Below are 115343 nucleotides of genomic sequence, written 5' to 3'. Positions count from 1 at the left end.
TTGGGTATCCGAACGCGCAAATTTACAATTTTGACGCCAAACCCGTTGAAGAAATTCGCTACGAGGACACGGCACACTACCAGCTAACCCGACGCTTTCTTGAAAATAGAAAAAATGTATTGAACGAGCTGTTCAGCAACGATTAGCAACTCTTTCAATATTCCTTACATAAACTTAACACTTTATGCACTGGTTTTCTCACGCGAATCTATTTCTATTATTTAGAAAAAATAGTATAATTACCTTATGCTTCCAACCAAGGAAGCCGCTCTAATTGAACCAACTACTAGAAGCGGAGGTTTGATGATGAAGGGTAATTTTTTGAAGCGATTGACGGCAGGAGCACTTATCTTAGCAATGTCTTTGTCAGCGGGTACGGCAGTTTCTTTAGCGGAAGGGCCATCTGATCCAGCTCCCGTCCTACAGCCCTCAGGAAGTGCCAACGGCAAAAAAATTCTGTTCGACAATGCCCATGCCCAAACAGCAGGGGCGGCAGATTGGGTCATCGACGGCGGCTTTTCCGATTTTGGACAAGCTCTTGCAGGCCGAGGCTATTACGTCAAGGAGCTTCGCAAAAGCGGCCCAATTACGCTAACAGACTTAAGCGGTTATGACGTCTTCGTTATTCCCGAAGCGAACGTGCCGTTCAAGACGAGCGAGCAGCAGGCTATGCTTTCGTATGTGCAGGGAGGAGGCAGCATTTTCTTCATCGCAGACCACTATAACGCGGATCGCAATAAAAACAGATGGGATTCCTCTGAAGTATTCAACGGCTACAGACGGGGAGCTTGGTCAAATCCTGCGCTGGGCATGAGCACAGCGGAAGCCAGCTCAGCCGCTATGCAGAGTGTAGCCAGCTCCGACTGGCTGTCGAACAACTTCGGCATGCGCATCCGTTACAATGCGCTAGGCAATGTAAACTCAGGAACGATCGTACCGTCGTCGCAATCTTTTGGCATTACTAGCGGCGTTACTTCGGTGACGATGCATGCCGGATCGACCATCGCCATTACAGATCCGACTAAAGCAAAGGGAATCGTCTACATGCAGCAGACTTCGGCTGCTTGGGGCAATGCGGTCGATCAAGGTGTCTATAATGGCGGGGGAATCGCCGAAGGCCCTTACGTCGCCATTGGCAAAAACAGTCTCGGCAAAGTAGCCGTTATCGGCGACTCTTCTCCTGTCGAAGACAGCACGCCTAAATATTTGCGCGAGGAAACAGGCGGCACCAAAACGACTTACGACGGCTTCACAGAAGCAAGCAATGGCGCTCTGCTCGTGCAGCTTGTGGACTGGCTCGCTGTTAAAGAAAGCTACACAGCACTGAATCAAGTAAGCGGCCTCACGCTTGACAATGCAACAGCGCTGCTTGCTATAGAAACGCCGCAAACGTCAACCCAGCCGCAGGCTGAACCATGGGCAACACCGGCAGCAGGCTATAAATGGTGGGACAGCTCCACCTTCAAGCAAGGCTCCTACGGCTCAACGTCGCAGCCGCCAACATCCGGAGCTGTAAACGAAACCTTCGAGACAGGCACGAAAGCAGCCTATACGGTAGGTTCGGTTACGCTCGGCTCAGGCTCATGGACCTTTGATAATGCGCTGCTTGGCGATCTAGCTACAGATAAGAAAAACGGAACCAAAGCCGCGAGAGTCAGGGCAGTAGGCTCCATTTACATGAATTTCAATGTGACAGGCGGCGCGAACAGCGTCAAAGTGAAGCATGCGAGCTTTGGCAGTGATACGGGAGCGACATGGAAGCTTCAGAAGTCGCTTAATGGCGGCTCCACTTGGACAGATGTCGGCAGCACTTACTCCAGCAGCCAGTCGTTAACCGAACAGACGATTACTGTAAATGAAAGTGCAGCGGTACGCTTCAAAATCGTAGTCGCCGGCACATCCGGCAGCCGCTTGAACTTTGATAATTTTACCATCGTCCAATAATTCAAACCTTCGAAGTTAGGCCTTCCAACAACATACAAGCGTAAACGGCTTTGCCGTCCTCTGGCGGCAATGCTTTCGTTTCGCGATGAAATATAGAGAAAGTATGACGAGATCATTTACTTTCCTATATTTACAAAAAAGCCCTTCGGGCGCATGTGCAGCTGCATCAAAGCTTAAGCAGCAACAGCCATGCGCCCATAGGGCTTTTCTCAAATTCCACCGCTTCATTCCTCTACGTTGCGCACATCCACCGTCACCTTAAGCATCTGCTGCCCGCTTCCGCGATAAACGCCTTTTACCGGAACGATATCTTTATAATCGCGTCCATGGCCCAGCTTTACGTAACGCTCGCCAACAGGAGCTTCATTCGTCGGATCGAAGCTGCACCAGCCGAGCGACGGTACATATGCTTCCACCCATGCATGGGACGCCTGCTCGAAATCTGCCGTTCCGCCTTGCAAATCGCCAACGAAATGATAGCCGCTCACATAGCGGGCGGGAACCTGCTGAGAACGGCAGCAGGCAATCATCAGATGGGCGAAATCCTGGCAGACGCCCCGTCTGCGTTCAAACATGTCGCTCGCCTTCGTCTCCACAGTAGTAGCATCTGGATCATAGACGAACTCGGCGCGAATTTTTTGGGAGAGCGCCAGCAGCCAGCCATATACGCTCAGCCCATTATTTTTCCGATCCTCTACGCCCACTGCATACATCTCCACTTCCGGACTCAGCGCCGTATAAGCGGTAGGCAGCAGAAACTCCACGAAACGATTGCCCGCATCCTCTGACTGCAGCCACTCCCAAGCGACTTCGGCTGCTCCGCCGCTGTTCAGAGCAGCGACCTGCTGCTCCGGTGTAAGTGCCTCCTTCGTCACAACGGTCATTTGCGAGCGAATCGTCAGCTTGCGGTGCGAGCCGTTAACCGAAAACGAATGCACCCGATTGCCGAAAAAATCCTCATAGCTGAACAGCGGCGCATTCGGCTCAATCGCAATGGACTGCTGGTAGCAGGACTGGCGTTCATCCGTGCTCGGCGTCAGACGAATTTCATTGACACTGTCCGTAACCGGCGTTCCATAATCGTATTGCGTCACATGCGAAATATTCAGCTTCATGCACTGGCCTCCCCCATGCGAAAAAAGGTTTTGGCGAAGGTGCCGCCCAGCGTCTGGCAAGCATCGAGCAAATGGCCGACGATTGCTCCGTCACGGTCCAGCGCAACATCTTCCCGATCCAGGCAGGCCAGATCCGCCTTCACCTTGCTTACCTGGCGAATAACCTTGTCATGCGCCGAGCGCAGCTGCATATCCTGAAAACGTATATCCCGCATATGCTCATCCAGCGTATGCAGCGCAAAATGCACCGACCTCGGAAACACTTCATTCAAGATGACAAAATCGACTATCGATTCCACCGACATGCCATCGGCATAATAACGCCGGAACACCTGATAGCCGCTCAGCGATCGCAGCATGGCCTGCAAGTATGAATACGCGCCTGTCGCATTGCTCCAGCTCTCTCCGCTCGCCATGACCGTATTATAAGCTGCTTTAATAATGCGCAGCGTGTTTTCAGCCCGCTCCAGATAGCGGCCGCATTCGATAAAATGCCACTCATTCTCACGTGGCATGACAGACTGGCTGATGCCTTGGAACAGCGCCGTCCATTCCTTGATTTTGCCGAAAAATAAATGCGGCGATTCCGAAATTAAATCCTCTGGCTGCTTCTCCCGCAGCCACAAATAAAAGCCATTGACCGCATCCCACATCTCGCTCGGCACCTTCTCGCGCAGCGTACGCAGATTGCCCCGGGCATGGCTGACGCAGGACACAAGTGAATTCGAATTGTCGCGGTCAAGTGTCATATAACGCAGCACATCCTGCTCGCTGTAGCTGCCGTATTGCTGGACATAGGACTCCCTGCTGCCCAGCGCATCCACGATGCGCGACCATTTGCAGGTCGGAGCAGCAGCTCCCTGCCCTTGAACCACCGCCTCCGAATCTGCACCATCCTCTGCCTGCAAATGATAGTGGACATCGATTAAACGCGCATGGTTTTCCGCCCGTTCCATGTAGCGACCAATCCAAAATAATGCCTCAGCATTCCGATTAAGCATAGCCATCCCTCCGATTATTGGGCTTCCCGCCTCATTGATCCCTGCCGGCTCACCGGCTTAGCAGCATTACCGCTTCGAGGTTTCGAAGTATTCAGGCTTAGCGGCTGAGCACCCATGTATCCTTAACCCCGCCGCCTTGCGATGAATTGACGACGAGCGAGCCTTCCGTCATTGCGACACGCGTCAGCCCGCCAGGTATGACATGCGTCTCCTCGCCCATTAGCGCAAAAGCTCTTAAATCAATATGGCGCGGTGCCATGACGCCATCCATCATTACCGGCGCTCGCGAAAGCTTCATCGTCGTCTGGGCGATATACCGCTCTGGATCGAGCTTAATCGCTTCAGCGAATGCTTTGATTTCCGCCGCTGTCGCGCTTGGGCCAATTAGCATGCCATAGCCGCCGGAAAGCGAAGTTTCCTTGACGACCAGCTCCGAGAGATGATCCAGCACATATTCCCGCTCTTCCTTGCGCGACAAAATATAGGTTGGCACATTATGCAAAATCGGCTCTTCGCCCAGATAATAGCGAATCATATCCGGCACATACGCATACACAGCCTTATCGTCAGCAACCCCGGTGCCTGGAGCGTTGGCAATCGCCACATTGCCTGCGCGATAAGCATTCATCAGCCCCGGAACGCCTAGCAGCGAATCCGGTTGAAAAGCAAGCGGATCTATAAACTCATCATCGATCCGCCGATAAATAACATCCACCTTGCGAAGCCCGCGCAAATCCCGCAAATAAATGTTGTGATCCTTATAAACGAGATCACGACCCTCCACAAGATGAATGCCAAGCTGCTGAGCGAGGAATGTATGCTCATAATAGGCCGAGTTGTAGGAGCCCGGCGTAAGCAGCACAATAAGCGGATCGCGCTTGCCGCTCGGGGCAAGCGCGCGAAGCGAGCTGAGGAAGCAGTTGAGGCTGCGCTCGATGCTCTGGACAGACGAGGACAAATACAGGTCATGAAACAGCTCGCTCATCAGCGTTCTGCCCTTGAACAAGTAAGAGAAGCCGGAAGGAGAACGCAAATTGTCCTCCAGCACGAAGTAACGTCCCTTCTCATCTCGGATCAAATCGATGCCCGAGGCTGTAATATACACGCCTGACGGCACATCCAGCCCAACCATTTCCGGGCGGAAATAAGTATTGGACACGATCATTTTGCGGGGGATAACGCCATCTTTTACAATGTGCTGCTGATGGTAGATGTCATGGGTGAAGGCGTTAAGCGCGCGAATGCGCTGACGCACGCCGCGGTCAATATTGTCCCACTCGTGCCGGGGAATGACACGGGGAATATAGTCGAACGGAATCGTCCGCTCCAGAGGCTCATTTTGATTGCTGCTGTACAGCGTGAAGGTAATGCCTTCCTCCATCATTCGCTGATTAAGGGCATGCTGACGAATGTTCAGCTCCGATGGCTTAATTTTCCCGAACAAGCGATGAACACTTTCATAGTGGGGACGAACCGAAAAATCCTTTTCAAACATTTCGTCATAAAATGATTGTGAATCATAATAATGCGACTGCGACTGTCTGGCCGTCGACATGCCAACCGCCTCCTCCAAGATGGCTCAACCTCACATCTAAATCCTGTAACAATAATGATCGTTTTTGATCCAACGGCATATTAATGTTAGTTTTTATGACGTTAAATTTCATAAAACCGTCCATTTCTGTAGCTCAATCATACTAAAACCGAATATTCATGTCAACTTATATGTCATATAAAAAAAGCCGAAAACCTCGTGCTTGAGGATTTCGGCTTTTTTATAAGGCTATCTTCTACAAAATGCGGTCTATTCGGATGCTGCATTAAGCTTGCTCAAATCTTTGGCGACGTCATCGACCATTTTCACAAAAGCAGCAAGCTCCTGCGATTTTGCCGCTTGATTACGCGCTTCTGCCGACGTCTGATCGGACTCCTTGCGGACCGAATTTACCTTTTTCTCAATTTCACTAAGCTTGTTTTGAATCGTTTCCTGGGCTCCACGTGACGACGCGGCCAGCTTGCGCACCTCATTGGCAACAACCTCGAAGCCTCGGCCATGATCCCCGGCTCTTGCCGCTTCAATGGCGGCATTTAGCCCCAGCAAATGCGTCTGATCGGCTATTTCCCGAATCATCGTCCCCATCTCCGTAATGCCGTCCAGCTCGCCCTGCAGCTCGCCAAGCAAAGAATGCGCTTTCTCTTGTGAATCCGAAGTAGACAGCGCTGTTGCAGCAATCGACTGAGCGCCCTCCTCCAGCTCGACCATGAGGCCTGCGAGCTGCTGCACCGCTTCCGTTACCGTTGTCAGCATAATTGCACGCTCATCCGCAAGCTCCTGCACCTTCGTGTGCTCTGCGCGGTTATAGGCTTCAAGCACGAATTGCGAGTCCAGATTAAACATCTTGGACAGCGAGTGAATAACTGGCTTCCATCCATCTGGCAGCACACGTTCAAATACATCCGTTGAAATGTTCAAGTAAGTCATATATGTACCTAGATACCAGTCGGTTGTCAGGCCGATCCGAGAATGCACGAGCCCGATTTTAATTCGGTTTTCTATAAACGCTTCATCAATTACACCGTCTGCAAGGGACAGCCAGTATTCACGCTGCGTTTCTTTCAAACGATCCACATTGCTGAATTTCTTCATTAAAGCTACCAATTCGGGATAGAGTCCCACATTATCGTAAAAGCGATCAACAACCTCATTGACTACCTGCTTAAAAATAGGCTTGCACTCGGAAAGCAGCTGTAAATCCTGCTCCTTGATTCCTGTATAATCCAGCTGTCGCTTACGTTCTACTGTGACATTAATCATTGAAAAACCCCCTGTCTCTAAATAAATAACAACTGCTATATTAAGTATATCGGCATTCAGCTTCATATAGGTAGACATTTCTTTAATAATTCAAGAGAATTTGTCTAGATCTCTACAAAAATCGAATAAAAAGCTGAATCTATAGTCCCATTTTTCCAGTCCTAGCAACCTATTATAGCTCATTCACAACGATTCCTCATCTAGGCAACGCCAAGAAGTTCGGTGGGCAGCTGCTCCACCGAACTTCCTGATACACTCCTATTGGGTTCGTTAACGATTAAGCAGACTGCCCACATAACGCAGCAGCTCATTGGCGCATACCGGGCAATAGCCGTGCTCATCAATTAACCGCTTCGTCACTTCATTAATCCGCTTGAGCTGGATTTCATCCGGCGTCTTCGTGGAGGTCGTAATTTTCACGATGTCCTTCAGATCGGTGAACAGCTTCTTCTCCACCGCTTCACGCAGCCGCTCGTGGCTGGTGAAATCGAATTTTTTCCCTTTGCGGGAATACGAAGAGATGCGAATCAAAATTTCTTCGCGAAACGCTTTTTTCGCATTTTCAGAAACGCCGATCTGCTCCTCAATAGAACGCATCAGGCGCTCATCCGGATCAAGCTCCTCGCCGGTGAGCGGGTCTTTGATTTTAGCCCAGTTGCAATAAGCCTCGATGTTGTCGAGGTAGTTTTCAAACAACGTGCGCGCCGACTCCTCATAGGAATAGACGAAGGCCTTCTGAATTTCTTTTTTGGCTAGGCCATCGTATTCCTTACGGGCAACCGAAATAAAGTTCAAATAACGCTCCCGCTCCTCCTTCGTGATGGATGGATGCTGGTCAAGGCCATCCTTCAAGCCGCGAAGCACATCTAGCGCATTAATGCACTGCATATCCTGCTTGATCAGCGCGCTCGAAATCCGGTTGATGACATAGCGGGGATCGATGCCAGACATGCCTTCCTCGTTATATTCGGTCTGCATTTCCTTAAGATCGGCATCCTTGAAGCCTTCAATTTCTTCGCCGTCGTACATTCGCATCTTCTTCACCAAATCCATGCCCTGCTTTTTCGTCTCCTTCAGCCGGGTAAGGATGGAGAAAATAGCAGCGGCCCGCAAAGCATGCGGCGCAATGTGAATATGCTTCATGTCGCTCTGGCCGATGAGCTTCGTATAAATTTTTTCTTCCTCGGACACTTTCAGGTTATACGGAATCGGCATGACGATCATCCGCGACTGGAGCGCTTCATTTTTCTTATTGCTAATGAAGGATTTGTACTCCGTCTCGTTCGTGTGGGCAATAATTAATTCATCAGCGGAAATGAGCGCAAACCGGCCCGCTTTAAAATTGCCCTCCTGCGTCAAGGACAGCAGGTTCCACAAAAACTTTTCATCGCATTTCAGCATCTCCTGAAACTCCATAAGCCCCCGGTTCGCCTTGTTCAGCTCGCCATCAAAGCGATAAGCCCGCGGATCGGATTCCGAGCCAAATTCCGTAATCGTGGAAAAATCAATGCTGCCGGTGAGATCCGCAATGTCCTGCGATTTTGGATCAGACGGACTAAAGGTTCCGATACCAACACGGTTATCCTCAGAGATGAATACGCGCTCCACCTGAACATTTTGAATATCGCCGCCATATTCGGTTTGCAGCCTCATCTGGCAGGAAGGGCATAGATTGCCTTCGATCCTAACTCCAATCTCCTGCTCAATCTCGCCTCTCAGCTCATGCGGAATGAGATGCAGCGGCTCTTCATGCATCGGGCAGCCTTTAATCGCATAGACGGCGCCGCGTTTCGTTCTGGAATATTTCTCAAGCCCCTTTTTGAGCATCGTAACCAGCGTCGATTTCCCTCCGCTGACAGGTCCCATGAGAAGCAAAATCCGTTTGCGCACATCAAGCCTTCGCGCCGAGGAGTGGAAATATTCCTCCACAAGCTTTTCAACAGAGCGGTCCAGCCCATAAATTTCCTGCTCGAAAAATTTATACCGCTTTTTCCCATCCCTCTCCTCGACTCCATAGGATTCAATCATTTCATAGACACGCGAGTGCGCCGTCATGGCCGGGGATGGATCCTGTTTCAGCAGTTCAATATAATCCTTGAAAGATCCATTCCAGGCCAGCTTCTCACTCTCTGCTTGATACTCCGATATTCGCTTGAAAATGTCCATGCCGTGCCTCCTCCCATCGCTTCCGCAATACGCAATTTTTCACTTCGCTCGGCATTTGCTTGTAAGAATCTTTGCAAGTGGAACAAACTTTATTGAAGTATTACATGTCTATGCGTATTCCGCGTGGAAATTGACCACTATTTTAGGCGGTAATCATGCATATTGCGACAAGTACGCTTGCAGCGCGGGTTTGCTTGAAATATAAGCATTTATAAGTTTTACCCTTATAAATGGGCTTATATTTCTCGGACCGAAACGCGCCGCGCCGCCAGAGGACGGCTTTCGGCCGTTTCACCTTGGACAAATCCATTCGATCTGCCCGCGCTCCCTATCCTTTTGTTATAATAGTTTAGAAGAAAGTGGGGGAATGCACGTGGCAGTGGGTAAGGAAGAGGAGCTTTACAAGCCGATAAAAGCTTATTATGAGGCGCGCGGCTTCGTCGTCAAAAGCGAGGTGCTGCACTGCGATCTCGTTGCCAGGCACGCCGATACCGAAGAAACCATTATCGTTGAAATGAAAAAGACGTTCAATCTCGCCCTGCTGCTGCAGGGGATTGAACGCCTTCGTATAAATGATCAAGTTGTGCTCGCAGTCGAGCGCAATCGTAAAAAAAGCGGCGCGCACAACCAGCGCTTCGGTGAAATTACCGAGCTGTGCCGCATGCTCGGCATTGGCCTGATGACCGTCACCTTCTTCAAGACGAAGGCACCTGTCATTGATGTGCTGTGCGAGCCTGGCGAGGCGCCGCAGCGCAGAACTCGCCGCAAGAAGCAGGCTAGGCTGCTTCTTGAATTTCGCGAGCGCAGCGGCGATTATAATGTAGGCGGCAGTACCGGCCGCAAGCTGGTGACCGCCTATCGCGAGAAGGCGCTGCGCTGCGCCTACGCGCTCCAGCAGCTGGGGGAGGCGCAATCGCCTAGCCAGGTTGCTGCACTGACGAGCTTCCCGCGCAGCGGCGCTGTGCTGCGCGACAATCACTACGGCTGGTTCGAGCGCGAGCAGCGCGGAAAATACCGGCTGCTACCCGCTGGAGCAGCCGCCTTGATCGAATATGCTGAAGTCATCGCCGATTGGGTGGCCGCTTTGCCAAGCAATCAGTTTAGGAGCGGGCCGTAAACTCGCGGACCGCTTCCGCGAAGCGCTCTACGCCGAGCGCCGTTTTGGCTCCAATGTTATAAGTAAAGTTGAGCCGCGCCGTATTGCGCTGCGGGTCATAAGCGTAGAAGGAGCTTCCAGGTACAAAAGCAACGCCCTTCTGCACGGAGGCCTTAAGCAGCGCCTCTGCATCAAGACCTTCTGGCAGCTCCAGCCATAAGAACATGCCGCCCTTCGGCTCAATCCAGCGCAAGCCTTCAATATGCTGCTGTGCCAGCAGCCCTTGCATTTCGCGCATCCGCTCACCGTAGGAAGCAGAGATAACTTTAATATGCTCATCCAGCGGGAAGCTATCCAGCAGCTCGCTGACAATTTGCTGATCTATCGCACTGGAATGCAAATCGGCCGCCTGCTTCGCTTTAGCCATCATCGCAATAACATCCGCTGGCCCCATTGCCCAACCTGTGCGCAGCCCTGGCGCAACCGTCTTAGAGAACGTGCTCGTATAAATAACCGAGCCCGAACCGCCTGCCTGCTGATCAAGCGCAAACAATGTTGGATAAACCGCATTTACATCATATTTTATTTCTCCGTATGGATCATCTTCCAATATCGGCACACCATAAGAGCTGCAAAGCGCGAGCAGCTGTTGTCTGCGCTCTGTACTCCAGACGCGTCCCGTTGGATTGCCGAAGGTAGGCACGGCGTACACAAGCTTTGGACGATGCTCGCGAATAAGCCGCTCTGCATCCTCAGCCACAATGCCATGCTCATCGCTTTCCGCTGCAATGACATTTAAGCCATTCATCTCAAATACCTGCAAGCAAGCGAGATAAGTCGGCCTTTCTACCAATATCGTATCACCAGGCTCGGTCAGCACTTCAATAATGAGGCTGATCGCCTGCTGGGAGCCTGTCGTTAGCAGCATTTCGTCAGGGCGAACATTCATGCCCTTGTGACCCATACGCTCGCACAGCTGCTCACGCAGCGGCAAGAAGCCCTCGGTCAAACCGTATTGCATAGCACTTGCGCCCTTCGTAAACACCCGATCGGCCGCTTTGCGAATGGCCTGCACGGGGAACAGCTCCTCGGCCGGCAGCCCGCCAGCGAATGAAATCATATCCTTGCCCTGCGTCAGCTTAAGTATATCTCTTACGACCGATGATTTGAGAGCGGTCACTCGTGATGAAAAACGGTAATCCATGGTTCGACTCCTCCTAAGATGCAAGCTTTAACGTTTATAGCTCTATGTTATCAAGGTACAGCCCATATTTAAAGTTTTCTTTTTCGAGCAGGTTGGGTATAATGAAAACAGTTGCATGAGGATTTTGGAGGTGCCATTAATGTCCATCACATTCATTATTGTAATGACTGTATTCGTCTTGTTTCTGACGGCTATGTTCACGTCTTCTTACAACGATGACAAAACCAAAGGCCTGTAAGCCGAACCATCAGCTTACACCAAAAGAAGCTTCTCCGAAGGAACGCAGCTATAGCTGCTCCATGGGGAAGCTTCTTTTGGTTCTTACCTATTTATACTACCTATTAAGCATGTATGAGGTTAGCGGGCGAGCTGGCTCATTTCAGCCACACAAACGCCGCATAAAAAACGTTCTTTAAACTCGCGTACTTCTTCCATTGAACCACAGAACACACATTTCGGACGGTAACGCTCCAAAATAATATGGTCGCCCTGCACTAAAATTTCAACCGGATCTCCCTCATTCATCTGGTAACGTTTACGCAACGATTTTGGAAGAACGATACGTCCGAGTTGATCTACTTTTCTTACTACACCTGCTGGTTTCATCGTTGTTCACCTCTCCTGTGTCTAGTTTGCAAGCCATTTTCGTGAAACCCCGACAGTTCATTGCCTTAACGCTCTGCCTCTGTTTCCCCATTGTTGATTCTCTCTTTAAGTAATCCGTCAAAAAAATCCTTAAGTAAATTCTTCACCTTGCCAACAAAATTTGAATCTGCAAGAACTAAAATTATTCGCAAGCCGCCTCTATTTTAAGACAGTCCGGGAAAATCGTTCTGTCTAAGCGCTTCGTACACGACGATCGCCGCCGAATTGGATAAATTAAGCGATCTGACCTTATCCGTCATTGGCATCCGAATACATGTACTTAAATTCGCCTCAATCAGCTCTTGGGGCAGACCCTTCGTTTCCTTGCCGAATACGAAAAAATCCCCATCCTGGTACTGAAACTCATTATAGGCTTTGACCGCTCGCGTACTGGCATAGAAATACCGCCCATCAGCATACTGCTCCTGCAGCTCCTGAAAGGAATCATGGTACTCGACATGAACCGCATGCCAATAATCCAGGCCCGCCCGCTTCAGCGTCTTGTCATCCGTTTGAAAGCCCAGCGGACGCACCAGATGCAGATGCGCACCTGTTGCCGCACATGTCCGCGCAATATTGCCCGTGTTAGCGGGTATTTCCGGTTCTACTAACACAATATGAAATGCCATCTTCTTGTTGTCACCCCTTGTCCCTTGCCTATTATACATGAATTACTATTTTATTTGAAATAGGAATGAAATTTTACATCCCGTTAACGTACTCTTAATCCCCGCTTGAACGTCTATCTTCATAATGTAGTTATGAGCAAAGACATGTTTAGGATAAGGGAGGCTTAATAAGACAACATGTTGAAAAAGAAAATTCTCGTCGTCGATGACGAGCCCTCCATCTCCATGCTGATTGAATTCAACCTGAAGCTAGCCGGATACGACGTCAGATGCGTAGATGACGGAGAAGCCGTGTTTGATATGCTGCGCCCCTTTCGACCAGATCTCATCGTTCTCGATTTAATGCTGCCGAAAATGGATGGCATTCAAGTATGCCGCGAGCTGCGCAAGCAAAACAACGCCGTTCCCATCGTCATGCTGACCGCCCTGCAGGATGTTACCGATAAAATTGCCGGCCTCGATAATGGCGCTGACGATTATATGACCAAGCCCTTCAGCCCACAGGAGCTGATTTCGCGCATTCAAGCGATTTTCCGCAGACTGCAATCGCTGCCGGGAGCCGTACCATCAAGTGCCATTGACATTGGCCGCATGTCGGTTCGCCCAGATGAGCGGGAAGTGCTGATTGACGGCAAACTGATCGAGCTGACGCCGAAGGAATTCGAGCTGCTCGTCTTCCTCTGCAAGCATAAAGGCAAGGTGCTGAGCCGCCAGCAGCTGCTTCATGGCGTATGGGACTATCACTTCCTCGGCGATACCCGTATCGTAGACGTCCATATTAGCCATCTCCGCGATAAAATCGAAAAAAATGCCCGAACCCCCGAATATATCATGACCGTTCGCAACGTAGGCTACAAGCTGCATGGCCCAAGCGCTTTGGAGCAAACCCTTGCCTAATTACACGAAAGAACCGCCCGTTCCTTTCATTTGTGAAAGGGGCGGGCGGTTTTTCTATCATTTTAGCACTGGGAGCTGCGATTAACCGTTGTTTTTTTGGAACTCTGCCATAAATTCAGCAAGCGCCTTGCAGCTTTCTAGTGGAACCGCATTGTAAGTCGAAGCGCGAAGCCCGCCAACATCACGGTGTCCTTTCAGGCCAACAAAACCTTCCGCTTCCGATTGCTTAATAAATTTCTTCTCAAGCTCAGCATCCTGCAGACGGAATGTAATGTTCATGAGCGAACGGCTTTCCGGAGCTGCAAAGCCATAATAGAAGCCGCCACTTTGATCAATCGTATTGTAAATGAGGTTTGTTTTGTCACGATTATATTGATTGATTTGGGCAACTCCGCCTCTTGCTTTAATCCATTTCAGCACCAGATTGACCATATAGACCGAGAAGGAAGGCGGCGTGTTGTACAGCGAGCCTGCTTTCACATGGGTATCATAGCGGAAAATAGCTGGAATCGTCTTAGGGCTTTCTTTGACGAGATCATCACGAACGATGACAACCGTCACGCCCGAAGGACCAAGGTTTTTCTGAGCTCCTGCATAAATCAGTCCGAACTGGCTGACATCGACCGGACGGCTCAAAATATCACTCGACATGTCCGCAATTAGCGGTACATTGCCGGTTTGCGGGAATTCAGCAAATTGCGTACCGCCAATCGTCTCATTTGTCGTAATGTGCAAATAAGCGGCTTGATCAGGCAGCTGAATGTCGGAAAGTGCCGGAATGCGGTTGAACTTGTGAGCCTCTGAAGTAGCAGCTATCGCTGTCTCGCCAACAAGCTTCGCTTCCTTGATTGCTTTCTCTGCCCATGCGCCAGTCATCACATAAGCGCCAACTTTGCCTGGGGTGAGAAAATTCATTGGAATGGTTGCAAATTGCGTGCTTGCGCCGCCTTGCAGCAGCAGAACATGATAATTGTCAGGAATGCCGTAAATTTCGCGAAAAAGAGCCTGCGTCTCATTGTTAACTTGCTCATACAGCTCGCTGCGGTGCGACATTTCCATAATGGACATGCCCGCGCCTTGATACTCTACGAATTGCTGCTGAGCCTGCTCAAGTACTTCAAGCGGTAAAGCGGCTGGTCCTGCATTAAAATTGAATGCTCTCTTCATCTTCGGATAACCACCTTTAGTTATTAACATGATACCGCTATAATAGCAATTTTAGAGGCCCGCATCAAGTAGTATCCCGTCTTTTCGTGACAAAAGTCGAACACTTTATTATTGATTTCTTGTTAATATTCGGTTTTTCAACAAATACGTATACAAAAGATCATCGATTTCCGCTATCAGTTTGCCAATGCTTCCTTTAAAGGATGCTTTTCACTCCAGCGACTAGGTAGAAAAAAAAGAGCCCCCATAGGAGGCTCCTTCAACGTTCATTCTAGCAATCGAAGTACAGGCTGTACTCGTGCGGATGAACACGGATCGAAACAGTTTTCGCTTCGTTGCGTTTGAATGCAACGTAGTTAGCGATAAAGTCTTCAGAGAATACGCCGCCTTCAGTCAAGAATTCGGAATCTGCTTCCAAAGCGCTCAGCGCTTCGTCAAGCGTACCAGGTACGCTGCGGATGTCTTTCTTCTCTTCTTCTGGCAATTCGTAAATGTTTTTGTCGAAAGGACCATAGCCCAAAGCAATTGGATCAAGCTTGCGCTTAATACCGTCAAGACCTGCAAGCAGCATTGCTGCAAACGCAAGGTAAGGGTTAGCTGTGGAGTCAGGCGTACGGAACTCGATACGACAGCCTTTAGGTGTAACGGAAGCGATTGGAATACGGATCGCAGCCGAACGGTTACCTTTGGAGAACACCAGGTTAACTGGAGCTTCGTATCCAGGAACCAGACGTTTGAACGAGTTAGTGCTCGGGTTAGTGAGCGCGATCAAAGCTGGAGCATGGTGCAAAATTCCGCCGATGTAGTGCATAGCCAGCGGGCTCAGGTTGCCATAAGCACCTTTTTCAAAGAACAAAGGCGTGTCGCCATCAAAGATGGAGGAGTGAACGTGCATACCGCTACCATTATCGCCAAACAGCGGTTTAGGCATGAAAGTTGCAACTTTTCCATATTGGCGAGCTGTGTTGTGAACAATATATTTGTATTTCAATAGGTTGTCAGCTGTTTTAGTCAACGTATCAAAACGGAAGTTGATTTCTGCTTGACCAGCAGTTGCTACTTCGTGGTGATGACGCTCAACGCGAAGACCAGCTTCTTGCATCAGGCGAACCATTTCGCTGCGGATGTCTTGTTGGGAGTCAACCGGAGCTACTGGAACGTAACCGCCTTTAACTGGAACTTTAAAGCCAAGGTTTCCGCCTTCTTCTTTGCGAGCTGTGTTCCAGCCAGCTTCTTCGGAATCAACCGAATAGAAGGAAGTGTTCATTGAGCTTTCGTAGCGAACATCGTCGAAAATGAAAAATTCGGATTCAGGAGCGAAAAATGCTGTCGTGCCTACACCGGATTTTTGCAGAAACTCTTCCGCTTTTTGAGCGATGCTGCGCGGATCGCGCTCGTAGCGTTCGCCATCAGGCGTATGAATGTTAGACATTACATTTAGAGTTGGGTGATCAGTGAAAGGATCGATAAATACCGATTCAGGATCTGGCATCATAACCATATCCGACTCTTCGATTCCACGGAAACCCGGGATCGAGGAACCGTCAAAAGCTACACCATTTACGAAAGTATCGGCGTCAACTTCTGTCGAAGGAAGGGTAATGTGGTGCGCATGACCAAAAAGATCCACGAACCGGAAATCTACAAACTGAATGTTGTTTTCTTTAATTGTGTCCAAAACATTTTGAACTGACATCAGATATTTCCTCCATTTCCGAACATTTGCTTAGTATTGAACGGGTAACGTTCTCCTATCGTTCCAAACCATGACGTTATTATAAAACTACGATATTATCATCGTCAATAGTTATGTGAGGTATTTTTTATTCGCATGTTAGCTATACTTACAGGTTTACACATTTGTTCACAATTCCTGCTACACGGCAAAAGGAAAAGCCGTAATCCCTTTATTTACATAGGAATTAACGGCTTTATAGGTCGATTATATTTTCCACTCTTTGAAAGCTTCTGCTGGCGCCTTCTCCGTATTAAATTCTTTTCCAACAATTGGTGCGAGCTTTTCTAAATCCTTTAATAAATTAGCGAACTGGTCAGGAAACAGCGATTGTACCCCATCCCCAGTCATCGAATTATCTGGATCTGTATGCATTTCGACGATCAGCCCATTCGCTCCAGCAGCTACGGATGCCTTCGACATTGGCTCTACAAGCTCGCGGCGGCCTGTGCCATGACTCGGGTCAGAGATCACTGGCAAATGGCTGAGGCTTTGCAATACTGGAATAGCTGACAAGTCAAGTGTATTTCTTGTGTAGGTCTCGAATGTTCGGATTCCGCGCTCACACAGCATAACGTTCGGATTGCCTCCGGCAAGAATATATTCCGCTGCATTGAGGAATTCGTCGTACGTTGAGCTGAAGCCCCTTTTCAGCAATACAGGGGTTTGAATCGTTCCCAGCTTGCGGAGCAGGTCGAAATTTTGCATATTGCGCGTGCCGACTTGGAGAATATCCGCATATTCGGCGCATACATCTACGTATTCCGGCGTCATCACTTCGGTAATCGTTAGCAAGCCATGCTTGCGTCCCGCTTCTGCCATCATGACCAAGCCTTCAACACCCACGCCTTGGAAGCTGTATGGGCCTGTGCGAGGCTTAAAGGCTCCACCGCGAAGCACCTGCCCGCCTGCCGCTTTAACCAGTCGAGCAATTTCATCAATTTGCTCTGGTGTTTCAACTGCACATGGTCCGCCCATAATAACTAAATTATTTCCACCAATTTTAACGCCTTTAATGTCAATAATGGTATCATCTGGGTGAAAATCACGACTTGCAAGCTTGTAGGATTTGGAAATTTTAATCACATTTTCAACGCCCTTGAGCTGGCGAAGATGCTCGGCTAGTGTAGGGGTCGCGCTCCCTATAATACCAATTACGGTCCGATCTGTTCCTCTTGATACATGGGCTTGAACACCTGCTGCTTCAATATGGGTAACAATTTCAGCAATTCTTGCTTCTTCAATATGCGGGTTAGTAATAACGATCATTTTAATCTCTCCTTTTTCGCTTAAACGCTTGTTCGCTTCGACGCTTCTATGCTTTGTGGCTTTTATGCTTTTACTTGTTAAAGTGATTATATAAGAAGCGGCGCTTCCCGTCAAGGGTAAAAGACAGAAAAAAGACGCCTTACGGCGTCTCTGGCACTTCCGGGCGCGCAACAACTGACTTTTTGCGGGCATTGGGAAGCAGCTTCTCCATATTGACAGTACGAACGATTTCCCATGTTGAAGGGTCGTCGTCATTGTATTGCTCCAAATACGTAATAACTTCCTTCGTAAGCGGCGTAGGGGTCGAAGCGCCCGAAGTAACGGCTACACGCTCAATGCCAATGAGCCATTCCCGTTTAATTTCCGATACATCTGCCACACGGTAAGCGGTAACGCCTGCAATTTCCTCCGACACCTGTGCCAGGCGGTTGGAGTTGTTGCTGCGCGGATCACCCACGACGAGACAAAGCTGGGCTTCCCCTGCCTGTCCTGCTACGGCCTCCTGGCGAACCTGCGTTGCCAGGCAAATTTCATTGTGGACTTCCGCCGTTGGAAACTTTTCAATCAGCTTGCTGATAATATGGCGAATATCCCATTGCGACATCGTTGTCTGATTCGTAATGACGATATTGCCTTCCGGCACTTCCAGCAAATCGATATCCTCAACACGTTCGATAAGATGTACCCGGTCTGGGGCTACGCCAATGGCACCCTCTGGCTCCGGGTGATTTTTTTTGCCAATATAAATAATGTGGTAGTCCTCGGCCATCTTCTCGCGAATCAGATCATGCGTGCGCGTTACGTCAGGGCAGGTTGCATCCACAACCGTCAATCCCTTGTCCTTGGCCCGCCTGCGAACTTCTGGGGAAACGCCGTGTGCGGTGAATATGACCGTTCCCTTTTCAACCTGCTCCAAAATTTCCAGACGGTTCTCCCCATCCAGCGTAATAACGCCTTCCTGCTCGAACGCCTCCGTCACATGCGCATTGTGCACAATCATTCCCAAAATATATATTGGCCGCGGCAGCTCAAGGTTTCTAGCCGTTTGCAGTGCGAGTACCATAGCGTCAACGACGCCGTAGCAATAGCCCCGCGGTGAAATTTTAACAATTTGCATGTTGGTGCACCTGCTTTCTGAACTGTGGGCATTAGCCCAAAGTTCGATCCGTTCCTTCTATTATAGACGAATCTGTCGTCTCAGAAAAGACTATGGGCAGCCAGATCGTAAACTCCGACCCTTCACCTGTGCGCGTCAGCACTTCAATAGAGCCGCGATGCTCATCAATAATCCATTTTGCAATGGATAAACCAAGCCCCGTTCCAACCGTTTTGCCACGCGATTCGTCCACGCGATAGAAACGATCGAATATATGCGGCACTTCCTCAGGGTCCATCCCCATGCCCGTATCGCTGACCGTAATCCCGACTTGATTGTCCTTGCTGCGGACGCTAAGCTCAATATGGCCTTCTACCGTATATTTGAAAGCATTCTCAATAAAAATAAACAGCAGCTGCTGCAAATAATCCTGATTGCCTCTAACCTGAATGCCGCTAAGCGGAGACAGGTCGCCTACGCGCCACTCAGCAGTACGCGGGAGCAGCTGAGCACGGCGTGCAACCTCCTCGACAAGCGGCTGCATCGATACAACCGTCTTCTCCATTTCATAGCCGGCATCCGCACGGGCGAGCGCCAGCAAATCATTAACAAGCGTCGACATACGGCGGGATTCTGCTGCAATATCCTGCATCGCCTCAACCGTAAGGCCGAAGCGCTGGTTATCAAGCGCCAGCACGATGCCATCCAATGCATCCGGGTCCTTCGTTTTTTCCCACATTCGCTGAAGCAGCTCAATATTGCCTCGAATCGTCGTCAGCGGCGTCCGCAGCTCATGGGACGCATCCGAGACGAATCTGCGCTGCGCTTTGTAGGATTCATCAAGCTCATTGTAGGCTGTCTCCAAACGGGCCAGCATGACGTTGAGGTTATAGACAAGCCGTCCGACTTCGTCATTAGGGCCACTCATTGGAATACGCACACTAAGATCAGAACCGCTTTGAATTTTCTCAGTTGATTTAATGACGCGTTCAATTGGCCACAGCACCTGTCGAGCCAGCAGCAAGCCAACTGTAAAGGCTATCAAGACGGCGATAACCGATGCGGTAAACAAAATCGTCTTTAAAGCCTTCAAATAACTTTCCTCGCTAGTAACGATGGCACCAACCTGTATAAGACCAACCAGGTCCGTCTGGGAATCATCACTGTAAATGGGACGCTGATAAATTAAAAACGTTACATTCGCTTCATTTACCTTAATGTTAGCCTTTATAAAGCCTGCCTGCACATTATCCTTAACATCAGGAATCGGATATTTTATGCCTGAGCTGAGCAGCTCCTTGCTTGCATTAATAATGCCCTCTTTATATCTGACAATTTGCAAATAAAAGGAACGCTCATAAAACCGCCCTTGTGAAGGAGCAATCAATAGATTGAGCTCGTTGGATTCCGTTTCCCGCACAAATACATTGTAGCTGTCCGCTTCGCCCTTCAGCTGATCTTTCATTTGCCCATAAGTATTAAAATTAACAAATATATAGATAGCAAAACCAAATATCAGCAGCGTCATCGCAAGCAAAGCTGAATACCACAAAGTTAAACGCAGCCGTATGGTCATCGCTAATCAGCCCTCTCCCCGCAGCACATAGCCTGTCCCACGAACGGTTTGAATCATGCGCTTGCCGCCGCCCTCCTCCATTTTCTGGCGCAGCATCGCAATATAAACTTCAAGCACATTCGACTCTCCACTGAAGTCGTAGCCCCATATTTTCTCCATAATGACATCACGGGTCAATACGCGGCGCGGATTCTGAATAAAGAGCAGCAGCAGATCATATTCCTTGGCTGTCAGCTCAATACGCCGTCCATTTCGAATCGCTTCACGGGCATCTTGATCAAGAGCCAGATCCTCGTAGACGATTTTGCTGCCCGTATCCTCAATCTTGTCCGACTTGCGTCGCAGCAGCGCCCGAACTCTGGCAAGCAGCTCTTCGAGTGCAAACGGCTTCACCAGATAATCATCAGCTCCTGTATCCAGTCCTTTCACCCGATCGGTAATATCATCCTTCGCTGTCAGCATCAAAATCGGAACCGTGCTTCCACCTTCCCGTACTCTGCGGCACACTTCCCAGCCGTCTACATGCGGCATCATAACGTCGAGTATAAGCAGCTGCGGCTCCGCTGTCATTAGCAGCTTCAGCCCCTCTAAGCCATTGCTTGCAGTCGTCACTTCATATCCTTCAAAAATCAGGCTCCGTCTTAATAAAGAGGTGATTTTCTCATCATCGTCCACAACTATAATTTGTGTTCTCATCTGTACGCCCCCATATTGTTTAAGCTTCATAAAAACAGACGCAGAGAGATTGTTCGCCTCTGCGCCTGATTAACCATTCAGCACCGGCTGCACCGATATGCTGCTTGCTTTATTTTTCTGCGTTGAACTTGTTGCGGTCGCCAATGGTGACCGTCAAATCCATTTTCGCACCTTTGCGGATAATATTCAACTGTACTCCATCGCCAACCGCTCTCTTCTTAATCGCCGCGATTAAGTCCTGCGTATTGTTGTACACTTTGCCGTCAATGCCGATAATAACGTCAAATTGTTTCAGATCGCCCAAGTAGGCAGGAGAGTTATAATACACATTGCTGACAATGGAGCCTTCCGCTTTATCCATGCCTAGCTGCTTCGCCATAGCATCCGTTACATCAGCCAGCTCTGCTCCGATGAACGGTACTGGATCTTTCGGAACTTCAACGTTATTTTTCAAATTCTCCAATACGCCTTGAATCGTGCTTGTTGGAATCGCAAATCCGATTCCTTGCGCCTGGGAGCTTACAGCCGTGTTAATGCCGATCACTTCGCCATTTACGTTAAGCAGCGGTCCGCCAGAGTTGCCTGGGTTAATCGAAGCATCCGTTTGCAGCAAATGCTCGTAGTTGCGTGTTCCTTGCTCATCCGGAATGGAAATCGGACGTTCCTTCGCACTCAGCACGCCAACGGTAATCGTATGGTCGAAGCCATATGGATTGCCGATCGCCGCGACCCAATCGCCGATTTTAATGCTGTCGGAGCTGCCTAGCTTCAAAGTAGGAAAAGCTTTCGTATCCGTTACTTTAAGCACAGCCAAATCCAAATTATAATCAGAGCCCAGCAGTTGCGCCGTTAGCGGCTTGTCATAACCTTGCACCGTGACTTCGATTTTCTCTGCACCGCCAACAACGTGCTGGTTCGTCAGAATGTAACCGGAGGCGTCGAAAAAGAATCCGGTACCGCTGCCCGTTGCCTGCAATCCATTGCTGTTGTTGTTTTGCTCCTTGCTGCCTGCTCCCGGATAATCTTGGCCGAAAAACTGCTCAAAGAAAGAATCGGCCGATGAACCGCCATTGCTTCTTGCGGGGGAAGCAAAGGTCTCAATTTTCACAACAGCCGGGCTTGATGTCTCAAACAGCTTAGCAATGTCGTCCGGTCTGTCGGATGCTGCTGTAAGCCCGCTGTTTTGACCCGTCGCTGTAGCGGTTCCCTGCTGGGATACGGTCGCTTCCGCTGGCTTGCTAAACCAATTGTTCACATCCGCCGCATACATTAAAGAGCCTACTACTAAAACCCCAGCTATAAACGAAGAAAACATCGCTTTGAATGACGTTCTGCGCTGCGGCTCCTTCACCTGCCAGCCCCCTCTTGCGGATGACTGCGATGAACTGAACGGCCTTACTGGGGCAGGAGGCATAGAATCAGCAAAGCTTGCCTGATCCCCCTGCTGCTGGCTGTACGGCTGGGATGCCGCAGCTGGTTCCTGACTGGATGCCTGTGCTGGGGTTGAAATAGGCTGATTGCCTGCTCCTGACCCATCAGTTAGCACATTATTATCGGGTGCGCCCGACTTAAACGGTCCGTAAGAATAGTAGTAGGAAGGCTTGCTTGCCTGCTCAGAAGAATCAGCAGATGCTTCATCAGCTTGGACTGGCTGAACGTTGTCCTCCTGCTTCTGCTGCCCGTCCTCACGATTTTGGAAAAAATCATCAAAGCCGTTCTTTTTATTCTGATCGTCCATTCCCGTTTCCTCCTCATCGGTATACAATGAAGCAATTCAGTCTCTAGAGGCTGCTTGCTGGTTAATTGTTGTACTCCTATCATGCACATTCTACCTTAAAACAATCTTAAAAGACATTTAAACATACATAAAAAAACTCCCTATCACCAATGAAAGGGAGTTTTTCATGCTAATTTTATGATTCAAATGTCAGCTCAAGCTCAGGACAATGCCCGCTCGACCTGCTGCAAAATGTCCTTGGCCCGCTCGACCCATTCGCTTTCAATGTCAGCATCTGGATCAATCGGCGATTGAAATTGATCGAATAAGGCGCCTACCAGCCGCACCGAGGCTTCCTCATCATTGCCTTCATTATATAAATGCTTAAGCACATAAGGCGTTCCCAGCTTAATACTGGCATCCGTATCCGAAGAGCTATTATCGATGGTGCCATCCGTCACTTCAAAAGGAATCCGCAGCCATACTTTATGGGCTTCATCCAATGGGCGATCGAACGAACCAGCTGCATAATCCCAATTGCCGCCTAAAGCGAACGTATGCTGCGTCAGCATATCGCGGGTTTCAATAAAGGATTGATGGCTGGCTTCCAGCTCCGATGACAGCAAAATCATAGCAAGACGCTCCTTTTATGTACGCTTTAGTGCGGCTCAGCTCGCCGCTGTACATCATTAGTATAGCCCGCCTTTTGCTGCATTATGTGATAGATAACAACGATATGGTTTATTTTTGATTATTGGCTTTTGGCCCAGCCCTTGCGATGAGCGAGCACCGCGAGCTGTGTCCGATCGTCCAGCTCGCATTTCATTAATAAATTGCTGACATGCGTTTTGACCGTCTTAATGCTAATGTGCAGCTCTTCGCCAATTTCCTTGTTAGAACGTCCCTCGGCAATTAGCAGCAGCACTTCCTTCTCCCGCTCCGTCAGTCCTTCATCACCTGATTGCGCAGTACGCTGCCGGAGGCCGCGCGTCAAAGCCTGAGATACATCAGCGGTCATCACTGGCATGCCTTTCGAAGCGCCATTTAGCGCATAAATAAGCTCTTCGGCCGATACCGTCTTCAGCACATAGCTGACCGCCCCTGCCTCAATAGCAGCATACACTTTATCATCCTCCAAAAAGCTCGTCAGCATGACGATTTTCACATCCGGATATTTCGCCATGACCCGTCTCGTCGTTTCAATGCCATCCATTTCAGGCATCATTAAGTCCATCAGCATGACATCAGGCATCCCTTTCGGAATGCCGGCTTCAAGCTTATCAAGCGCAGCCTGCCCGCTTCCAGCCTCTGCAACGACTTCAAATTTTGGTTCCAGCATTAAATACGTGCGCAGCCCTGTTCGAACCATATCATGGTCATCAATAATCATGATTTTCAACTTTTCCTGGCTGTTCATTTTTTATCGCTCCCCCGCCATATTTTTGGAATAGACACCTTGACCCTCGTCCCGCTGCCTGGCTTGCTTATAATTTCTGCCGTCCCGCCAAGCTTCTGGGCACGCTCGTGCATCGTTGACAGCCCATAAGACCCTCGTTTGACCTCATCTACTCGAAAGCCCGCTCCATCATCCTGCAAGCTCAGCACAATTTGCCGTTCATTTTCAGATAGCGTTAGCGAGCAGCTTACGGCTTTCGCGTGCTTTACGATATTGGCTAGCCCCTCCTGCACGATGAGAAAAAGCTGATGCTCCTTCGCTTCCGAGAGCGGCTCAGTCAGCCGCCAATCCAGCTCGCCTTGCAGATGGTTTTGCCGGCAATAATCAGGAAACCACTTGTCCAGCGCTTGGCGCAGTGTACGGCCTTCAAGCTCCATCGGACGAAGCTGGGCGATAAAGGTGCGCATTTGCTTCTGGGCGAGCGTTGACATCTCGATTAACTGGCCCAGCACCTCAGCCGCGCGTTCGCTATCCACCTGCTGAAGCTTTGGCAGCGAAGAGGCGCACATATGCATCGCAAACAACTGCTGGCTTACCGTATCATGCAAGTCACGGGCAAGCCTTTTACGCTCCTCCAGCACCGCCGCTTCATTAGAGGCGGCCTCGGCCATAACCTGCTCTTCGCCTGTGCGCTGGATGTAAGTCATCCGCTCCTCCATTTGCCTCGCAAGCACATTAAATTCCTCATAAAGCTCGGTGAAGGACAAGCCGCCCCGCTCGGCAATCCGAATTTCAAAATTGCCGTTGACGGCCTGCTTCATCGCAAGCTGAAGCGTATCCACTCTGCGCTGTATGCGCCTCCCAGCCCAATAACCGCAAGACGCAGCAACAAGCAGGAAGACGGCTGAGGCTGTCAGCCCCAGCTCCCATCTTCCTGCATTTGGCATGAGTCCATAAGCGATCATCGCCGCCGCTCCATAAGCTAGAGCAGCAGCGAGCACAAACATGGATATCAATTCCCATTTTCCACTGCGAAGCAACCGAACCATCATAAACGCTTATCCCACCCTCGTGACACGCACATCGCCAATAAACGAGCTAACGACCAGCCTTATTTTTTTATCCGCCTCCGCATAGGAAGGCGATGCCATATCCATTGACTTGAACATACCTTGCTCCTTTTTGCCCAGAAACTTCACATCGCCAATGAAGACGCTGCTCTGCACGTGAATACCCACTTCATAATCGTTAGGGACGTATACTTTCACATCGCCAATAAAAGAGGATACCGTGATCTTCGTTTCCCCGTAAGCAATTTGTGCTTTCGTTAAATCAATAACGGTGTCGCCGATAAAATGCGAAATGTTGATTGGCTGCAGCTCCCAATGATCATGGCCGATATGAATATCGCCAATGAAATTGGAGCGGGTCTGTGTATTCGGATCATTGTTCCACCACTCGCTTTTGCCGCTGTAGTGATTTTTTTCATTTTTCCACTCTTTGCGCTGTTCCCGATACTGCTGCTTCCATTCTTTACGCTGATCGCGGTAATGCTGCTTGGCCTGCTCTTTCCACACGCTGCCAACCGGCTGTTCCTTCTCTAAATTTATTTTAAATTTACCACCTTCAAAGCCATTTTGCTGAAATGGTGCTCCATTAACGGAACCAGCTTGTTTATGCTCCTGCTCAGGAGAAAAAGGATCGGTTGGGCCCGGATGCAGCGGCGGTGCCGGAGGTACATCTCCGTCCCCATAACCATCATAAGATTTCCAGTCATCAGAAGGAGGCACATCCTGCTTCCGTCTTTTCCTGCTCGGCCTGCGAAGCATATTAATGCCGACCAAAATAATAATAATCGGCCAAATATACGGAATAATATCGCCTATGGACCAATCCGACCAGCCCATGTTACGGGCAAGAAACACGACGCCAATAATAATCATCACCCAGAAGCCGCCGCCATGCTTATAGGAATCTTTCGAAAACACCCCTTTTAGCCCAATGACGATTAATATAAGCGGCCAGAAGTTGGAGATTATTTCTCCAATACTGAGCTGGGTGGAAATGATACCCGTTTGATTAAGAAAAAAGACAACACCTATCGCAATAACGATACCAGCTGTTATAAATCGATTGAAAAAGCTGCCATTCATAAGGTAATCAACTCCTGCCTTCAATTGGTTCAATACTTGATACGTCTAAGTATAACGGACTCGCCAAACACAAGAAAGGGACGGCCGATTGAAATCCAGCTCGGTCTCTAGACCGAGACAAAGGAATATTACTCCAGTCAAACCTGACATGCGTCACGAAACATTACATAAAAGCGTTGACATTGTTAACTCTGAATCATTATAATGATCAACGAATTAGAAAAGTAACATCATTTTATATCCGATAATAAGGGGTTGACCTACGCAATGGAGTTGTCAGAACTGTCGAGAGGTCTCGATACAATCTGGGTTGTCTTGACAGCGGCTATGATTTTGCTGATGGAGGGCGGCTTCGCTCTACTGGAGGCAGGTTTCGTCCGTCAAAAGAATGCTGTCAGCATCATTATGAAGGTATTCGTTGATATTGCTTTTGGAGCGCTCGTTTTTTATTTTTTCGGCTTCGCTATTATGTACGGAAAAGACGTAAGCGGCCTGCTTGGCACCAGCGGCTTCCTGCTGAGCGGCGATCTTTCTCATATTGTACTTAATATTTCCAATGAAACGTATTGGCTGTTCCAATGTGCCTTCGTTATAGCGGTCATCTCTATCGTCTCCGGAGCCGTCGCTGAACGCATCCACTTCCGTGCCTATATTTTGCTGACGATCGCCATGACTGGACTCATTTACCCGCTTGCGGGCCACTGGGTATGGTCAACGGGCGGCTGGCTTGGCAAGCTCGGCATGATTGACTTTGCCGGTTCAGCTGTTATTCATGCCCTTGGCGGATTTGCTGCTCTTGCTGCTGCCATTTTCGTCGGGCCTCGTATTGGAAAGTTCAGCCCGGATGGCAAGGTGAATATTGTTTCGCCCTCCAATTTGCCGCTCGCATCCGTTGGCGCATTCATCCTATGGTTCGGCTGGTTCGGCTTTAATGCCGGAAGTACATTAAGCGCGACGAACACCTCCATCGGGCATATCGCCGTAACGACGATGCTGTCCGCTGCAGCGGGTGGAGCCACCTGCATATTGTTTACGATGTTTCGTTATAAAAAAGCCGATCCCCCGATGGTTATTAACGGCTCACTTGCCGGGCTTGTCGGCATTACCGCCGGCTGCGCATTCGTCTCTGACGGCGCTGCCATCTTCATCGGCGCGATTTGCGGCATTATGATGGTGCTCGCGACGGAATACATGGAAAGCAAAAAAATCGATGACCCTGTCGGCGCCTTTGCGGTACACGGCATTAGCGGCAGCATTGGTACGCTGGCACTCGGGTTATTCGCTAAGCCAGAGCTCGCAAGCGAGGTTGGACAAGGCTATTACGGCTTATTTTATGGGGGCGGCTTGAAGCTGCTTGGTGTACAAGCACTTGGCCTCGTCACCGTATCTGTATGGGGTTTCGTATTTACTTGGGGCGTATTATGGCTCATCCGCAAAATCATGCCGGTTCGCGTCTCTAAAGACGAGGAGCTAATTGGTCTGGACGTTGGTATTCACGGCGTTCCCGCTTACAGCTACGATACGGATTTTCTTGATGTAGACCACCATAAAAGCAGCAATTGACATCGGTATAAATTAACAAAAAACCTCCACAACCCCAGCGATGCCAAGCATCCGGGAATGTGGAGGTTTTGTTTTATAGTAAATCATTCGCCAGCTCAAAGGGAACCGTGACCATATCAGTTGGAGCCGAGCTGCTTTGAATGATGCGTACTTTTTCAATTTCAAGTCTTAGCGCACGAACCTTCTCCATCGGCTTGCGCACGAAATGGATATGCTCTACCGCCAAATGATGATCCGGCTTCTTTCCCGACAACATGCGTCTGAAAGCAGACATCGATTGATAAGCCCTCTCTTCCTTGAGACGGCGATTCTCGTAACGCTCGACCATTTGCTCGATCTCGATAATTTCCTGTTCCTTCTTGGCGATATAAGCGTCAATGAATGGAAGCACCTCTGCAGCTCTGCGATGCTCTGAAGCCGAATAGTTTGTGAATGTTATAGGATCAGTCATGAGAGTTCACCTGTCTTATCATGTGATTATTCGTTACACCGTAATCATACAATAAAACAGGTTCGTTTGAAAACTGTTTTTTATCTCCTAATTTCAATACCCATTCGCCAGGCTAGAGAAAAAGAGCCATAGCGGCTCCTTTTCTCACTTATTTATTGGGGCAGCGAGTTATTTCTGCTTTTTTTGCGTCGATTTAGCAGCTGTATTGCTCGTTTCATTGTTTTGCACAAATTCTTGTGCAAACTCGGTATTCAGCTTTTGGTTCGATTGAGCTGCTTTATTGTTTTTGTTCTTGGCCATGTTGGTTTTTCACCTCCCCGTCCATGTTAGTATGGCGGGTTATGGCTCTAATATGCATGCTTTTGTTACGATTCAAGGTAAGCCTCGGGCAAGCCTTTTCCAGCTTCAGCGGCTTTGTTAACCTTATTGAGCCAAGCCTGAGACAGCTTGCCGCTGCCTTTGCGAATGACCTCTACCTCCACTGTACGCTTGCCCCATTGCTTGAACACATCCGCCGTCGTCTCGAAATATAAATCGATTCGGCTGCCCTTAATAGCTGATCCCGTATCGGCGACTACGCCATACCCGTAACCCGGAATATAGAGCAGGGAGCCAATCGGGAACAGCCTTGGATCAGCCGCAATCGTGGAAACCATATCCCTGCGAACCTTCACGCCCGAATAAGTAACTCCATAGCTTGGATGGCCGGGCCGCTTCCCTGTCGATTCAACTCCGGCTGTGTAGCCCGTTGCGACGACCTTCACTTTATCGTACGCCGATTTTTGCAGCGCTAACTTCTGCTTGACGGTTTGAAGCGGGAGCGCCTCTGGGGCGACTATTGCCAGCATATGCTGCGTCAATGCCGCCTGATCAGGCTTCTTGTCTGGAAATGTCGTTATACAGATCGATAGCAGTACGAGCGCCGCAATTGCGAGCAGCATTTTTTTATATTGAAAAAAGCTTGTAACCATTTGGGCACTTCCTCCTCTGAAGAAGATTACCCAAGTGGCACAAGCTTTATGCAGACGAGCTGCTGCTAGCTGCTCTTATATGGCCTTTGTTTTGATTTCTTGCTCCAGCAATTCAGCTGTTTCGGCAATCGATTTTGCACCGATATCGCCTTCGCCGCGCTTGCGGATCGAGACCGAGCCAGCTTGCATTTCGTTCTCGCCGACAACGAGCATATACGGCACTTTCTCAATTTGCGCCTCGCGAATTTTGTAGCCAAGCTTCTCATTGCGAAGATCGCTTTCTACGCGAATGCCCGCTTCCTGCAGCTTCTCAGCCACTTCACGCGCATATTCCTCATAAACGGTGGAAACCGGAATAACCTTCGCTTGAATTGGCGACAGCCACAGCGGCAGCGCGCCAGCAAAATTCTCAAGCAGGAATGCCGTCATGCGCTCCATTGTGCTGATGATGCCGCGGTGAATAACGACTGGACGGTGCTTCTTCCCGTCTTCTCCGATGTATTCCAGCTCGAAACGCTCTGGAAGAAGGAAGTCCAGCTGTGCTGTGGACAGCGTCTCTTCTTTGCCCAGCGCGGTTTTGATCTGAACGTCCAGCTTTGGACCGTAGAAAGCTGCTTCGCCTTCTGCCTCGAAAAATGGCAGATCCAGCTCCTCGACAACTTCGCGAAGCATACGCTGCGACATTTCCCACATTTCATCATTTTGAAAATATTTCTCGGTATCCTGTGGATCACGGTACGATAGACGGAACCGATATTCCTTAATGCCGAAATCCTCGTATACCTTGCGAATTAGGTTGACAACACGGGCGAACTCTTCCTTGATTTGGTCCGGACGGCAGAAAATATGCGCGTCATTCAGCGTCATCGCACGAACGCGGTGCAAGCCAGTCAGGGCACCGGACATTTCATAACGGTGCATCGTACCCATCTCTGCAATACGCACCGGCAAATCGCGGTAGCTTCTCATATCGCTTTTGAAAACCATCATATGATGCGGGCAGTTCATTGGACGAAGAACAAGCTCTTCGTTATCCAGCACCATTTTCGGGAACATATCCTCGCTGTAGTGCTCCCAGTGGCCGGATGTTTTGTAAAGCTCTACGTTAGCCAGTACAGGCGTATATACATGCTCATAGCCAAGACGCTCTTCCATATCCACGATGTAGCGCTCCAATGTACGGCGAACTTTCGCGCCATTCGGCAGCCAGAGCGGCAAGCCTTGGCCAACCTCGCGTGAGAACGTGAACATTTTCAGCTCGCGCCCAAGCTTGCGGTGATCGCGTTTTTTCGCTTCCTCAAGGAAGTGCAAATGCTCATCGAGCTGTGCTTTCTTAGGGAACGCTGTTCCGTAAATACGCTGCAGCATTTTGTTTTTGGAATCTCCGCGCCAGTAAGCGCCTGCTACGCTGAGCAGCTTGAAGGCTTTAATCCGTCCAGTAGACGGAAGGTGAGGCCCACGGCATAGGTCAAAAAATTCGCCCTGATCATAAATCGTAATTTCCGATTCCACTGGGAGATCGCGGATGAGCTCCAGCTTAAGCGTGTCGCCAATATCGGTAAATACGGCAATCGCTTCATCACGGCTGACGACGCGGCGGCGGATATCGAGATTTTGCTGAACAATTTTATCCATTTCCTTCTCGATTTTCACCAAATCTTCCGGAGTAATCGACTGCTCCATATCGATATCATAGTAGAAGCCATCCTCAATAACGGGCCCAATACCGAGCTTAAGATCAACATCGGCATATATACGCTTGATCGCCTGTGCCATCAAATGCGCTGTGCTGTGACGGTATACTTCCAGCCCGTCGGCAGAATCCAAGGTTACGATTTCAACCTTTGCATCTTCGCTAATAGGTGTGTAAACATCAACGGTTTTTCCGTCAATTTTACCGGCAATTGCATTTTTGCGCAGTCCGCTGCTGATCGAGCCAGCCACCTCTTCAATTGTTGTTCCTGCAACATATTCCCTTATTGCGCCATCCGGCAAAGTTACTTTAATCGCCATCGTTATCATCCTTTCCATTCGCTAAGCTTCCAAGCTGCTGCGTTCTGAACGCAAAAAAAGCACGCATCCCGCGAAGGGACGAGTGCTTGTAAGCTCGTGGTTCCACCCTAATTCGATTGCTCGCCTAACGCTTATCAGCGTATTTCATCCGGGCTGCAGCTAATCCTTGATTCATCTGGTAACGGAGATTTCCGGTACAGCTTAATGGCGCTTCACTACTTGAAGCATGTTCGGCTATACAGCTACAAAGGGGTATATTTACATTAATCTGGAAGGAAATTTCAGCCCTGTTTCCTCTCTCTGAACCAGTTGAACGTGTAAATACATGTCTTTATCATTGCCTTTTCATCTTATATCAGCATAATTATAGTCCTGAATAGCAAGCAGGTCAAGCGTTAGGACGCACATTGCCTTAAGCGCCTTTATTATGCGAGGCCTACGACAATCCTTTTCCTTTATAGATGCTGCGGCGGCGTACGCGAACGATCCGATATACGCTGATTGAAAGCAGAATGAGGAAGAGCGGCATCAGCGCCACCCCGCTGCCCTGCCGCGTCGGCACCTCAGCGAAAGCAGCCCCAAGCATCAGTACAGCAAACACGCCAAACATCATAAATCTTCTTCCTTTACGTCCATTCATCGGTCTCACTCCCTCTTCCTCATTCCTAGTCGTTGAACATATCCGCTTCATTAACCTTGTGTTTTTTCCACATCATTTCATAAATGACCGGCATGACGATCAGCGTAAGCAGCGTCGAGCTGAACAAGCCGCCAATAACCGTGATTGCAAGGCCACCTGAAATGAGACTCGTCGAGGAGCCGGATAACGCAAGCGGAACAAGCGCAAGCATCGTCGCAAAAGCCGTCATTAAAATCGGCCTAAGCCTTGTTCTTGCCGCCTCTACGATCGCTTCAGTAATCGGTATGCCCGTTTTGCGATTTTTCTCCACCCGATCAAGCAGTACGACCGCATTGGTGACGACGATGCCGACCAGCATCAGCATGCCAATCATGCCGCTCATAGACAGCGACTGGCCTGTCAGAAGCAAGGCGCTCAGTGAGCCGATAGGAATAAACACCAGCGAGGCTAAAATAATAAGCGGTGTCCGCAAGCCTCCGAACGTCATGCTCATAATAATAAACACGAGGCCAATCGCTGCCGCCATGGCGATGCCGAGGCTTGAGAAGCCGTCATTGATCATTTGCAGGCCGCCGCCTACTTTGAGCTCCACATCGGAAGGCAGCGTCAGGCTGTCGATATCCGCCTGCACCAGCTTAGTAACTGCCGATACGGCACTGTCATCCTTCACCGTTCCACTGACAAGGGCGTACATTTTGCCATCGTCATGGCTAACCTTGATCCAGGCGTTCTGCTCGGTTATATCTGCGATATCCTTCAGCTTCTTCATGCCCGCTGCAGTAGGAATCTGTATATTTTCCAGCTCTTCCTTAGTGGCAATTTGCTGTTTATACGATAACGTGATTGCTTGCTCCTTATTATCGATTTTGTAAGTGCCCGCATCGACTGGTCGAAGCTGCTCGCCGGTCAGTTGCATAATTAGATAGGGGCTAATATTGGCATCCATTCCGCTTTGGTTAAGGGAAACGACCCATTTAGGCGTTACCTCATCCATATTGTTCGTAATATCCTTCAAATCGCTGCTTTCCTTCATTAGCTTTTCAATTTGAAGGGCCGTTTGCGCCAGCTTGTCCGCACTGTCCGAATAAATGCTGACATCAATATTGTTGCCCGAAGGCGGTCCCTTCTGTTCGCCCGCTTTAATATTGAGCGTCGTGCCTGCCTGCTTCGATGTAACCACTGCCAGCAGCTCGGTCTGCAGCTTCGAGGTCAACTCCGCCATATCGCTTCCTTCGTCAAATTGAGCCGTGATCGTCGCTTTATTATTGCCGCCGCTAGGCAGCAGCGGGGTAGCGCCTGCACCGCCAACGGAGACCTCATAGCTCTCTACGTTTTCCAGCTTGCTTAAATATGCCTCCACCTCGCCGCTGACATCGTCCGTCTGCTTCAGGCTGCTTTGCGCTGGCAGGGCAACATCAATAGCTAAGCTTGGAGTCGCACTTGTCGGCAGAAAAGCAACACCGATTAAAGGAATCAAGCCCAGCGAGCCTATTAGCAGCACGACAGCAGCTCCTAATACGAGCGCTTTGCGCTTCAGCGCGCTGCGAATTATTTTCTCAAAACCATTTGATAGTCTGCTTTCCTTCGTATGCGGCTTAACGCTTCTGAAAAAGCGGCTGCCCAGCACCGGTATCAGCATCATCGACACTAATAGCGAGATCGTAATAGAGAGAACGACAGCAATCGAAAACGGACGGAAAAACTGTCCAATGATCCCGCTGACAAAAGCGAGCGGTGCGAAGACGACGATCGTCGCCGCCGTGGATGAGGCTACAGCCCCGATCACCTCGCGGGTCGCTTGGTAGGCCAGCTCCTTGCCGCTCATTTTCTCGCCTTTTTCCTGCCGCCATCTATATATATTTTCAATAACGACGATGCTGTCATCGACGATCCGTCCGACGGAAACGGCGATGCCGCCCAGCGTCATAATGTTAAGCGTATAGCCCATTTGATCCATAATCGCAATCGTGGCAAAAATAGAAATTGGCAGCGACAAAATCGAAATAATCGTCGCTCTTACATTGCGTAAAAACAGGAAAATAATGAGCACGCAAAACAATGTGCCATACAAGCCTTCACGAATAAGGCCGGATACGGATTCTTTAATTTCCTGTCCTTGGTCAACAATGACATGATAATTCAGCTCGCCTTTGTCTTGATAAGTGGTGAGCAGCTCCCTCACATTGTCAGACACATCCGCCGTATTGGCATCCTGCGTCTTCTGAATCGAGATAACAAAGCTCGGCTCGCCATTAAAGCGGGTAATTTCATTTTGCTTCGATACCGTCTTAATGTCGGCAATATCACCCAGTGTGATAGCTACTGCCGCTTGATTAGCCGCATTGCCCTGCACACCGCTTGCAACCGCACCACTCGCGCTGCCTGTTGCAGAACCTGCGGCTCCGCCGCCAGCCGTTGCCGTCAGCTTCAGCTGTTCAAGCTGCTTCAAGCTGTCAAGGCTGCCGGTCAGCCGAATCGGTATGACCGTCTCCTCCTGCGACACTGAGCCCAGTGGCAGGGCGTAGTCTAGCCCCTGAAGCGCCGTGCGAATGGAGCTGAGCGTAATGCCACGCTGCGCCGCTTTATTTTTATCTACAACAATCGTAAGCTCATTCGTCGCTGCGCCCTTCAGCGTTACGTTTCCTACTCCAGCAAGCTTTTGCAGCTCAGGAACGACGCTGTTTTGCAGCTCATCAGCAAGCTTCGCCGAATCTCCTTCGGCAGCGAATACAGCCGCTTGATAAATAGGCTGGCTATTAGCCGACAAGCGCTGCACCGTAACATTGGCATTATCGGCCAGCTTCAGCTTGCTGAGCTCAGCCTCAACCTCGCTGTATTTTTTGTCCATATCGGTGCCGAATGGAAACTGGATAAAGATGCTGGCCGCATTTTCAGCAGAGGTGCTCGTCAGTGACTCATATCCCTGCACACGCTTCAAATGGTCTTCAATCGGCATCGCAACCTCCGACTCGATCTCCTCCGTGGAGGCGCCAGGCTGAATCACCTGTACGAACACGGCTGGAAAATCCAGATCCGGAAACGTCTGCTGCTTAATTTGCGTGGAGGCGTACAAGCCATACCCCAGCACCAAAGCACATAATAAAATGACAGCAACGCTATTTTTCAAACTAAATTTGGTCAATCGATTCAATATCTCTCTCTCCTCTCGCTGTATAACCTCCTTCATCATAACGAGTAATTTTGTACTAATTATGTACAGGTACGCTGTATGCCCTAATTGGTTTTATCTGGAGGAACGAGCGGCAGTACGACTGTCATCGTGGTCCCTTTGGCCATCGTACTCTCTACCCTGATTTCTCCCGCATGGAGCTCGACAATCCGCTTAACAATGGAGAGGCCGATGCCATTTCCGCCAACCGTACGCTCGCGGGCTTGATCTATTTTATAAAAGGGCTTGAAAATATGCTGAAGCTCCTCCTCCGGAATGCCCACTCCGCTGTCAGCAACCGACACGGTCACGCTATGCTGACTTGCCGCCAAGCTAATTGCAATGACGCTCCCAGCCCCTGTGAACTTAATCGCATTGCTCAGCAGATTCGTCCAAAGCTGGCTCAGCTTATCCTCATCTGCCGAAATAATGACAGGCTCCAGATCCAATTCGAGCTTAATGCTTTTGGTGGACCAAAGCGGCTCGCTGGCAATCATGACATCTTTAAGCTGCTCATCCAAACGATATTGGCTCATATTCGGCTGAATTTGGTCATGCTCAAGCGAGGATAGCTTAAGCAAATCCTGTGTCAGCCGAGATAGGCGGTCGCTCTCCTCCTCAATAATGGTGAGCAGGCGAAGACGGCTTTCCTCATCCAGCTTTTTCTGCTTAAGCGCCATAGTGAAGCCTTTAATTGAAGTAAGCGGAGACTGGATTTCATGAGAAACGTCCGAAACGAACTGCCTTCTCACCCGCTCCAGTGAATCGAGCTCCTGGGCCATCTGATTAAAGCTTGCCGTCAGCTCGCCGATTTCATCCTTGCGTTTCGTAGCGAGCCTGATGCTGAAATCGCCTTTCGCCATTTTTCGGGTAGCCGAGGTTAGATGCTTCAAAGGACGCACCATATAGCGGGAGGTCACGATGACGAGAAGTGTGCCAATTAATAGAACGAGAATAAGCTGCATGCGGAAATAGCCGAAAGCGAGGTTGGCAACGCCATTCGTTTCAGGCTTTATAAACAAGGCGTAAGCTTGTCCTTCAATTTGAAAAGGGAGCCCGACGACGAGCCGGTCATAATCTTTGTCCGCCCCGCCCCGATAAACGCCGCCACTGAGCACGCTGCGCAAATTTTCCCCATCCACATTCAGCTTATGTCCGGCAACCTTGTCGGTTGCGTGAAGCGGTCTGCCTTGTTCGTCATAGACGATAAAGGTGAAAATCGGCAGCGCGGTTATGCCCTCCATTAAAGCATCCAAATTATTGGGGTACGATTGCTTGTAGGATTCAATTATCGTTTTGCCGCTGACAATTAAATTGTCCTGAACGTAGGTTCGAAGCTTATGACTAAACAGAAAATGGGTCATGAAAAAGCTTAAAATGACGCTCGCCATAACCGATGCGACAAACATAAGAATAAAGCGGACATACAGCGATTTAATCACGATATACCTCCAGCCGGTAGCCCAGCCCCCAGATCGTCACGATTTTGAAATCCTGCTCATACGCGGCAAAACGCTCTCTCAGACGCTTAACATGCGTATCCACAGCCCGCTCGTCGCCCTCGTAATCGTAGCCCCATATTTGCTCAATTAATGAATCGCGCTTGAACAGCTTGCCCGGATAGCTCGCTAGCAAAAACAGCAGCTCAAATTCCTTAAGCGGTATGGATTCACTTGAGCCTGTATCCTTATAGCGAATTTGATAGCTCGTTTTATCAAGTGTTACTTGACCTAAACGAACAATTTGTGAGATTGAAATGCGATACCGCTTCAGCAGCGCCTTCACCCGCATCACCAGCTCCATCGGATCAAAAGGCTTTACCATATAATCGTCGGTGCCCAGCCGAAAGCCCTTAATTCGCTCGGGCGCCTCCCCTTTGGCGGTAATCATCATTATCGGCTTGTCCCCCGCTTCGCGCACTCTTCTGCACAGCTCCCAGCCGTCCATCTGCGGCATCATAATGTCGAGAATAATAAGATCAACCGGATGATTGCTATAGTAGTCCCAAGCGTCTACGCCATTGCTTTGCTCTATAATGTCCATTCCTTCATCTTCCAAAAACAAACGGAGCAGCTGCCGGATATGCGGATCGTCATCCACTACGAGTACAGTCGTCATGCGTGTTCCTTCTTCCCAATTTGAAGTTCAGTTCTATGTCATAGTGTAATACACAATTTTGTATTATTTATGTATTGAAATAAAAAACTCGCCGAATATCGGCGAGCCTGCAGCTAGTTTAACCATCATTCCATTCCCCCATTGCATGGGAGCACAACATACAATCACTGCACACCGACACCCGGTTGTCAAAAATCGTTTCAATCGTTCGAATGACCTGCATATCGACATGCTGCGTATGAACGACAATTTGCTTAGGTGACGCGGCAATCAGCGAGCTGATAACCATATCCTCGATGTTCATTTCCGTTTCCAGCATTTCGGCCACCAGGCGGTCGGAATGCGGCTTCGGCTCGAACAATTGAAATTTGTCATTATACAGCATAAAATCATGGTTGCCTCTATGAACCAAATGAACCATTGCTACCTTTGACTGCTGCAGCCCAACAAAATATTTAAGCAGCGAAATAAACTCCTGATATTGCTTATCGAGCACATATTCATCCAGAGCGTATTCCACAATGTCGCCTAGCTCGTGACGATACCCATGAAGCCTGAAGGTAGCGATGCCGCCAAGGTCAAGTCGTGTATTTTCATTCAAATACAGTTCGATTTCCTCGGCTACCTTGAGCTTGCGCCGCCTTCTATCCGCATCCAGAAACTTAGCGTTCAAGCCATCCAGATCAGTATCCTGCATCAGCTGGCAGCAATATTTTTCGATAACAGAGACGTCAGCGGAATGGCCGCCCTGATATTTTTTCTTAATGATGCTGATGAGCATTTCCGATTCCAAATTGGTTACAACATATTCAGCGAGCGCTTTGGCAGCGCGGTGGTACAGTATTTCTCCATGCTCATTCAGTTGAAAATAAGGCGTTGCCGACTGGCACATAATGGTGCCCTCGGACTCCAAATCGAACTGCACCAACTGACTCTGGGGTGCTGCTTCAATATGTAAATCCTCATTCGTATATTGTGCCATTAAGGCCGCTAAGCCAGCTGCCGTTGATTGAAGCTTGGAAGGCAGCGTAACGGTAAACAGTTCCATAAACAAGCCAACCCCTTTCATTCCCCTCATACAGTATATGGCGCACGCAGCAGCGATATACGATGAAGACATTGGGAATGAAGGGGCTGTGAATAAGCCTCTATTTAAGCAGCAGCTTGTGGTTGCTGAGCTGCCTGTTCATTGCTGCTTCGGCTCATGAGCCATAGCGTCAGCCAGATAAGCAGGAAGCCGATAAGCTGCCCTAACGTCAGCGACTGGCCAAATACGAGCCAGTTAATCAATACGCCAACAGCAGGGAAGGAAAGCTCGGCAAGCGTCGCGTATACAGCTTTAGTTGAGGAAAGCCCTTTGTAATACAGCAGCATGCTGATTAATCCTGGGAAAAACGCTTGAAACAATAAATTTACGGCAATGAGCGACAGCTGACTGCCTTGTGCGTTCAGGCTCCATGCGTCGCCGCTTGCGAGCAAAATAACGCTTAGCAGCGGCAAAGCAAGCAGAAACCTAAGGGACGTCACAATGGAAAAGGATAATTTCTTTTGCAGCAAATATTTGCCCATGACGGTCGAACCGCCCCACAATGCCGCTGCGATGATCGAAAACAGGCAACTGAGCAAAGCAAGATCATGCAGGCCGACTAGCGGCGAGCCGAATCCGAAGGTCAACAAATACGTGCCTGCCAGCGCCGCCAGCAAAAAGACGAAAAACTTCTGTGGCAGCTTTTCCTTCAGCAAAACTCTGGCGAGCAATATGGCAAATAACGGCTGGAGCTTCTGAAGCAGCAGCACAGCATTGGCGCTGCCATGAGAAAAGGCAGCGGTGAATAATACGGTAGCTACTGCCGAGCCGCCCCAAGAAACAAATAGCAGCGCGCCAATGACACCAATCGACAGCTTGCCGACTAATGTACGGCGGAATTTAAACAATACAGGCACTGCGTAAAATGCGAGCAAAATATGCTCAATAAATACAATTTGCGCCGATGTGAAGCTTTTGAGCAATAAAATACGGAACAGCGGGTCAAGCCCCCAAAGTGTCGCCCCAAGCGCCACATACCATATACCGTTTATGCCCGCAATTCGTGATGTTCGCCAGCCCGCCTTCTCGCCAGCCAGCTCTAATGTGTTCTGCAATTCAAAAACCTCCTGAGAAAGTTTTGAATTGAACCTTCTTTTACTATGAAAAAGAAACAATGCCCTTGTCAGCTATCTGACAAGGGCATCATCAACAAACCTGTTAAATGATTGTCATTTAACAAGCTGGTTCTGATCTTCTCCCGTCCGGACTATACCGTCGGCTCTGGATTCTCACCAGATCAGTCCCGGCTGCAAGCAGCCAGGAGTCGCGGGCTCTGGATGCTCCGAACGCATCCTTACCGCCGGTAGGGAATTGCACCCTGCCCTGAAGATTCATATTCGATTAAATCGTATTGTAACACAGAAGATTACAGTTTGAATAGTCTATTTGTGTGGAAAATTGGCATTTGAAATAATATTTTATTTTTCCGATCTATTTTCTTGGATTTCGTCTACTCCTCGACAAAACTGCTAACCCATTTTCAGCTATATTTCGCTGCTTTAGAGGCAATAACAAAAACGCTCATCCCTACCTATCCTTTAACGGAAAAGATAGGAGACAAGCGTTATTATCTTTAATGATCAAAAACAGTTCCGAATTAGCCAGTCGCTACAGCCTAATTTTGCATCACAAAGTCCTGCTCAGCCTTATCGCTTTCATTGTACATCCGCAAAATTTCATAGCGCGTATTGCGCTGCGCCGGAACCTTGCCCGCTTCACGAATGAGCTGCAAAATCAGCTCAATGTTGACCTTGTGCGTCGTGCCCGCAGCGGACACCACATTTTCTTCAATCATCGTACTGCCGAAGTCGTTGCAGCCATAGGCCAGCGAAAGTTTACCCATATCAGGTCCCATCGTTACCCATGATGATTGCAGGTTGTCAATATTGTCGAGGAAAATACGGCTGACTGCCACAATTTTCAAATACTCCTCTGGCTTCGCTTTCTCCATCGGCATTCTTGTATTGTCCGGCTGGAACGGCCAGGAAATAAAGGCCGTAAACCCTTCGGAGTCGTAGCCATTCGCTTTACACTCGTCTTGAACGTCACGAATGCGCAGCAGGTGCAAGGCGCGCTCCTCCATCGTTTCTCCAAACCCATATACCATCGTGGCTGTCGTATTCATGCCATGACGATGAGCCGATTTCATAACGTCGATCCAGTCCGTGTAGGAGCCCTTTTTGCGGCTGATTTTACGGCGAGTACGATCATCAAGAATTTCCGCGCCGCCGCCCGGCAGTGAATCCAGTCCCGCTTCATGCAGCTGGCGAACAACCTCATCCAGCGACAAGCCTTCCGAAACTTCCTTCATCTTCTGAATTTCCGCTGGCGAGAAGGAGTGCATCGTAATGTCTGGGAAGCGCTGCTTGATTTCCTTCAGCAAGTCCGTGTAATAAGTAAAAGGCAAATCTGGATTCGTTCCGCCCTGCATCAAAATTTCCGTGCCATTCACATCAATCGTTTCTTGAATTTTGTTCATAATCGTCTCGTTATCGAGCACATAACCCTCTTTGGAGCCCGGGGCACGGTAAAAGGCGCAGAACCTGCAATAAACGTCGCACACATTCGTGTAGTTGACGTTTCTTCCCACAACGAATGTCGTTATAGGCTCGGGATGCTTGCGCAGCATAATTTCATTTGCAACTTTACCCATTTTCTCAATCTCGTCGGATTCGAACATAATAATACATTCTTCCAAGCTTATTCGCTCACCCCGCAGGGCCTTATCCAATATCTGGTCCAACGTTGCCATTACGCAAGACCTCCTTATCTATCGCTGTAGTTTTGATGTTGCGCTTTTTTTCACAAACTAATTAAGTATAAGCTAATTTTATCATACTAAGCACTAATTCGTCATCTTTCGTTTAAAGGCAATACAGCCGCCAAGGTGAAACGGCTTTCGCCGTCCTCTGACGGCGCGGCGCGTTTCATTCCGAGAAATATAGAGAAAGGATGGGAACATCATATCCTTTCCTATATTTTAAAAAGGAAAAACACGGCTTGTCAGCAATGACAGCCGTCTTTTCCTCCACTTTACACAGCCGTTAGCCGCGCAAAGCCTGATCCAAATCTGCTAGCAAATCTTCAATATGCTCAAGGCCTACCGAATAGCGTACGAGGCCATCTGTAATACCACGTTCATGTCGGACTTCCTTCGGCATTGCTGCATGCGACATCATCGCTGGATACGATAGGATGCTCTCTACGCCGCCAAGGCTGACCGCTACAAGCGGGAGCTTCACGCGGCCAAGCATCGCTTTCGCCCGTTCTCGGCTGCCCACGTCAAAGGATACCACCGCGCCATAGGCGGAGCATTGCTGCTCATGCACCTCACGGCCCGGATGATCCGCAAGGCCAGGATAATAAACCTTCGTCACTTCTGGATGTTCATTCAGCCACTCCGCCAGCTTGCGCGCGCTGCGCTCGCTATGCTCCATACGCGCTTGCAGCGTCTTTATGCCGCGCATAAGCAGCCAGCATTCATGGGCACTCAGCACGGCGCCGAGGCCATTTTGCAGCTGATACAGCCTGCGTCCCAGCTCTTCATCCGCCGTGACAGCAAGACCAGCGAGCACGTCGCTGTGACCGCTCAGAAACTTGGTCGCGCTGTGCAGAACAATGTCTATACCAAGCTCAAGCGGACGCTGATAATAAGGCGTCATAAACGTATTGTCCAAAATCGTCAGCAGATTATGCTCCTTCGCCCACGAAGCCACCTGCGAAATATTGGTAATTTTCAGCGTCGGGTTGGAAGGCGTCTCGATAAATACCGCTTTCGTATTCTCTTTATATGCAGCTTTAACGGCTTCAAAATCCGTCATATCGACGAACGTCGTCTCCATGCCAAGACGATTAAGCACCGTCGTCAGCAGGCGGTATGTACCTCCGTACACATCCTCAGTCACAATAACATGGTCGCCCGCCGACAGCAGCAGGAACGTCGTTGAAATGGCAGCCATGCCGGATGCAAAGGCAAAGCCCCGCGTACCGCCCTCCAGCAGCGCAATTTGGTCCTCCAGCGCCTGCCTTGTCGGGTTGCCGGAGCGGCTGTAATCGTAAGGCGGATTTTGGGACAAATCGCTTTGATGGAACGTAGATGCCTGGAAAATCGGCGTGCTGGATGCACCCGTCTGCTCATCAAATGATCCTTCGAAATGAAGCAATTTCGTTGCAAAATGACGCTTGGCGTATTCCTCTTTGTTATGTCTGTCGCTCATGCTGCTATACCTCCCCAATCTCTTGCTTAGCTGCGGCAAGCGCCTGCTCCAAATCGGCAATCAGGTCATCCGCATGCTCAATGCCAACGGAGAAGCGAAGCAATTTATCATCAACGCCGACTGCACGGCGAATTTCTTCTGGAATATCAGCATGCGTCTGCACGGCCGGATAGGTCATCAGCGACTCAACGCCGCCCAAGCTTTCAGCAAAAGCAATCAATTGAATATGGCGCAGAATCGGTTCAATGTAGCGGGCATCCTTCACGCGGAAGGAGAAAATGCCAGTATTGCCCGACGATTGGCGGTTCTGCACTGCATGTCCTGGATGATGCGGCAAGGCTGGATAATAAACCTCTTCAATAGAAGGATGCTCAAGCAAGTAGCCCGCAATTTTTGTTGCATTATACTCATGACGCTCCATCCGCAGCGCCAATGTTTTCATGCCGCGCATTAACAGCCATGAATCCTGCGGCCCAAGTACCGCTCCAATAGAGTTATGCAAAAACGCCATTTCCTGCGACAGCTCCTGTCCCTTCGTCACAATAAGGCCAGCGAGCACATCATTGTGACCGCCCAAATATTTGGTCGCACTGTGGACAACGACATCTGCCCCCAGCTCAATTGGACGCTGGAAAAACGGCGTCAGCAGCGTATTGTCTACAATCGTCAGCAGCCCTTTGGACTTCGCCCATGAAGCGACTCGCTCAATGTCGGTAATCATCATTAGCGGATTGGTTGGCGTCTCGATCAGTACCGCCTTCGTATTCGGTGTACACAGCTCGCTCATCGCATCAATATCGTTCGTATCCACATAGGATGCTGTAACCCCATATCTCGACATAATCCGCTCCAGCAGGCGATAAGTGCCGCCGTACAGATCAAGCGATACGATTAAATGGTCGCCTTGATGAAACAGGCCGAATACCGTTTGCAAAGCCGCCATGCCAGAGCTGCAGGCGAAGCCAGCATCGCCAGACTCAAGCTTGGCAGCCGCCTCTTCCAATACGGCGCGGGTAGGGCTTTTTGTACGAGCGTAATCAAATCCTGTACTTTGTCCGAGCTTCGGATGGCGGAAAGCCGTTGCCTGATAAACGGGGAAGCTTACGGCACCGGTTTCCGTATCCTTTTGCGAACCAATTTGCGCTAATTCACTTTCGATTTTCAACATGGGCTATTGCTCCTTCTATTATATAGTTAGATGTTTGCTCCCAAATCAAATGGCGTCTGCTGGTACACGTAATAGTTGAGCCAATTCGAGAATAGCAGATTAGCATGCGCCCTCCACGAGGAGTACGGCACTGCTTCCGGGTTATCACCCGGGAAATAGTTTTTCGGCACTGCAATATCGAGCCCTTTCGCCTTGTCGCGGTCATACTCGTTTTTCAATGAGAAAGGATCGTATTCCGAATGCCCGCTGACGAAAATTTGACGGCCATCCTTGGAAGCGACAATGTAAACGCCCGATTCGGCCGATTCCGACAAAATTTCCAGATGATCAACATTCTCAATATCTTCGCGACGCACTTCCGTATGACGGGATTGCGGCACGAGGAACGCTTCATCAAAGCCACGAAGCAGCTTGACGTTCTGCTTCTCAATCGTATGGTGGAACACGCCGAAAATTTTATCATCCAATTCATATTTGGGAACACCATAATGATGGTAAAGTCCTGCCTGCGAGGCCCAACATATATGGAAGGTCGAAGTGACGCGCCGTGCGCTCCAATCCATAATGTCCTTCAGTTCCTCCCAATAGTTTACGTTCTCAAAATCCAGATGCTCTACAGGAGCACCTGTAATAATTAAGCCATCGTAAAATTCATGGGCAATTTCGTCAAACGTTTTGTAAAAAGCATGCAGATGCTCATACGATGTATTTTTCGACGTATGCGTCTTCGGACGAAGCAGCACAACCTCCACCTGCAGCGGCGTATTGCCGATCAAGCGAAGCAGCTGGGTCTCTGTCGTTTCTTTCTCAGGCATTAAGTTCAAAATCGCGATACGCAGCGGACGAATATCCTGATGATAAGCAACGCTTTCGTCCATGACGAAAATGTTCTCACTATTTAATATTTCTTTGGCTGGCAAATGGTCGGGAACTTTAATTGGCATGCAGAATCACTCCTTTGATGAGATTATCAACATTCCCAAATATAAAAAGACCCTTTCTGTCGAGAGAAAAGGTCGTTTGCTCAAAAAATAAGCGTTCGCCTCTCTCATCTCTCAGAAACATCGAAATGTCTCCGCAAGAATTAGCACCGTGCTTACGCCGGTTGCCGGGCTTCATCGGGCTAGTCCCTCCGCCTGCTCTTGATAAGAAAGTAGTTCTATTCAATTATGGAATTGCTGCTTATAAGCATACTTTAATGGATTCAGGCAGGCGCGTCAACCCTGAGGACTGCATATGCTATCGAAGGCTGATCTTTCAGCATCATTTACGGTTTTTTCGCTTGAATGTAAAGCTGCTGCGGGAGTATACTAGACAAGGATTGAAACGCTAAGCGAATAATCGAGTGTTATTCATCCAAAAATTCACATGATAAAGGAGTGCATACGGACATGGAAGGCGACCGACCAAGGCCTGAACACAACCGAATATGGCGGCTGCCCAGCCACTGCGTATTGCGCCCTGTTTTTCTATAAATAACAGTGCTCTGTGCAAGCGGCGAAGGCGGCCTCCTGTCCATTTCAGAGAGGAGATGCACAGATGAAAATCCGTCTGGTCAACAACGGCTTGTTTACCCCTATTGAAGATATTGCTGATACACTCATTCCATCGCCGGAGGGCTTCTATTGGATTGATGCCGATGTGGAGGATTTGGCTGTATTGCAGCCGCTTTTCCACATGCATGACCTCGCGGTAGAGGATTGCCTTACCGAGGAGGAGCAGCGCCCTAAGATTGAAATTTATGAAAGCCATTATTTTATTGTTATTAACAGCATTCGCTTTGATGATGAGGAAATTTTCCTGCGCGCACTGAATATTTTTCTCGGCCGCCATTATATTATTACCGTTACGAAGCAAAAAATTAATGAGCTGCGTTCCCTGAAGCCTGTCCTGTGGGAGCAGGAAGTCAGCCGCCCCGATTATTTTTTATACAATCTCGTCGATATTGTCGTCGATAACTACTTCCTCGTAGCCGATCGAATTGATACGCGGATCGAAACGCTTGAAGAAGATATATTAATGCATACGAAAAAATCGCATCTGAACGAAATTATCGGTTTGCGCGGTGAAATTTTATGGCTCAAGAAGGTGCTTGGCCCGCAGAAGGACGTTATCGCTACGCTGAACAAACGCGATCTCAAGCTGATTGATGATCAGCTGCAAAAATATTTCAGCGATATTTATGAAAATGCCGTCAAAATCGCCGAGACATTTGATACGTTCCGCGAGCTGATGGGCAACTTGCGAGAAGCTTACCAGTCCAGTATTTCGGCTCGCGCCAATGAAATTATGCGCGTGTTTACAGCAATGACGACGATATTCATGCCGCTGACCTTCATAACCGGTATTTATGGGATGAACTTCGACTTTATACCCGGCCTGCATATGCGAGGCGGTTCGTATATTTTGCTCGGCATTATGCTTGTGCTGGGCTTTGGGATGTTTTTTATTTTCCGCAAAAAGGAATGGTTGTGACCGTAGGACACAACCAAATAAATGCTATTAAGACCTTGTCGTAGAAGCCAGATGGAAAAGATTCGTCGCTGTGTAAAAGGTTTGGATTCCGGTCGCTGTTGCCTCTGCATTTTTCTGAATTATACCGCGCTGCGGTAAAAAGCAGATGCAAAGGCGAACGCTGCGCTCCCCCATCTCAAACCTTTTACTCCGCTCGCCTTTTCCATCTGGCTTCTACTTTTTTACGGCTTAAAAGCTTTTATTTGCTTTTGTGCCGGTGATTTATGAAGTACATTCGCTTTTTTAAGCTCAAGGTCAACCTCAATTACAAAATCATCGGACAAACACCAATCTTATGCTCTAACCTCCCCACCTATTACGAAAAAATCATCGAGTCATCAATGTGTACTTAACTGACCCAGTCCCATCCTTTACACAAGAAGAACATGTCTAAAAAGGAGGCAGCAGCTTTATAGTTCTTTTGAAATAAAACGCAAAGCCCGGCGGCCAGTCCTCATCATTGGAATGGCGCCAGGCTTCATATGTTCAAGCTTTAATTGCTCCATCATCCCCGGCCAGCGCCTCTGCTCTGCCCTTCGTCAAATTGACGAACATAAGCAGCACAATGCCGATGACGAATAACCCTATAAGCGAGAGGATAGCGATACGGGTAGAGCCTGAAACCGTCGCGACTACCGAAAACAGCAGCGGTCCTACAACGGAGGAAAACTTGCTCGATAGCGAGAGAAAGCCAAAAAATTCACCCGATTTGGACGGCGGCACCATACCCGAATAAATCGAGCGTGAAATCGCCTGGCTGCCTCCCTGCACGACGCCAACCATAATCGCGAGCAAATAAAAATGCAGCGATGACGTCATAAAATAACCTAAAATAACAATAACGACGTAGAACCATAACGACACATATAACAGCCTTTTCGAACCAAACCGCGCTGCAAGTCTGCCGAATACAATCGTGCATGGGAAACCAACAAACTGCGTAATGAGCAGCGCCGTAATCATATCATCCGTATTAATGCCGATCCCCTGGCCATATATGGTTGCCATCACAACAACCGTATTAATGCCATCGTTGAAAAATAAAAACGAAGCCATATATTTCAGCAGCTCCGGATATCGCTTAAGTGTTCGCAGCGTGCCGCGCAATCGCGTGAAGCCTTTGCCAAGGGCGGTGCCAAAGCCTACTTTAACATTTTTCACAGGCTCCTTCACCGAACGCAGCAGCGGCAGCGAGAACACAAACCACCATATGCCTACCGTTATAAACACCATTTGGGTCGCAAAGGTTTTGGTAGGGAATCCGAGCAGCTCGAAATTTTGAATCATCAAAATATTAACGAGCAGCAGCAGCCCGCCGCCTATATAGCCATAAGCGTAGCCCTGCGCGCTCACGACATCCCTGCGCTCCATCGGCACGCCATCCGCCAGCAGCGCATCATAGAAAGTGTTGCCTCCAGCAAAGCCCATCGTTCCTATAATAAGCAGGATAGAAGCCAGCAGCCAGTCCCCTTCGCCAACAAACGCCATTGCGGCACAGGATGCGGCTCCCATAAGCATAAACATCGTCAGAAATTTGATTTTAGAGCCCGTGTAATCAGCTACCGCTCCCAATATCGGCGACAGCACCGCTACGAACAGCATCGCAATGCTTTGGGTGTATCCCCAATAGGCCTCCGCCTTCGTACCCGACAGATTAGACGCTGCCACACCTGAATAAAATATGGGCATGACGGTCGCCATCATCGTCGTCGCAAATGCCGAATTGGCCCAGTCGTACATAAGCCAGCCTCTTATTGCTTTCCTGTCCAGTCGTAACGCCTCCTCAAATAAGTACCTTCGTCCAACACACTTCGACAACATCACCCTATATCCTCTTTAAATAATACGTTAAGCTGCTCCTGCTTTTTGCCGTCTTGCCGGATTTGCTTTATAATAGTAAGCAACGCTATCACGATGAAAGGCATTTGCGCCTGCAAGCCTATTTTTATAAGCGTGTAATTGCTTCACTAAACCTGGAGGGGGATTGTAGTGAATATTAGCCAACTTGAAACACTCCTCACCATTTCCAAAACGATGAGCTTCCGCAAGGCGGGTGAGCTGCTTAATTTGACCCAGCCTGCTGTATCCGCACAAGTCAAAACGCTTGAAGAGGAATTCAAGACGGTTCTGATTGACCGCAATCAGCCTGTGACCCTCACCGACCATGGACAAGTTTTTCTAGAGCATGCCGAGAAAATTTTGCTTATTGTCGAAGAGCTTAAGGCTAAGCTTTCAGACCTCAACACGACGCCTCAAGGCCATATTTTGTTAGGGACGACTTCTTCCATTGCGATTCAAATTTTGCCGCGGGTATTATCCTACTTTCAAGACCAGTTTCCGCTGATCAAAACAACGATTCATACGATGCCATCCTCGCAGGTGACCGCCAGCGTTGAAAATGGCACCATTGACATTGGTATTTCTTACTTATTTGAGAAAAATCCAAACCTGCACTCGTCCACTCTTTATTACGATACGTTTGAGCTTGTTGTATCTCCGGAGCATCCCCTGAGCGATTTGAAGCATACTACCGTAGAGGCACTCAAAGATATTCCTATGATCATGCTTGCACCTGACACACTCGGACGGCGCTTCGTAGACAAGATTTTTCGCCAGTACAATATTCAGCCGAATATTATGATGGAGCTTTCGAGCAGCGAAGAGGTGAAGCGCATGGTCGAAATTAATCTCGGCGCCGCTGTCGTCTCCAAGCTGTCCATTGCCGAGGAGCTGCGGCGGGGCTCGCTCAAGATGATTAAAGTGAATGAGCTTGAAATCAGCCATCCGGTCGGCGTCGTCTACAAGTCCGGCAGGTATTTAAACACGGCGATGCAGCAGTTTTTAAGCGATCTCAAGGGCATGCCGGAGCATCAATTCATAAGCAGCGAATAAGCTGCCAGCGCATTTTCAACTCAAGGAGGAAACAGCTATGAAATTTGATCTGCACACCCATCACGAACGTTGCGGCCACGCCGACGGAACGATTGAAGACTACATTACTGCCGCACTCGACGCAGGTTTGCAGGCCATTGGCATTTCTGATCATTCGCCTTATTTCGGCCATAAGGACGACCGCCCTTTTCCTGGCATCGCCATGGCACAATCCGAATTTGACAACTACATAAAGGAAGTACTTGAGCTTAAGGCAAAATATGAGGGACGTATTGAAGTGCTGCTCGGTATGGAATCTGACTTTTTCCCTGAACGTCTTCCCGCTTATCGCGACGCCTATGAAGGCGTACCGTTCGACTACATTATCGGCTCCGTCCATCAGGTAAGCGGAGTGAGCATTTTTAATCGCAATCGCTGGAAAGGGCTGACCGAGAAGCAGCAAATTGAGGAAAAGCGCCGTTATTATGACCTGATCAGCCAATCAGCGCGCAGCGGCATGTTCAATGTGCTGGGGCATATTGATGCAATGAAAGGCTATTACCCTGCTTTCTCCGACATTAAAGCCGATGCCGAAATCGATGATACGCTTCGCATTATTGCGGAAAACGATGTGTCGATTGAAATTAATACTTCCGGCAGCACAAAATATGTAGGCGGCTGGTATCCATCCGATGACATTTTGGAGCGTGCCCATCATTTCGGCGTCAATGTGACCTTCGGCTCCGATGCCCACATTCCAGCAAGGGTCGGCGACGATTGGGATCGCGTCAGCAAACGCCTTAAGGAAATTGGCTTTAACAAATGGGTCTTCTACCGCCAGCGCAAGCAGATCATCGTACCGCTGTAGGCCATCTGCTTAATGAATCCCGTAAAATGATGCTGCTTTGCTGTTTATCAGCAGAGCAGTCTCTTTTTTATGTAGAATGCGCCAGCGGCAAGCTGCCTACGAACATCTGGACAAAAAAAGTGGACCTGCACCGAGTGCAGGTCCGAATTTGATATATTAAAAGGGGGTCTTGTTTATTATAATAACCGAGTATTGTAATAGGGGTATAACAGAATCATTTCATTTGTGTAACAAATTCAGCCTTACCGTAAACAATCAGGGAGTTGAACAACATGTGGCTAACCGTTGCTATCTCTAGCGCCATTTTATTCGGATTAGCCGGCTGGTGGATGAAAAGAAGCCAGATGAGCAGCGGTGCAACCTCAGCGCTGCTGCTTGGGCTTTACGCCTCAGGCACAGCTGGGTTTGGCATTCATGCCGCGTTTGAGGGCTCGCTCACTTCGTTAGCCGATTACCGGATCTGGATTGCAGGTGCGATCATTGGAGCAGGCTCGGCCATCGGCAACGCGGTCTTTATGAAGGCGCTGGACTATGGTCCGGCAAGCCTAACCTCTCCACTGACGAATATGAACATCGTGCTTGTCGTTGCATTGGGCACACTTGTCTATAAGGAACCCCTCCAGCTCGCGCAAGCTAGCGGCATTTTACTGCTGCTGCTGTCCGTTGTGCTCATTTCTTATAAAAAACAGGTACAAGCCATCCCTGCCCAGACACAATGGTTTTACTACGCTTCCGCCGCGGTCGTCTTCTTTACCTTTCGCAATGGCGGGCTAAAGGTAACGGAGGAATGGGGATTTTCCAGCGCGCCGATTTTATTCGTGGGCTATTTGCTGTCCTTTCTATGGTTCGCCTTGCTAAGCAAAGATAAAAAAGGCAGCACCCGCAAATCTGCCTATCGGACCGGCTTGCTTTACGGACTGCTCGCTGGCCTTTTCTCCTACGCTGGCCTCCAGCTTTATGCAACCGCGCTGGCGACAGGGCCTGCTAATCTAGCCGCGCCGATCTTTGCGACGAACAGCCTTGTGGTCGCGGCAGGCGCCATTCTGATTTACAAGGAAAAACTAAATGCCGCCCAGTGGGCGGCATTCGCATGCATGATGATTGGCCTTGTTGTCATCCGCTTATAGCGGCTGGCAGCAGGCTATTCCCTTATTTAAGCAAAGCGTCGATTGACAGCTCTCCTGCACCGGTCAAAGCAATACCGACAAATACAGCAATCAGCACCAGATTATATTCGTAGCCGTTCTGCGTTGACCACAGGCCGTTAGCGCCATGTACCTTCACGATCGCCATAATCATTGGGATGATTAACAGCACTGCGCCAAGCCATGTCCACAAGCCTGCAGCAAACAGCAAGCCGCCTACCACTTCGCTTAGTCCTGCTGCCAGTGCCATCAGTACACCCGGTTTAACACCAATTGAATCCAGCCAGCCTCCCGTTCCCTTCAATCCGTAACCACCGAACCAGCCAAACAGCTTCTGCGCCCCATGACCAACCATCAACAAACCCAATACTACCCGAATAATCAATAATCCTGTGTCCAACATTTTAACCTCACCCTTCGTCTTTTGTTTGGTTTCGCAGCTGCATCACTTGCTCGCTGCGTTTCATGAACCTATCTTAATATATAAACTAACTTTTGTAAAGTAAATAATTAAAATAAAGTTAAATGGCGATATGGTGTTTATATGCACTTACTTTTCCAAAGTATATATGTTATAATGGGTTAAGAAGAAGCGGGGTGATCAGGTTGGATTATTCAACAATGTGCCCAAAGTATGAAGCAGCGGCCGAAATTTTAGGCAAGAAATGGACCGGTCTCATCATTCGGGTGCTACTAGCTGGACCAAAAAGGTTCAAGGAGATCAAGGAGCAAATTCCGGATATGAGCGACAAGATGCTTACCGACCGGATGAAGGAACTTGAACAACTTTCCATTATTAAACGAACAGTGTATCCAGAAATGCCTGTTCGCATTGAATACGAATTAAGTGACAAAGGCCATCATTTAGAGCCTGTCATTGAATCGATTCAAAAGTGGGGCGAAGAGTGGCTGTAACAAGCCAGCTTTAAGAGCTATTAGTAGGAAATGCATAAACAGAGCAAAAAAGAACCGTGAGAGCGGTTCTTTTTTGCTCTGTTTATGTTGTATTCACGGCTGAACATTGACAAGCGGCATAATCTCTTTTATTATTGATACTGATTATCATTATTATGCAAGGTGAAACGGCTGTCGCCGTCCTTTGGCGGTGCGGCGCGTTTCAGTCCGAGAAATATAGGAAAGGATCGCAAAATCATATCCTTTCCTATATTTTAAGAAAAAAGCCTTCCACCGCTCAGGTGGAAGACCTTATATTTAAAATCCAAGCCATTTTTTGAACAGATGCTTCGTTGTATCTTTGTTGATTGCCGCAATCGACGTCGTAAGCGGAATGCCTTTCGGACAAGAGCGCACACAGTTTTGCGAGTTTCCGCAGCCCTCGATGCCGCCATCCTCCATCAATGCTTCCAGACGCTCTTCCTTGTTCATTTCTCCCGTAGGATGAACGTTGAACAAGCGAACCTGAGAAATGGCCGCTGGGCCAACAAAGCTATTGCGATCGTTGACGTTCGGGCAAGCTTCAAGACATACGCCGCACGTCATGCACTTGGACAGCTCGTAAGCCCATTGGCGCTTCGATTCTGCCAGGCGCGGGCCAGGACCGAGATCATAAGTGCCATCGATCGGAATCCATGCCTTAACGCGTTTGAGGGCGTTAAACATACGCTCGCGATTGATAACAAGGTCACGGACGACCGGGAAAGTGCGCATCGGCTCCAGACGTACCGGCTGCTCCAACTGATCGATCAGTGCGCTGCACGCTTGGCGCGGCTTGCCGTTAATGACCATGGAGCAGGCGCCGCAAACTTCTTCCAGACAGTTGGATTCCCAGCATACTGGAGCTGTATTGCCGCCATCTGCCATCGTCGGATTACGCTGAATTTCCATAAGTCCGCTGATAACGTTCATATTCGGGCGATACGGAATTTCAAATTCCTCTTTGTAAGACGCAGACTCCGGTCCATCCTGACGGGTAATGATGAACTTAACGGTTTTTGTAGCAGTAGTCGTATCAGCCATCTTTATTCTCCTTTCTTCTTGTTCGCTGTGTAGTCGCGTTTACGCGGTGTAATAAGGGAAACATCGATGTCTTCGTACGAAATTTGCGGACCTTCCTTCGTCCAAGTCGCTATCGTTGACTTCATGAACTTCTCATCATTGCGCTCTGTGAAATCCGGCTTGTAATGCGCGCCGCGGCTTTCGTCACGGAGCAGGGCACCGAGGGTCATAGCTTCGGACAGCTCGATCATGTTCCACAGCTGACGAGTGAAGGCAACGCTTGAGTTGTTCCATTTCATCGAGTCATTGATGTTGATATTGTTATAACGCTGCTTAAGCTCTTTGATTTTGCTGATCGTTGCTTCGAGCTTGTCATTGAAACGAACAACCGTCATATTGTTGGTCATCCATTCGCCAAGTTCCTTGTGCAGAACGTAAGCATTTTCTGTACCGTTCATGGCAAGAATGCTTTCGTATTTATCCGTTTGGCGTTTTTGCTCACGGTCGAATACGGAGGAAGCCACGTCAGCGGAAGCTTTCTTCATGCCTTTAATGTACTCTACCGCTTTCGGTCCTGCGACCATACCGCCGTAAATCGCCGACAGCAGCGAGTTCGCACCGAGACGGTTAGCGCCATGGTATTGATACTCGCATTCGCCTGCTGCAAACAAACCAGGGATGTTCGTCATTTGGTTGTAATCCACCCACATGCCGCCCATCGAATAGTGAACTGCAGGGAAAATTTTCATTGGCAGCTTCCGTGGATCATCGCCCATGAATTTCTCATAAATTTCGATGATGCCGCCGAGCTTAACATCTAGCTCCTTCGGATCTTTATGGGAAAGATCAAGGTAAACCATGTTTTCGCCATTGATGCCGAGCTTCTGATCGACACAGACGCTGAAAATTTCACGGGTCGCAATATCACGCGGCACAAGATTGCCGTATGCCGGATATTTTTCCTCAAGGAAGTACCAAGGCTTGCCGTCTTTGTAAGTCCATACGCGTCCGCCTTCGCCACGAGCCGATTCGGACATCAAGCGCAGCTTGTCATCGCCTGGAATCGCGGTTGGGTGAATTTGAATAAATTCGCCGTTCGCATAATTAACGCCTTGCTGATACACCGCACTTGCTGCTGTACCTGTATTAATAACCGAGTTCGTTGTTTTGCCGAAAATAATGCCAGGGCCGCCCGATGCCAATATAACCGCATCGCCTATGAACGTTTTCACTTCCATCGAACGCAAATCCTGCGCAGATACCCCGCGGCAAATGCCTTCATCATCCAGAACGGCGCCAAGGAATTCCCAGTGCTCGTATTTCGTTACGAGGCCGGCTGCTTCCCAGCGGCGAACTTGCTCATCCAAGGCGTATAGCAATTGCTGTCCCGTTGTGGCGCCTGCAAATGCTGTACGGTGATACTGTGTGCCTCCGAAACGACGGAAATCGAGCAAGCCCTCCGGCGTACGGCTGAACATAACGCCCATCCGGTCCATTAAGTGGATAATGCCTGGTGCTGCTTCACACATTGCTTTAACAGGAGGCTGGTTAGCGAGGAAGTCTCCCCCGTATACCGTATCGTCAAAATGCTCCCAAGGCGAGTCGCCTTCACCTTTTGTATTTACCGCTCCATTAATGCCGCCCTGTGCGCAGACGGAATGGGAACGCTTCACCGGCACGATCGAGAACAGATCAACGTGCATGCCAGCTTCTGCTGCTTTTATCGTAGCCATAAGTCCGGCAAGGCCGCCGCCTACGACGATTATTTTATTGTTAGCCATCACGCTTCACTCCTTGTCTTCAAACTATCCGATATTATTCCAAACCAATGCAAGATCGGCTGCTTCCTTGAATTCGTCGCCGCGGAATGCAACAAGCGAAAGTATAAACAATGCCGCTACGACAATAAAAACACCCATGCATACAAGGGATGAAATCCGTTGTGCACGAGGTCCAACTGTAATGCCCCAACTGATCAAAAATGCCCAAAGGCCATTGGCAAAGTGGAACGTAGCTGCCAGTACCCCGACCACATAAAATACAAAATAAAGCGGGTTAGTCGCAATATTGTGCATCGTGGAGCCTAGCTCTTCATGTGTGATATGGCCCATGTACACCTGAAAACGAGTCTGGTATACGTGCCAGAACACAAAGATAAACGTGATAACACCCGTTATACGCTGCGCTGTAAACGCCCAGTTGCGGCCATACTTGAAGCGCCCCATGTTGCTGTCGGATTGATAGGCTACATATAAGCCGTACACGCCATGGAAAAGCAGCGGGAGATATATACCGAAAATTTCAGCAAGCGGCAGCAATGGCAAGCTGTTAATGAGCTTTACTCCGCTGCTGAACCCCTCTGCCCCCCTCTCGAACGATTGATAGTTCGTAAGCGCATGCACAACGATAAACATTCCGAGCGGAATGATACCAAGCAGCGAGTGAAGCTTACGGGAAAAATAGGAATTTCCTTTCATGCCTTTGTGTCTCCTTTCCAGACTGTGGTTACACTTTCCTCAAAATGCTTGTCTACAAATCAATCTACATTTTACTCTTCGGTTCTTTCTCCGTCAACAAAAGTTGACACAGTTTAGTCACACTTCCCATCGTACTCCTTTTCAGCTTATAATGGAATTGCTTATTTTTTATAATTTGTTATAACATTTTGACATAAGCAGACTGGAGCTGGCTATATTGATTGAAGAAATGCATATGTTTGCCGCCATCGTCGAGCAGTCCAGCATGAACAAGGCTGCGGCGCTGCTCAATTTGTCCCAGCCTGCCCTCTCCCGTAAAATTGCCAAGCTAGAGCAGGATATCGGCACGCAGCTGTTCCGGCGGATCGGCAAGCGGCTGGAGCTGACGCCTATCGGCCAGATGACCTATGAATACGCACTGGAGCTTCGCCAGCTGCACCGGCGTTACCTGCAGAAGGTTGCCGATTATGAGTCGGCAGGGCGAACCTCCATTACGATTGGCGCGAGCCTGACGACGCTGCAAACGACACTGCCCGATTTTATTAAAGCGCTCAATAGCAGCCATCCTGAATTCGATATTAAGGCGGTCACGGGCAAAACCCATGAGATCGTTACTTATGTAAGGGAAGGAAAAGCGGATATCGGCATTGTCGCCTCGCGTATTGAAGACGCCCAGCTGCACTGCGTCCCGCTGTTTGAGGATCATCTGCTGCTCGTTCTGCCGAAAAGCATGGTTGTGACCGATAAAGGCATGCTCGGCATTCAAGACCTCAACGGCTTGCCGATTCTGCTATTCTCCAAAGGAACCTGGTACCGCATGCTGACCGACGAGCTGTTTGCCAAATACAATCTCCAGCCGGATGTGCGCATGGAGATCGACTCCTTCGAGGCCATCGTCCGGCTTCAGCACACGTGCCGGGCAGCGACACTGCTGCCCCAATCGTATGTGCGCGAACAGCTGCTGGCTGACAACGACCTCACCGTCATTCCGATCAGAGAGCTGGCGGAGACGAAGCGCACGACCTCGCTCATTCACGCCGACCCGGCAGCGCTGCATCCAGCGGTCCGTCTATGGATTGAGGAGCTTGCCGCGCGCTCGAAGTCTTGAGCAGCAGAGTAGCAAGAAGACAGCAGCGCCGATGCGAATAGCCGCATGTGCTGCTGTCTTTATTGTCACCTTGTTGCTGCCTCTTCAAACTGCTCAATCTGCTCATTCGTCCCGATAACGACCATAACATCACGCTCGTAAAGCACATCTGTTGCCGTCGGGGCAATAATAATGCCATTAGGCTTATTAATCGCTACTATGCTGCACCCGAAGCGGGCACGCAGGTCGAGATCGCTGAGTGTCTTGCCATGCATTTTTCCCGTGACGACAAGCTCGGCAATTGTATAATCCTTGGACAGCTCGATGTAATCAAGCAGATTCGGCGACACCAGCTGATGTGCGACACGAATGCCCATATCCCGCTCTGGATAAATAACGCGATCCACGCCGATTTTTTCCAGCACCCTTCCGTGCAGCTCGTCCATCGCTTTTGCCACCACTGTCTTAACGCCTAAGTCCTTGAGCAAAATCGTCGTCAAAATGCTCGCTTGAATATCATCGCCAATCGCTACAACGCCAACGTCAAAATTTCGCACGCCAATCGAGCGCAGCGTCTCCTCGTCCGTGCAGTCGGCCGAAACCGTATAAGTGAGCACATCGCTCATCTCCTGCACGACCTCCTCATCCTTATCAACGCCTAATACCTCGTAGCCTAGCTGAATCAACTCTCTGCCAAGGCTTGAGCCGAAACGCCCAAGCCCCACTATGACGAACTGGTTCTTTTTCATATGAATCCGTGTTTCCCCTATCCAATTGTAATTTTGCCTTCTGGATACCGATAAAGCTCCTTGCTAACTTTCGGATTAAGCGCGTAAGCTAGCGTCAGTGGTCCTAGACGCCCAGCGAACATCGTAATGGAAATGATAATTTTCCCAAAATCGCTCAGCTCTGGCGTTATGCCCATCGACAGTCCTACCGTTCCGAAGGCGGAGGTTGCTTCAAACAAAATTTTAATAAACTGCTGATCCTCCGTTGCGGATAACAGCATCGTAACGACTACGACAAGCGACAGCGACAGCATCGTAATCGTAAGCGCCTTGAGCACCCGCTCCTTGCCGAGGCGAAAGCGGAACAGTACAATGTCCTCTTTCCCCCGAAACATCGCGACAACCGCCCCTATGAGCGTCATAAACGTCGTCGTCTTGATCCCGCCCCCAGTCGAGCCGGGAGATGCGCCAATAAACATTAATATAATGGTGAAAAATAAAGTCGCCTGCCGTAAGTCGGCATAGTTCAGCGTGTTAGCCCCTGCCGTCCTCGGCGAGACGGACTGAAAGAAGGAAGACAGAATTTTTCCGCCCCAGTCCAGCGAGCCAAGCGTCCTCATATTCGAAAACTCAAATATGAAAATAACGACCGCTCCGACTGCGATGAGCGATCCTGTCATAACCAGCACCACTTTGCTGTGCAGCGACAGCCCCTTGCGGCGGCGGAATTCCAGCAAATCCGAGATGACGATAAAACCGAGACCCCCGGATATAATAAGCAGCATGGCAGTCAGGTTCACAATCGGATCATCCACATACAGCGTCAAGCTGCGGTAGTCGCCAAAAATATCAAAGCCTGCATTGTTAAACAGCGATACAGCATGAAACACACCGAAATACAGTGCCTTGCCAAACGGCATGTCGTAAGCGAAGCGCAGTGTGAACAGCAGCGTGCCGACGAGCTCAAAGGATAACGAATATACAATGACCTTGCGGATGAGCCGAATGATGCCCTCCATGCTCCCCTGATTCATGGCTTCTTGCAAAATGAGCCGCTCGCGCAGCGATATGCGCTTTTTCAGTACCAGCGCGAACAGCGTGCCCATCGTCATAAAGCCGAGCCCGCCGATCTGAATCAGCAGCATAATAATAACCTGTCCAGCGACCGAGAAATAGGTACCGGAATCCACGACCACAAGCCCCGTCACGCTAGTTGCCGAGGTAGCTGTAAAAAAAGCATCCAGAAATCGCAGCCCGCTGCCGTCGGCCGAGGCAAATGGCAGGGATAGCAGCAGAGCCCCCAGCATAATAATAATCGCAAAGCCCACGACCAATATGCGTGGCGGGGACCATTTAAGTAAGGAAAAAAACGAAATGTTCATTGCATCCACCTTAATAATGCCTTTTATTCTGTTCAAGTTTCACCTTGCAGCTTTCAATTACAGATGACTTAACGATTATAAGCTTAAAGCGCACCGGGTATAAAACAGCCTTTTGCAATAAAAACAGCTGATTTCATTCAAAAACAGCCCTGCAAGGTAGACAGTCACCCATTAGCTTGCCGAATATCGTTATTTCTCTGTTTTATGAATGCGGACAGTGCTGAAAAGCTGTCTAAAGGTTGACCAAGCTGTTAGATTGGCGATGATATGGTTTAATATGGTATGTTAAGAGCACTATGCTTTATTTTTTGATTAAACTGAAATTGAGGTGAATTATGATTGAATTTATTGCTCCACGCGAGTGGAAGAAATTTGTATGGGCCGCTGTCATTGGCGCTGTCGTTTTTATATTTTTGCAAATCATGCCCATGCTTGGCGGCCCAGATTCGGGCGCATCGGAATCACAGGGCAACGTTATTGGCAATGAGGCAGCCCTGCAAAAAGCAACGGAATTTGCCGAGAAGCAGTTCGGCGTTAACGTTACGGACGCTCACGCCGTTTATCAAACCGATAGCAATGAAACTGGCTATTTGATAAAGGAAAAGCTGTACGAGGATTATGCGTCCAAATATATGCAGCAGTTTCCGCTCGACACCTATCAAACACAAGTTACGCTTGACAATGGCAGCACCGCGTTCGTCTATCTCCACATGCAAAGCGGCAGCGTTGTCGCATGGAATCTCATTGGAGCAGCTACGAGCGCACTTTCCATTAATGGGCAGAAGCAGCTTATCGATGCAGCGGCCAGCTTTGCGACTACGCAAGGCTTTCAAGCCAAGGATTTGAACGATGCTACCGTTAACTCCCTTGGACAGGTCGTCATTCATCCAACAGGCTATGCAGCAGGCAGCTCTCAGCTTGAGTTGCGATTTGGCTTCAGTCAGAATGGCGACAAAACCATTATTTCGACTTATAAGCCCGCCTTTGTTCCACCCTCAGACTATGTCGCCATTGTTGAGCAGCAAAAAAATACGGCCGACGTCTTATCGTTGATTAGCCTCACCTACATGACTTTCATCACGCTGGTGCTTGCTATTATTTATGCGATATTATACCGCCGTCATACGACATTCAAACGCGGCATTGTCATTAGCCTTATTTTCACCGTTTTTTATATTATTAACAATCTAGGCATTATGGACGGCATCATAGCTCAGCAAGGCGAACAAGTGATGAGCGATGGTCAGGTGTCCTTCATGGCATGGTTTACTGCGCTTCTGCTCATTCCAGTTGGCGCGGCCGTCTATTTCTCCTTCGTCGCCGGAGACGGCATGTGGCGCTCGTGGAAACGTCCGGTATGGCCAGGCTTCCGGGAAAAAAACTACGGCGAGCATGTATGGCGCAGCATGGGACTCGGTTATTTGATTGCCCTGATTTTGCTGGGCGTGCAATCGGTCATTTTTCTGGTGCTCGAATCGGCAATCGGCAGTTGGAGCACCAGCGATGCGACCCAGTCTCCCTACAACATCAAATGGCTGTGGCTCATGCCGATGCTGGCTTGGTGCGCAGCGATTTCCGAGGAAGCCATTTACCGATTTTTCGGCATTGCCTTGTTCCGCAGATGGTTCAAAAATATTTATGTCGCTGCCTTGATCCCGACTATATTGTGGGCGCTCGGGCATGTCGCCTATCCGATCTTCCCATTTTACACCAGGCTGATTGAGCTCATAATTATCGGGATGATCTTCAGCTACATTTTTCTGCGCTACAGCCTCATTACCGCCATATTTGTTCATGCGATATTTGATTCGCTCTTAATGGGCTTCTCGCTCGTATCTGTTGGCGGCGCTTTAAATATCGGGGCAGCGATTTTCTACGCTGTTCTGCCCGTTCCCATTGCCTATATCATACGGATATGGCATAGAAAAAAAGGAGGAAGGCCGCCGCAGCTTACGGCGACGCCTCCTCCCCCAGTGCCGCAATAATTTGTGCGGCAAGCTTATCTCCTATTGAAAGAGGCCGGAAATCTTCCACCGTGGCCTCTTTTATTTTTTTGATGGAGCCAAAATGCTTCAGCAGCAGCTTGCGCCGCTTCTCGCCTATGCCCGGAATGGCATCGAGCTGTGAGACGACCATCGACTTGCCGCGCTGCTCGCGGTGGAACGTAATCGCGAAGCGGTGAACCTCATCTTGTATGCGCTGCAGCAAATAAAACTCTTGGCTGTCGCGCGGCAGCGGAATAATTTCGGCGGGATCGCCAGTCATGAGCTGGGCCGTCCGGTGCTTGGCATCCTTGACGAGGCCGCATACCGGAATAAACAGGTTCAGCTCATTTTGCAGCACATCAATCGCTGCGGAAATTTGTCCCTTGCCGCCATCGACGACAATGAGATCCGGCGCTACCAGTTGATCCTTCAGCACCCGCTCATAGCGTCTGCGAATGACCTCGCGCATCGTCTCGTAATCATCTGGCCCAACGACCGTCTTGACCTTGTATTTGCGGTATTCCTTACGGTCCGGCTTGCCGTCAATGAATACGACCATTGCCGATACCGGGTTCGTCCCTTGAATGTTGGAGTTGTCAAACGCCTCAATTCGGGTCGCCTGCGGCAAGCCGAGCCATTCGGCAAGCCCTGCCGCCGCCTTGACGCTGCGCTCCTCATCCCGCTCAATGAGCCGGAACTTGTCGGCAAGCGCAACCTTGGCGTTCTCCGTCGCCATCGAGACGACCTCGCTCTTGCGTCCGCGCTGCGGCAGCAGCACCTTGACCTTCAGCCAGTGGTGCAGCGCAGCAGCGGCCTCCTCAGCAACGGACAGCTCCTTCTCTTTGGGCTGCTGGGCTTCCTCTTGCGTATCTTCATCAACCACAACGACTAAGCTCGCTGCATCAACCATATCCCTTGCTGCCTCATTTGCGCTTGACGCCGCCTCCTGTTCAAGATAGGCTGCGGTCGTCTCCTGCGTTCCTACTGCTGGCTTGCCCGCAGCCAAAGCAAGCTCTGTTTGCTCTGGTGCAAGTGGCAGCAAGATCTGCTTCGGCAGCGCAGGGTTTTCACTATAATATTGAGTTACGAAGGTCATAAAATCATCGTATTCTTCGCCATAATAAGGGAAGGTCGTACCATGGCGCTCAATAAGCTTGCCTTGGCGCATATATAGGATCTGGACGCACATCCAGCCCTTCTCGACGGCATAGCCGAAAATATCGCGGTCTAAGGCGTCCGACATCGTAATTTTCTGCTTCTCCATCACCGCATCAATGGCAATAATCTGATCGCGGTATTCCTTCGCCCGCTCAAACTCCAGCTGCTCGGCGGAAGCCTCCATCTTACGCTGCAAATCCGTCCGCACCACATCATGGCCGCCATTCAGGAAACGGGTAATTTCCTGAACCATCGCCTCATAGGTGCCGGGCTCGATCTCATATTCACAAGGCGCAATACATTGCCCCATGTGATAATACAGGCATACCTTGTCAGGCAGCGTCTTGCATTTGCGCATCGGATACAGCCGGTCCAGCAGCTTCTTCGTCTGCTGGGCTGCATAAGCATTCGGATAAGGGCCGAAGTATTTCCCCTTATCCTTGGCCATCCTGCGGGTTACCTCGAGTTTTGGATGCTGCTCATGCGTAATTTTTATATAAGGAAAGGATTTGTCATCCTTCAGCAAAACGTTATAGCGCGGGTGATATTGCTTAATGAGATTGCACTCGAGAATGAGCGCCTCCATGTTGCTCTTCGTCAATATAAAATCAAAATCGCGGATTTCCGCAACGAGGCGCTGCGTCTTCCCATTATGAGAGCCATTGAAATACGAGCGGACGCGATTTTTTAAAATTTTGGCTTTGCCGACATAAATGATTGTGCCTTCACCATTCTTCATCAAATAGCAGCCGGGCTGGTCCGGAAGCAGCGCCAGCTTGTGACGAATAAGCTCCGCCGCTTCAGCCGGGCTGACCGCCTGTTTCTCCTCATGCTGATTCATTTCCAAACCTCCCTCACGGACATCTGTTCCCATGCCTTATTGTAACATAGATTAGGGCCAGCAGCAGAGTCCTTCCGTTTACAATAGTTGCCGTGTTTTGCTTTACAATTATTCAGATAGTTGGGTATACTATTGGTAGCTAAATCGTTTTCAAGGGAGGACGCTTGTTATGGAGAACGTTAGAGACCCGCGCGAGCATTATAACGAAGAACCGCGCCACGACTTGATGGATGTAGTGTTCGGCTTTGGTGGCATGCTTGGTCTAATGACTGTCATGTTTGCTGCAGCTGTAATCGTGAAATTTATCATATCGTAAACAAATAGCAAGCCCTGCATTAAAAGAAAGAACCTTCGATTCCGCTTTTAGCGGATGATTCGAAGGTTCTTTTTCTTTCTTTATACTGCCTGTTTGTCATTATAATATGCGATTGCTAACGCTCCATTAAGCTAATGGGCAGATTAACTTAAGAGGGATATACGAAAATTACTGTACATTGTCAGGTTTTTATTATCGTCCGTTTTCTGTAGACTATAGGTACGTTGAATGAGGTTTACTACCTTAAAGGAGAGATCAGACTTTGGAAATGAGGAATGAAAAGGGAGAAGTATTAGGAATTTTGAATGTCGCTTCACTTCAAGCGGAGAGCACTATTGATATCGTTATTCGCGAGTTAAAGCCTGGTTTTGGAAAAGGAATATACCTTGCGGATGATAAAAAAATCAGTCAGCAAACAAATTACGCACCAGTGAATTGGTTGGATGGTCTCGACGAATTAAAGGCAAAAGCGTCATCATGGGAGCCCGTATTCCCTGCTAATGCGGAAGTGAAGGGGATTCAGGTTTACTATGGATTTGACAATTTGACTCAGGAAGAAATCGATGAAATGGCTATTGAGAGTGCAAACACCGGAAAAGATGTTGTGCGAGATCTTAAACCAAATGATACGTTCGTTGGTGTAAGTCTGTTATATCGTAAAGAAGAAACCTCATTTCAATTCCGGATTTTTGGAACCACAAAGAGTCGAATTCATGTGCCTGATGTAGATAAACACACTATTGAGTACTTAACAATTCGTTCTAATGAAGCAGTTTACGTTGGAGATAATGAAATACAGCAGTTGATTTGGGCGGAAATGGGACCGACTATGGGTAAGGCATTGCAGTATGAGGTATTGGCCGAGCGTAGCAACCGTGATTGGCTAATTTCGATTACCGAGACTTTAAGCTAATGGGTAACATTAGTTCAATAAAACAGCGACCGTCCAGGACTTTATTTTCTCGTCCTTGGCTGTCGCTGTTTCAATTTGCAGGGTCAGTCTAAAACACTATTTTATGCTGACAACTGCCTCTACAAAATTTAAGCCGTTTGATGCTTGTTGCTATTACTGCTGCTATTATTATGGCTATTGCTTGCTTGCTGCTTAACGCTCTGAGCTTCCTGCTGCTTGCTGGAGGGCTGATCGTAGCGCGTCCGCTCTGTCCGATCAATCTGAACGATTCTGCCGTCATGCACCGTAATATTTACACTTCCATATTGCAGCCCGCCCACCTGATCCGCAATTCGTTTCAGCCACTGCTGATCGATTTCCAAAGGTTTTGCCATTGTCTTCTCCTCCTTTTTTTAATACTAAAATACAGCCGTTTCACCTTATCGCAGCGTCAGACGATTTGGGCAGAAGCCCGTTTGTTCATTTGCCATTCCATAAGCGACTTGACGATAAGCGTTACGAACGCCAGCATAACGAGCAGCGATGCAACGGCGAATGAAGCTGAAAATTGGTATTCGTTATACAAAATCTCAATATGCAGCGGCAGCGTATTGGTCTGTCCGCGAATGTGGCCCGATACGACCGAGACAGCTCCAAACTCACCCATCGCTCGCGCATTACACAATATAATGCCGTACAGCAGGCCCCACTTAATGTTCGGATAGGTGACCCGCCAGAAAATTTGCCAGCCCTTCGCGCCAAGGCTTGCCGCCGCTTCCTCTTCTGTGACTCCCTGCGCCTGCATGAGCGGTATGAGCTCACGGGCAATGAATGGCACCGTGACGAATACAGTTGCCAGCACGATGCCCGGCAGGGCGAAGACGAGCTGAATGCCATGAGAATCGAGCCAAGGACCGAAGAAGCCTTGTGCGCCAAACATTAGAATATAGATAAGTCCGGATATGACCGGAGATACGGCAAACGGCAAATCAATGAGCGTAATTAAAAACTGCTTGCCGCGAAAACGGAACTTGCTGATTGCCCATGCAGCGGATATGCCGAACAGCGTATTCAGCGGCACGGCGATTACGGCTACGAGCAACGTCAGTCTCAGTGCCGATAATGCGTCGGGATCGGTGATCGCGGCGCGGTAAACATCAAAGCCCTTCTTAAACGCTTCAACAAAGACAGAGACGAGCGGCAGCAGCACGACCAGCGCGAGGAAAATGAGCGCTACCGTTATGAGCACAATTCGCACCAGTACCGGTTCATTAATATGCTTAGGCCGCTTGGAGGCCTCGCTCGATAAATGCGTTGTAATTGCTCCAGCCATCCTGCTTAGCCTCCTTCTACGACGCGGCGGTTAATCCGCCACTGCATGAAATTAATGAACAGCAGCAGCAGGAACGAGACGACGAGCATCACGAGTGCGATTGCGGTAGCCCCTGCGTAATCAAACTGCTCCAGCTTCGTCATAATAAGAAGCGGGGCGATTTCCGTTTTCATCGGCATATTGCCGGAGATGAATACGACGGAGCCGTATTCGCCAATGCCGCGAGCAAACGCCAGGGCGAACCCCGTAAGCAGAGCCGGCATCAGCTCAGGCAATATTACTTTCCAAAAGGTACGCATCCGGTAGGCGCCAAGCATAACTGCGGCCTCTTCTATTTCTTTATTGAGGTCCTGCAGCACTGGCTGCACCGTACGGACAACGAAGGGAATGCCTATAAAGATAAGGGCGATCGTAATGCCGAGCGGCGTATAGGCCACCTTGAGCCCAATCGGCTGCAGCAGCTTGCCCATCCAGCCATTCGGCGCATAAATCGCCGTCAGCGCAATTCCCGCCACCGCTGTCGGCAGCGCGAATGGTAGATCGACGAGACTGTCGATAAATTTTTTGCCCGGAAAACGGTAGCGTACCAGCACCCACGCAATGAGCAGGCCGAACACCATATTGACGGCTGCGGCGCTGAAAGCGGTGAAGAAGCTGATTCGGTAAGAAGCCAGAACCCTTGGATTCGTTACCGTGCTCCAAAATTCTGCAAAGCTGAGCCCTGTCGTCTTAATGAATACGCTGGCTAGCGGGATTAGAACGATCAAGCTCAAATACACAATTGCAAACCCCATTGATAGGCCGAAGCCGGGCAAAACGTTTCGCGCTTTGCCGCCTCTGCTCCTTCCTTTGCTCCACCTGGAACCTAACATGCTTCGTCAGCTCCATTCCACATTATGCTGTACCTTTCGATCATTACGAGCCTGGCGTGTAAATTTTTTCGAATATGCCGCCGGAATTAAAATGCTTCTCCTGCGCCACTTTCCAGCCGCCAAAATCTCCGTCGATCGTCAGCAGATCCAGCTTTTTGAATGTATCAGCATATTTTGCAGCAATCGTCTCATTAATCGGACGGTAGTAATTTTTAGCTGCAATCTCTTGGCCCTCATCCGAATATAAATACTCCAGATAAGCTTTAGCTACTTCAGTGCTTTTATTAGCCTCGGCATTTTTATCAACGACCGCTACAGGCGGCTCCGCCAAAATGCTGACCGATGGATAGACGATTTCGAATTGATCGGGTCCAAGCTCCTTAATGGATAGGAATGCTTCATTTTCCCAAGCCAGCAGCACATCGCCAATTCCTTTTTCTACAAAGGTCGTTGTTGCTCCGCGCGCGCCTGTGTCGAGTACGGGTACATGCTTGAACAGCTGCGTGATGAACTCCTGCGCCTTCGCTTCGTCATTGTTATTCTGCTTCAGCGCATAGCCCCATGCCGCCAAATAGTTCCAACGAGCTCCACCCGACGTTTGCGGGTTCGGCGTAATGACCTCCACGCCATCTTTAATCAAATCATTCCAGTCTTTAATGCCCTTCGGGTTGCCTTTGCGTACTAGGAACACGATTGTTGACGTATACGGCGAGCTGTTGTGCTCGAATTTGGACTGCCAGTCTGCACTTAGCAGGCCCGGCTCTACCAATGAATCAATATCGTAGCCAAGCGCCAGTGTGACGACATCTGCTTTCAGACCGTCAATAACTGCGCGTGCTTGCTTGCCTGATCCACCATGGGACTGGCTGATCGTCACGTCCTGGCCGGTTTTATTTTTCCAATAGGTTAAAAAGGCTTTATTATATTCCTCATACAGCTCACGAGTCGGGTCATACGATACATTTAGCAGCTTGACTGGTTCTGCTGGTTTCTCTCCTGCGGTACTTGCGTCTGTTGATGCAGCTGGCGACTCTCCTGCTCCTGCTCCCTGGTTGCCTCCATTTGCTCCGCATGCGGACAAGATGAGCACCAATACAAGCAATAATGAAACCGACCATTTCCCCTTTAACATAAATCCTCACACCCCTGATTTTTTCTTTTTTTCTCCTGCAGTCCTGGATACATGAGTAATGTTTTGCCGCCGGTGGTCCGGTAGATAAAATATTATTCCTACCCGCTTAGTTGGTTATGGATGGATTCTACCAGCGTGGTTTTGTTTAGTCAATAGGGTTTTCGAAATTAGGTGGATTCATTTATGTTAAAACCATTTCGGTAAAAAGATTGCTGTTTCCCTGCGGTTACAGCATCACTCCTACCTAGAGAAAACGGTAGGAAACCGGAAGCTTCCACGCAAAAAAGGACCGCTCTCAAAGCAGCACAGCCGTAAGGCTTTACTGATTTGAAAGCGATCCTTTCTATTCGTGCTAGCAGCGGAATTGCTGCAAGTTTTAAGCCTAATGGCTTAAATCCATTTTAATGAGAAGCTTGCAGCTGCTCCATCTCACGTTTCGAGCAATATACAAAATGCCCAGGCTTCACTTCACGAATTTCCGGAAGGTCCTCTGGCGTATATTGATGCACATTGGGATCATAAGGCGTCCGTTTGCGCACGCGTTCCGTCTCCGGATCGGGAATCGGAATGGCCGACAGCAGCGACTTCGTATAAGGATGCATCGGATTGTTGTAAAGCTCATCCGCAGAAGCCAGCTCTACAAGCTTGCCGAAGTACATCACGCCGATGCGGTCGCTAATATATTTAACCATAGACAAATCATGGGCAATAAACAAATAAGTCAGGTTTTTCTCACGCTGCAGCTTCTTCATCAGGTTGATGATTTGGGCCTGAATGGATACGTCAAGCGCGGAAATCGCCTCATCGGCAATGATGAAGTCAGGATCGACCGCAAGCGCGCGAGCAATACCGATCCGCTGACGCTGTCCGCCAGACGCTTCATGCGGGTAACGATTCGCATAGTCTTTGTGCAGGCCTACCGTCTCCAGCAGTTCATGCACTCTCGCCATACGCTCCTTGCTATTTTTTGCAAGACCATGGAGGTCAATGCCCTCGGCAATAATATCGCCAACGGTCATCCTCGGATTGAGCGAGGCATATGGATCTTGGAAAATCATTTGCATTTTGCGGTTCAGACGCTTCAGTTCGCTCCTGGACTTGCGTCCGTGAACATTCTCACCACTGAACAGCACTTGCCCGTCCGTCGCGTCATACAGCCGTAGAATCGTTCTGCCGGTCGTTGATTTGCCACAGCCCGACTCGCCAACAAGTCCAAGCGTCTCGCCTTCGTAAATATCGAAGCTGACATCGTCGACAGCTTTCACCATATTCGGACGGCCTTCATTGAAATATTGCTTTAGGTTTTTGATTTCAAGCAGCTTCTTCGCCATTTAAGCCTCTCCTTCCGCGAGCACCGGCTTATCGAAAGACGCTGCCAATTTACGAACTCTCCGCTTAACCTGCTCCGGCAGCTCCACCTTCGGCGCATCCGGGTGCAGCAGCCATGTTTTGGCATAATGCGTTTCGGATACTTGGAACATCGGCGGCTCTTCCTCGAAATCAATCGCCAGCGCGTAGCGGTTGCGCGGTGCAAACGCATCGCCCTTAGGCGGATTCGTCAGGTCAGGAGGCGTGCCCGGAATGTCCAGCAGCTCGGCTTTATCCGTCATATCAAGGCTCGGCATGGATGCAAGCAGTCCCCATGTGTAAGGATGGCGCGGATCATAGAAAATTTCATCGACCGTTCCAACCTCAACAATTTGACCCGCATACATAACGGCTACACGGTCAGCCACGTTTGCAACGACGCCCAAATCATGCGTGATGAAAATGACGGACATGCCGATTTTTTGCTGCAAATCTTTGATCAGCTCCAAAATTTGCGACTGGATCGTTACGTCAAGCGCCGTCGTCGGCTCATCCGCAATGAGCAATCTTGGATTGGCCGCTAGCGCAATCGCAATCATCGCCCGCTGGCGCATACCACCGGAAAACTCATGGGCATATTGGTTAATCCGCGTCTCTGGCATCGGAATGCCGACTAGACGAAGCAGTTCAATCGTACGTTCTTTTGCAACGGAGCCGGAAAGCTTTTGGTGCTTTTTCAGCACCTCCATAATTTGCGGTCCGATCTTCATCGTCGGATTAAGCGAAGTCATCGGGTCTTGGAATATCATACTGATATCCTTGCCCCGTACCTTCTCCATTTGCTTATCCGTCTTTTTCACTAAATCTACGCCTTCAAACAAAATTTCGCCATTCGTAATTTTGCCTGGCGGCATCGGTATGAGCTTCATAATCGTTTGTGAAGCGACACTTTTACCAGAACCCGATTCCCCTACGATGGCAAGCGTCTCGCCTTTGTACAGGTCAAAGCTAATGCCTCTGACCGCTTGTACCTCGCCGCCGTGCGTACCGAAGGAAACGCACAAATCTTTTACCTCGAGCAGCTTTTCCATTTATGCTTCCCTCCTATTATTTGCGCATTTTCGGATCAAGAGCGTCACGCAATCCGTCGCCAATTACGTTAAATGAGAAAATCGTTACACAGATCATAATGGCCGGGAAGAACAAACGCCATGGATAATATTTAAGCGCAGGCAATCCATCGGATGCCATTGTACCCCAGCTCGCGATTGGCGGAGTTAAGCCCAGTCCCAAATAGCTTAGGAAAGACTCCGTAAAAATCGCTGATGGAATCGTCAGCGTCATTGTAATCAGAATTGGGCCCATTGCATTTGGAATCAAATGCTTTCTCATAATCCAAGGCATTGTAGCGCCCAGCGTACGAGCGGCCAACACATACTCGCGATTTTTCAGCGACAGCACCTGTCCCCGAACGATACGCGCCATATTGATCCAGCCGGTTATCGTCATCGCTACAATCATCGTTCCCAAGCTTTGCCCAAATACGACCATCAAAATAATCGCAAGCAGCAAGTATGGGATACCGTAAAGAACGTCGGCAAAACGCATCATGCCTTCATCCACACGTCCGCCCTTGTAAGCGGCAATTCCGCCCCAAAGGACGCCAATAAACAAGTCAATAAGTGCGGCTGCAAGACCGATAAACAGGGAAATTCGTGCGCCTTCCCAAACACGGGCAAACATGTCGCGTCCAAGGTCATCCGTGCCGAACCAGTGCACTGCGGACGGCGCCTGATTTTTATTGCCAAGATCGTTGGAGCGGTAATCAAATTCGGTCATTAATGGGCCAAACGCAGCCATAAAGACCAAAAGAACAAGCATAACCACTCCGACCATAGCTAGTTTGTTTTTTGCGAAGCGCCGTACGACATCCTGCCAGAAAGAAAGGCTTGCCTTCGCCACATTATCTGTTCCTTGCTGCTGTAAGCCTACCAGCTTAAACCGGTCTTTAGATATTGGTTCCATCGTCAAGCCCCTTTCTTCCCGCGCCCAAGTTTAATACGGGGATCAATTAATCCATACAAAATGTCAACCAAGAGTACGCTAAAGAGAAGGATAATACTGTAGAACACCGTAACCCCCATAATAACCGTGTAGTCACGGTTGCCAATACTTACAACGAAGTGGGAGCCAAGGCCCGGTATGCCGAATATACGCTCAATAACAAAACTTCCTGTAATGACACCAGCCGACAGCGGGCCCATATATGAAACGACAGGCAGCAGAGCATTGCGAAGCGTATGTTTAACTGTAATCATAAATTCGCTAAGGCCCTTGGCCTTCGCCGTCTTAATATAATCATTGCTAAGTACTTCAAGCATGCTGGAGCGCGTCAGGCGAGCGATAAACGCCGTTGGCGTGGAAGCCAAGGCAATCGCTGGCAATACCGTATGCATGAACGTTCCCCATCTCGCGACAGGAAAAATGCCAAATTTAATGGCAAGCACATATTGCAGCACGGTTGCCATGATGAAGGAAGGCACCGAAATCCCTGCCACCGCAATAATCATCGCGGTATAATCCTGCCAGCGATTATGTTTAAGCGCAGCAATTACACCAAGAATAACACCGAAAGCAAGCGCGAGGAAGATCGCTTCGAGGCCAAGCACGAGCGACACAGGAAAACCAGTGTTGATCAAATCATTTACGGTCTGGCTTTTGTACTTGAAGGAAGGACCAAAATCCCATTGCAGCACTTTCAGCAAATAATCGCCATATTGCGTATACCACGGCTGATCCAGACCATAGTGAGCCAGCAGATTGGCTTTAATCTCCGGCGGCAGCTGCTTCTCCGACGTAAACGGGTTACCCGGAGCAAGACGCATCAAGAAAAAGGTAGCTGTAATTATCAGCCACAACGACAAAAGGATATACAGCAAACGTCTGCCAATATATTTCACCATAATAGTCTGGCACCTCCTATTAGTTTCGAGCTTTATTTACATATAAGGGGAGTATCGCCCCGCATTTTCATAACAAAGGAACACCCCGAACCACTTGAAAATGTGATTCGGGATGTTCCGCCCACCATACCGCTGCATCCAGTTATGGTCGACTATTCTTTTGTACATCATACTAGCATTATGCTTCGATGTAGGCCCATTTGTATGTCAAATCACCCAAACCGCTAACTACAACACCTTTAAGTTTTTCATTTTGAACCCAGTTCATCGTATAGAAATAGATTGGCGCTACAGGCATATCTTCCATGAAGATCGCTTCTGCTTGTTTCAACATTTCCGTACGTTTCGCAGCATCTTTCTCAGATGCGGAATCAATCAGCAATTTTTTGTATTCTGCATTTTCCCAGCCTGTATCGTTGTTGCCACCGTCAGCATCGCGGTACAGCTCAAGGAAGTTGATTGGATCATTAAAATCTCCAAGCCAGCCCAGACGGCCTACTTGGTAGTCGCCAGCATGCAATTTCTCGATATATACAGCCCACTCAGCATTATCAAGCGTTACTTCTACGCCAAGATTTTTGGACCACATGTCTTGAATCGCTTGAGCGATTTTTTGGTGAGCTTCATTTGTGTTGTAAGAAATCGTAATTGGAGGAAGCTCAGATGCATCTTTCAGACCCATTTCTTTAAGGCCAGCATCCAAATATTCTTTTGCTTTCGCCAAATCGTTATCGGCAAAATAACCTTTTTCGTTCTCAGCAAACATCGTTGGAGGCACGATTGCCATCGCTGGCAATTGCTCGCCTTGTGTAATGTTGTCGATCAGTTCTTGGCGGTTCATCGCAAAAGTGAATGCTTTACGGATGTTTTTGTTGTCAAAAGGAGCAACTTTTGTATTGAACTTGTAGTTGTAAACACCTGCGATTGCTTGAGTATGCAAAGTGCCTTGGTCTTTCAAAGCTTGCATAGCATCAACTGGCAATTGGCCGTTAGGCTGTCCAGCCCAGTCCAGCTCGCCATTGTCAAACATCGAAAGCTCAGTATTGAAGTCATTGATCATCGAGAAGTTGATTTTAGTCAATTTCACGTTGTCTTTATCCCAATACGTATCGCTTTTCTCAATAATAAGGTTGTCGCTGTGTTTCCATTCGGTCATGTGGAAAGGACCGTTTGTTGTATATTGGTCGCCTGCATCGTTAGCCCAATTTTTGTTGGCTGCAGCAATTTTGCTGTTTACTGGCAGGTACGTGTAGAATGCTGTCAATTCAAGGAAGAAAGAAGTCGGGTTAGCAAGCGTAACTTCAAGCGTAGTGTCGTTGACCGCTTTAATGCCTACATCTTCAACTTTTCCTTTGCCGAGGTTAGCAGCCTCTGCTCCTTTAATATAATAAAGCTGGTAAGCGTAATCTGCTGCGTTAGCTGGGTCAAGAACCCATTTCCATGCATATTCAAAGTCTCCGGCAATTACTGGATCGCCATTGGACCATTTAGCGCCGTCGCGAATTGTGAATGTGTATACCGTTTGGTCAGGAGAAACTTCAACTTTCGAAGCTACTGCATTTTCAGGGTGACCATCTTGTCCAATACGAGTCAAACCTTCGAACGTTTGACGCAAAATCGTACCGGATGTGGAGTCGCTTGCTTTACCAGGGTTAAGTGTCGGTGGTTCAGATGCAATGTTTACGCTAATCTCTTGCTTGTCAGCCAATTTCACTTCCGCAGCGGTAGCATCTGGGCTAGCCTCTCCCGGATTGTTAGTGCCTGTGTTTTTGCCTGCATTTCCACAAGCGCTGATGAGCAAAGTCATGACAAGCAAAGTGCTGAGTAAAAACGAATACTTCTTTTTCATGCGTTTATTTCCTCCCAATTAATATTTCAATATGAATCTCTCTTATTCTTCCTTTGTTCCTTATACAGTGAACATACGTTCATGTTTGTGCAGAACCGAAATAAAAAAATATTATCCACTGAATGTAAGGATGAATATATATTTGGCATAAGGAATAATTATGAATAGTTCGAGATCCTCTATTTGATGCTAGAAATTATAGCATAAAATCAGACTTAATCAACTACCCATTTCGACAAAACTGAGCAATATCACATACTACGGCTGTTTTGCGTAAGGTATTATGTCCGAAAATACAGCGTTTGATTAAAATCATCACAAAAAATTAATTTTAAAAAAATTTAATGAAAACGCAAACATTTTTAATTTAAGTTACGTATAAATTAGCATTTACTACCAATAATGCGTTTGCATAATTAGTCCGAAAAATAGCTTCATACACTTTTATTCATTTGCCATGAACCGTTGTGTCCCAGAATTTTGGTTATAGACCCGCCATTGCACCATCATTGATTATTCATTACAAAAGTAAAACATTTATAAATGTTTCCAGATGAAAAAAACCTGTCGAAACGTTCTCGACAGGTTTAATAGAATATCCTATAGGCTAAAACTTTAAACAATTTTTTTATTTTAATCCTCGTTTATTGTCGCCTGTGACCATAATCACATCGACATAGGGCCGAATACGATCCATTAATCGCTGCCCTTTATACACTTCATCGCCATCTTTGCTTGTGAAGCTGAAATGGCGCTCCAGCCCATCAAGCTCATAATTGGACGTATACAGCGTCGGCTTCCGGTTCATTCGGTAATTCAATATGGAGCCAAGCACATGATCCCTCGCCCAAGGATTCAAATTCTCCGCACCGATATCGTCGAAGATGAGCAGATCCGTTTCCTTCATCATCTCCACCGTTTCCCGCAGCTTCGCCGGCTCATGCATCATCGACTTCAAATCCTCGACAAAATCAGGCATATAGACGATGACGCCGGAATAATCGGCTTTCGCCAGCTCATGCAGCAGGTAGCACATGAGAAAGGTTTTTCCTGTGCCAAATTTTCCGGCTAAATACAGGCCGTTAGGCTGAAGGCCCTGCTCCTTCGTCCGGTCAATGTATTCAATGACACGGTAAGCCGCTTCGGCACGGGTAGGGTCCTTGTCTAAAATTTCGAGCGCCGAATAGCCGCTCTTGAGCGCCCGGTCATCGACATAGAAGCTGCGAATCCGTTTCTTGATCCGCTCCTCATTGCGGCGAGCGATCATTTTCTTGCATGCAACCTTGCGGTCATGCAGCTGTACGCGCTCCTGCACCGTATCGCATGAAAGCAAGGTATAATGGCCCTCAAAGTCATTCGGACATTGATCAAGCCCCGGACAGTTCGTACAGTTCCGATATTCGGTTACATATTGATAGACCCGGTTCAAATTAAGACGAACCGCCTGCTCATCCAGCTCGGGATGCTTCTCCCGCAGCCGATGCACAAGCGGATCGGCAAGCATCTCTTCCAGCTTCCGGTCCGCCTGATCCGTTAATGACTTGCCCGCAGGCCATGCTTTCAGAAGCTCACCCAGCGATTCCATTCTTAATCACCCCGCGATCTTATTTTCCATCCAGCTTCCTTGCCAGCTGGCGCATTTCTTCAAGCTTCTCCGGCGATACCTGGCTTGAAGCTTCCGTATCCTGCACAATCGGGATGCTTGGCTTGCGTGAAGCACCGCCTCTTGCTCCAGACCGTGAGCCCCCGCGGCTCGCTGCGCCCACAGAACGCGCATTTTCTTGCCGCTGTTCCTTGTCCTCTTCAACCTTCCCTTGCTCGCGCACGTAGCCAACAGCCTTCTCAAACGTATCTATCTGCTTGACGAGCATATTGGATACGACCGCTTCAACGAATGTTTTCGTCATCCGATGGGCGTCATTCATGCCTATAACATAATGAATGAGTACATTAATAACAGGTGCAGGCAGCCGGTAATTGAGATCGATGCGCTCGAAGGAGCGTTCAATCCAATCTGGTACAGCTCCCGGGAAAAAGCGCTGCATAAAGCGGGTATGCGGCTCATTTCGCATGAGCATATTGTACTGATGAATATCGCATCTGCCATCGAGCAAGCTGGGCACGCTCAAATAATATTCTTCCTGAACGCCAAACTCTTCTATATTGTCATCGGCTGCTTCCGCCTGAGACTGCTGCACGCGGGCAATCGTACGCTGGCGATCCCCTTCGCGCTTCTTATCCTGGCGATACATCTGATTGGCCCGCATCTGCAGCTCGTCAATGAGCAGCAGCCCGTCCGGCGCAAAAACGCCATCCTCATCCAGCAGACGGCAAAGATCGCTCGCATTCAAGCTGTATTTATAAGCGACGTAATTCAGCTGCCCAAGCTGCTCGCCATCGCCGCGCAGCCGCTCTACATAGCTGCGGTTGGCGGAATTGCGCGGAAAACGCAAAATAATTTCCCCATAAGGAATGCCCGCCGTCTCCTGTTTAAGTCTAGGCGCTGCTTGCCGAGATGGCGCCACCTCGCTTAGTGCCTGCTCCAGCTCCAGATCTACAGATTGCGGATTGAGCTGAAACAGCTCATAAAACGGTACGGAAATGTTCTCCTTGCTCAGCTGTACGCTAGCCAGCTCGTCAGGCTCCTGCGCTCCAAATGATTCCCTTAACGCAATCAGCGCGTATTTGCCAACCTTGTCACGAAGCAGCATGACCAAATGCTGGGTTTGAAAAAACTCGCCCGGCGTAAGCGGCTTAGCCAGCTCATATTCATAAATCAGATCGCTTTGCTCCGGCAGTGCCAGCCGCGACGTTTGCAGCAGACCCACTGCCTCCAGGCGCGACGCCTGCTCGACAAGATGCTTGCGTCCCCGCTCATTCATCTCAAGGCCCAGGCCTAGAAACAGCTTGCGCTGCGGCTCCAGCGAGGAATAGCCAGAAGCCCCATCCGAGATGCCGTGGTACAGCTGCTGGTATAAAGCAACCGCGAAGGCGCCAATCATCGGCTGATAGATGAGCGATAATATTTTATAATCCAAACTGCTTAATGAAAAATCACGAAAGATATAATAGCGGTGATGCTCCGTAAACTGCAATAAGTTACCGATGCGCATGGCATCTACTCCATCCTGTCCATACTTTCTATCAGTTTAACACAAAACGGACCGCTAAGCGGCTTTCTAGAATAGAAAAAATCCCCCAAGTGAGGGATTTGCTTATACGCTTAAAACATCTTATAGCCGCCTTTGCGCAGCATCTGAATCGTCCAGCCGCTTAAATAAGCACCGATTAATGCGCCAAACACAGGCACTAAATCAATGAAGGTAAAGCTCGTAAAGTTCTCGGAAGTGGAGATTGTCTTATCCCATGTACTCCACACATAGAAGGGCACCAGAACAATAATAAACATATAAATGGGAAACCATGTTGTTTTCAATAGCATATTCAGAATAAATCCGATGCCGAACATCATGACCAAAAACAGCACCGTCGCAATAATCAGTTGAAGCATGTACGATTCCCCTCTCAGACTCTCGATAACATTTTAATGAAACCGCTTAAGGAAGTCAATTCCGATTTACCAATTGTCACAAGTCCGACATTTGCCCTTCCGCCCTAAACTACGTTACAATGTTCACAGCAAAATATGCCAAAGATAGGGGTTATCTCTGATATGAGTGAAGTAGCTATTACACTAGAGGGCTGGTACTGCCTTCATGATTTCCGCAGCGTCAATTGGGCTGCATGGAGACTGAGCACCGCCGAAGAGCAAAGCCGCATGCTCGATGAGTTGAATACGTTTCTGAAGCAATGGTCGGATGTAGAAGAAAGCAAGCAAGGCAGCACAGCTGTCTACTCCATCGTTGGACAGAAGGCTGATTTTGTATTCATGCACCTGCGCGAAACGCTGGAGGAGCTGAATGAAATCGAGACAGCTTTCAATAAAACAGCGTTCGCTTCCTTTACAACGCCTACCTATTCCTATGTAAGCGTTGTGGAGCTGAGCAACTATGTGAACCAGCCGGGCCTCGATCCGATGGAAAATCCGGAAATTCTCGCCCGCCTCAAGCCGATATTGCCTAAAGCGCGCCACATCTGCTTCTATCCGATGAATAAGCGCCGCGACGGCAACGACAACTGGTATATGCTCGGCATGGACGAGCGCCGCACGATGATGCGCAGCCATGGCATGATCGGCCGCAAATATGCGGGCAAAGTGAAGCAAATTATTAGCGGCTCCGTCGGCTTTGATAATTGGGAGTGGGGCGTAACGCTGTTCGCAGAGGACGCACTGCAATTCAAGAAGCTGATCTACGAAATGCGCTTTGATGAAGTTAGCGCGCGTTACGGCGACTTTGGCGACTTCTACGTCGGCAATTTGCTTGATGCAGCGAAATTTACCGCTCTGCTGAAAGTGTAGACCTTTTTTCTTTCTTCTGAAAATAACGCACAACCGCCCCGACACGCTGACGAATGTTCGTCACTGTGCCGGGGCGGTTCTTTGTTTAACAGCTTCGCCTAATCTTCTTCTTCGTCATCCTCTTCATCTGGGCCAAGGCGCTTCGCTTCCAAATACTCCTGCGTCGCGCGGTCGCGCTCGCGCCCCTTTTCCTTCAACCGTTCAATCGCCGGCTGGATAAGCAGATCCACTTCCTTTTGAACCGGATAGGCCAGATCATAGCGGTTTTGCGACTCCAGAAACGAGCCAACTTCCATTAGAGCGTTATAGCGATCCAGTTCATCCCGCGTCAGCAACCCCCGAACCTGCACGCTGCAATGACGCATTAGAAAAATTTCCCTTTGCGCAGGACGAGCGGAATGCCGCCGATAATGAACAGATAGCGCAGGTCAATCATTTTCTTCAGCCATGCCGCTACCCGGCCTTTATATTTTTTGCCAAATGCAAGGCCGATCGCTTCGCCTTTGCCAAGGGACGCTACCGTTCCTTTATTGCTGAACGCGAACGCTTTAAGCGGCTGGTTGCGTATCGATGCAACCAGATTATGGGCGCACACGACACCTTGCTGCATAGCAATTTGTGCGGTAGGCGGGTATGGACGGCCTTCCGGATTAAACATGAGCGAGTTGTCACCCAAAATGTATATGTTCTCATGGCCTGGCGCACGCAGCTGGTCGTCGATTTTCACGCGTCCGCGCATCGTTTCAAAGCCCGCATCCTCAATCAAGCGATTGCCGCGGATGCCGCCCGTCCAGATGACCGTTGCCGACTTGATCTCTTCGCCTTCGCCAACAACGACGCCTTCTGCTGTGCACTCTTTAATCGCTGTGCCAATGCGGAACGTGACGTTCTTCTTCGTCAGCACATCCATCGCATATTCCACAAGCTCAGGATCAAAGCCTGGCAGCGCCGTCGGAGCTGCCTCAATATTGTAGATTTTCACAAGCGCCGGGTCCACATCGAACTGCTTGCACAGCTCAGGAATGCGGTCGGACAGCTCGCCGACGAACTCAATGCCGGTAAAGCCTGCTCCGCCTACAATAAACGTTAAATAATCCGTGCGGTGCGGCTCGCGCTTAAAGCGGGCAAATTGATATTCAATATGCTCGCGGATAAGGCGGACTGAGTTAATGCTGCGGATGTTCATGGCATGCTCGCCAAGACCGGGAATGCCGAACGTTTCCGGCTCGCCGCCAAGTCCCACAACCAAATAATCGTAAGACAATGTGCCGTCTTCCAAAATAACCTTTTTGTCCTGTGGGCGGATTTGTACAACGGTTGATTTTACAAAATCAATTTTAAACTCATCAATCAGCTTCGAGATGCTGACACGGGCATTTTCAGGATTATCGGTTCCTGCTGCCGGCATATGCAAATGTGTGGTGATGTAATGATAGTCATGTTTGTTTACCAAGGTAACATCTGCTTCGTTGTAGTTAAGCTCCTTCTGCAAACGCAACGCCGTCAGCACTCCGCCGTATCCCGCACCCAGAATAACAATCTTAGGTATGTTGCTCATCGTATGATCCCTTCCATTCCTATGCGTTTAATTATATTGTGAAAAATTACACAAACCTCTTTCTACATTTATGATCTACGAGGATTAAATGTGCAACTTAGTCTCCCTATATTTGGCCAATTTCCAATTGTACCAACCTTAACATACAACAGACATACTACAGAGTTTTAAACAAAAGTTCAATGGCATTTTATACGAAAAAGTTTAGAAGGGCATACAAATTAGTTATTTCCTTCTTTGTGCCCGTATGTTTATAATAATAAGGATAGATACAAATATGTGGAGGTGCCTACGTTGTCTCAAACTGAACTACCTGAAAACATTGTCGATATCGCAATTATTGGCGGCGGTCCTGCTGGCCTGTTCGCTGCTTTTTACGGCGGCATGCGCCAAGCATCCGTTAAGCTTATTGAAAGCATGCCCCAACTTGGTGGACAACTGGCTGCTCTTTATCCAGAGAAATATATTTATGACGTTGCAGGCTTCCCGAAAGTAACGGCTCAAGAGCTTGTTGACCGTCTTGTCGAGCAGCTTAACCACTTCAAGCCTGAAATTTGCCTGGAGCAAAAAGTTAAGCAGGTTGTTAAGAAGGATGAGCGACTGTTTGAAATTACGACTGATACAGAAACCCACTACGCGAAGGCCGTTATTATTACAGCTGGCGTAGGCGCGTTTGAGCCGCGTCGTCTGGAGCTTCCGGAAGCTGCCGCTTACGAGAAGAAAAATCTGCATTATTTTGTCGGCGACCTGCAGCGCTTCAAAGACCAGAACGTTCTGATCAGCGGCGGAGGCGACTCCGCGGTTGACTGGTCGCTTATGCTGGAGCCGATTGCGAAGAGCGTAACGCTCATTCACCGCAGAGACAAGTTCCGTGCGCATGAGCACAGTGTAGAGAACCTGAAGAATTCCAAGGTCAATGTGCTGACTCCGATGGAAATTACCGCGCTGCATGGCGAGGACCAAATCGAGAAAGTAACGCTTGCCCATGTGAAAACGAAAGAAACGACCGAGCTTGATGTCGATGCCGTTATTGTCAACTTCGGCTTCGTATCCTCCCTCGGCCCAATTGCCGAATGGGGCATTGAAATTCAGGGCGGCTCCATCGTCGTGGATACACGCATGGAAACGAATATTCCTGGACTGTTCGCAGCCGGCGATATTACGACCTACCCAGGCAAGCTTAAGCTGATTGCTGTTGGGTTTGGCGAAGCGCCAACCGCGATTAACAATGCTAAAGTTTATGTAGATCCGGAAGCGAAGCTTTCCCCTGGCCACAGCAGCAATATGAAACTGTAAGCTGGGAACGCGCGCAGCCTTTCATACAAGCAATGAAGTAAATACACATAAATAAGGGTATTCTACCTTGGAGCAATGCATGGCGTTAAGCGGTGCAAGCCAAGGAGGATACCCTTATGTTTTGTCCAGTCTGCAATGGCATCAAGAGAGTGGAAATAAGTTGTGGCAAGTGCAATGAAGCGATGAACGATTGCGGGCGTACGCTGGAATGGAGTGATCCTTATGCTCCATACGAGCCTGTATCCATCTCCGGTTCCACCCGCAATCAGGTAGGCGATGCAATTTGTTTACATACGGCACTGTGCCCAAGCTGCGCGCATACGATAGAAGTGTGCATAAGTGAATGGCAGGAATAACGTCTCAGGCTGTAATGCGCACATCCTCGTCTGTCAATTGCCTTCGCTTCATTTCAAACAGCAGCATTTGGATAAATTCCTGATCTAGCTTAGACTGGACCGCCGCATAGTAGGTGTCCTTAAGAAAATCGTCGGACATAAGCTCCATAATCGGCACTTCCTTTCATGGCTTTTGCTAATGCTTCACCATATTATCACGGGGATAAACGATAGAACAACCGTTCTGGTTATACACAGGTGCTTGTGGACAGGGTGTGCATGGCGTGTGAATAAACGTCGAATCTTGAGGATTCACGCTGTGTACATTGTGGATACGGTTATACACAGTCTCAATTTTTACCATTTCTATAAAAAACTTTAATTACAATCTCTTAATCTATCAATCTTATCGTTTAATGCCATTAGTTATTTTTCCCTCTTATGGAAAATAAGTGGAAGTTCAAAAAAATAAACCCTTTCGGGTTTATTGCGGCCTTGTATTCACCTCGAAAATCCATATCTTCCCGCTCTTGTCGATGCCATAATCGAAGCCCAACTGCCCAATGCCTGGAAACCGGCTTTCCAGCAGCTGCGTCGCCTGTACCGTCAATTCTCTCATCTTCGATTTTTTCGCCCGAACGGCTGCGCCGGAAATAGAGCGCCTGATGCCCTCCGCTGCGCTAACCATCGTTCCGCCTCGACAAAGGTTCGTTACGAATAATCCCTCTCTAGCAATTCTTCCTACCATGGAGCGATAAACCCAGCCCGTAGCGGTTTTTACATATTTCACGCGGTAATCGATCGGCCTGCTGCCGACGGATGCCAGACGGATGCCTTTTTGTATAATATAAGGCCGTCCCTTGCGTTGCTTATCAAGCGCGCTCTTCAGTGCGTTAAAGCTGCTGAAATGCTTTTTCACTGCGTAATAAGTGTAGGAATAGCTCGCGCTTCCATCCTGCGTCACCTTAATAACCCCGTGCCCACCTGCTCCGCGAACAGGCTTGATTACAACCATTTGATGCGTTTGCAGCATGCTCCTCAAGTTTTCCCCAGTATACCGTCTGGTAGGGGGAATGTGCGGGGCAATACCCGCGTGAGACAATAATACGGCCGTCTTTGCCCACTTGCTCGCCAACTGCCTGCCCTGATGCTCGCTCAAAAGCTACCAGCTCCTTTCCTGCTTCCTCCTCCATAGCATATGTCGGCAAGACGTCTGTCTCTTGGATGATTGACGCAGGTAAGACGCCCCTCTTATGAAGACCGCCAGCGCCACCAGGGCATTCATTTAGTTCGGCTGTACATGCATACGGGAGCCCTTCTGCTGCTCCTTGCTTAATGCTAATTGAGGCTAATCTTCTCTGACCCTTCAAGGTTTAAGGAACCACAGCATGCAATTGTTGCTGAGAGTACAGTTGTAGTGAGTACAGTTGTAGTGAGTACAGTTGCTGAGATCTCGCGGGCTTGAAGGCTCATTCCTTTTTTGGCGGACTGAGCTTCCGCTATTCTGGATTTTTATCCCCTTTTTGGACTTAAGCGGACAGGAGATTCGCTATTGCCTTCATAATCCTCTCAAAATGACGATGGGTAAAGCATTAGCGGCTCCTGAGTCCGCAAACTGTGTCTTAACCCGTGATTTGTTGAAATAGCGTCTGCTGTGTCCAACAAGTTTATCCTTGTGTTTTATGCTCAGAGCAAACCCCAGAAACGAAGCGAATGAAGCAGACTTACGGTACGCAAGTTCACATTGAGGGCAATAGCGGTGGATAGAACAAAGAGGCTGCCCAGCGGCATCCTCTTTGTTCTATCCACCTATTTCATTGAAAGCGTTTGGTGCAGCCATTGATAAGACACCCGTCCGCTGATTTCATGGACACCAGGGAAAATATCGCATTGCAGCTGCCCCGGCACGCCTTCGCGTTCATAGATCGCTTGCAGCTCTGCTGCTGCTTTTTTAAAGCCCCGGGCCGGGAAAATCGGGTCATTTTGCCCGGCTTCCAGAAACAGCGGGCGCGGCGCAATTAGCCCAATCAGCTCGGGCAGCTCAGCTTGGGCCAGCAGGCCCGGCGTATAATTGTCGATGCAGTGATGGACGGCAAATATGCTCTCCTTAAACGTATTCGTAAAACCAGTCAGGACGACAGCCTTTATCCGTTCATCCAATACTGCGGCTACATACGAGATAAGTGCTCCCCCGGAAAAACCCATAGCCCCTATGTGGGCTGCATCCACCTCTGGCCTGCCTGCCAAATATTTAAGCGCTTCCAATACTTCGGCCGTTCGCAGGCCCGTCAGCGTTTTGCCCAGCATCATGAGCTGTGTGGACAATCTGTAGCAGGAGCTTGGGGCATCGGGATTTTCCTGTAGATCCGCATCCAGCTTCCGTTCACCGAAGCCGACAACATCAGGCGCAATGACAACCATGCCGCGCTTCACTAGCTGAACGGCAAAATGCTGATGAATGTTAGGCTTCCCAAAGTCTTCTGTGCCGTCTGGGAGCAACCCGACGATTTCCCTACTGCCATAGCCATGTCCATGCACCGCGAGTACACCGGGGAGCTGCTGGCTCTCAGCGCCGTCTGGGATAAGCACATACGCTGCGAATGACAGCCCCGGCGTAGCGGACAGCTCCACCCGTTCCCTCGTATATCCATCGCATTGGACCCGTTCTAGCACGACGGGCTCATGCCCAAGGTTTGATTCAAAAGAACCCACCGCTGATGCAAGCGCACTCTTTAATCGCAGCCTTCTGCCTTCCCTACTTTCTGCTTCCGCCGCCGCACGATGCGCCTCAACCGCTTCCTCATAAAGCCGATTTAATAGCTGATCTGCTTTCCACATGAACGTTCCTCCTGCCATTGCCAAAATAGTTAATCTCATCATCGTTGGTTACCACAGTAAACGCTTACTAAATCAATTGTTTTCTCTATGCCACTATAACGCTAAAGCCAATGGAAACACTAGTCAAGCGTAATTATAAGAAAAAGCTTCAGGCCTGCTTTCAGGGGCGCAGGCCGAAGCTTTCAGGGGCGTTCACTTGCTTATTTGCTTATAATCTTGCCGACTAGCTTTTTAACTGACTAACTTGATGAACTTACATGAAGAACTTACTTGTCGTCCTCCTGCTTGCCCATAGCTGCCTTAAGGGCATCCGCCAAGCTGCTTGACAGCGACACATTATCGCTGAATTGATTGATCATTTTTTTCTCCTGATGCTTATTGATTCGTCCGCCCTGCTTATCGCCCAGCATTTCAATGACATTGCATGGACGGCACTGTGCGTATTTCCCCGCTTTGCCATCATGAATTTCCATCTTCTTGCGGCATTGCGGGCAGCGCTTGTTGGACAGCGCCGGCTCAGCCGAGCGGCGATAACCGCATTCCCGGTCCGGACACACGAGCGACTTGCCCCGCTTGCCCTTCACTTCCATCAAATGCTTGCTGCATTCCGGGCAGCGCGAATGCGTCAGATTATGAGGCTTGTATTCCTTGGTCTCATTTTTCACCTCTGCTACCCATTTGCTCGCCTGCTCGCGAATGCCCGCCATAAATTTCGCTGGGTTGCCCTTGCCGAGCGCAATACGCTCAAGCTCAAGCTCCCACTGCGCGGTAAGCTCCGGCCGGCGCAGCTCCTCAACGACAATTTCGATCAGCTGTCGCCCTTTCCCTGTAGGGGACAGCTGGTTGCCCCGGCGCTCAATCGTGTCGGTTCCGAGCAGCTTCTCAATAATATCCGCACGCGTTGCTGGCGTACCCAAGCCATGCTTCTCCATTCGGCCCAGCAGCGATGCTTCCGTATATCTTGCGGGCGGCAGCGTCCGCAACTCCTTGAAGCGAGCTTGCTTAATCGGCAGCGTCTGCCCCATGCTCATGGCGGGCAGCTGCTGCTCCGGCTGGCGATCTGCCTCGCTGCGGGCTTTATCATCATCTTCATCGTCATCATCACTGAAGCCTCCGCTGCCGATTCCGCCCCCGCTGTAAAGCTCTTTCCAGCCGCTTTCCTTCTGCACCCGGCCTTTGGCATACAGCTTGTCGCTGCCAACCGCCAGCGTTACGCTCGTCTCATCATAGCGATATGCTGGAGAGAACAGGGCTAGAAAACGGCGAACGATCAAGTCATACAGCTTGCGCTCCTCCGCGCTTAGCGCAGACAAATTGACGTATTGCTCTGTTGGAATAATCGCATGGTGATCGCTGACCTTGCTGTCATCAACGAATCGCTTCGTCACGGTTAGCGGGCCGCGCAGCAGCTTGCGGGCAAAAGGCGCATAGGGCCCGACCGCCACGCTTTCCAGACGGCTTTTGAACGTCGGCACGATATCGCTCGATAGATAACGCGAGTCGGTACGCGGATAAGTGACGATTTTATGCTGCTCATACAGCTTCTGCAGCACATTAGACGTCTGCTTCGCCGAGAAGCCCAGCCGCTTGTTCGCGTCGCGCTGAAGCTCCGTCAAATCATAGGCTCCCGGATGCAGCTCCGACTTTTCAACGGTACGCAGCTTGTCAACCTTCGCTCCTTTTCCCTGCAAGCGGGCAACAACTGCGCCAGCCTCATCCCGGCCCCATACACGACCATCATGGCCATCCTGCTCGCGCCATACCGCCTGAAAAGTGCCCATATCCGCAGATACCGTCCAAAATGGCTGGGACTGGAACTGCTCAATTTCCTTCTCCCGATCCATCAGCGCAGCAAGCGTCGGCGTCTGTACGCGTCCAGCCGCCAGCTGCGCATTGTATTTGGTCGTTAAAGCGCGAGTGACATTAAGTCCAATTAGCCAGTCCGCCTCGGCGCGGCACACAGCGGATGCGTACAAATGGTTGTATTCCGCTCCCGGCTTCAGCCTGCTAAAGCCATCCTTGATCGCCTTATCCGTCTGCGACGAAATCCAGAGCCGCTTAAACGGCTTGCGCCAATGCACCAGCTCCATAATCCAGCGGGCAACCAGCTCGCCCTCACGCCCGGCATCAGTCGCAATGATAAGCTCGCCAATATCGGAACGCTTGCACAGCTGCGCTACCGCCTTGAATTGATGCGACGTTTCCTTCATCACCTTCAAGTTCATTTTAGGAGGCAGCAGTGGCAAATCCTCCAAATTCCAGGTACGGTATTTCGGATCATATTCCTCCGGCTCGGCGAGAGTGACCAGATGGCCAAGTGCCCAGGTTACGACATATTTAGGACCTTCTATGTAGCTTTTATTTTTGTTCGTACAGCCGAGCACACGGGCAATTTCCTTTGCCACGCTTGGCTTTTCCGCGAGCACTAATGATTTCATCTCTTCCATTCGCTCCATTCGTCCAGCTTGTAAAGCTATATTATCCTTACAAATGCTAATGTTGTCAAAAATAGACCGAGCATGACGCCTAAGCAAGCTATCCCCGCGGCGCCCACAAAATAATCGATACGCCGACCAGACATACGGCGGCGCCAATCCAATCGTAAAGATCAGGCGCTCGCTTGTCTACCAGCCAGCCCCAAAGCACCGCCATCGCGACGAACACGCCGCCATAGGCCGCATACACTCTGCCAAAGGCCGGAAACGATTGCAGCGTAGGCAAAATGCCGTAAAGCACCAAGACTCCACTGCCAATTATACCGTACCAATAAGGCTTTCCTTCGCGCAGCCACAGCCACACCAAATAGCCGCCGCCGATTTCTGCAAGCCCGGCTGCAATAAACAGTAAGATTTGCATGATTAAAGGCAACGCTAAAGCACTCCTTTTCCCCCTTAGTCTCTGACTCTATTTTACCTGACAATTGCCGTTATGCTATAGTATTCTCACCATGAATGATAATAGATTTGGCAGCTTATTCTCATGCACAAAGTTAATGACTGGGGAGTGCGAATGTTGAAACCGCGTTTGATCGGTATAATCGCTTTAGTATTATTCATTTTTGTTGCTATTAATTTTTATATGGGCTGGAATGGGTGGCTGTATTTGTCGGCCTTACTTCCCTTGGAAAACCCGCTGCCTTATGCCTTAATTGTCGCTATTATCTCTTTCTCTTATATCATTGGAAGACTGCTTCAGCCTGTAGCTCCACTGCGCAAAATAGGGCGTGTGTTCAAGCTTATTGGCTCCTACTGGTTCGCGATTATGGAATATGGGGTACTGCTGCTTCCTCCAGCCAATCTGATATACTGGCTGCTGACGAAACTGGATATCCCCGCTTCTACTGCTTTGCTGGCCGTAGGGAGCATAGTCGTTTTGATTATGACGGGGATTGTTCTGCGAGGCAGCTGGAATGCCTGGTCACCGATTGTCCGCACCTATTCCATTACGATTGCCAAGTCGGCCGGACCGCGCAAATCGCTGCGTATCGGCATGGCCTCAGACATTCACCTGGGCACCATCGTCGGCAAACGCCATTTAGGGCGGCTTGCAAATGCTATGGAACGAATGAAGCCGGACCTGATTTTGCTGCCGGGCGACATTATCGATGATGACATTGCCCCTTATATCGATGATCATATGTCGGAGGTTATGAAGCGCCTGAAAGCACCGCTTGGCGTCTATGCCGTTCTTGGCAATCACGAATATATTGGCGGTCACATTGCCCGCTTTATTGCAGAAATGAATGCTGTCGGCATTCGCGTGCTGCAAGACGAGAGCGTGAAGATTGACGACGGCTTTTACATCATCGGACGCAAAGATCTCAGCGCAAAAAGAGCTGATCCAGTTGGCCGCCAATCCGTTAAGGAGCTCGTCGCAGCGCTTGACGCCTCCCTTCCGCTCATTATGATGGATCATCAGCCATCCGATTTGGAGCAGGCTTCGCTGCAAGGCATTGATCTTTCATTGTCCGGCCATACCCATCGCGGTCAAATGATGCCGAACCACTTTTTCACAAGAAGGCTGTTCGAGCTCGACTGGGGTTTTCTGCAAAAAGGACAGCTTCACGCCATCGTCTCCTCCGGCTTCGGCACATGGGGACCGCCGCTTCGCATCGGCAGCCGCGCAGAAATTATTCAGCTAAACGTCGAATTCCGCCCGTAGGCTGCACCAGCTTACCGTTGTACCTGCCTGCTAGCTTGCCGCTGACTTTATACGAAAAACAAAAAAACTGGCGATGACCTTATCGGGTGCCCTTCATGCACAGCCCGATGCGTCGCCAGTCTTTTTTATGCCCATACGTTAATTGATCATTCGTTTATTGGTTGTTCGTCCGAACCTGCTTAAAGGTGCGTTCCACCCAGCCAAATATGAGCTGTGTTTTAATGATGAGCAGCAGCCCAAGTCCCAGCTTCACTAGGCATTCAATCATGACAGCCCAGTGTGCTCCTCCTTTATTGCAGCCATTTGCTGTACAGCACATCCGCATCGCCATTTTCCTGCAGCCTGTGTATGACCTGATTGACGACCTGAAGCAATTCGGTCTGCCCTTTGACGACAGCTATCCCGAATCCTTCTTTGGTAAATGCACCCCCTGCCAGCTCCAGCTGCGCCTCGGGATAATGCTGATTGTAGCTGACCTGTTTTAAATAATCGTTAAATACGATATCTACCTCGCTGGAGCGCAGTGCTTCCAAACATTCCGCCACCGAAGCATACGAGCGTATTTTAATTTTTTTACCCTGTGCAATCAGCGCTTCTGCTTCCCGCTCGCTGCTTGCTTGCGTTTTTACCCCAATCGTTTTGCCATCCAGATCACTGAGCGAGCTCACCGAATTGTCGCCCTTCCGCCTGACGATCGCCATGCCGCTATCCAAATATTTATCCGACATATCGACGATCTGCTCCCGCTCCTCCGTAATATACATACTGGCAATAACCATATCGGCTTTGCCCAGCTGCAGGGCATTAAGCAGGTCAGCAAAGGGCATTTTTTTCCATTCAATCTCTACGCCAATTTCGTCTGCAATAGCCAGTGCCAAATCCACATCGTATCCTATAAACTCGCCCGTCTCTTCATCCGTATATTCAAACGGGTAATTTTCGGTTGTGGCGATAACCAGCTTGCCCGACTCTTGAATGATGGGCAGCCATTGCAGCATGGCCGGATTGCTTCTTTCCGGTTTCGGCGCATCCTTCGTACAGCCAGCCAGCATAAGGCTGAACAGTGCAATCAGCGCAATCGCCGACTTGACGGTGGCTTTCTCAAACATTCAAACAACCTCCCACCATAACGCCCCCCATCTCGCTTTATTTCACACGATTTGCTTGGCTTGCCTGCTGCTCGCTCCATTCCCACAGCCGCTTGGCAGCCTGCTCATCCTTGGCTTTTGGAGACACGTCCTCCCTTTTTTGCTTATAAAAATAGTGCCCGCTTACCGCTCCACCTTCCTCCGAGCTTGCCAAATAAAGCGCCGTCTGCGCGCCCTGCAGCGAAGTCAAGAAAAAAGGCCGCAGCAGCGCATGCATGCTTTTGCCGAATCCCGTCTGGCGGTTGACGCCCAGCGACGTTCCTACCGCTCCGGGATGCAGGCAATTAACCGTCACCTTCGTATGCGCCAGCCGCTTAGCCAGCTCCTTGGTGAACAAAATATTGGCCAGCTTCGATTGGGCATAACCCTTTACTACACTAAAGCCCCGGGTCAGATTGATATCCTCAAAATGGATTTTCCCCGCTTTATACGCGCCCGAGGATACATTGACTACTCTGCCCTGCGGCGATTGCTTCAGCAGCTCCAACAACGATGTCGTCAGTAAAAAATGTCCCAGATGATTGACGCCAATCATGCATTCATAACCATCTTTGGTTAGCTCGCGCTTCAGCGATACAACGCCAGCATTGTTCAGCAGCACATCCAGTCGGTCGTACCGCTGCTTGAATGCTTCGCAAAAGGCATGAATGCTCGCTAAATCTCCCAAATCACAGGCCATCAGCTCAATATGCGAGGCTCCGCTTGCGGCAAGCGCCTGCTGCCGTGCGGCCTCCCCTCGCTCCAAGCTGCGGCAAGCCATAATAACTTCCGCGCCAGCCTTCGCCAGCTCCGTAACTGATGCCAATCCCATGCCCGCATTTGCTCCGGTAACAAGTACGATTTTCCCACTCATTTGCATCATGCTTCTCAGCTCCGCTTCTCTAGCTATATCGTCATACGCCGATTATAAGGTTGACACTTATACATGCTTATAGTTACAAAAAGGTCTCCGGCTTTGCCCGGAGACCCTGTGACTGCTGCTCGCAGCAAACCTTTAAGCAATCAGCAGCAGACCCTGTGGACCAGACATTAGAATGAACGGTTTATTCGCTCCTACGCCCTGCTGCTGCTCTCCTGCTGTTCGCCATTTAAGCTAGTGTTATTGTATGTCTGCTTCTTCCGTAAAGCCGCGTTTTTTCAGCCAATTGCCGCAGCATAAGCTCCAGGTATGCGCTTCAGGATGGTCATAAGCAAGACCAATGCCATGTCCGCCGCTCTCATAAATGTGCATTTCGTACGGCACGCCCTTGCTCGCCAGCGCTGCTGCAAACATTAAGCTGTTCTGGACCGGAACGGCCCCGTCATCTGCGCAATGCCAGAGGAAGGTCGGCGGTGTCTGCTCCGTTACCTGCAGCTCGCTCGACAGCTCCCTGCGAAGCTCCTCAGGCGCATCCTCACCAAGCAAATGGACCAGTGAACCATCGTGACGGAACTCTCCAAACGAAATAACCGGATAACACAGAACCATCGCATCCGGACGGCTGCTTGCGCGTTCGATCGGATCAGGGCTGCTGCTGTCTCCGGCATCAAAATGCGTGCCGGCTGTGGAAGCCAAATGACCGCCAGCCGAAAAGCCGAGTATGCCAATACGCGCGGGATCAATGCCGAATTCAGCTGCCCGGTTTCTGACAATCCGCATGGCGCGCTTCGCGTCACCAAGCGGAATAGGATGCTTATGCGGAGCTACACGGTAATGAAGAACAAATGCATGCAAGCCCAAATCATTCAACCACTTGGCAATCGGCTCGCCCTCATGGTCGGCGCGATAGCGGTAACCGCCGCCTGGGAGCACGATAACTGCCGCTAGAGGCTTGTCTGACTTGATGAGATGAGGCACTAAATACGGGCGCTCACCTTCCACATTTTCATAAGCTGAATCTGGCCATAAAGCCACTTCCGTCATATGCGATACCTCCGAAATAACTTTTTATGCTATTGGTAGCCATTGCTTCAAAGCAATTATACATGAATTCCACTTGGAGGGCGTTAATTCCTTCATCACCCTCGACATTGAAATTTATTCAGCCAAAATTGTAACTATTTGTAGTGTAGCTGCGTCTTTAATTTTAGAATAAGCTTAGAAGGCATGGCAATAGCAGCAGCCTTAACAGGAGGAATACGGATGAAACGTTTTCGCGCCGCTTTTACAATCATTCCAGCAATCAGTCTTGCAGCTTCGCTAATAGTGGCGCCTCTTGCATCAGCAGCGCTTCCAGTGAACAGCAGCAATTACATAACAGCGGCAGCAGCACCAGCCGCCAAGAAAATAACGCTTAAGATTAACGGCAATTCGCATTTGACTGAATCGGCCCCTTTTATATCGCAAAACTCGGTATATATGCCGCTTCGCGAGGTTGGCGAGCTGCTCGGAGCGATGGTCGCATGGAACGCAGCAGCCAAAACCGTAACCATGAGCTATCCGGGACATCTCGTTACGTTAAAGATCGGCTCCACGGAGGCGATCAACAACGGAAAGAAGATCAAGCTGAACACTCCTCTTCAAGTGATTAAGGGCCGTGTATACGTTCCGCTGCGCTTTTTCTCCGAATCCATTGGAGCAAGCGTGACTTGGAAGCAGGCCGACAACACAGTAGGGATTAACCAAAAAATCATTTATCAAACGGGCGGCAGCATGCAGACAGGCGCAGCATGGATCGATCCGGCTACCGGCAGTCTTTATACGGCGCTGGGCAAATCTGATATTCCCAAGCTTGCGGGCAAGCTTCAAATAGATCCGGAGCTTACCGGCTATTGGGGATTGTCGACCAAAGCGATCGGAACAAACGGCCTCATGGTATCCCTTCTCATAAACTACGGGGAGCCCGGCATTCAATACCGCTCCCACGCCGCCTATATTAAAGATAGCAAGCTCGTCAAGCAGGCTGCGGCTCAGTATTATCAGCGCTATGAGCCTAACATTGTGGCGATGAACAATAATCCGCTGCTGACCGATGGCAAAACATTAACGCTGCTGGACAGCAGCGGAGCTACGCTGGAGGAATATGACCTTCCCAAGCTGGGTGGCAAAGATGAATCGTATGCCGTGCTTGGCATGGGCCAAGGCTACCTCATTATTCGTCCTAACAAGACAGGACTGCTCACTTTAGTCGATTTGAAGACGGGCACCGCTACGCTTTTGTATAAGCAGTTCCTGTCCGCTGCCGAGCAAGAGTATGCCGAAACAAACGACATTCCTTACCATGGCGATGAGCTCGCTTTCACTGGCGAAACGTCCAAAGGCGTACTAAGCTTCTCTTATCGCAGCGCTCTCGATGGCAAAAGCTACACCTACAGCTATTCGCTGAATAAAACATAAACAGCGTTGCCAACACTTAGCAGCCGCTAATTTTTTCCTGCTATTTGAATAAAAAAGCAAGCCCTGGCGGTGATCACTCACAATGCCGGGGCTTGCTTTTTTTCAACTGCTACCAGGCTAGCATAGTCAGCCCTTTAGAAAAAGGCTGCCATCGTTTTCGCCAGCTTTTCATAATGGGCATAAATTTCTTTGTAGCGCTTGCTCGTCTCCGGGTTCGGAACAACGGGCTTGTCCATCGGAATATGCTGCTTAATTTCCTCAAAGGAGGCCGCATGACCCGCCGCTACCAGAGCGGTCCAAGCGGCGCCCCATGCGGCGCTGTGATGGTTTTCCGAGACGTATATTTCCGCATCGAAAATATCCGCCATCATTTGCAGCCAGAGCGGCGAGCGGGACAGGCCGCCATTCACATACATTTTCTGCGGCGCGCCCGCGAGCTTCTCCAGCGCCTTGCCGATCTGATACAGGTTGAACGTTACGCCCTCCAGCACCGCGCGAATTAAGTGTGCCCGCTCATGGGTCATCGTTAAGCCGTAGAAATTGCCCTTCGCCCGCTGGTTCCACAGCGGTGCCCGTTCGCCGTTCAAATACGGCAAGAAGAGCAGGCTGTCCGCGCCGGGAGCAATTTTTTCAGCCTCAGCCAGAAAAGCTTCGTATCCGCCCTCATAATTCAGCGTCTCCTTCAGCCATTGCAGCGCAATGCCGCCATTGTTCGTTGGACCGCCCACGATATACGTGTCCTTCGTAAAAGAGTAGCAGAATGTCTCGCGGCTATCGCTCACCTTCGCCTGATGCGTAAGCTGGCGGATCGCCCCGCTCGTCCCAACAGATACGGCAACCTCGCCGGGAAGAATCGCTCCAATGCCGAGGTTAGACAGCTGCCCATCCGCAGAGCCAATCGCGAAGGGCAGGTCCGCTGAGACGCCCATTTGCGCAGCAATATCCACATTCAGCCCAGAGAGAATTTCCGTTGGCGGCACGATTTCGGACAGCTGCTCTGCTGTAATGCCAGTAAGCGCCAGCAGCTCTGCTTCCCAGTCCAGCTTCGCCGGATTGAACAAGCCGGTTGCCGAGGCCATTGCATAATCGATTTTGCGCTGGCCAAACCAGCTGTAAAGCAAATATTCCTTAATCGACATGAAATAGCTCGCCTGCTCATAAGGCTCGTAGTTATTTTCTTTCATCCACAGCAGCTTCATGAGCGGCGTCATCGGGTGAATCGGCGTTCCCGTTGCCTTATACACCTGCTCCCCATTTGCTGCCAGCATCGCTTCTGCTTGGCCTGCGCTTCTTCCATCCGCCCAAATAATCGCCGGAGAAGTCGGCTTCCCGTCAGCGTCCAGCGTCAAAATCGCATGCATCGCCGCCGAAAACCCAAGCGCCAGCAGCTCGCCTTCCTGCACCTTCGCCTTCTCAATCGCTTCTCTGATAGCGAGCACCGCCGAGCGCTCGATTTCCACTGCGCTCTGCTCCACCCAGCCCTGCTGCGGATAGTGAAAGGTGTTCATTTTCTCAACATCTGCGACCAAATGGCCATGTGTATCAAAAATACAAGCTTTAACGCTGGTTGTCCCCAGATCAAGCCCGATTACCAGCTCTCTTCCCATCTCTCATCGTCCTTTTCGTCTCCAGCTCCGAAGGGCCGTATATTCCGCATTGCTATCGTTTTATTATAACTGATTTGCGGGACGAATGAGCGGGATGGGCTATTTTTTCACATTATCCCCGGTAGTTATCCTGCCATTTCAGCAGTCTGCGCTCTGCTCGCTTGCGAAGCTTTGTTGTTTAGGGTTACCCCTCAAATTTTCGCATCGCAATGACCGCATTATGCCCGCCAAAGCCGAAGGAGTTCGTGAGGCCCACCTTTATATTCGCGCGGCGAGCTTTATTCGCTACGATGTCCAAATCTCCGCAAGCCGGGTCCGGCTGCTCGTAGTTGATCGTCGGCGTAATGACGCCTTCCTGCAAGCCTTTGGCGAGGGCAATCGCCTGTGCCCCTCCCGATGCGCCGAGCATATGGCCCAGCATCGACTTTGTCGCCGTGACGGCTGGCGGCTGCTTGCCATCTGCTGCAAACAAGCGGCGAATCGCCGAAGCCTCCGAGCGATCACCAACCTCAGTACTTGTAGCATGTGCGCTGATCACATCCACATCTGCAGGGGCTAGTCCCGCTTCTTGCAGCGCAAGCTTCATTGCCCGGTATGCGCCATCTCCGTCAGGCGGCGTCGCTACGATATGATACGCATCCGAGGTCGCTCCATAGCCTACGACCTCCGCATAAATGCGCGCTCCTCTGCTTTGCGCATGCTCAAGCGATTCCAGCACCATAATGCCCGCTCCCTCTGACATGACGAAGCCATCCCGGCCGCTGTCAAAAGGTCGGCTTGCCCGCTGCGGCTCCTCGTTGCGGGTGGAAATCGCGGTCGCATTGCCAAAGCCTGCGAGCGCAATATCCGTTACGGCTGCCTCTGAGCCTCCGGCAAACACGACGTCCGCCCAGCCGCCGCGAATGAGGCGGAATGCTTCGCCAATGGCGGTATTGCCCACCGAGCAGGCCGTAACGGGCGCAAGCGTCGGGCCGAGCGAGCCGAGCCTGATGCTGATTTGCGCAGCTGCCATATTGGCAATCATCATGGGCACAAGCAGCGGGCTCACCCGGCCTGGCCCACGCTGACGCAGCTGCCCTTCGTTATCCTGCAGCGTTTGCAGGCCGCCAATGCCAGAGCCGACATATACCGCCAGCCGCTCACGGTCCAGCTGCTCCAGCTGCAAGCCCGAATCGGCAAGCGCCTCTTCCGCTGCCGCGAGGCCGAACTGGGTGAAGCGGTCCAATTTGCGGGCTTCTTTTTTCCCAAACCGCTCCTCCGGATTAAAATCCCGCACCAGACCGGCGAAATGCGTCTTATGGTTCGCTGCATCAAATGTATCTATAGGGCCAATTCCTGATTTGCCCGCAAGCATTCCTTCCCAAAACGTCTCTACCCCAATTCCTAATGGCGATACGACACCAAGTCCCGTTACAACAACTCTGTTCATCATTTGTTCCCCGCTTTCCAGGATTAAACTGCTTATCTCGATTGATTGTATTATGGCAAACGAATTATCCTATTACAAGTTGTCGTTTATCCTAGTATTAGCTATACTACAATAATAAATAACAGCGTAATGGAAAGGGTTTGAGAGTTTTGTCCGATCGTATTCGGCTAGAAGCGCTCGCGTCTTTTCTGAAGGCGAAGCGTGCTGGAATTAAGCCGCAGGCGGTAGGCTTGCCGGCCGGCATTCGGCGGCGTACGCCAGGACTCCGCAGGGAGGAGGTGGCGCAGCTGGCGAACGTCAGCGCAACCTGGTATACGTGGCTGGAGCAGGGACGGGACATTCATGTGTCCTCCCAAGTGCTGGAGTCGATTGCAGGTGCGCTGCTGCTGACAGCGGATGAACGCGACTATATTTTTGGACTGGCGTTTGGCCATCATGCGGGGACGGGTGGGGGCGGCTTGAAGCTGGAAGAGGCGGAGCTTAAGCTTAGCCCTTCCTTGCAGCGGATCTTAACGGAGCTGCGCTATTGCCCGACCATTATTTCCGACCGGCATTGTCATATCGTTGGCTGGAACGAGGCCGCTGCGCATGTATTCGTCGATTTCAAAGCCATTCCCTATGCCGAACGGAACCTGATTCGACTCCTATTTACACGCAAGGAGCTGCGCAGTCTGGCTGTCAATTGGGAAACGTTCGTGGAAGGCTACCTTGCAATCTTCCGCACCTATTACGGCCAATATGTGGGCGATGATTGGTATGATCATTTTATCGGGGAAATGTCGCGGCTCCATCCTGAATTCGAAACGCTATGGCAGCGCAGCCAGGTTAGCCGCTCACCGGAGGTCACGATCGAATTTCGCCACTCCAAAACAAGCAAAATGCTGTTCGCCCTGACCTCCTTTCAAGTACTCGGCACCGTAGACCTGCGTTGCACCGTCTATACCCCAGTGGAGGAATCCGGAACAGAGGAGAAGCTGCGGCGATTATTGGGTACTTCATAATATCCCCCTTCTATTCCATGGGGACAGGAAAGGACTGATCGCGGAGCATGAATGTACTTCAGATTTCGCTAGTTGGAGATAAAGATGCCTTTTGTGAGCCGTCTTATTTTACGGTAGAGGGAGACATCGTTTATGTCGCATTGAACAAAAACAAGCCGCAAACACCACAAGTGCTTGCCGGCGAGCTTGCCGCGGTAAATAGGCTGACTGGTGAAATCGTCTGGCGTTATACGCTGCCGAATCATGCGGCATTATGTGATGAAATCAATGCAATCCCGCTTCTGTTTGAAAATAGCATCATTATCGCTTCCCGCTACAGTTGGAGCTCGCTTGATCGGGAAACCGGTGCTGTTCGTTGGTCCAAAGCTTTTAAAGATCTTAGCAGCAATAACCTGTCTTTGATTGATGGGACGCTTTTCTGCTGCCGCGGTACGGAGATCCAAACGATTGACCCGTTGACTGGCAAAACGCTGTCTAAACGAAAGCATCGGGTTAAGTGGCTGGACTCTGCTATTCAAAAGCATCAAGGCAGATACTTCGCAGCTACCGGAAGCTCTAAAATTATTGAGATTGTCCCAAACAAATGGGACATCGCTCATGAGTTTAAATATGCGGGCGGCTGGGCGATCGCTGCGACTCCACATTTTCATGGGCAGCTGATGGTTTCCAGCAGCTATGCTGGCGAGATCATCGCCTTCAATTTGGCCAGCAATGAGCCCGAATGGAAAATGAAAAAAAAGGCCGGTTCGCGGCCACAGCAAGCTTTTTTAGCAGGACAAGCGTTGTTCTATGACGGAAATACGGATCATAAGCTCCAGCTGGTGGAGCTTGCTCCGAAGAAAAAGCTTTGGTCCAGACAACTGACCCGCATGCAGGCTTGCCATATTCGCAGCGAAGCCGAATTCCTAGCTGTATGGCAAACGGCTGATCGAACCTTTAACCTAGGACGCTTCGACATGCTCACCGGCGAGCTTATCTGCTACGTCACCTCGTTTGGAGAGGGAGATTGGAGCCTGTACCCGTATGATCTCTGGAGCGGGGTTGCCATTTATGAGGACGAACGCTGCATCGTTACGAATTTTAAATCGAAAGAGCTCATTGTCATCAATATATAGCATGCTTATTTTCGTTCCATGCAAGGCGCGCTTGTGAAGGCGTACCGGGGGTACGTCAAGCGAACGGAACGAGGCAGGGGTGAAAAGGCGGTGAAAGTGCCACTGAACGGGTTTTCAGACACGCCCTAATATACGAATAACTGGCCTTCTGGCCATTTTCCTTTCCAGCCGCATGGGCTATGTCCAGATTGATATACTTTTAACAGTTCCGTATAAAATCCAGATTCGATATAAGGGCTATAGGCATGTTCCATCATAGCCGTCAGCAGGTCCCACTTCACATTTTCAAATACCGATTCGTTTAGATGATTATTTTTTACGAACAATGAGATATCATTCAAGACTCCATTTTTCAAAAGCATTTTTGCTTCATTCGTTATGGGATTCCACTGTCTATAGGCTTCAAGATATTTCTTATGCAGAGATACGGTTAGACCGTTTCTAATTTCTAATTTGAAGTTATCCCATCTGGCATTGAGGCTCTTCTCTGCCTCTCTCCAGTTATTCACAAAAGAAAAATCATAATGGAGGGTCTTTTCCCCACACTTGCTAAACCAAGCTATTTCAGCAATTTGTTCATTGTAGAACTCCGTTACTGTTTTCATAAATGCTCCTTTGATTTCGATTTTATTGTTCTAGGATGTGTATGCAACAAACCGTAGACGGTCTGCTGCTGGTTGCTTAGCGCTAATTCGAGGCCAATCTCCTCTGACGATTCATGGCTAAAGGGACCGCAGCGGCTAGCATTTGTTGCTGAGATCGAAGGTGCGGTAGCTGGGGCTAGAGCTAAGAACACGCAGTTCGGGAGGGAGGCTTCCTGCTTTTTTGGAGGACTGAGGTACCGCTATTCTGGCTTTTGATGTGATATCAGACAGCGCGCGGACAGGAAATCCGTTATTGCCCTCAATATCCCTTCAAAATGGCTTTTGGCAGCGTAATAGCGGCTCCTGAGTCCGAAGCCTGCGCCAAAACCCTTGATTCTGTTGAAATAGCTGCTGCTGTGTCCGCCAAATTTTTCAAGTTTTAAGAATGCAACCATTGAAAAGCGATATAACCGGTTCAAGGCTTACCAGCATCAGCACTACTTCATTTGTAATCGGGAGTATTTTCAGATTGAACCTTAATTACTATTAAGTATATTTTTAGATAAATGTCTGCTATCGAATTTATTACCCCATCCTCTGTTTTCTTTTATAGAATATTTTAAAAATGGTTCAATGCTTGGTAATGGTAAACGATTAATCAGCATCAAATTCACAAGTCTCTCCAATGAATTTAGACTACTTTCACCATAGCCTTCAATTTCAGTATACACATGGCTGATACCAAGATCATAGATACCACGAATTAACTTATCAATTGAAACATCAATATTTTGATACAAGTTGTACAAATATTCAAACTCCTGTTTACTTAACCAGAACGATAAATAATGTTCTCTGAATCTTCCTCATTTTCTATCAAGACTACTTTTGTGAATAAAAAAATCCTTTACAATAGATCGGAGAGGTAGACCTGTCCATTAATCCATTGAATAGGATATTAGCATAGACAATCATACTTTATTATCTTTATTTGGAAAATGACTCGCGCTGATCTGTACAAAAATGTCACAACTGTGGTGGAAGAACTTGCTATTTATAATAGAAGTAACGATGCTTTTTTTCCAGCTAGAGCTGCATATCCTGCTTCTTTCTAGCTGTAAATAAGCTCTCCGCTAGTTCGCCATGGCGAACTAGCGGAGAGAACCGCATCTTTCCTCTGGCGACATCGCAAGTCCCCATTGGATGAGCTTCTCGAAAGGCGCGCTAATGCGGCGATGGTTATACGATCTTACCGCGGCGAAATTATCTTCAAACAGACGCTGCCGTACATCAAGCGGCGCATTCCCCGCAAAAATAGAATAGAGTGTAGCCGCTAGACTATAAATATCAGATACGGGCTCCTGCCGCGACGTTTCGAATAAAACTCCAACGGCGAATAGCCGCTTGAAGTAAAAATAAGCTGCTTCCCAGGATTTCCATAAGGAATCGCCGTGCCATTTGCTTCTATATAATCCGTGTAAGCTACAATTTGCGGGTAGCCTCAGCTGCTTCAAAATAATCGCTTCCTGCGCAAATACGCAAAGCAGCTCGCGAAATTTCTCGGCAAAGGCAGGCCCGCAGCCTACCGTTAAATGTAAGAGTGAATTTTTCATAAAAAAAGAGCAGCCGATTAGCTGCTCCCTGTTTATGGCTCTATTAGATGGTTTACTTCATTATTAATGAAGCTTTAATCAAGCTGTTCAAAAATGGCTTAGCACTCGCCAGCTTCAGCAGGCTTGCCCGCGTCCGTCGCTGTGCGGAAGCTGCTTCCACAGCCGCATGTAGCGCTCGCATTCGGATTCTCGATCGTAAACCCTCCGCCCATAGCGGATTCCTTCCAATCGATCTCCAGGCCGTTCAGATAGCGCAGGCTACTTTGATCAACGACGACTCTCAGACCCGTCATATCCATTTCCTGATCATTCACGGACTGCTCATCATCAAAACCCATACTGTAGGAAAAGCCGCTGCAGCCGCCTTCCTTCACACCGATGCGCAGGAACATTTCCGGAGTTCCCTCCGCTTCCAGCATTTCTTTTATTTTATCAGTTGCCGATTCACTGATTGTAATCATCATTCATTACCTCCCTGCAAAATACGATTCTAATGCATGCTTATACATATAGTATACTCCTCTTTATGAAACAGCTCAAGAGTGCTTTGCCCGCTTCCGTTTATGGCAAAGCTATGACTTAATAGTTGCCGCTGCAACCATAGAGGTTTATAATAATGTCATCTCAAGGTCTTATATTTTAAACCAAATCGGATCAGCAAGTTACTTTTTTCACAATTAGCCCAATCAGTACCGACAGTGATGTCCTTATCTGAGGTTGACCCGATTGAGCTGACGATTGCATTCGCCGGCCATCTTTTTAATAGCAACACCACTCGGAAAAATTGAAGGAGGATGCCGATATGTTTATCGCGGTACCTACAGAACAGAAGCGTATGCAGGAAATTATTGAGAAGGTTCGAAACGGGCAACGGCTGACGCTCGAGGATGGCGTATTTCTGTATGAGTCAGATGATTTGCTGACGATTGGCCAACTCGCGAACGAAGCGAACTTGCGCAAAAATGGCAATAAGGTTTATTTTATCGAAAATATGAGCCTTTATTTCACGAACGTATGTGAAGCACACTGCGCATTTTGCAACTTCCGGAAAGATGAAGGCGAGCCTGGCTCCTACACGCTGACTGGGGAGCAAATGATCGAATACGTCGAACAGCATATTCATCCGGGCGTACGCGAATTCCATATTGTTGGCGGCCACAACCAGCATGTGCCTTTTCAATATTATGTCGATTCCCTGAAAGCTTTGCATAAGCAATATCCAGATGTCACGCTGAAGGCTTATACAGCAGCAGAAATTGATTTTTTCTCGCGGATTAGTGGTTTGACGTACAAAGAAGTGCTCCAAGAACTGATGAATGCAGGGCTGAAATCATTGACCGGCGGCGGCGCCGAAATTTTGTCGGATCAATACCGTAAAAAAATGCGCGTAACGAAAGCCGATGTGTCGCAATATCTTGATGTTCACCGCACGGCGCATAACCTTGGCCTAAAAACACATACAACGATGCTGTACGGCTCCATTGAGAGCAAAGAGGATCGCGTAAGACATATGCTTCAAATTCGTGAGCTGCAGGATGAAACAAATGGCTTCTTGGTCTTCATTCCTTTGTCGATGCAGCCGATAAATCCTAAAGCGGGCATTAGACGCCGCAACTCCGCTTTCGAGGATTTGAAAACGATCGCGATCAGCCGTCTCATGCTCGATAACTTCCAGCATATTAAAGCATATTTTATTAATATTGGCACACAGCTGACGCAAGTCGCCCTGACGATGGGAGCTTCCGATGCTCACGGAACAATTGTGAAGGAACGCATTAGCCACGCCGCAGGCGCCCTTACGCCAGAAGGCATTACCCGTGAGGATTTGATTTGGCTTATTAAAGGTGCAGGACGCGTTCCAGTTGAACGTGACACCTTCTACAACGAAGTTAAGATCTATGAGTAATCATCTGACCAATCACATATATTAAGGCGTGTATGCATAGCGCAGGATCTGCTTCCGGTTTACATGCACACCCTTGCAGCATCCATGACTGATCAGATTAATAATAATGCGGGGTTGAGGCGTAAATGAGAAAATTAGTAATTTTAGGTGGCGGCTATGGCGGCCTGGCGATTGTTGAAGAACTGATTGAGAAGCATATTCCACTTGATGTATCCATCGTTCTAATTGACCGCATGCCGTTCCAAGGCCTGAAGACAGAATATTATGCTCTCGCTGCCGGAACCGTGTCCGATCTGGAGCTGCGCGTCAAGTTCCCGACGGACTCGCGCGTGAGCACGGTTTATGGCGAGGTTGACAATCTTGATCTCGATAATAAGCTGGTCTATCTGGAGCAGCAAGACCCGATCTCCTACGACTGGCTCGTTATCGGTCTTGGCTGTACGGATAAGTACCATGGCATTGAAGGGGCAGAGGCGTTCTCTACGAGCATTCAAACGTTTTCTGCCGCACGTAAAACGTATCAACAGCTTAATGACGTCAAGCCTTATGGACAGGTCTCAATCGTAGGCGGCGGTCTCAGCGGCGTTGAAGTAGCTGCCGAGCTGCGTGAAAGCCGTCCGGATTTAAACATTCGCATTATTGACCGCGGTGCAGGCGTCATGTCTGCTTTCCCAGGCAAGCTGCAATTGTTTGTCGCAGAATGGTTTAAAGGCCACCAAGTTGAAATGCTCGGCAATGTTTCCCTTTGCAAGCTTGAACAGGGCGTCCTGCACGATCACAATTCCAGCAAGTCGCTGCTGAGCGATGTAACGGTATGGACGGCAGGCATTCAGCCGGTGCCAATCGTACAGCGTCTGGACTTGCCGAAGGATAATCAAGGTAGGCTAATTATTGATGAGCACCATCAGCTCCCTTCCCACAGCGGCGTGTTCATCGTCGGAGATTGTGCTTCACTGCCCTTCTCCCCAAGCGGACAGGCGGCTGGCGCGCAAGGCAAGCAAATCGCTGAAGTCATGCAGGCCATTTGGCATGACAAAACGCCCCGGCTTGGCAAAATCAAGCTCAAGGGCGTTCTCGGTTCGCTCGGCAAAAAGAGCGGCTTTGGCATTATGGGCGGCACACCGCTTATGGGCCGTGTACCACGCCTCGTAAAAAGCGGCATTTTATGGCGGTCCAAGCGCCACTTCGGTTAAAGATCGTCCAGCAGCTTGTCAAGCGCGTCACGATCGGTCTCTTGGCGAATAATAGCTTCATGAATTTTGCCATATAATTCATCAATGGTATCGGCGGCGACAATTTCCCCCTCGACGAGGGCAAACGGCTTTAAGTAGCATTCGCCGCAGTTGCCTAGACAGCCATATTCTGTAATTTCGTAGAGATCCTCTTGCTCGAATTTCTGCATAATGTCCACGGTTCCATGGTGGGCATTGCTTGTACAATATTCAATCATTGTCTTAAACATAAGCTTTACACCTTACCTTGCTGTAGGTATCCATTTTCAATTGCACGACTTTGTACTATAATAAGACAGAAAGGAGATGATTGCAATGAGTGAACAAGCACAAAGCACAATGTACGATGAAGTATTGGACGTACTGGATAAATTGCGTCCGTTCCTGCAGCGCGACGGAGGAGACGTCGAGCTCGTAGACGTTGAGGGCGGTATCATTAAGCTTCGCCTGATGGGAGCATGCGGCAGCTGCCCGAGCTCCACAATCACGCTTAAAGCTGGTATTGAGCGCGCACTGCTTGAAGAGGTTGAAGGCGTAGTCGAAGTCGTTCAAGTATTCTAAGCGTACGCTAAAGCAAGCTATAGCGAAAGCCCGGTGTCCTCAGAGGACTACCGGGCTTTCGCTGTTTGCATGTTCTATTCAGCTGCGGGCAGGCACTTGCATATGCTCGGTTCACAAACCTTTAATATTAGGACGAATCGGATCAAATCCGCCCGTGACATTAATAATATTCCCCGTTAAAAAATCCGACCGCCGTTCACATAGAAAGGTGATTACCCGTGCAACATCTTCACCTGTACCGGGCCGACCAAGCGGTGATTCCGCATCCTCCTGGCCTTCTACCTCGGCAATCGTCCGTTCCTTGTTCGCCCCGCGAATGTCGCCAGGGCCAATCATATTGACAGTAATGCCATAAGCAGCTTCTTCAACGGCAAGCGATTTCGTAAAGGAAACGAGACCGGTTTTGGCAGCCGCATATACAGCTCGGTGGGGCCAAGCCCGCGCTTCTCCCGCGTGGCCAAACCCAAAATGAATAATTCTGCCCCAGCCACGGCTGCGCATGCCTGAAAGCAGCTTGTGGTCCAGCAGCATGACGCTGAGCAAATTGCTGTTAAGCATGTCCGATATGTCGGCAAACTCATATTCGGCAAACAGCCGCCGCTCTCTAACAAACGGTCCCGCATTGTTGACCAAAATGTCGATGCCGCCCCTCCAGCTTGCCGCTTCATCAGCCAGCTTCGTCGCGCCCTCCATCGTTGAAAGATCAGCCTGCACAATGATAGCGCTTACTCCGAGTTGTTCGATTTCTTTTTTCGTTTGCTGGGCTTCCTGCTCGCTCTTGAAATAATTAATGACGATATGACAGCCCTGCTTCGCAAGCTCGATTGCCGTTCTTTTGCCAAGACCTTTGGCGCTCCCTGTAACAAGCGCCGTTTTCCCGTTCAACTCCAACAGTGCTTCCTCCCTGCGATTACGAATCAATTATCTTTTTCGTATATAACCGCAAGCGTACTGGAACGTAAGGTATAAAGTATCGGTCACCATTGCTACTCCAGCCGCCAGGTCTTGTGACTGCGCCATGATGTTTTCTAGCTTTACTTCCAGTCCATAGCCTTTATGGCTTTGCACAAGATCATCAAGCATTTCGGAATTCATATAATGAATTTCTGCATTGCGCCGTTTCCGCAGGCGTGCCATCGGCTCCCGCGTTAAGCCTTTGACCTCATCAAGGCCGCCTGTCAGCGGTCGATGAACACCGCGCTCGCGCATATTCCGCAGCACCGTAAAATAGGAAAAATGCGGCTTTATCCGCTCTGTCTTCATGGCAAGCAGATCATTTAGCAAAATGCCTATTTTATCAAGCAAAGCGAAAACGCGAATGAACGCATTTTTGTCAAAATAAACATAACGCTGGTACATAAGATACTCATCGGATTGCATTTGGCTGACCGAGCTGGATTTGATTTTCTGCTTGAAGCGAAGCGTTGCATAATGGCTTTGCTCCAGCTCATTCAAGGAAGAAATTAAACCGCGTGTCCAGATCTCATACGTACGAAGCTTATGATCTACATCCTTGCCCGCCTCCACCTTGCTATGAAGCTGCGATATAAACTGCTCCATTAAACACACCGTTTCACCGTGTCGTCCCTCTAATGCCCGTTCTGGCTCGTCAAACAGAAATCGCAACATCTTGTGTGCCTCCGTCCCCTCTAGGCTATCTAGCGCCTTCCCGCAGCCTCCAAGAACGCACCAACATATCCATTATAACGCCGAATAGTGCACTAACAATGAGATTATGCAATAAATTTGTAAAAACAAACCAATTTGAATTTGTAATCGTCAATGTGAGCAGAGCTCCACTTAATACTTGCGTCAGCACGAGAATGAGCGCGAGCTTAGCCATGGGAGCCAGCCCCCCATTTGCGCCACTTTTCCTGCGAATATGCAGGTATACGCCAGCAATCGCAAGAGACAATATAACGGCACCTATGCGGTGAATGAATACAATCGTCTCGGCTCCTTCAAAGTCAGGAATGACTTTCCCGTTGCATAACGGCCAGTCCAGACAGCCGCCGCCGGAATCGGTATGCCGAATATAAGCGCCTAAATATATGACAACGTAAATATATACCGCCAGTCCTAAAAGACGTGGAAAAACAGATCTTGGCACTGAAAATTCGACCGCTCGCCCATCCCGATTGCGATATGCCCATAAAACGAGCAATAGGGTAGAAGCAAATGCCATAAGCGATATGCCAAAATGAATCGCCATCACCCATGGAGATTGCGGCCATTTTACAGCAGCAGCGCCCATCAGTGCTTGTACAACTGTGAAAAATAAGGAGCTGCTTGCGAATACAAGCGGCTGCTTATAGACGATTTTGTCTCGTCTAAACAACATAATCGACGCAATAAACATCCCTACGACCAAAAGTCCTTCAATACCCGTTGTAAGCCTATGCGTGTATTCGATAAGCGATTCTAATGTATAGGCTGGTATAAATTTTCCATGGCATAATGGCCAGTCATCTCCACAGCCTCTGCCAGCATCCATGTTCGTGACCAATGCACCGTTCAGCAGTATGATTAGCATGCCTAGAGATGTTGCAACTGAAAATTTGCGAAAACGGCTTGAAACCATTCGTACAATCACCTTTTTTCGTTTGAATTACCACTCATTATAGCCATAAAATATGCCAAAAGCCATGTTGAAAATGTGACACTTGTCCATCAAGGCTCTAATTATGATGCTTCTGTGACCATAAAAAAATCCGTGCGACGGCGCCGCACGGACTTTGCAAATTGTGCTTATTGGTTTTCCGCCAAAGCATCGGATACTTGCAAGGCGCGATCCACAAACTGTTCGATCTCCTCACGCGACTTCCGAAGCTTATTAACGAACCGCACAACTTCCTGGCCTTTGCGAAAAGCAAGGAAGCTTGGAATGCCGAGAATATTCAGCTCGGATGACAAATCTGGCAAATCATCGCGGTCAATTTCGTAAAAAACCGCTTTGCCCGAATACTGCTGCTCAAGCTCCGGCATAAATGGCTCAATGTAATGACAATCCTTGCACCACGTTGTTTTGAATACGATAACCGTCAGTTCATCGGCCTGCACAGCTTCCCGGAAGGAAGCATCTGTCGCTAATTTAAGCATTTGTTCATTCCTCCTTCTTATCCAACTTCACGTTCAATGACTAAATATTTCTCTGAGTCGTAATAAGATTCCCATTTCAAAGATGCGCCAAGCGACTTCGCAAGATTGCGGGCTGAAACATAAACCGTTCCGCTTACAGTAGTTGTCGGATAAGACCATTTCACCGACTTGCCGTTTACGATGGCGGTATCGCTGCCGCTTTTCACCATAATGGTTGTATCAGTCGCCTTATCGAATAGCGTCAGCTGCTTCGTTTTCTTATTATAGGAAATCGTAGCGCCAAGCTGCTCCGCCACATCACGCAAAGGCACAAGCGTAATATTCGTAGGAGTTATAATTGGCGGATTGCCATAATCCTGTGTATAAAGCTCTACCGTCTGAACGCCCACATGGAACGTATTTTTTAACAGATCATAAGCATAGGAGCTTTTGTCAAACCATTGCAGTGTTTCGTAGCCGTTAAGGCCGTACATATCATCCAGCTCAATGGCATTCTCGCTAACGACTGGAGCTTCCGCCTTCACCGCTTCGTTCACATTCCATTTCTGGCTCTCGGAGCGAATGACGATGCTCATTTGCGTCTCAGGCTCGGTATCGCCAAGCGTAATGCTTGCCTCGACTACTTGCTTGCGTATGTCAAGCTTGCTGTCCACATAAACATCTGTCTTCAGTGTTGTAGCCTTGTTGAATACAGAATCGAGGAGAAGACCGTCCTCCTCTTCCTCTATCGCCTGCAGTTCCTCCTGCAAATACGCAAGCTCTTCTGCAAGGCTGTCTGCCATTTCTTTAATCGTATCCTCTTGTGTAGGGCCATCAAGCACAACCGGCTGGTCAAAAGGATTTACTTCACCAATCGCTTCCCATACTTCAGGATGGCTGGAAAGCACTTCTACGAAGCCTTTAACCATATTGTCCAGACCAGTACGGTCGCTTACGAGAACATCAACATATTTTTTAATCCATGTCCAAATTGCGGGACCATTCAGCTCCGTATGAACTTTCATCAAGGATACCGATTGACCATTAATCGATTCCTGCACCGCATTTACTGAAATTTGATCGGGATTAGGCAAATTATTAATAAAATAGCCGCTTATGGCATCGATAATTTCTTTGCCCAGCTCAACGAGCGAGGCGTCTGCCGGACCATCCGTTACGGACTGTCCAATCGCGCCAGAAATACCCATTAAGGAAGGCAAGCCCGCTTCGCTCATGTCCAGAGTAAAGGGCTGCTTCGCCCCTTCAATTTCTACGACCGCCGTTGTATCGGACATTTTGAGTGAAAAGCCAATGGAAATCGTGTCAGCCAGCAGAAGCTTGCCGCTGTAAGATACATGTGTGTCATCCTGTACCTTGATATTTGTCAGCTCAAGCTTTGCACTGTTGATCAATTTCATAATCGCGAGTTCATCTTCGTCCATATTTTCAAGGTCTTCTTCACTTAAATTTAATTGCAGCGACAACGTTTGCTCGCCCTCATAAGAAGTAACCTTAAGCGAGTTCGTAATCGCCTTATTCAGATCGACACCGCTAATAGCCTGACAGCCCGCAACAAACACAAGCACCAAGGCCAGCAGCAAGGCGACCCCTTTTTTTATGCTCCCCAGCTTTTTCAATGTACGTAACCCCTCTCGCCAACAAATTAAAAATGAATAAAATCCTCTTTATTGTACATGAGCCTAAGACCGGTGTAAATGTATGGAAACAAGAGAAAGGATGCAAAAATCATATCCATTCCTTATTTTTAATGAAGCTTACACCGCAGCACGGCCAGTCAGCCTGAACAGCTTGGCAAACAGCTTGCGAAGCGGTCCAGGGAATGTTTTGACATCCTCCGCTGTCACGACGCGCAGCAAGATGAGCAGACCCAAATACAAACCGCCAATAACGACGCCAGCAGCAATGAGAGAAATCAGATAGGCCAGCCTATCCGGCAATGCAAAGCCTTCTAACAGCCATCTGAGGCCTTTGTCCACTCCCCAGCCTGCTGCCATCGAAATGAGTACCGCTGCAAAATAAGGCACCCAGCGGCGACCCAGCACGTTGAATTGCACATAGCTGCGAATGGATTGCAAATTAAACCAAGTAATAAAAATAAAACAAAGCGTGGATGCGGCAATAAGCCCATACATACCGAATATCGGAGCTAATACGAAGCTGCCCAGCAGCTTGAGCCCAATACCAATTAATGTGTTGTACATCGCTAACCGCGGTCTGCCCAGCCCGAATAATACCGAATTGCTGATCATCATCGTCGCTTGAAAAATCGTACCTGCTGTCAAAGCCGCCACAATGCCGCTGCCTTGCGGCCCTGTAAATAGCAATCCTGTAACCGAATAGGCTAGAACAGCAAGCGTCAGTGCCGCTGGAATGCCTGTAAACAGTACAATACGCATAACGAGCGACGTTTGGCGATTAACCTCTGACATATTCCGCACGGAAAAAGCAGAAGATATTACCGGAATAATTGAAGTACTTAGCGCGATCGCCAAAATCGGTGGAATACCAGCAATGGATTGCGCCTTCCCTCCAAAATCAGCCAATACCTCGACTGCCTGATTATAGCTGTAAACGCCCGCCCGCAATTTCATGAGCAAGTAATTATCAACCATATACATGAGTTGAACCGTTATTGCTGTAACGACAATCGGGATGGAAATCGAAAATATTTCCCGGTAAATAGCGCGATACGGAATACGTGAGGCCTCGGCTTTTTGTAAAGCAACCGTTTGAGCAGCCTCGCTGCCTGCTGGCATTTTGTCCAGTTCGAGCTTGTCCGTCCGGCGCAGCTTGACTGCGTACCACACCATCACCGCAATAGCGCCTATCGCTCCGAAAAAGTTGCCGAAGGACGCTGCCGCTGCTCCCATCTGGTCACCCCAGCCCCAGGCGAGTACAAGAATCGCCAAGCCGACACCGACAATAACGCGCATAATTTGCTCCATAATTTGCGAGAGCCCGCCCGCCATCATCAGCTGGCGCCCTTGAAAATAACCGCGCATCATGGCGATTAGAGGAAACAAGAGCAGCGTCGGCGCTATCGCCCGAATGGCGAATACTGCGTCAGGCAAATCTTGAGATGCTGCCAGCTGTGGTGCAAAAACATACAACAAAGTAGACAAGATTAGTCCTGTTACCAGACCGAACAAAAGCGCCGCCTTATAAATGCGCTGCGCTTCCTGCTGGCGGCCAAGCGCATAACGCTCGGACACCATTTTGCTAATGGCACTCGGGATGCCCCCTGTTGCTACAATAAGTAAGGTTAAATATAGATTATTAGAGACGGTAAAACTTGCCAAGCCTTCTTTGCTCAGCATATGCTCCAGCGGCACCCGTTGGAAAATACCAAGCATGCGGGCGACCAGTGCGGCCATGGCTAAAATCAATGTTCCTTTAATAAGTGAATCCTTCTTCATAGCGGGTATGTCTCTCTTTCGAATGCAAGATTATGGTTTAACGAGTGGCTCAAGCGGCTGGTGATTGCCGCGGACGGGTACTCCAGCACCCGTAGGCTTTGCCCAATGAACCGCATTTTTAATTACTTGCAGCACTTGTTCATTGTAATAGGTTGGATATGTTTCATGACCTGGTCGGAAGTAAAAAATCTTCCCTTGGCCGCGGTAGAAGGTGCAGCCGCTGCGGAACACTTCACCGCCCTCGAACCAGCTTAAGAAGATGAGCTCATCCGGTGCGGGAATATCGAAATGCTCGCCGTACATTTCCTCATGCTCAATAGTAATGTACTCCGGCAAGCCTGCAGCAATTGGATGGGCCGGATTCACGGTCCAGATACGTTCCTTCTCGCCTGCTTCGCGCCATTTCAAATCGCAGCCGGTGCCCATTAGTTTTTTGAAAATTTTCGAAAAATGACCGGAATGCAATACAATGAGTCCCATGCCTTGCATGACGCGCCCATGCACACGTTCGACTATCGCATCCTCGACTTGATCATGACCCATATGTCCCCACCAGATCAGGACATCTGTATTGTTCAGGCGTTCTTCGGTCAGCCCGTGCTCTGGCTGATCAAGCGTAGCTGTAGCGATTTCAAATGAATCGGTGGCGATGCCTGCTGCCAGAGCGTTATGTATGCCATCCGGATAAACGCGCAGCACCTCTTCGTGCACCTTCTCATGCAAAAACTCATTCCAGACCGTCACTTTAATCATCGATTCTCAGCTCCCCCAAAAATAATAAAACGATTTCAAAACGTTGTAGGTCATGTTGTCTGCTTTTATGCTTTTATGCTTTTATGCTTTTAAGCTTTTAAGGTTTTTCCTACAAAAAGCGAAGGATTGTCTGAACTGCTTTGTGTGAAGGTTGTTGATGAAAAAGGCGGAGCGGAGTAAAAGGTTTGGATTTGAGAAGCGGAGCGTTCGCCTTTGCCCCAGAAATTATACCGCTGAGCGGATATATTCAAAAATTTCTGGGGCAACAGCGATCGAAAACCAAACCTTTTACGCAGCGCAGCACTATTTTCATCAATCAGCTTTTAAACAACCAGCCAAACAATAAAGAGCACAATCATGATGGACTGCAAAACAACCTTCACCACCACACTAGTCAGCAGCCCGACAAGCGAGCCGATACCTACCTTCGCAGCATGCTTCCACTCCTGAACGACGAAAAACTCGCCGATGACCGCGCCCACGAATGGGCCGATAATGAGACCGAAAGCTGGAATAACGAATGGTCCCAATATAAGACCGATGGTACTGCCGATTATAGAGGCCTTGGAGCCGCCAAATCGCGTGACGCCCCAGGCGCTGACCGCATAATCCGCTACGAACAAGACAACGACGATGAGCGTTTGCAGTGTCCAAAAGACCCAGCCGAACGGCTCAAAGGTAATGCACAGGCCATAAGCAAAAAACGCGGCGTAAATGGCAAGCGCCCCCGGCAATATCGGATACACCGTACCCGCCATGCCGACAATAAATAAAATGATAACGAGAGACCAGCCTAAGATGTCCAAGCCGTTTTCATCCCTTCAGAACATATTTCTTAATAATTTCGGCAACGCCATGCTCATTATTCGACAGTGTAATAACGTCCGCCGCTTCCTTCACAGCATCTTGGGCATTGCCCATAGCAACGCCAAGTCCTGCATCGCGAATAGCGGCTATGTCGTTCAAGCTGTCTCCAACTGCAACGACCTGCGACATGTCAATACCCATGACTTCACAAAGCTCGCTCAGCGCGGATGCTTTGGTAACGCCTTTTGGATTCATCTCCCAGTTGCTCGTCGAGGAATTCGTAATTTCAAGCGCATCCCACTCGCTGACTTCCTCATAAATCTTCTTAAGTACGACATCATCTTCGGTGTAGTAACCGAACTTCAGCCAATGATGGGCTTCATAATCATCCGCTGGCGCAATCCATTTTTCCAAATTGTAGATGTCCTTCGTGCTGTATGCCCAAAACCAGGTGCCTGCGTGCTTTTGCGCAATTTTATGAAGCCGTTCTACATATACCGGATCAAGCAGCGCTCTGCGGTGCAGCACATGAGGCTTCTTCCAGATCTCGCCACCATTTACCGTAATCATCGGCGTTTCAAGCTGCAATTGCTCGGCAAACGGCAAGGCACTGCGGAAGCCGCGTCCCGTCGAAAAGCTGACCGTTACACCGGCATCAAGCGCCTTTCTAATCCACAACGCATTTTCATCGCTAATTTCACTCAGTTCATTCAGCAGCGTCCCATCCATATCGAGTGCTACTAATTTATAATCTGCCATCGTTACCTCCTGCATTTGCTGCATAACATCATATCTTGATGCAATACAGCCATTTTATCATATTTTGGGCGTAAGCCAAACGATCCTGCTCCACTTCAAAAAAATAAAGCCCAACCGCAAATTTCCGGTTGGCCTTCATGACTGCTGCGCGATGAAACGCAGCACAAGAAAAGTTCGCATATCGCGTATTATTGAGCTAAACGGCGCATACGCCATTTTTTCCAGATGACGCCATGGCTAGGCGAGAACAGCAGGGCCAAGATGAACAGCACACCAGCAGCACTAACGATACAGCCTGCAATCGAGGCATCTAGCACAGTCGCCACGCCATAACCAATGAATGTGCTGGCAATGCCCACACCTGCGCTCAAAGCGATCATGACGCTCAGCCGCTCCGTTAATAAATAGGCGGTCGCAGCAGGAATAACCAGCAGCCCGACGACGAGGATCGCCCCTACGCTCTCGAAGGAGCTGACCGTCGCCATCGACACGAGCCCCATCAATAAATAATGGAACAAGGCAACTGGAATGCCACAGGCAGCCGCAAGCGCTGGATCAAAGGCACATAGCTTGAACTGCTTATAGAACAGCCCAATGACGACTAAAATGACCGTTAACGTAATGCCAAGCAGCCATACCGCTATCGGTCCCATACTGACGCCGTTCAGCGTCCACGTATTCCAGTGCACATAGGCAATTTCTCCATATAAAATCGCATCCTGATCGAGATGCACCTGGCGGGCATACAGGCTCACCAGCAGCACCCCAGTAGCAAACATCGCAGTAAATACAACGCCAATGGACGCATCCGATTGAATGCCGCTTTGCTGAAACAGCTGGATAAGGAATACAGCAAGCAAACCGCAAGCCATAGCAGCTAGCATCATAACGAGTGAATCACGCGAACCGCTGATCAGAAAAGCAATAACGATACCCGGCATAACCGAGTGGCTGATCGCATCGCCGATCATCGCCATTTTTCGCAAAACTAGAAAAGCTCCCAGTATGCCGCAGCAGCTGGCGACAAGCGAGCCTGTCAGCAATATCCAAAAATCGCTCATAGCGTCGCTTCCCCCTTCAGCTGCCGTTCCTTATGACCCTGCTCCTCATGGAAGCTCCGTGCCACTTTGAGCCGCAGCAGCCGTTTTGCGAGCAGACCTCTACGAGGACCAAACAATATCGAAATTAAAAATAATGCCGTTGCCGCAAGCACAGTCAGCGGACCCGTTGGCAAATTCGAGCCAAGCGAGCTAATAATCGTGCCGATTCCGCCGCTCAAAGCGCCGAACAAGCCAGAGATGACAACCATAAAGCCAAGCTTATCCGTCCAATAACGAGCCGACACCGCCGGCGTAATAATCAGCGCGGCCACGAGCACAACACCGACCGCTTGAATGCCCACGACTACAGCTACTACCATCAAAAACATAAGCAATTGCTCAATTAGAGCAACCGGATAGCCAAGTCCGCGCGCAAAGCCGGGATCGAAGGATACAAGCTTGAATTGCTTGAAAAATAACGTACAGATCGCGATGAGCGATAAACTCACAATCGACATCGTAAGTACATCAGAGCCAACCATTGCGGCCGCCTGACCGAATAAAAACTTATCCAGTCCCGATTGATTGCCATATTCGCCATGCTGGATAATCGTTAATAATACGATGCCGAAGCCGAAAAAGCTGGATAACACAATCCCCATTGCCGCATCATGCTTAATCCGCGAATTTCGCGTAATCCAGCCGATGCCGAACGTAGCGACAAGGCCAGCTGCCCCTGCTCCAAGTAGGAAAAACAGCAGCGATTTTGTGCCCGTCAGCATAAAAGCAATACAAATCCCAGGCAGCGCCGCATGAGCCAGCGTATCGCCCATCAAGCTTTGCTTGCGCAAATAGGAGAAGCTGCCGATGACGCCACTGCTTAAGCCAAGCAGCGTGCAGCTTAGAAAAATCCATTGCATGTTCGGATCTTGAAGCAGTCTCCACAACGTTTCCATCTCAGCCTCACCCTTTCGTGACAGCAAGCCGGGCATTTCCGCCACGCTCTAGAAAGGCAAGCCGCCCGCCATAGGTTTGCTGGAGCATTTGCTGTGTAAATACTTGCTCGGTCTTGCCATATGCCTGAAGCTCCACATTGAGCAGCAGAACAGAATCAAAATATTCCTCGACCGTCGCCAAATCATGATGGACGACGATAACCGTTTTGCCCTGCCGCTTCAGCTCTTGCAGCAGTGTAATAATCGCCTTCTCGGTTGCAGCATCGACACCTGCGAACGGCTCATCCATGAAATACAGCTGAGCGTCCTGCACGAGCGCACGAGCCAGAAATACCCGCTGCTGCTGGCCGCCGGACAGCTGGCTAATTTGCCTTGTGGCGAAATCCGCCATGCCGACCTTCGCCAAGCATTCCATCGCAAGCCTGCGCTCCTTCGCTCCCGGGCGGCCGAACAGGCCCAGATGGCCGTAACGGCCCATCATGACCACATCCAGCGCATTCGTTGGGAAATCCCAATCGACCGACTCGCGCTGCGGCACATATCCGATCAGCCTGCGCTGCTGGCGGTACGGCTTGCCATAGATCAGCACTTCTCCGCTGAGGCGAGGAATGAGGCCGAGCGCCGCTTTCATCAGCGTAGACTTGCCCGCTCCGTTGGGCCCGATTACGCCGATCAGCTCCCCTTCTGCTACAGAGAAAGATACGCTGCGCAGCACCGGTTTTTTCTGGTAAGCTACGCTTAAGCCTTCAATTGTCAAAGGAGCTGCCGTTTTTAAATGATTTTTCATAGTAGCCATCGCCTCTCACTGCGTCTTGTTATTTGAGTGCATTTACAATTGTATCTACGTTATGTTTAACCATACCGATATAAGTACCTTCTACCGTTCCTGGATCGCCCATCGCGTCAGAAAACAATTCGCCGCCGATTGTCACTTCATGCCCCAATTGGCGAGCACCCTCGATAACGGAATCGATGGATTTGCGCGGCACGCTGGATTCGATG

At 49.3% G+C, this 115343-nt stretch carries 108 protein-coding genes and 2 riboswitches (2 of these 110 running past the window's edge); of the genes, 24 read left to right on the top strand and 84 right to left on the bottom strand.

The genetic code is table 11. The features are described 5' to 3' along the window. A protein-coding gene (locus tag MHB80_RS07755) for an AAA family ATPase (RefSeq protein ID WP_341281616.1) crosses the window boundary here: on the top strand, positions 1-146 show its final stretch. The gene continues 568 nt to the left of window position 1, outside the view; 146 of the gene's 714 nt are visible here — the last part of the coding sequence; the start codon falls outside the window, past its left edge; it ends in the stop codon at positions 144-146. 211 nt (positions 147-357) lie between these two features. Then, positions 358-1944: an Ig domain protein group 2 domain protein gene (locus MHB80_RS07750; RefSeq protein WP_341282896.1), complete on the top strand. Its 1587-nt coding sequence runs from the start codon at positions 358-360 to the stop codon at positions 1942-1944. Positions 1945-2168: 224 nt separating this feature from the next. Here the strand turns inward: MHB80_RS07750 and MHB80_RS07745 are convergent, their stop codons facing one another. From MHB80_RS07745 to MHB80_RS07725, 5 genes are all read right to left on the bottom strand, one after another. Continuing rightward, the gene (locus tag MHB80_RS07745) at positions 2169-3059 is read right to left on the bottom strand and encodes a transglutaminase family protein (RefSeq protein ID WP_341281615.1); all 891 of its coding nucleotides are present in this window, start codon (positions 3057-3059) and stop codon (positions 2169-2171) included. After that, the gene (locus MHB80_RS07740; protein ID WP_341281614.1) at positions 3056-4060 is read right to left on the bottom strand and encodes an alpha-E domain-containing protein; all 1005 of its coding nucleotides are present in this window, start codon (positions 4058-4060) and stop codon (positions 3056-3058) included. The genes MHB80_RS07745 and MHB80_RS07740 overlap by 4 nt, the downstream gene beginning before the upstream one ends. Before the next feature lie 97 nt (positions 4061-4157). After that, a complete protein-coding gene (locus tag MHB80_RS07735) occupies positions 4158-5615 on the bottom strand; it encodes a circularly permuted type 2 ATP-grasp protein (protein WP_341281613.1) in 1458 nt (485 codons plus the stop codon). A gap of 249 nt (positions 5616-5864) precedes the next feature. Continuing rightward, a complete protein-coding gene (locus tag MHB80_RS07730; RefSeq protein ID WP_341281612.1) occupies positions 5865-6875 on the bottom strand; it encodes a globin-coupled sensor protein in 1011 nt (336 codons plus the stop codon). 270 nt (positions 6876-7145) lie between these two features. Continuing rightward, positions 7146-9041 (bottom strand): PrkA family serine protein kinase, encoded by a 1896-nt coding sequence (locus tag MHB80_RS07725; RefSeq protein ID WP_341281611.1) that lies wholly within the window; start codon positions 9039-9041, stop codon positions 7146-7148. A 373-nt stretch (positions 9042-9414) separates the two neighbouring features. On the opposite strand from MHB80_RS07725, the gene MHB80_RS07720 reads away from it, so the two are divergent. Next, positions 9415-10158 (top strand): DUF2161 family putative PD-(D/E)XK-type phosphodiesterase, encoded by a 744-nt coding sequence (locus MHB80_RS07720; protein WP_341281610.1) that lies wholly within the window; start codon positions 9415-9417, stop codon positions 10156-10158. On the opposite strand, the gene MHB80_RS07715 is transcribed toward MHB80_RS07720, so the two are convergent. The 3 genes from MHB80_RS07715 to trmL form a co-directional block, all read right to left on the bottom strand. Continuing rightward, a complete protein-coding gene (locus MHB80_RS07715; RefSeq protein ID WP_341281609.1) occupies positions 10142-11341 on the bottom strand; it encodes a PLP-dependent aminotransferase family protein in 1200 nt (399 codons plus the stop codon). The two genes, MHB80_RS07720 and MHB80_RS07715, sit on opposite strands and share 17 nt — an antisense overlap. Before the next feature lie 357 nt (positions 11342-11698). After that, positions 11699-11947: an AbrB/MazE/SpoVT family DNA-binding domain-containing protein gene (locus MHB80_RS07710; protein ID WP_046228684.1), complete on the bottom strand. Its 249-nt coding sequence runs from the start codon at positions 11945-11947 to the stop codon at positions 11699-11701. 203 nt (positions 11948-12150) lie between these two features. Further along, positions 12151-12615, bottom strand: coding sequence for a tRNA (uridine(34)/cytosine(34)/5-carboxymethylaminomethyluridine(34)-2'-O)-methyltransferase TrmL (gene trmL / locus MHB80_RS07705; RefSeq protein ID WP_338555108.1), 465 nt, complete (start codon positions 12613-12615; stop codon positions 12151-12153). Positions 12616-12792: 177 nt separating this feature from the next. Here trmL and MHB80_RS07700 point away from each other — a divergent pair, with 177 nt between their 5' ends. Beyond that, complete coding sequence (locus tag MHB80_RS07700; protein ID WP_338555107.1) at positions 12793-13512, top strand: response regulator transcription factor; 720 nt, start codon at positions 12793-12795, stop codon at positions 13510-13512. A gap of 81 nt (positions 13513-13593) precedes the next feature. Here MHB80_RS07700 and serC read toward each other — a convergent pair whose 3' ends face one another. From serC to liaF, 11 genes are all read right to left on the bottom strand, one after another. After that, positions 13594-14679: a 3-phosphoserine/phosphohydroxythreonine transaminase gene (serC, locus tag MHB80_RS07695; protein ID WP_341281608.1), complete on the bottom strand. Its 1086-nt coding sequence runs from the start codon at positions 14677-14679 to the stop codon at positions 13594-13596. A gap of 271 nt (positions 14680-14950) precedes the next feature. Then, on the bottom strand, positions 14951-16375 hold the full coding sequence (gene glnA, locus MHB80_RS07690) for a type I glutamate--ammonia ligase (RefSeq protein WP_341281607.1): 1425 nt from the start codon (positions 16373-16375) through the stop codon (positions 14951-14953). Positions 16376-16621: 246 nt separating this feature from the next. Next, complete coding sequence (gene aroF / locus MHB80_RS07685; RefSeq protein WP_341281606.1) at positions 16622-17683, bottom strand: 3-deoxy-7-phosphoheptulonate synthase; 1062 nt, start codon at positions 17681-17683, stop codon at positions 16622-16624. Positions 17684-17822: 139 nt separating this feature from the next. Next, a complete protein-coding gene (locus tag MHB80_RS07680; RefSeq protein WP_341281605.1) occupies positions 17823-18800 on the bottom strand; it encodes a 4-hydroxy-3-methylbut-2-enyl diphosphate reductase in 978 nt (325 codons plus the stop codon). Between the two features lie 31 nt (positions 18801-18831). Then, positions 18832-20355, bottom strand: coding sequence for a HAMP domain-containing sensor histidine kinase (locus tag MHB80_RS07675; RefSeq protein WP_341281604.1), 1524 nt, complete (start codon positions 20353-20355; stop codon positions 18832-18834). A gap of 6 nt (positions 20356-20361) precedes the next feature. Beyond that, entirely contained in the window at positions 20362-21051 is a 690-nt protein-coding gene (locus MHB80_RS07670; RefSeq protein ID WP_341281603.1) for a response regulator transcription factor, read from the bottom strand. Positions 21052-21160: 109 nt separating this feature from the next. Beyond that, positions 21161-22789 carry a trypsin-like peptidase domain-containing protein gene (locus MHB80_RS07665; RefSeq protein ID WP_341281602.1) on the bottom strand — a complete coding sequence of 543 codons (1629 nt, stop codon included), beginning with the start codon at positions 22787-22789 and terminating at the stop codon, positions 21161-21163. A gap of 200 nt (positions 22790-22989) precedes the next feature. Beyond that, positions 22990-23400: a YugN family protein gene (locus MHB80_RS07660; RefSeq protein ID WP_341281601.1), complete on the bottom strand. Its 411-nt coding sequence runs from the start codon at positions 23398-23400 to the stop codon at positions 22990-22992. Positions 23401-23519: 119 nt separating this feature from the next. Further along, the gene (locus tag MHB80_RS07655; RefSeq protein WP_341281600.1) at positions 23520-24185 is read right to left on the bottom strand and encodes a response regulator transcription factor; all 666 of its coding nucleotides are present in this window, start codon (positions 24183-24185) and stop codon (positions 23520-23522) included. Continuing rightward, complete coding sequence (locus MHB80_RS07650; RefSeq protein ID WP_341281599.1) at positions 24182-25216, bottom strand: sensor histidine kinase; 1035 nt, start codon at positions 25214-25216, stop codon at positions 24182-24184. Before MHB80_RS07650 ends, MHB80_RS07655 begins: the two co-directional genes overlap by 4 nt. A gap of 6 nt (positions 25217-25222) precedes the next feature. Further along, the gene (liaF, locus tag MHB80_RS07645; protein ID WP_341281598.1) at positions 25223-26317 is read right to left on the bottom strand and encodes a cell wall-active antibiotics response protein LiaF; all 1095 of its coding nucleotides are present in this window, start codon (positions 26315-26317) and stop codon (positions 25223-25225) included. 267 nt (positions 26318-26584) lie between these two features. Here liaF and MHB80_RS07640 point away from each other — a divergent pair, with 267 nt between their 5' ends. Further along, a complete protein-coding gene (locus tag MHB80_RS07640) occupies positions 26585-27880 on the top strand; it encodes an ammonium transporter (RefSeq protein WP_341281597.1) in 1296 nt (431 codons plus the stop codon). Between the two features lie 73 nt (positions 27881-27953). Here MHB80_RS07640 and MHB80_RS07635 read toward each other — a convergent pair whose 3' ends face one another. The 14 genes from MHB80_RS07635 to metA all read right to left on the bottom strand — a co-directional run bounded on the left by MHB80_RS07635 (position 27954) and on the right by metA (position 44658). After that, positions 27954-28331 (bottom strand): hypothetical protein, encoded by a 378-nt coding sequence (locus tag MHB80_RS07635; protein WP_341281596.1) that lies wholly within the window; start codon positions 28329-28331, stop codon positions 27954-27956. Between the two features lie 168 nt (positions 28332-28499). After that, on the bottom strand, positions 28500-28631 hold the full coding sequence (locus tag MHB80_RS07630) for a hypothetical protein (protein ID WP_341281595.1): 132 nt from the start codon (positions 28629-28631) through the stop codon (positions 28500-28502). Positions 28632-28696: 65 nt separating this feature from the next. Then, positions 28697-29302, bottom strand: a complete 606-nt coding sequence (locus tag MHB80_RS07625) for a 3D domain-containing protein (protein WP_341281594.1) — start codon at positions 29300-29302, stop codon at positions 28697-28699. Between the two features lie 75 nt (positions 29303-29377). Beyond that, on the bottom strand, positions 29378-31315 hold the full coding sequence (gene thrS, locus MHB80_RS07620; protein WP_341282895.1) for a threonine--tRNA ligase: 1938 nt from the start codon (positions 31313-31315) through the stop codon (positions 29378-29380). Positions 31316-31751: 436 nt separating this feature from the next. Then, the gene (locus MHB80_RS07615) at positions 31752-31955 is read right to left on the bottom strand and encodes a hypothetical protein (RefSeq protein WP_341281593.1); all 204 of its coding nucleotides are present in this window, start codon (positions 31953-31955) and stop codon (positions 31752-31754) included. Positions 31956-31980: 25 nt separating this feature from the next. Beyond that, complete coding sequence (locus MHB80_RS07610) at positions 31981-35106, bottom strand: efflux RND transporter permease subunit (protein WP_341281592.1); 3126 nt, start codon at positions 35104-35106, stop codon at positions 31981-31983. A gap of 83 nt (positions 35107-35189) precedes the next feature. Further along, on the bottom strand, positions 35190-36566 hold the full coding sequence (locus MHB80_RS07605) for a HAMP domain-containing sensor histidine kinase (protein ID WP_341281591.1): 1377 nt from the start codon (positions 36564-36566) through the stop codon (positions 35190-35192). Continuing rightward, on the bottom strand, positions 36559-37242 hold the full coding sequence (locus tag MHB80_RS07600; protein ID WP_341281590.1) for a response regulator transcription factor: 684 nt from the start codon (positions 37240-37242) through the stop codon (positions 36559-36561). Before MHB80_RS07600 ends, MHB80_RS07605 begins: the two co-directional genes overlap by 8 nt. A gap of 118 nt (positions 37243-37360) precedes the next feature. Beyond that, a complete protein-coding gene (locus MHB80_RS07595; RefSeq protein WP_341281589.1) occupies positions 37361-38290 on the bottom strand; it encodes a putative sporulation protein YtxC in 930 nt (309 codons plus the stop codon). A 104-nt stretch (positions 38291-38394) separates the two neighbouring features. Beyond that, positions 38395-39366, bottom strand: a complete 972-nt coding sequence (locus MHB80_RS07590; protein ID WP_341282894.1) for a DMT family transporter — start codon at positions 39364-39366, stop codon at positions 38395-38397. Between the two features lie 149 nt (positions 39367-39515). Then, positions 39516-39664: riboswitch (FMN riboswitch) on the bottom strand. A gap of 280 nt (positions 39665-39944) precedes the next feature. Then, positions 39945-41081 (bottom strand): cyclic dehypoxanthinyl futalosine synthase, encoded by a 1137-nt coding sequence (mqnC, locus tag MHB80_RS07585; protein ID WP_341281588.1) that lies wholly within the window; start codon positions 41079-41081, stop codon positions 39945-39947. Between the two features lie 292 nt (positions 41082-41373). Continuing rightward, a complete protein-coding gene (locus MHB80_RS07580) occupies positions 41374-42546 on the bottom strand; it encodes an aminotransferase class I/II-fold pyridoxal phosphate-dependent enzyme (protein ID WP_341281587.1) in 1173 nt (390 codons plus the stop codon). Between the two features lie 4 nt (positions 42547-42550). Next, positions 42551-43714, bottom strand: coding sequence for an aminotransferase class I/II-fold pyridoxal phosphate-dependent enzyme (locus MHB80_RS07575; protein ID WP_341281586.1), 1164 nt, complete (start codon positions 43712-43714; stop codon positions 42551-42553). Positions 43715-43740: 26 nt separating this feature from the next. Further along, positions 43741-44658 (bottom strand): homoserine O-succinyltransferase, encoded by a 918-nt coding sequence (gene metA / locus MHB80_RS07570; RefSeq protein WP_341281585.1) that lies wholly within the window; start codon positions 44656-44658, stop codon positions 43741-43743. Positions 44659-44759: 101 nt separating this feature from the next. Beyond that, positions 44760-44866: riboswitch (SAM riboswitch) on the bottom strand. Between the two features lie 387 nt (positions 44867-45253). Between metA and corA the strand changes: the two genes are divergently transcribed. Further along, positions 45254-46189: a magnesium/cobalt transporter CorA gene (gene corA / locus MHB80_RS07565; RefSeq protein WP_341281584.1), complete on the top strand. Its 936-nt coding sequence runs from the start codon at positions 45254-45256 to the stop codon at positions 46187-46189. 525 nt (positions 46190-46714) lie between these two features. On the opposite strand, the gene MHB80_RS07560 is transcribed toward corA, so the two are convergent. Then, positions 46715-47968, bottom strand: a complete 1254-nt coding sequence (locus tag MHB80_RS07560) for an MFS transporter (protein WP_341281583.1) — start codon at positions 47966-47968, stop codon at positions 46715-46717. Positions 47969-48076: 108 nt separating this feature from the next. Then, complete coding sequence (locus tag MHB80_RS07555; protein ID WP_341281582.1) at positions 48077-48232, bottom strand: hypothetical protein; 156 nt, start codon at positions 48230-48232, stop codon at positions 48077-48079. Between MHB80_RS07555 and MHB80_RS07550 the strand changes: the two genes are divergently transcribed. The 3 genes from MHB80_RS07550 to MHB80_RS07540 all read left to right on the top strand — a co-directional run bounded on the left by MHB80_RS07550 (position 48218) and on the right by MHB80_RS07540 (position 51094). Beyond that, positions 48218-49120: a LysR family transcriptional regulator gene (locus MHB80_RS07550; protein ID WP_099516592.1), complete on the top strand. Its 903-nt coding sequence runs from the start codon at positions 48218-48220 to the stop codon at positions 49118-49120. The two genes, MHB80_RS07555 and MHB80_RS07550, sit on opposite strands and share 15 nt — an antisense overlap. A gap of 37 nt (positions 49121-49157) precedes the next feature. Next, positions 49158-49967, top strand: coding sequence for a histidinol-phosphatase (locus MHB80_RS07545; protein WP_341281581.1), 810 nt, complete (start codon positions 49158-49160; stop codon positions 49965-49967). Positions 49968-50239: 272 nt separating this feature from the next. Then, positions 50240-51094 carry an EamA family transporter gene (locus MHB80_RS07540; RefSeq protein WP_341281580.1) on the top strand — a complete coding sequence of 285 codons (855 nt, stop codon included), beginning with the start codon at positions 50240-50242 and terminating at the stop codon, positions 51092-51094. 22 nt (positions 51095-51116) lie between these two features. Here the strand turns inward: MHB80_RS07540 and MHB80_RS07535 are convergent, their stop codons facing one another. Beyond that, positions 51117-51515, bottom strand: coding sequence for a DoxX family protein (locus MHB80_RS07535; protein WP_341281579.1), 399 nt, complete (start codon positions 51513-51515; stop codon positions 51117-51119). A 203-nt stretch (positions 51516-51718) separates the two neighbouring features. On the opposite strand from MHB80_RS07535, the gene MHB80_RS07530 reads away from it, so the two are divergent. Then, complete coding sequence (locus MHB80_RS07530) at positions 51719-52027, top strand: helix-turn-helix domain-containing protein (protein ID WP_056040108.1); 309 nt, start codon at positions 51719-51721, stop codon at positions 52025-52027. A 297-nt stretch (positions 52028-52324) separates the two neighbouring features. On the opposite strand, the gene sdhB is transcribed toward MHB80_RS07530, so the two are convergent. Genes sdhB through MHB80_RS07515 form a run of 3 tightly spaced genes read right to left on the bottom strand, consistent with a single transcriptional unit; the run spans position 52325 to position 55545 of the window. Next, positions 52325-53089 (bottom strand): succinate dehydrogenase iron-sulfur subunit, encoded by a 765-nt coding sequence (sdhB, locus tag MHB80_RS07525; RefSeq protein ID WP_341281578.1) that lies wholly within the window; start codon positions 53087-53089, stop codon positions 52325-52327. A 2-nt stretch (positions 53090-53091) separates the two neighbouring features. Further along, complete coding sequence (gene sdhA, locus MHB80_RS07520) at positions 53092-54849, bottom strand: succinate dehydrogenase flavoprotein subunit (RefSeq protein WP_341281577.1); 1758 nt, start codon at positions 54847-54849, stop codon at positions 53092-53094. Between the two features lie 24 nt (positions 54850-54873). Beyond that, on the bottom strand, positions 54874-55545 hold the full coding sequence (locus tag MHB80_RS07515; protein WP_341281576.1) for a succinate dehydrogenase cytochrome b558 subunit: 672 nt from the start codon (positions 55543-55545) through the stop codon (positions 54874-54876). A 217-nt stretch (positions 55546-55762) separates the two neighbouring features. Here MHB80_RS07515 and MHB80_RS07510 point away from each other — a divergent pair, with 217 nt between their 5' ends. Then, the gene (locus MHB80_RS07510) at positions 55763-56653 is read left to right on the top strand and encodes a LysR family transcriptional regulator (RefSeq protein WP_341281575.1); all 891 of its coding nucleotides are present in this window, start codon (positions 55763-55765) and stop codon (positions 56651-56653) included. Between the two features lie 65 nt (positions 56654-56718). Here MHB80_RS07510 and MHB80_RS07505 read toward each other — a convergent pair whose 3' ends face one another. Both MHB80_RS07505 and MHB80_RS07500 read right to left on the bottom strand, forming a co-directional pair. Then, positions 56719-57381 (bottom strand): TrkA family potassium uptake protein, encoded by a 663-nt coding sequence (locus tag MHB80_RS07505; RefSeq protein WP_341281574.1) that lies wholly within the window; start codon positions 57379-57381, stop codon positions 56719-56721. 17 nt (positions 57382-57398) lie between these two features. Next, the gene (locus tag MHB80_RS07500; RefSeq protein WP_341281573.1) at positions 57399-58742 is read right to left on the bottom strand and encodes a TrkH family potassium uptake protein; all 1344 of its coding nucleotides are present in this window, start codon (positions 58740-58742) and stop codon (positions 57399-57401) included. A gap of 335 nt (positions 58743-59077) precedes the next feature. Between MHB80_RS07500 and MHB80_RS07495 the strand changes: the two genes are divergently transcribed. Further along, a complete protein-coding gene (locus MHB80_RS07495; protein ID WP_341281572.1) occupies positions 59078-60727 on the top strand; it encodes a CPBP family intramembrane glutamic endopeptidase in 1650 nt (549 codons plus the stop codon). Here the strand turns inward: MHB80_RS07495 and uvrC are convergent. Further along, positions 60693-62726: an excinuclease ABC subunit UvrC gene (gene uvrC, locus MHB80_RS07490; protein ID WP_341281571.1), complete on the bottom strand. Its 2034-nt coding sequence runs from the start codon at positions 62724-62726 to the stop codon at positions 60693-60695. The two genes, MHB80_RS07495 and uvrC, sit on opposite strands and share 35 nt — an antisense overlap. A gap of 169 nt (positions 62727-62895) precedes the next feature. On the opposite strand from uvrC, the gene MHB80_RS07485 reads away from it, so the two are divergent. Then, on the top strand, positions 62896-63042 hold the full coding sequence (locus tag MHB80_RS07485) for a YqzM family protein (protein WP_099516602.1): 147 nt from the start codon (positions 62896-62898) through the stop codon (positions 63040-63042). Positions 63043-63304: 262 nt separating this feature from the next. Next, positions 63305-63955, top strand: coding sequence for a hypothetical protein (locus MHB80_RS07480; protein WP_341281570.1), 651 nt, complete (start codon positions 63305-63307; stop codon positions 63953-63955). Positions 63956-64083: 128 nt separating this feature from the next. On the opposite strand, the gene MHB80_RS07475 is transcribed toward MHB80_RS07480, so the two are convergent. The 12 genes from MHB80_RS07475 to MHB80_RS07420 form a co-directional block, all read right to left on the bottom strand. Next, a complete protein-coding gene (locus MHB80_RS07475; RefSeq protein WP_341281569.1) occupies positions 64084-64329 on the bottom strand; it encodes a YezD family protein in 246 nt (81 codons plus the stop codon). Between the two features lie 56 nt (positions 64330-64385). Beyond that, positions 64386-65267 (bottom strand): sulfate ABC transporter permease subunit CysW, encoded by an 882-nt coding sequence (cysW, locus tag MHB80_RS07470; RefSeq protein ID WP_341281568.1) that lies wholly within the window; start codon positions 65265-65267, stop codon positions 64386-64388. 5 nt (positions 65268-65272) lie between these two features. Next, positions 65273-66139: a sulfate ABC transporter permease subunit CysT gene (gene cysT, locus MHB80_RS07465; protein ID WP_341281567.1), complete on the bottom strand. Its 867-nt coding sequence runs from the start codon at positions 66137-66139 to the stop codon at positions 65273-65275. A gap of 43 nt (positions 66140-66182) precedes the next feature. Next, positions 66183-67271 (bottom strand): sulfate ABC transporter substrate-binding protein, encoded by a 1089-nt coding sequence (locus tag MHB80_RS07460; protein WP_341281566.1) that lies wholly within the window; start codon positions 67269-67271, stop codon positions 66183-66185. Between the two features lie 401 nt (positions 67272-67672). Beyond that, a complete protein-coding gene (locus tag MHB80_RS07455; protein ID WP_341281565.1) occupies positions 67673-68602 on the bottom strand; it encodes an ATP-binding cassette domain-containing protein in 930 nt (309 codons plus the stop codon). Further along, positions 68603-69670: an ABC transporter ATP-binding protein gene (locus MHB80_RS07450; protein WP_341281564.1), complete on the bottom strand. Its 1068-nt coding sequence runs from the start codon at positions 69668-69670 to the stop codon at positions 68603-68605. A 16-nt stretch (positions 69671-69686) separates the two neighbouring features. After that, positions 69687-70604, bottom strand: a complete 918-nt coding sequence (locus tag MHB80_RS07445; protein ID WP_341281563.1) for an ABC transporter permease — start codon at positions 70602-70604, stop codon at positions 69687-69689. Between the two features lie 2 nt (positions 70605-70606). Further along, positions 70607-71542, bottom strand: a complete 936-nt coding sequence (locus MHB80_RS07440) for an ABC transporter permease (protein WP_341281562.1) — start codon at positions 71540-71542, stop codon at positions 70607-70609. Positions 71543-71720: 178 nt separating this feature from the next. Next, positions 71721-73391: a peptide ABC transporter substrate-binding protein gene (locus MHB80_RS07435; RefSeq protein WP_341281561.1), complete on the bottom strand. Its 1671-nt coding sequence runs from the start codon at positions 73389-73391 to the stop codon at positions 71721-71723. 628 nt (positions 73392-74019) lie between these two features. After that, the gene (gene dnaI / locus MHB80_RS07430; protein ID WP_341281560.1) at positions 74020-74976 is read right to left on the bottom strand and encodes a primosomal protein DnaI; all 957 of its coding nucleotides are present in this window, start codon (positions 74974-74976) and stop codon (positions 74020-74022) included. Between the two features lie 19 nt (positions 74977-74995). After that, a complete protein-coding gene (locus MHB80_RS07425) occupies positions 74996-76504 on the bottom strand; it encodes a helicase DnaB (protein ID WP_341281559.1) in 1509 nt (502 codons plus the stop codon). Positions 76505-76614: 110 nt separating this feature from the next. Next, positions 76615-76902 carry a YuiB family protein gene (locus tag MHB80_RS07420; protein WP_338555048.1) on the bottom strand — a complete coding sequence of 96 codons (288 nt, stop codon included), beginning with the start codon at positions 76900-76902 and terminating at the stop codon, positions 76615-76617. 162 nt (positions 76903-77064) lie between these two features. Here MHB80_RS07420 and hemQ point away from each other — a divergent pair, with 162 nt between their 5' ends. Continuing rightward, positions 77065-77811, top strand: coding sequence for a hydrogen peroxide-dependent heme synthase (hemQ, locus tag MHB80_RS07415; RefSeq protein ID WP_341281558.1), 747 nt, complete (start codon positions 77065-77067; stop codon positions 77809-77811). 98 nt (positions 77812-77909) lie between these two features. Here hemQ and MHB80_RS07410 read toward each other — a convergent pair whose 3' ends face one another. Both MHB80_RS07410 and MHB80_RS07405 read right to left on the bottom strand, forming a co-directional pair. Next, entirely contained in the window at positions 77910-78176 is a 267-nt protein-coding gene (locus MHB80_RS07410; RefSeq protein ID WP_341281557.1) for a hypothetical protein, read from the bottom strand. Next, positions 78176-79369 (bottom strand): NAD(P)/FAD-dependent oxidoreductase, encoded by a 1194-nt coding sequence (locus MHB80_RS07405; protein ID WP_338555045.1) that lies wholly within the window; start codon positions 79367-79369, stop codon positions 78176-78178. The genes MHB80_RS07410 and MHB80_RS07405 overlap by 1 nt, the downstream gene beginning before the upstream one ends. 294 nt (positions 79370-79663) lie before the next feature. Between MHB80_RS07405 and MHB80_RS07400 the strand changes: the two genes are divergently transcribed. Then, positions 79664-80665, top strand: coding sequence for an NAD(P)/FAD-dependent oxidoreductase (locus MHB80_RS07400; RefSeq protein ID WP_341281556.1), 1002 nt, complete (start codon positions 79664-79666; stop codon positions 80663-80665). 116 nt (positions 80666-80781) lie between these two features. Further along, positions 80782-81021: a hypothetical protein gene (locus MHB80_RS07395; protein ID WP_341281555.1), complete on the top strand. Its 240-nt coding sequence runs from the start codon at positions 80782-80784 to the stop codon at positions 81019-81021. 4 nt (positions 81022-81025) lie between these two features. Here the strand turns inward: MHB80_RS07395 and sda are convergent, their stop codons facing one another. The 5 genes from sda to MHB80_RS07370 form a co-directional block, all read right to left on the bottom strand. Beyond that, on the bottom strand, positions 81026-81169 hold the full coding sequence (gene sda / locus MHB80_RS07390; protein ID WP_341281554.1) for a sporulation histidine kinase inhibitor Sda: 144 nt from the start codon (positions 81167-81169) through the stop codon (positions 81026-81028). Between the two features lie 315 nt (positions 81170-81484). Further along, a complete protein-coding gene (locus MHB80_RS07385) occupies positions 81485-82159 on the bottom strand; it encodes a YheC/YheD family protein (RefSeq protein ID WP_341281553.1) in 675 nt (224 codons plus the stop codon). Positions 82160-82809: 650 nt separating this feature from the next. Continuing rightward, positions 82810-83838 (bottom strand): alpha/beta hydrolase family protein, encoded by a 1029-nt coding sequence (locus MHB80_RS07380; RefSeq protein ID WP_341281552.1) that lies wholly within the window; start codon positions 83836-83838, stop codon positions 82810-82812. 266 nt (positions 83839-84104) lie between these two features. After that, a complete protein-coding gene (locus MHB80_RS07375) occupies positions 84105-86276 on the bottom strand; it encodes a DNA topoisomerase III (RefSeq protein ID WP_341281551.1) in 2172 nt (723 codons plus the stop codon). Positions 86277-86373: 97 nt separating this feature from the next. Continuing rightward, entirely contained in the window at positions 86374-86694 is a 321-nt protein-coding gene (locus tag MHB80_RS07370; protein ID WP_341282893.1) for a YnfA family protein, read from the bottom strand. 153 nt (positions 86695-86847) lie between these two features. Here MHB80_RS07370 and MHB80_RS07365 point away from each other — a divergent pair, with 153 nt between their 5' ends. Next, the gene (locus MHB80_RS07365) at positions 86848-87999 is read left to right on the top strand and encodes a metallophosphoesterase (protein ID WP_341281550.1); all 1152 of its coding nucleotides are present in this window, start codon (positions 86848-86850) and stop codon (positions 87997-87999) included. A 290-nt stretch (positions 88000-88289) separates the two neighbouring features. Here MHB80_RS07365 and MHB80_RS07360 read toward each other — a convergent pair whose 3' ends face one another. The 3 genes from MHB80_RS07360 to MHB80_RS07350 form a co-directional block, all read right to left on the bottom strand. Beyond that, complete coding sequence (locus tag MHB80_RS07360; protein ID WP_341281549.1) at positions 88290-89108, bottom strand: transporter substrate-binding domain-containing protein; 819 nt, start codon at positions 89106-89108, stop codon at positions 88290-88292. A gap of 37 nt (positions 89109-89145) precedes the next feature. Then, positions 89146-90000 carry an SDR family oxidoreductase gene (locus tag MHB80_RS07355; protein ID WP_341282892.1) on the bottom strand — a complete coding sequence of 285 codons (855 nt, stop codon included), beginning with the start codon at positions 89998-90000 and terminating at the stop codon, positions 89146-89148. Positions 90001-90246: 246 nt separating this feature from the next. Next, positions 90247-91050 carry an alpha/beta hydrolase gene (locus MHB80_RS07350; protein ID WP_341281548.1) on the bottom strand — a complete coding sequence of 268 codons (804 nt, stop codon included), beginning with the start codon at positions 91048-91050 and terminating at the stop codon, positions 90247-90249. A 219-nt stretch (positions 91051-91269) separates the two neighbouring features. On the opposite strand from MHB80_RS07350, the gene MHB80_RS07345 reads away from it, so the two are divergent. Continuing rightward, positions 91270-92463, top strand: a complete 1194-nt coding sequence (locus tag MHB80_RS07345; RefSeq protein ID WP_341281547.1) for a copper amine oxidase N-terminal domain-containing protein — start codon at positions 91270-91272, stop codon at positions 92461-92463. 134 nt (positions 92464-92597) lie between these two features. Here the strand turns inward: MHB80_RS07345 and MHB80_RS07340 are convergent, their stop codons facing one another. Then, a complete protein-coding gene (locus tag MHB80_RS07340) occupies positions 92598-94070 on the bottom strand; it encodes a gluconokinase (protein WP_341281546.1) in 1473 nt (490 codons plus the stop codon). Positions 94071-94254: 184 nt separating this feature from the next. After that, on the bottom strand, positions 94255-95499 hold the full coding sequence (gene fabF, locus MHB80_RS07335) for a beta-ketoacyl-ACP synthase II (protein WP_341282891.1): 1245 nt from the start codon (positions 95497-95499) through the stop codon (positions 94255-94257). A 149-nt stretch (positions 95500-95648) separates the two neighbouring features. Between fabF and MHB80_RS07330 the strand changes: the two genes are divergently transcribed. Then, positions 95649-96500 carry a helix-turn-helix transcriptional regulator gene (locus tag MHB80_RS07330; RefSeq protein WP_341281545.1) on the top strand — a complete coding sequence of 284 codons (852 nt, stop codon included), beginning with the start codon at positions 95649-95651 and terminating at the stop codon, positions 96498-96500. Positions 96501-96547: 47 nt separating this feature from the next. After that, entirely contained in the window at positions 96548-97615 is a 1068-nt protein-coding gene (locus MHB80_RS07325) for a PQQ-binding-like beta-propeller repeat protein (RefSeq protein ID WP_341281544.1), read from the top strand. Positions 97616-97740: 125 nt separating this feature from the next. Here MHB80_RS07325 and MHB80_RS07320 read toward each other — a convergent pair whose 3' ends face one another. The 4 genes from MHB80_RS07320 to MHB80_RS07305 form a co-directional block, all read right to left on the bottom strand. Continuing rightward, entirely contained in the window at positions 97741-98220 is a 480-nt protein-coding gene (locus tag MHB80_RS07320; protein WP_341281543.1) for a hypothetical protein, read from the bottom strand. Positions 98221-98735: 515 nt separating this feature from the next. After that, positions 98736-99008 carry a hypothetical protein gene (locus tag MHB80_RS07315; protein WP_341281542.1) on the bottom strand — a complete coding sequence of 91 codons (273 nt, stop codon included), beginning with the start codon at positions 99006-99008 and terminating at the stop codon, positions 98736-98738. A gap of 342 nt (positions 99009-99350) precedes the next feature. Further along, positions 99351-99812 carry a hypothetical protein gene (locus MHB80_RS07310; protein ID WP_341281541.1) on the bottom strand — a complete coding sequence of 154 codons (462 nt, stop codon included), beginning with the start codon at positions 99810-99812 and terminating at the stop codon, positions 99351-99353. A 98-nt stretch (positions 99813-99910) separates the two neighbouring features. Further along, positions 99911-100273 carry an iron-sulfur cluster assembly accessory protein gene (locus tag MHB80_RS07305; RefSeq protein ID WP_341282890.1) on the bottom strand — a complete coding sequence of 121 codons (363 nt, stop codon included), beginning with the start codon at positions 100271-100273 and terminating at the stop codon, positions 99911-99913. Between the two features lie 341 nt (positions 100274-100614). On the opposite strand from MHB80_RS07305, the gene mqnE reads away from it, so the two are divergent. Continuing rightward, positions 100615-101718 (top strand): aminofutalosine synthase MqnE, encoded by a 1104-nt coding sequence (gene mqnE, locus MHB80_RS07300; RefSeq protein ID WP_341281540.1) that lies wholly within the window; start codon positions 100615-100617, stop codon positions 101716-101718. Positions 101719-101843: 125 nt separating this feature from the next. Then, positions 101844-102911 (top strand): FAD-dependent oxidoreductase, encoded by a 1068-nt coding sequence (locus tag MHB80_RS07295; protein ID WP_341281539.1) that lies wholly within the window; start codon positions 101844-101846, stop codon positions 102909-102911. Here the strand turns inward: MHB80_RS07295 and MHB80_RS07290 are convergent. Next, the gene (locus tag MHB80_RS07290; RefSeq protein ID WP_056039283.1) at positions 102908-103180 is read right to left on the bottom strand and encodes a YuzB family protein; all 273 of its coding nucleotides are present in this window, start codon (positions 103178-103180) and stop codon (positions 102908-102910) included. The two genes, MHB80_RS07295 and MHB80_RS07290, sit on opposite strands and share 4 nt — an antisense overlap. An 85-nt stretch (positions 103181-103265) precedes the next feature. Here MHB80_RS07290 and MHB80_RS07285 point away from each other — a divergent pair, with 85 nt between their 5' ends. Continuing rightward, on the top strand, positions 103266-103511 hold the full coding sequence (locus MHB80_RS07285) for a NifU family protein (RefSeq protein WP_338555000.1): 246 nt from the start codon (positions 103266-103268) through the stop codon (positions 103509-103511). A 111-nt stretch (positions 103512-103622) separates the two neighbouring features. On the opposite strand, the gene MHB80_RS07280 is transcribed toward MHB80_RS07285, so the two are convergent. The 13 genes from MHB80_RS07280 to MHB80_RS07220 form a co-directional block, all read right to left on the bottom strand. After that, positions 103623-104396: an SDR family oxidoreductase gene (locus tag MHB80_RS07280; protein WP_341282889.1), complete on the bottom strand. Its 774-nt coding sequence runs from the start codon at positions 104394-104396 to the stop codon at positions 103623-103625. 36 nt (positions 104397-104432) lie between these two features. Beyond that, positions 104433-105140 carry a Cthe_2314 family HEPN domain-containing protein gene (locus MHB80_RS07275; protein WP_341281538.1) on the bottom strand — a complete coding sequence of 236 codons (708 nt, stop codon included), beginning with the start codon at positions 105138-105140 and terminating at the stop codon, positions 104433-104435. A gap of 25 nt (positions 105141-105165) precedes the next feature. Continuing rightward, complete coding sequence (locus tag MHB80_RS07270) at positions 105166-106092, bottom strand: COX15/CtaA family protein (protein WP_341281537.1); 927 nt, start codon at positions 106090-106092, stop codon at positions 105166-105168. Between the two features lie 167 nt (positions 106093-106259). Next, entirely contained in the window at positions 106260-106610 is a 351-nt protein-coding gene (locus MHB80_RS07265; RefSeq protein WP_341281536.1) for a thioredoxin family protein, read from the bottom strand. A 17-nt stretch (positions 106611-106627) separates the two neighbouring features. Next, entirely contained in the window at positions 106628-108226 is a 1599-nt protein-coding gene (locus MHB80_RS07260; RefSeq protein WP_341281535.1) for a copper amine oxidase N-terminal domain-containing protein, read from the bottom strand. A gap of 138 nt (positions 108227-108364) precedes the next feature. Beyond that, positions 108365-110026, bottom strand: a complete 1662-nt coding sequence (locus MHB80_RS07255) for a polysaccharide biosynthesis protein (protein ID WP_341281534.1) — start codon at positions 110024-110026, stop codon at positions 108365-108367. 30 nt (positions 110027-110056) lie between these two features. Beyond that, positions 110057-110779, bottom strand: a complete 723-nt coding sequence (locus MHB80_RS07250) for a ThuA domain-containing protein (protein ID WP_341281533.1) — start codon at positions 110777-110779, stop codon at positions 110057-110059. A gap of 323 nt (positions 110780-111102) precedes the next feature. Next, positions 111103-111585 (bottom strand): DUF456 family protein, encoded by a 483-nt coding sequence (locus MHB80_RS07245; protein WP_341281532.1) that lies wholly within the window; start codon positions 111583-111585, stop codon positions 111103-111105. A gap of 7 nt (positions 111586-111592) precedes the next feature. After that, positions 111593-112345 (bottom strand): Cof-type HAD-IIB family hydrolase, encoded by a 753-nt coding sequence (locus MHB80_RS07240; RefSeq protein ID WP_341281531.1) that lies wholly within the window; start codon positions 112343-112345, stop codon positions 111593-111595. Between the two features lie 188 nt (positions 112346-112533). Beyond that, positions 112534-113406, bottom strand: a complete 873-nt coding sequence (locus tag MHB80_RS07235) for a metal ABC transporter permease (RefSeq protein WP_341281530.1) — start codon at positions 113404-113406, stop codon at positions 112534-112536. After that, entirely contained in the window at positions 113403-114341 is a 939-nt protein-coding gene (locus tag MHB80_RS07230; protein WP_341281529.1) for a metal ABC transporter permease, read from the bottom strand. The genes MHB80_RS07235 and MHB80_RS07230 overlap by 4 nt, the downstream gene beginning before the upstream one ends. Before the next feature lie 7 nt (positions 114342-114348). Beyond that, the gene (locus MHB80_RS07225) at positions 114349-115128 is read right to left on the bottom strand and encodes a metal ABC transporter ATP-binding protein (RefSeq protein ID WP_341281528.1); all 780 of its coding nucleotides are present in this window, start codon (positions 115126-115128) and stop codon (positions 114349-114351) included. 28 nt (positions 115129-115156) lie between these two features. Then, positions 115157-115343, bottom strand: the 3' end of a protein-coding gene (locus MHB80_RS07220; RefSeq protein ID WP_341281527.1) for a zinc ABC transporter substrate-binding protein. Its footprint extends 782 nt past the window's final position; 187 of the gene's 969 nt are visible here — the last part of the coding sequence; its start codon lies off the right edge, out of view; its stop codon occupies positions 115157-115159.

Source organism: Paenibacillus sp. FSL H8-0537 (genome assembly GCF_038051995.1).
Taxonomy (GTDB): Bacteria; Bacillota; Bacilli; order Paenibacillales; family Paenibacillaceae; genus Pristimantibacillus.
The sequence above is the reverse complement of the archived record's forward strand: the minus strand, read 5'-3'. Positions and strand labels throughout refer to the sequence as shown.

Bases quoted from the DNA above. Each gene is read 5' to 3' on its own strand.
- MHB80_RS07370 (WP_341282893.1), bottom strand. From the start codon at position 86,694: ATGCAAATCTTACTGTTTATTGCAGCCGGGCTTGCAGAAATCGGCGGC.
- MHB80_RS07340 (WP_341281546.1), bottom strand. From the start codon at position 94,070: ATGGGAAGAGAGCTGGTAATCGGGCTTGATCTGGGGACAACCAGCGTT.
- MHB80_RS07635 (WP_341281596.1), bottom strand. From the start codon at position 28,331: ATGACTGATCCTATAACATTCACAAACTATTCGGCTTCAGAGCATCGC.
- MHB80_RS07320 (WP_341281543.1), bottom strand. From the start codon at position 98,220: ATGAAAACAGTAACGGAGTTCTACAATGAACAAATTGCTGAAATAGCT.
- MHB80_RS07450 (WP_341281564.1), bottom strand. From the start codon at position 69,670: ATGGAAAAGCTGCTCGAGGTAAAAGATTTGTGCGTTTCCTTCGGTACG.
- MHB80_RS07710 (WP_046228684.1), bottom strand. From the start codon at position 11,947: ATGAAACCAGCAGGTGTAGTAAGAAAAGTAGATCAACTCGGACGTATC.
- MHB80_RS07515 (WP_341281576.1), bottom strand. From the start codon at position 55,545: ATGAAAGGAAATTCCTATTTTTCCCGTAAGCTTCACTCGCTGCTTGGT.
- MHB80_RS07375 (WP_341281551.1), bottom strand. From the start codon at position 86,276: ATGAAATCATTAGTGCTCGCGGAAAAGCCAAGCGTGGCAAAGGAAATT.
- trmL (WP_338555108.1), bottom strand. From the start codon at position 12,615: ATGGCATTTCATATTGTGTTAGTAGAACCGGAAATACCCGCTAACACG.
- sda (WP_341281554.1), bottom strand. From the start codon at position 81,169: ATGGAGCTTATGTCCGACGATTTTCTTAAGGACACCTACTATGCGGCG.
- MHB80_RS07655 (WP_341281600.1), bottom strand. From the start codon at position 24,185: ATGAACAGCCAGGAAAAGTTGAAAATCATGATTATTGATGACCATGAT.
- MHB80_RS07325 (WP_341281544.1), top strand. From the start codon at position 96,548: ATGAATGTACTTCAGATTTCGCTAGTTGGAGATAAAGATGCCTTTTGT.
- glnA (WP_341281607.1), bottom strand. From the start codon at position 16,375: ATGTCAGTTCAAAATGTTTTGGACACAATTAAAGAAAACAACATTCAG.
- MHB80_RS07460 (WP_341281566.1), bottom strand. From the start codon at position 67,271: ATGTTAAAGGGGAAATGGTCGGTTTCATTATTGCTTGTATTGGTGCTC.
- corA (WP_341281584.1), top strand. From the start codon at position 45,254: ATGAAAATCCGTCTGGTCAACAACGGCTTGTTTACCCCTATTGAAGAT.
- hemQ (WP_341281558.1), top strand. From the start codon at position 77,065: ATGAGTGAAGTAGCTATTACACTAGAGGGCTGGTACTGCCTTCATGAT.
- MHB80_RS07270 (WP_341281537.1), bottom strand. From the start codon at position 106,092: ATGGTTTCAAGCCGTTTTCGCAAATTTTCAGTTGCAACATCTCTAGGC.
- MHB80_RS07420 (WP_338555048.1), bottom strand. From the start codon at position 76,902: ATGCTTCAACTGATTATTGCGACGGTGCTGTTTTTGGTCATGATGTTC.
- MHB80_RS07295 (WP_341281539.1), top strand. From the start codon at position 101,844: ATGAGAAAATTAGTAATTTTAGGTGGCGGCTATGGCGGCCTGGCGATT.
- MHB80_RS07255 (WP_341281534.1), bottom strand. From the start codon at position 110,026: ATGAAGAAGGATTCACTTATTAAAGGAACATTGATTTTAGCCATGGCC.
- MHB80_RS07440 (WP_341281562.1), bottom strand. From the start codon at position 71,542: ATGGTGAAATATATTGGCAGACGTTTGCTGTATATCCTTTTGTCGTTG.
- MHB80_RS07615 (WP_341281593.1), bottom strand. From the start codon at position 31,955: ATGAATGGACGTAAAGGAAGAAGATTTATGATGTTTGGCGTGTTTGCT.
- MHB80_RS07345 (WP_341281547.1), top strand. From the start codon at position 91,270: ATGAAACGTTTTCGCGCCGCTTTTACAATCATTCCAGCAATCAGTCTT.
- MHB80_RS07285 (WP_338555000.1), top strand. From the start codon at position 103,266: ATGAGTGAACAAGCACAAAGCACAATGTACGATGAAGTATTGGACGTA.
- MHB80_RS07365 (WP_341281550.1), top strand. From the start codon at position 86,848: ATGTTGAAACCGCGTTTGATCGGTATAATCGCTTTAGTATTATTCATT.
- MHB80_RS07750 (WP_341282896.1), top strand. From the start codon at position 358: ATGTCTTTGTCAGCGGGTACGGCAGTTTCTTTAGCGGAAGGGCCATCT.
- MHB80_RS07735 (WP_341281613.1), bottom strand. From the start codon at position 5,615: ATGTCGACGGCCAGACAGTCGCAGTCGCATTATTATGATTCACAATCA.
- MHB80_RS07600 (WP_341281590.1), bottom strand. From the start codon at position 37,242: ATGACGACTGTACTCGTAGTGGATGACGATCCGCATATCCGGCAGCTG.
- MHB80_RS07435 (WP_341281561.1), bottom strand. From the start codon at position 73,391: ATGAAAAAGAAGTATTCGTTTTTACTCAGCACTTTGCTTGTCATGACT.
- MHB80_RS07495 (WP_341281572.1), top strand. From the start codon at position 59,078: ATGATTGAATTTATTGCTCCACGCGAGTGGAAGAAATTTGTATGGGCC.
- MHB80_RS07725 (WP_341281611.1), bottom strand. From the start codon at position 9,041: ATGGACATTTTCAAGCGAATATCGGAGTATCAAGCAGAGAGTGAGAAG.
- MHB80_RS07500 (WP_341281573.1), bottom strand. From the start codon at position 58,742: ATGAACATTTCGTTTTTTTCCTTACTTAAATGGTCCCCGCCACGCATA.
- metA (WP_341281585.1), bottom strand. From the start codon at position 44,658: ATGCCAATTAAAGTTCCCGACCATTTGCCAGCCAAAGAAATATTAAAT.
- MHB80_RS07545 (WP_341281581.1), top strand. From the start codon at position 49,158: ATGAAATTTGATCTGCACACCCATCACGAACGTTGCGGCCACGCCGAC.
- MHB80_RS07535 (WP_341281579.1), bottom strand. From the start codon at position 51,515: ATGTTGGACACAGGATTATTGATTATTCGGGTAGTATTGGGTTTGTTG.
- MHB80_RS07580 (WP_341281587.1), bottom strand. From the start codon at position 42,546: ATGAGCGACAGACATAACAAAGAGGAATACGCCAAGCGTCATTTTGCA.
- MHB80_RS07405 (WP_338555045.1), bottom strand. From the start codon at position 79,369: ATGAGCAACATACCTAAGATTGTTATTCTGGGTGCGGGATACGGCGGA.
- MHB80_RS07445 (WP_341281563.1), bottom strand. From the start codon at position 70,604: ATGGAACCAATATCTAAAGACCGGTTTAAGCTGGTAGGCTTACAGCAG.
- MHB80_RS07235 (WP_341281530.1), bottom strand. From the start codon at position 113,406: ATGAGCGATTTTTGGATATTGCTGACAGGCTCGCTTGTCGCCAGCTGC.
- cysW (WP_341281568.1), bottom strand. From the start codon at position 65,267: ATGGCTGGAGCAATTACAACGCATTTATCGAGCGAGGCCTCCAAGCGG.
- MHB80_RS07640 (WP_341281597.1), top strand. From the start codon at position 26,585: ATGGAGTTGTCAGAACTGTCGAGAGGTCTCGATACAATCTGGGTTGTC.
- MHB80_RS07540 (WP_341281580.1), top strand. From the start codon at position 50,240: ATGTGGCTAACCGTTGCTATCTCTAGCGCCATTTTATTCGGATTAGCC.
- MHB80_RS07595 (WP_341281589.1), bottom strand. From the start codon at position 38,290: ATGGAACTGTTTACCGTTACGCTGCCTTCCAAGCTTCAATCAACGGCA.
- MHB80_RS07230 (WP_341281529.1), bottom strand. From the start codon at position 114,341: ATGGAAACGTTGTGGAGACTGCTTCAAGATCCGAACATGCAATGGATT.
- MHB80_RS07250 (WP_341281533.1), bottom strand. From the start codon at position 110,779: ATGATTAAAGTGACGGTCTGGAATGAGTTTTTGCATGAGAAGGTGCAC.
- liaF (WP_341281598.1), bottom strand. From the start codon at position 26,317: ATGAATGGCAGCTTTTTCAATCGATTTATAACAGCTGGTATCGTTATT.
- cysT (WP_341281567.1), bottom strand. From the start codon at position 66,139: ATGTTAGGTTCCAGGTGGAGCAAAGGAAGGAGCAGAGGCGGCAAAGCG.
- MHB80_RS07275 (WP_341281538.1), bottom strand. From the start codon at position 105,140: ATGTTGCGATTTCTGTTTGACGAGCCAGAACGGGCATTAGAGGGACGA.
- MHB80_RS07485 (WP_099516602.1), top strand. From the start codon at position 62,896: ATGGAGAACGTTAGAGACCCGCGCGAGCATTATAACGAAGAACCGCGC.
- MHB80_RS07395 (WP_341281555.1), top strand. From the start codon at position 80,782: ATGTTTTGTCCAGTCTGCAATGGCATCAAGAGAGTGGAAATAAGTTGT.
- MHB80_RS07455 (WP_341281565.1), bottom strand. From the start codon at position 68,602: ATGGCGAAGAAGCTGCTTGAAATCAAAAACCTAAAGCAATATTTCAAT.
- thrS (WP_341282895.1), bottom strand. From the start codon at position 31,315: ATGGCGATTAAAGTAACTTTGCCGGATGGCGCAATAAGGGAATATGTT.
- sdhB (WP_341281578.1), bottom strand. From the start codon at position 53,089: ATGGCTGATACGACTACTGCTACAAAAACCGTTAAGTTCATCATTACC.
- MHB80_RS07680 (WP_341281605.1), bottom strand. From the start codon at position 18,800: ATGCAAATTGTTAAAATTTCACCGCGGGGCTATTGCTACGGCGTCGTT.
- MHB80_RS07360 (WP_341281549.1), bottom strand. From the start codon at position 89,108: ATGTTTGAGAAAGCCACCGTCAAGTCGGCGATTGCGCTGATTGCACTG.
- aroF (WP_341281606.1), bottom strand. From the start codon at position 17,683: ATGATCGTTATTACTAACCCGCATATTGAAGAAGCAAGAATTGCTGAA.
- MHB80_RS07675 (WP_341281604.1), bottom strand. From the start codon at position 20,355: ATGACCATACGGCTGCGTTTAACTTTGTGGTATTCAGCTTTGCTTGCG.
- MHB80_RS07575 (WP_341281586.1), bottom strand. From the start codon at position 43,714: ATGTTGAAAATCGAAAGTGAATTAGCGCAAATTGGTTCGCAAAAGGAT.
- MHB80_RS07625 (WP_341281594.1), bottom strand. From the start codon at position 29,302: ATGGTTACAAGCTTTTTTCAATATAAAAAAATGCTGCTCGCAATTGCG.
- MHB80_RS07425 (WP_341281559.1), bottom strand. From the start codon at position 76,504: ATGCGCATCGGTAACTTATTGCAGTTTACGGAGCATCACCGCTATTAT.
- fabF (WP_341282891.1), bottom strand. From the start codon at position 95,499: ATGAACAGAGTTGTTGTAACGGGACTTGGTGTCGTATCGCCATTAGGA.
- MHB80_RS07660 (WP_341281601.1), bottom strand. From the start codon at position 23,400: ATGATTTTGCTGTCATCGGAGCTGGAAGCCAGCCATCAATCCTTTATT.
- MHB80_RS07745 (WP_341281615.1), bottom strand. From the start codon at position 3,059: ATGAAGCTGAATATTTCGCATGTGACGCAATACGATTATGGAACGCCG.
- MHB80_RS07225 (WP_341281528.1), bottom strand. From the start codon at position 115,128: ATGAAAAATCATTTAAAAACGGCAGCTCCTTTGACAATTGAAGGCTTA.
- MHB80_RS07505 (WP_341281574.1), bottom strand. From the start codon at position 57,381: ATGAAAAAGAACCAGTTCGTCATAGTGGGGCTTGGGCGTTTCGGCTCA.
- mqnE (WP_341281540.1), top strand. From the start codon at position 100,615: ATGTTTATCGCGGTACCTACAGAACAGAAGCGTATGCAGGAAATTATT.
- dnaI (WP_341281560.1), bottom strand. From the start codon at position 74,976: ATGGAATCGCTGGGTGAGCTTCTGAAAGCATGGCCTGCGGGCAAGTCA.
- MHB80_RS07355 (WP_341282892.1), bottom strand. From the start codon at position 90,000: ATGAGTGGGAAAATCGTACTTGTTACCGGAGCAAATGCGGGCATGGGA.
- MHB80_RS07350 (WP_341281548.1), bottom strand. From the start codon at position 91,050: ATGACGGAAGTGGCTTTATGGCCAGATTCAGCTTATGAAAATGTGGAA.
- MHB80_RS07700 (WP_338555107.1), top strand. From the start codon at position 12,793: ATGTTGAAAAAGAAAATTCTCGTCGTCGATGACGAGCCCTCCATCTCC.
- MHB80_RS07475 (WP_341281569.1), bottom strand. From the start codon at position 64,329: ATGGCAAAACCTTTGGAAATCGATCAGCAGTGGCTGAAACGAATTGCG.
- MHB80_RS07290 (WP_056039283.1), bottom strand. From the start codon at position 103,180: ATGTTTAAGACAATGATTGAATATTGTACAAGCAATGCCCACCATGGA.
- MHB80_RS07730 (WP_341281612.1), bottom strand. From the start codon at position 6,875: ATGATTAATGTCACAGTAGAACGTAAGCGACAGCTGGATTATACAGGA.
- MHB80_RS07265 (WP_341281536.1), bottom strand. From the start codon at position 106,610: ATGCTTAAATTAGCGACAGATGCTTCCTTCCGGGAAGCTGTGCAGGCC.
- mqnC (WP_341281588.1), bottom strand. From the start codon at position 41,081: ATGGCAACGTTGGACCAGATATTGGATAAGGCCCTGCGGGGTGAGCGA.
- MHB80_RS07240 (WP_341281531.1), bottom strand. From the start codon at position 112,345: ATGGCAGATTATAAATTAGTAGCACTCGATATGGATGGGACGCTGCTG.
- MHB80_RS07715 (WP_341281609.1), bottom strand. From the start codon at position 11,341: ATGGATTACCGTTTTTCATCACGAGTGACCGCTCTCAAATCATCGGTC.
- sdhA (WP_341281577.1), bottom strand. From the start codon at position 54,849: ATGGCTAACAATAAAATAATCGTCGTAGGCGGCGGCCTTGCCGGACTT.
- MHB80_RS07740 (WP_341281614.1), bottom strand. From the start codon at position 4,060: ATGCTTAATCGGAATGCTGAGGCATTATTTTGGATTGGTCGCTACATG.
- uvrC (WP_341281571.1), bottom strand. From the start codon at position 62,726: ATGAATCAGCATGAGGAGAAACAGGCGGTCAGCCCGGCTGAAGCGGCG.
- MHB80_RS07650 (WP_341281599.1), bottom strand. From the start codon at position 25,216: ATGATGGTTCGGTTGCTTCGCAGTGGAAAATGGGAATTGATATCCATG.
- MHB80_RS07560 (WP_341281583.1), bottom strand. From the start codon at position 47,968: ATGTACGACTGGGCCAATTCGGCATTTGCGACGACGATGATGGCGACC.
- MHB80_RS07670 (WP_341281603.1), bottom strand. From the start codon at position 21,051: ATGAGAACACAAATTATAGTTGTGGACGATGATGAGAAAATCACCTCT.
- MHB80_RS07665 (WP_341281602.1), bottom strand. From the start codon at position 22,789: ATGGACGATCAGAATAAAAAGAACGGCTTTGATGATTTTTTCCAAAAT.
- MHB80_RS07630 (WP_341281595.1), bottom strand. From the start codon at position 28,631: ATGGCCAAGAACAAAAACAATAAAGCAGCTCAATCGAACCAAAAGCTG.
- MHB80_RS07310 (WP_341281541.1), bottom strand. From the start codon at position 99,812: ATGAAAAATTCACTCTTACATTTAACGGTAGGCTGCGGGCCTGCCTTT.
- MHB80_RS07305 (WP_341282890.1), bottom strand. From the start codon at position 100,273: ATGATTACAATCAGTGAATCGGCAACTGATAAAATAAAAGAAATGCTG.
- MHB80_RS07410 (WP_341281557.1), bottom strand. From the start codon at position 78,176: ATGCGTCATTGCAGCGTGCAGGTTCGGGGGTTGCTGACGCGGGATGAA.
- MHB80_RS07380 (WP_341281552.1), bottom strand. From the start codon at position 83,838: ATGTGGAAAGCAGATCAGCTATTAAATCGGCTTTATGAGGAAGCGGTT.
- serC (WP_341281608.1), bottom strand. From the start codon at position 14,679: ATGAAGAGAGCATTCAATTTTAATGCAGGACCAGCCGCTTTACCGCTT.